The organism is Geomonas silvestris (assembly GCF_014193515.1).
GTDB classification, from domain to species: Bacteria; Desulfobacterota; Desulfuromonadia; order Geobacterales; family Geobacteraceae; genus Geomonas; species Geomonas silvestris.
On record NZ_BLXX01000011.1, the window covers coordinates 56,691 to 170,989 of the forward strand.

The 114,299-nt window shown below is 63.6% G+C and carries 102 protein-coding genes, 1 tRNA gene and 4 riboswitches (2 of these 107 cut by a window edge); of the genes, 32 read left to right on the top strand and 71 right to left on the bottom strand.

Features of this window, described 5'->3' with window-relative positions; translation table 11 throughout:
- The 28 genes from GMST_RS16055 to alr all read right to left on the bottom strand — a co-directional run.
- Positions 1-29, bottom strand: partial view of a glycosyltransferase family 4 protein gene (locus GMST_RS16055; protein ID WP_183355710.1) — the 5' end (the start) only. The gene continues 1,174 nt to the left of window position 1, outside the view; 29 of the gene's 1,203 nt are visible here — the first part of the coding sequence; it begins with the start codon at positions 27-29; its stop codon lies beyond the left edge, outside the window.
- On the bottom strand, positions 26-1,093 hold the full coding sequence (locus GMST_RS16060) for a glycosyltransferase family 4 protein (RefSeq protein WP_183355711.1): 1,068 nt from the start codon (positions 1,091-1,093) through the stop codon (positions 26-28). Before GMST_RS16060 ends, GMST_RS16055 begins: the two co-directional genes overlap by 4 nt.
- The gene (locus GMST_RS16065) at positions 1,093-2,085 is read right to left on the bottom strand and encodes a glycosyltransferase (protein ID WP_183355712.1); all 993 of its coding nucleotides are present in this window, start codon (positions 2,083-2,085) and stop codon (positions 1,093-1,095) included. The genes GMST_RS16060 and GMST_RS16065 overlap by 1 nt, the downstream gene beginning before the upstream one ends.
- Positions 2,085-3,647: a lipopolysaccharide biosynthesis protein gene (locus GMST_RS16070; RefSeq protein WP_183355713.1), complete on the bottom strand. Its 1,563-nt coding sequence runs from the start codon at positions 3,645-3,647 to the stop codon at positions 2,085-2,087. The genes GMST_RS16065 and GMST_RS16070 overlap by 1 nt, the downstream gene beginning before the upstream one ends.
- The gene (locus GMST_RS16075; RefSeq protein WP_183355714.1) at positions 3,637-4,605 is read right to left on the bottom strand and encodes a glycosyltransferase family 2 protein; all 969 of its coding nucleotides are present in this window, start codon (positions 4,603-4,605) and stop codon (positions 3,637-3,639) included. Before GMST_RS16075 ends, GMST_RS16070 begins: the two co-directional genes overlap by 11 nt.
- On the bottom strand, positions 4,598-5,629 hold the full coding sequence (locus GMST_RS16080) for a glycosyltransferase family 10 domain-containing protein (protein WP_183355715.1): 1,032 nt from the start codon (positions 5,627-5,629) through the stop codon (positions 4,598-4,600). The genes GMST_RS16075 and GMST_RS16080 overlap by 8 nt, the downstream gene beginning before the upstream one ends.
- A 2-nt stretch (positions 5,630-5,631) precedes the next feature.
- On the bottom strand, positions 5,632-6,369 hold the full coding sequence (locus GMST_RS16085) for an FkbM family methyltransferase (protein ID WP_183355716.1): 738 nt from the start codon (positions 6,367-6,369) through the stop codon (positions 5,632-5,634).
- 1,037 nt (positions 6,370-7,406) lie between these two features.
- Positions 7,407-8,051, bottom strand: coding sequence for an apolipoprotein A1/A4/E family protein (locus GMST_RS16090; RefSeq protein WP_183355717.1), 645 nt, complete (start codon positions 8,049-8,051; stop codon positions 7,407-7,409).
- Positions 8,052-8,174: 123 nt separating this feature from the next.
- Positions 8,175-9,950 (bottom strand): thiamine pyrophosphate-binding protein, encoded by a 1,776-nt coding sequence (locus GMST_RS16095; protein ID WP_183355718.1) that lies wholly within the window; start codon positions 9,948-9,950, stop codon positions 8,175-8,177.
- Between the two features lie 23 nt (positions 9,951-9,973).
- Positions 9,974-10,906, bottom strand: coding sequence for an NAD-dependent epimerase/dehydratase family protein (locus tag GMST_RS16100; protein WP_183355719.1), 933 nt, complete (start codon positions 10,904-10,906; stop codon positions 9,974-9,976).
- On the bottom strand, positions 10,903-12,252 hold the full coding sequence (gene rfbH / locus GMST_RS16105) for a lipopolysaccharide biosynthesis protein RfbH (RefSeq protein WP_183355720.1): 1,350 nt from the start codon (positions 12,250-12,252) through the stop codon (positions 10,903-10,905). Before rfbH ends, GMST_RS16100 begins: the two co-directional genes overlap by 4 nt.
- Before the next feature lie 134 nt (positions 12,253-12,386).
- The gene (rfbG, locus tag GMST_RS16110; protein ID WP_246399764.1) at positions 12,387-13,472 is read right to left on the bottom strand and encodes a CDP-glucose 4,6-dehydratase; all 1,086 of its coding nucleotides are present in this window, start codon (positions 13,470-13,472) and stop codon (positions 12,387-12,389) included.
- A gap of 3 nt (positions 13,473-13,475) precedes the next feature.
- The gene (rfbF, locus tag GMST_RS16115) at positions 13,476-14,249 is read right to left on the bottom strand and encodes a glucose-1-phosphate cytidylyltransferase (protein WP_183355721.1); all 774 of its coding nucleotides are present in this window, start codon (positions 14,247-14,249) and stop codon (positions 13,476-13,478) included.
- A gap of 24 nt (positions 14,250-14,273) precedes the next feature.
- A complete protein-coding gene (locus tag GMST_RS16120; RefSeq protein WP_183355722.1) occupies positions 14,274-14,420 on the bottom strand; it encodes a hypothetical protein in 147 nt (48 codons plus the stop codon).
- 47 nt (positions 14,421-14,467) lie between these two features.
- Positions 14,468-15,094 carry a winged helix-turn-helix transcriptional regulator gene (locus tag GMST_RS16125; RefSeq protein ID WP_183355723.1) on the bottom strand — a complete coding sequence of 209 codons (627 nt, stop codon included), beginning with the start codon at positions 15,092-15,094 and terminating at the stop codon, positions 14,468-14,470.
- Between the two features lie 167 nt (positions 15,095-15,261).
- Positions 15,262-16,446 (bottom strand): glycosyltransferase family 4 protein, encoded by a 1,185-nt coding sequence (locus GMST_RS16130; protein WP_183355724.1) that lies wholly within the window; start codon positions 16,444-16,446, stop codon positions 15,262-15,264.
- A complete protein-coding gene (locus GMST_RS16135; RefSeq protein ID WP_183355725.1) occupies positions 16,439-17,383 on the bottom strand; it encodes a glycosyltransferase family 2 protein in 945 nt (314 codons plus the stop codon). Before GMST_RS16135 ends, GMST_RS16130 begins: the two co-directional genes overlap by 8 nt.
- A 137-nt stretch (positions 17,384-17,520) precedes the next feature.
- Complete coding sequence (locus tag GMST_RS16140; RefSeq protein WP_183355726.1) at positions 17,521-18,480, bottom strand: glycosyltransferase family 2 protein; 960 nt, start codon at positions 18,478-18,480, stop codon at positions 17,521-17,523.
- Between the two features lie 35 nt (positions 18,481-18,515).
- The gene (locus GMST_RS16145; protein ID WP_183355727.1) at positions 18,516-19,517 is read right to left on the bottom strand and encodes a cytochrome c3 family protein; all 1,002 of its coding nucleotides are present in this window, start codon (positions 19,515-19,517) and stop codon (positions 18,516-18,518) included.
- Between the two features lie 26 nt (positions 19,518-19,543).
- Positions 19,544-20,389, bottom strand: a complete 846-nt coding sequence (gene ccsB / locus GMST_RS16150) for a c-type cytochrome biogenesis protein CcsB (RefSeq protein WP_183355728.1) — start codon at positions 20,387-20,389, stop codon at positions 19,544-19,546.
- Between the two features lie 63 nt (positions 20,390-20,452).
- Entirely contained in the window at positions 20,453-21,805 is a 1,353-nt protein-coding gene (gene resB / locus GMST_RS16155; RefSeq protein ID WP_183355729.1) for a cytochrome c biogenesis protein ResB, read from the bottom strand.
- Positions 21,806-21,974: 169 nt separating this feature from the next.
- Entirely contained in the window at positions 21,975-22,241 is a 267-nt protein-coding gene (locus GMST_RS16160) for a cytochrome c3 family protein (protein ID WP_183355730.1), read from the bottom strand.
- Between the two features lie 87 nt (positions 22,242-22,328).
- On the bottom strand, positions 22,329-22,835 hold the full coding sequence (purE, locus tag GMST_RS16165) for a 5-(carboxyamino)imidazole ribonucleotide mutase (RefSeq protein ID WP_183355731.1): 507 nt from the start codon (positions 22,833-22,835) through the stop codon (positions 22,329-22,331).
- Between the two features lie 56 nt (positions 22,836-22,891).
- Positions 22,892-24,163 (bottom strand): phosphoribosylamine--glycine ligase, encoded by a 1,272-nt coding sequence (gene purD / locus GMST_RS16170; protein WP_183355732.1) that lies wholly within the window; start codon positions 24,161-24,163, stop codon positions 22,892-22,894.
- 108 nt (positions 24,164-24,271) lie between these two features.
- The gene (gene purH / locus GMST_RS16175) at positions 24,272-25,837 is read right to left on the bottom strand and encodes a bifunctional phosphoribosylaminoimidazolecarboxamide formyltransferase/IMP cyclohydrolase (protein WP_183355733.1); all 1,566 of its coding nucleotides are present in this window, start codon (positions 25,835-25,837) and stop codon (positions 24,272-24,274) included.
- A gap of 269 nt (positions 25,838-26,106) precedes the next feature.
- Complete coding sequence (locus GMST_RS16180; RefSeq protein WP_183355734.1) at positions 26,107-27,354, bottom strand: ASKHA domain-containing protein; 1,248 nt, start codon at positions 27,352-27,354, stop codon at positions 26,107-26,109.
- Positions 27,341-28,372, bottom strand: coding sequence for a selenide, water dikinase SelD (gene selD / locus GMST_RS16185; RefSeq protein ID WP_183355735.1), 1,032 nt, complete (start codon positions 28,370-28,372; stop codon positions 27,341-27,343). The genes GMST_RS16180 and selD overlap by 14 nt, the downstream gene beginning before the upstream one ends.
- 56 nt (positions 28,373-28,428) lie before the next feature.
- Positions 28,429-29,559, bottom strand: a complete 1,131-nt coding sequence (gene alr / locus GMST_RS16190; protein ID WP_183355736.1) for an alanine racemase — start codon at positions 29,557-29,559, stop codon at positions 28,429-28,431.
- A gap of 164 nt (positions 29,560-29,723) precedes the next feature.
- Positions 29,724-29,826, top strand: a riboswitch (TPP riboswitch).
- A gap of 231 nt (positions 29,827-30,057) precedes the next feature.
- Between alr and thiD the strand changes: the two genes are divergently transcribed.
- Positions 30,058-31,512 carry a bifunctional hydroxymethylpyrimidine kinase/phosphomethylpyrimidine kinase gene (gene thiD / locus GMST_RS16195; protein WP_183355737.1) on the top strand — a complete coding sequence of 485 codons (1,455 nt, stop codon included), beginning with the start codon at positions 30,058-30,060 and terminating at the stop codon, positions 31,510-31,512.
- Positions 31,513-31,539: 27 nt separating this feature from the next.
- Complete coding sequence (gene thiC, locus GMST_RS16200) at positions 31,540-32,847, top strand: phosphomethylpyrimidine synthase ThiC (protein ID WP_183355738.1); 1,308 nt, start codon at positions 31,540-31,542, stop codon at positions 32,845-32,847.
- Positions 32,848-33,218: 371 nt separating this feature from the next.
- Here thiC and GMST_RS16205 read toward each other — a convergent pair whose 3' ends face one another.
- From GMST_RS16205 to GMST_RS16255, 11 genes are all read right to left on the bottom strand, one after another.
- Entirely contained in the window at positions 33,219-33,572 is a 354-nt protein-coding gene (locus GMST_RS16205) for a hypothetical protein (protein ID WP_183355739.1), read from the bottom strand.
- A 27-nt stretch (positions 33,573-33,599) separates the two neighbouring features.
- Complete coding sequence (locus tag GMST_RS16210) at positions 33,600-35,132, bottom strand: B12-binding domain-containing radical SAM protein (protein ID WP_183355740.1); 1,533 nt, start codon at positions 35,130-35,132, stop codon at positions 33,600-33,602.
- 303 nt (positions 35,133-35,435) lie between these two features.
- Positions 35,436-40,307, bottom strand: a complete 4,872-nt coding sequence (locus tag GMST_RS16215) for a CxxxxCH/CxxCH domain c-type cytochrome (protein ID WP_183355741.1) — start codon at positions 40,305-40,307, stop codon at positions 35,436-35,438.
- A gap of 275 nt (positions 40,308-40,582) precedes the next feature.
- Entirely contained in the window at positions 40,583-43,462 is a 2,880-nt protein-coding gene (locus GMST_RS16220; RefSeq protein WP_183355742.1) for a CxxxxCH/CxxCH domain c-type cytochrome, read from the bottom strand.
- Between the two features lie 391 nt (positions 43,463-43,853).
- Positions 43,854-43,932, bottom strand: a riboswitch (cyclic di-GMP riboswitch).
- Between the two features lie 292 nt (positions 43,933-44,224).
- A riboswitch (cyclic di-GMP riboswitch) is annotated at positions 44,225-44,302 on the bottom strand.
- Positions 44,303-44,732: 430 nt separating this feature from the next.
- Positions 44,733-46,187 (bottom strand): NAD(P)/FAD-dependent oxidoreductase, encoded by a 1,455-nt coding sequence (locus tag GMST_RS16225; RefSeq protein WP_183355743.1) that lies wholly within the window; start codon positions 46,185-46,187, stop codon positions 44,733-44,735.
- A gap of 215 nt (positions 46,188-46,402) precedes the next feature.
- On the bottom strand, positions 46,403-47,482 hold the full coding sequence (locus GMST_RS16230; RefSeq protein ID WP_183355744.1) for a radical SAM protein: 1,080 nt from the start codon (positions 47,480-47,482) through the stop codon (positions 46,403-46,405).
- 36 nt (positions 47,483-47,518) lie between these two features.
- Positions 47,519-48,349 carry a cytochrome c biogenesis protein gene (locus tag GMST_RS16235; protein WP_183355745.1) on the bottom strand — a complete coding sequence of 277 codons (831 nt, stop codon included), beginning with the start codon at positions 48,347-48,349 and terminating at the stop codon, positions 47,519-47,521.
- Positions 48,346-49,674 (bottom strand): cytochrome c biogenesis ResB family protein, encoded by a 1,329-nt coding sequence (locus GMST_RS16240; RefSeq protein WP_183355746.1) that lies wholly within the window; start codon positions 49,672-49,674, stop codon positions 48,346-48,348. The genes GMST_RS16235 and GMST_RS16240 overlap by 4 nt, the downstream gene beginning before the upstream one ends.
- Positions 49,671-51,053, bottom strand: a complete 1,383-nt coding sequence (locus tag GMST_RS16245) for a phospholipid carrier-dependent glycosyltransferase (RefSeq protein WP_183355747.1) — start codon at positions 51,051-51,053, stop codon at positions 49,671-49,673. Before GMST_RS16245 ends, GMST_RS16240 begins: the two co-directional genes overlap by 4 nt.
- On the bottom strand, positions 51,050-51,826 hold the full coding sequence (locus GMST_RS16250) for a hypothetical protein (protein ID WP_183355748.1): 777 nt from the start codon (positions 51,824-51,826) through the stop codon (positions 51,050-51,052). Before GMST_RS16250 ends, GMST_RS16245 begins: the two co-directional genes overlap by 4 nt.
- A 67-nt stretch (positions 51,827-51,893) precedes the next feature.
- The gene (locus tag GMST_RS16255) at positions 51,894-52,322 is read right to left on the bottom strand and encodes a hypothetical protein (protein ID WP_183355749.1); all 429 of its coding nucleotides are present in this window, start codon (positions 52,320-52,322) and stop codon (positions 51,894-51,896) included.
- 376 nt (positions 52,323-52,698) lie between these two features.
- On the opposite strand from GMST_RS16255, the gene GMST_RS16260 reads away from it, so the two are divergent.
- Positions 52,699-52,774: transfer RNA gene (locus GMST_RS16260), tRNA-Thr, on the top strand.
- A 186-nt stretch (positions 52,775-52,960) separates the two neighbouring features.
- Here the strand turns inward: GMST_RS16260 and GMST_RS16265 are convergent.
- The 3 genes from GMST_RS16265 to GMST_RS22640 all read right to left on the bottom strand — a co-directional run bounded on the left by GMST_RS16265 (position 52,961) and on the right by GMST_RS22640 (position 55,120).
- On the bottom strand, positions 52,961-54,121 hold the full coding sequence (locus tag GMST_RS16265; protein ID WP_183355750.1) for a Fic family protein: 1,161 nt from the start codon (positions 54,119-54,121) through the stop codon (positions 52,961-52,963).
- Between the two features lie 277 nt (positions 54,122-54,398).
- Positions 54,399-54,833 (bottom strand): glycosyltransferase, encoded by a 435-nt coding sequence (locus GMST_RS22635; RefSeq protein WP_371873132.1) that lies wholly within the window; start codon positions 54,831-54,833, stop codon positions 54,399-54,401.
- Complete coding sequence (locus GMST_RS22640) at positions 54,722-55,120, bottom strand: helix-turn-helix domain-containing protein (protein WP_371873133.1); 399 nt, start codon at positions 55,118-55,120, stop codon at positions 54,722-54,724. The genes GMST_RS22635 and GMST_RS22640 overlap by 112 nt, the downstream gene beginning before the upstream one ends.
- 550 nt (positions 55,121-55,670) lie before the next feature.
- On the opposite strand from GMST_RS22640, the gene GMST_RS16280 reads away from it, so the two are divergent.
- The 5 genes from GMST_RS16280 (at position 55,671) to GMST_RS16300 (ending at position 58,048) form a co-directional block, all read left to right on the top strand.
- Entirely contained in the window at positions 55,671-55,958 is a 288-nt protein-coding gene (locus GMST_RS16280) for a hypothetical protein (RefSeq protein ID WP_183355753.1), read from the top strand.
- A gap of 176 nt (positions 55,959-56,134) precedes the next feature.
- Positions 56,135-56,275, top strand: a complete 141-nt coding sequence (locus tag GMST_RS16285; RefSeq protein ID WP_183355754.1) for a hypothetical protein — start codon at positions 56,135-56,137, stop codon at positions 56,273-56,275.
- Positions 56,276-56,448: 173 nt separating this feature from the next.
- Entirely contained in the window at positions 56,449-56,808 is a 360-nt protein-coding gene (locus GMST_RS16290) for a hypothetical protein (RefSeq protein ID WP_183355755.1), read from the top strand.
- Positions 56,809-57,032: 224 nt separating this feature from the next.
- Positions 57,033-57,566, top strand: a complete 534-nt coding sequence (locus tag GMST_RS16295) for a hypothetical protein (RefSeq protein WP_183355756.1) — start codon at positions 57,033-57,035, stop codon at positions 57,564-57,566.
- Entirely contained in the window at positions 57,563-58,048 is a 486-nt protein-coding gene (locus GMST_RS16300) for a hypothetical protein (RefSeq protein ID WP_183355757.1), read from the top strand. Before GMST_RS16295 ends, GMST_RS16300 begins: the two co-directional genes overlap by 4 nt.
- 974 nt (positions 58,049-59,022) lie before the next feature.
- On the opposite strand, the gene GMST_RS16305 is transcribed toward GMST_RS16300, so the two are convergent.
- From GMST_RS16305 to GMST_RS16370, 14 genes are all read right to left on the bottom strand, one after another.
- Positions 59,023-59,466: a hypothetical protein gene (locus GMST_RS16305; RefSeq protein ID WP_183355758.1), complete on the bottom strand. Its 444-nt coding sequence runs from the start codon at positions 59,464-59,466 to the stop codon at positions 59,023-59,025.
- 101 nt (positions 59,467-59,567) lie between these two features.
- A complete protein-coding gene (locus GMST_RS16310) occupies positions 59,568-59,849 on the bottom strand; it encodes a hypothetical protein (protein ID WP_183355759.1) in 282 nt (93 codons plus the stop codon).
- Positions 59,846-60,031, bottom strand: coding sequence for a hypothetical protein (locus GMST_RS16315; protein WP_183355760.1), 186 nt, complete (start codon positions 60,029-60,031; stop codon positions 59,846-59,848). Before GMST_RS16315 ends, GMST_RS16310 begins: the two co-directional genes overlap by 4 nt.
- A gap of 101 nt (positions 60,032-60,132) precedes the next feature.
- A complete protein-coding gene (dnaB, locus tag GMST_RS16320; protein WP_183355761.1) occupies positions 60,133-61,470 on the bottom strand; it encodes a replicative DNA helicase in 1,338 nt (445 codons plus the stop codon).
- Entirely contained in the window at positions 61,460-62,326 is an 867-nt protein-coding gene (locus tag GMST_RS16325; protein ID WP_183355762.1) for a hypothetical protein, read from the bottom strand. Before GMST_RS16325 ends, dnaB begins: the two co-directional genes overlap by 11 nt.
- Positions 62,327-62,534: 208 nt before the next feature.
- Positions 62,535-62,711 (bottom strand): hypothetical protein, encoded by a 177-nt coding sequence (locus tag GMST_RS16330; RefSeq protein WP_183355763.1) that lies wholly within the window; start codon positions 62,709-62,711, stop codon positions 62,535-62,537.
- 12 nt (positions 62,712-62,723) lie between these two features.
- The gene (locus GMST_RS16335) at positions 62,724-62,954 is read right to left on the bottom strand and encodes a hypothetical protein (protein ID WP_183355764.1); all 231 of its coding nucleotides are present in this window, start codon (positions 62,952-62,954) and stop codon (positions 62,724-62,726) included.
- Positions 62,955-63,114: 160 nt separating this feature from the next.
- The gene (locus GMST_RS16340) at positions 63,115-63,777 is read right to left on the bottom strand and encodes a hypothetical protein (protein WP_183355765.1); all 663 of its coding nucleotides are present in this window, start codon (positions 63,775-63,777) and stop codon (positions 63,115-63,117) included.
- Positions 63,778-64,364: 587 nt separating this feature from the next.
- Positions 64,365-64,928 (bottom strand): recombinase family protein, encoded by a 564-nt coding sequence (locus tag GMST_RS16345; RefSeq protein ID WP_183355766.1) that lies wholly within the window; start codon positions 64,926-64,928, stop codon positions 64,365-64,367.
- A 322-nt stretch (positions 64,929-65,250) separates the two neighbouring features.
- Complete coding sequence (locus GMST_RS16350; RefSeq protein ID WP_183355767.1) at positions 65,251-65,616, bottom strand: hypothetical protein; 366 nt, start codon at positions 65,614-65,616, stop codon at positions 65,251-65,253.
- On the bottom strand, positions 65,597-66,106 hold the full coding sequence (locus GMST_RS16355) for a hypothetical protein (RefSeq protein ID WP_183355768.1): 510 nt from the start codon (positions 66,104-66,106) through the stop codon (positions 65,597-65,599). Before GMST_RS16355 ends, GMST_RS16350 begins: the two co-directional genes overlap by 20 nt.
- A 330-nt stretch (positions 66,107-66,436) precedes the next feature.
- A complete protein-coding gene (locus GMST_RS16360; protein ID WP_183355769.1) occupies positions 66,437-68,707 on the bottom strand; it encodes an AAA family ATPase in 2,271 nt (756 codons plus the stop codon).
- A gap of 309 nt (positions 68,708-69,016) precedes the next feature.
- Positions 69,017-69,211: a helix-turn-helix transcriptional regulator gene (locus GMST_RS22645; RefSeq protein ID WP_183355770.1), complete on the bottom strand. Its 195-nt coding sequence runs from the start codon at positions 69,209-69,211 to the stop codon at positions 69,017-69,019.
- Between the two features lie 257 nt (positions 69,212-69,468).
- The gene (locus GMST_RS16370) at positions 69,469-70,926 is read right to left on the bottom strand and encodes a tyrosine-type recombinase/integrase (protein WP_183355771.1); all 1,458 of its coding nucleotides are present in this window, start codon (positions 70,924-70,926) and stop codon (positions 69,469-69,471) included.
- A gap of 566 nt (positions 70,927-71,492) precedes the next feature.
- Here GMST_RS16370 and GMST_RS16375 point away from each other — a divergent pair.
- The 4 genes from GMST_RS16375 (at position 71,493) to GMST_RS16390 (ending at position 75,882) form a co-directional block, all read left to right on the top strand.
- Positions 71,493-73,097, top strand: a complete 1,605-nt coding sequence (locus tag GMST_RS16375) for an AMP-binding protein (protein ID WP_183355772.1) — start codon at positions 71,493-71,495, stop codon at positions 73,095-73,097.
- Positions 73,098-73,099: 2 nt separating this feature from the next.
- Positions 73,100-73,339 (top strand): acyl carrier protein, encoded by a 240-nt coding sequence (locus GMST_RS16380; protein ID WP_183355773.1) that lies wholly within the window; start codon positions 73,100-73,102, stop codon positions 73,337-73,339.
- A gap of 135 nt (positions 73,340-73,474) precedes the next feature.
- Positions 73,475-74,902: an MBOAT family O-acyltransferase gene (locus tag GMST_RS16385; protein ID WP_183355774.1), complete on the top strand. Its 1,428-nt coding sequence runs from the start codon at positions 73,475-73,477 to the stop codon at positions 74,900-74,902.
- Positions 74,903-74,904: 2 nt separating this feature from the next.
- Positions 74,905-75,882, top strand: a complete 978-nt coding sequence (locus GMST_RS16390; protein WP_183355775.1) for an SGNH/GDSL hydrolase family protein — start codon at positions 74,905-74,907, stop codon at positions 75,880-75,882.
- 173 nt (positions 75,883-76,055) lie between these two features.
- Here the strand turns inward: GMST_RS16390 and GMST_RS16395 are convergent, their stop codons facing one another.
- The 3 genes from GMST_RS16395 to GMST_RS16405 are packed head-to-tail and all read right to left on the bottom strand — an operon-like array spanning position 76,056 to position 78,612.
- Positions 76,056-76,958, bottom strand: coding sequence for an ROK family protein (locus tag GMST_RS16395; RefSeq protein WP_183355776.1), 903 nt, complete (start codon positions 76,956-76,958; stop codon positions 76,056-76,058).
- 55 nt (positions 76,959-77,013) lie between these two features.
- The gene (locus GMST_RS16400) at positions 77,014-77,742 is read right to left on the bottom strand and encodes a Smr/MutS family protein (RefSeq protein ID WP_183355777.1); all 729 of its coding nucleotides are present in this window, start codon (positions 77,740-77,742) and stop codon (positions 77,014-77,016) included.
- Positions 77,743-77,754: 12 nt separating this feature from the next.
- Positions 77,755-78,612, bottom strand: a complete 858-nt coding sequence (locus tag GMST_RS16405) for an OmpA/MotB family protein (RefSeq protein WP_183355778.1) — start codon at positions 78,610-78,612, stop codon at positions 77,755-77,757.
- A 280-nt stretch (positions 78,613-78,892) separates the two neighbouring features.
- On the opposite strand from GMST_RS16405, the gene GMST_RS16410 reads away from it, so the two are divergent.
- Positions 78,893-80,803, top strand: a complete 1,911-nt coding sequence (locus GMST_RS16410) for a GspE/PulE family protein (RefSeq protein ID WP_183355779.1) — start codon at positions 78,893-78,895, stop codon at positions 80,801-80,803.
- Positions 80,804-80,806: 3 nt separating this feature from the next.
- Positions 80,807-81,661, top strand: a complete 855-nt coding sequence (locus GMST_RS16415; protein WP_183355780.1) for an HDOD domain-containing protein — start codon at positions 80,807-80,809, stop codon at positions 81,659-81,661.
- On the opposite strand, the gene GMST_RS16420 is transcribed toward GMST_RS16415, so the two are convergent.
- The 3 genes from GMST_RS16420 to GMST_RS16430 form a co-directional block, all read right to left on the bottom strand.
- Entirely contained in the window at positions 81,645-82,637 is a 993-nt protein-coding gene (locus GMST_RS16420) for a PilZ-like domain-containing protein (protein ID WP_183355781.1), read from the bottom strand. The genes GMST_RS16415 and GMST_RS16420 overlap by 17 nt on opposite strands.
- Before the next feature lie 147 nt (positions 82,638-82,784).
- Positions 82,785-85,463: a DNA polymerase I gene (gene polA / locus GMST_RS16425; protein ID WP_183355782.1), complete on the bottom strand. Its 2,679-nt coding sequence runs from the start codon at positions 85,461-85,463 to the stop codon at positions 82,785-82,787.
- A complete protein-coding gene (locus GMST_RS16430) occupies positions 85,464-85,637 on the bottom strand; it encodes a DUF4177 domain-containing protein (RefSeq protein ID WP_183355783.1) in 174 nt (57 codons plus the stop codon).
- Between the two features lie 184 nt (positions 85,638-85,821).
- Here GMST_RS16430 and GMST_RS16435 point away from each other — a divergent pair, with 184 nt between their 5' ends.
- Entirely contained in the window at positions 85,822-85,995 is a 174-nt protein-coding gene (locus GMST_RS16435) for a hypothetical protein (protein ID WP_183355784.1), read from the top strand.
- Positions 85,996-86,090: 95 nt separating this feature from the next.
- Positions 86,091-86,528: an Hsp20/alpha crystallin family protein gene (locus GMST_RS16440; protein WP_183355785.1), complete on the top strand. Its 438-nt coding sequence runs from the start codon at positions 86,091-86,093 to the stop codon at positions 86,526-86,528.
- A 1-nt stretch (position 86,529) separates the two neighbouring features.
- Here GMST_RS16440 and larE read toward each other — a convergent pair whose 3' ends face one another.
- The 3 genes from larE to GMST_RS16455 form a co-directional block, all read right to left on the bottom strand.
- Positions 86,530-87,336 (bottom strand): ATP-dependent sacrificial sulfur transferase LarE, encoded by an 807-nt coding sequence (gene larE / locus GMST_RS16445; protein ID WP_183355786.1) that lies wholly within the window; start codon positions 87,334-87,336, stop codon positions 86,530-86,532.
- Between the two features lie 243 nt (positions 87,337-87,579).
- On the bottom strand, positions 87,580-88,038 hold the full coding sequence (locus GMST_RS16450; protein WP_183355787.1) for an RrF2 family transcriptional regulator: 459 nt from the start codon (positions 88,036-88,038) through the stop codon (positions 87,580-87,582).
- Positions 88,039-88,145: 107 nt separating this feature from the next.
- Positions 88,146-88,355 carry a hypothetical protein gene (locus tag GMST_RS16455; RefSeq protein WP_183355788.1) on the bottom strand — a complete coding sequence of 70 codons (210 nt, stop codon included), beginning with the start codon at positions 88,353-88,355 and terminating at the stop codon, positions 88,146-88,148.
- 133 nt (positions 88,356-88,488) lie between these two features.
- On the opposite strand from GMST_RS16455, the gene dapF reads away from it, so the two are divergent.
- The 5 genes from dapF to dtd all read left to right on the top strand — a co-directional run bounded on the left by dapF (position 88,489) and on the right by dtd (position 91,720).
- The gene (dapF, locus tag GMST_RS16460) at positions 88,489-89,325 is read left to right on the top strand and encodes a diaminopimelate epimerase (RefSeq protein ID WP_183355789.1); all 837 of its coding nucleotides are present in this window, start codon (positions 88,489-88,491) and stop codon (positions 89,323-89,325) included.
- A 116-nt stretch (positions 89,326-89,441) separates the two neighbouring features.
- Complete coding sequence (locus tag GMST_RS16465) at positions 89,442-89,885, top strand: HIT family protein (RefSeq protein ID WP_183355790.1); 444 nt, start codon at positions 89,442-89,444, stop codon at positions 89,883-89,885.
- Positions 89,873-90,724 carry a deoxyribonuclease IV gene (locus GMST_RS16470; RefSeq protein WP_183355791.1) on the top strand — a complete coding sequence of 284 codons (852 nt, stop codon included), beginning with the start codon at positions 89,873-89,875 and terminating at the stop codon, positions 90,722-90,724. Before GMST_RS16465 ends, GMST_RS16470 begins: the two co-directional genes overlap by 13 nt.
- 25 nt (positions 90,725-90,749) lie before the next feature.
- Positions 90,750-91,268: an O-acetyl-ADP-ribose deacetylase gene (locus GMST_RS16475; RefSeq protein WP_183355792.1), complete on the top strand. Its 519-nt coding sequence runs from the start codon at positions 90,750-90,752 to the stop codon at positions 91,266-91,268.
- Complete coding sequence (gene dtd, locus GMST_RS16480) at positions 91,265-91,720, top strand: D-aminoacyl-tRNA deacylase (protein WP_183355793.1); 456 nt, start codon at positions 91,265-91,267, stop codon at positions 91,718-91,720. The genes GMST_RS16475 and dtd overlap by 4 nt, the downstream gene beginning before the upstream one ends.
- Here dtd and GMST_RS16485 read toward each other — a convergent pair.
- Complete coding sequence (locus tag GMST_RS16485) at positions 91,713-92,084, bottom strand: pyridoxamine 5'-phosphate oxidase family protein (protein ID WP_183355794.1); 372 nt, start codon at positions 92,082-92,084, stop codon at positions 91,713-91,715. The two genes, dtd and GMST_RS16485, sit on opposite strands and share 8 nt — an antisense overlap.
- A gap of 95 nt (positions 92,085-92,179) precedes the next feature.
- Here GMST_RS16485 and GMST_RS16490 point away from each other — a divergent pair, with 95 nt between their 5' ends.
- From GMST_RS16490 to metX, 4 genes are all read left to right on the top strand, one after another.
- Entirely contained in the window at positions 92,180-93,037 is an 858-nt protein-coding gene (locus tag GMST_RS16490) for a TIGR02757 family protein (protein WP_183355795.1), read from the top strand.
- A gap of 86 nt (positions 93,038-93,123) precedes the next feature.
- Complete coding sequence (locus GMST_RS16495; RefSeq protein ID WP_183355796.1) at positions 93,124-93,987, top strand: NAD(P)-dependent oxidoreductase; 864 nt, start codon at positions 93,124-93,126, stop codon at positions 93,985-93,987.
- Positions 93,984-94,154 carry a hypothetical protein gene (locus GMST_RS16500; protein ID WP_183355797.1) on the top strand — a complete coding sequence of 57 codons (171 nt, stop codon included), beginning with the start codon at positions 93,984-93,986 and terminating at the stop codon, positions 94,152-94,154. Before GMST_RS16495 ends, GMST_RS16500 begins: the two co-directional genes overlap by 4 nt.
- A gap of 75 nt (positions 94,155-94,229) precedes the next feature.
- Positions 94,230-94,330: riboswitch (SAM riboswitch) on the top strand.
- Between the two features lie 99 nt (positions 94,331-94,429).
- Positions 94,430-95,533 carry a homoserine O-acetyltransferase MetX gene (gene metX / locus GMST_RS16505; protein ID WP_183355798.1) on the top strand — a complete coding sequence of 368 codons (1,104 nt, stop codon included), beginning with the start codon at positions 94,430-94,432 and terminating at the stop codon, positions 95,531-95,533.
- 157 nt (positions 95,534-95,690) lie between these two features.
- Here the strand turns inward: metX and GMST_RS16510 are convergent, their stop codons facing one another.
- From GMST_RS16510 to GMST_RS16520, 3 genes are all read right to left on the bottom strand, one after another.
- A complete protein-coding gene (locus tag GMST_RS16510) occupies positions 95,691-96,911 on the bottom strand; it encodes an acetate kinase (protein WP_183355799.1) in 1,221 nt (406 codons plus the stop codon).
- 170 nt (positions 96,912-97,081) lie between these two features.
- On the bottom strand, positions 97,082-98,122 hold the full coding sequence (locus GMST_RS16515; RefSeq protein WP_183355800.1) for an endonuclease/exonuclease/phosphatase family protein: 1,041 nt from the start codon (positions 98,120-98,122) through the stop codon (positions 97,082-97,084).
- A 39-nt stretch (positions 98,123-98,161) separates the two neighbouring features.
- On the bottom strand, positions 98,162-99,202 hold the full coding sequence (locus GMST_RS16520) for a polysaccharide deacetylase family protein (protein ID WP_246399769.1): 1,041 nt from the start codon (positions 99,200-99,202) through the stop codon (positions 98,162-98,164).
- 255 nt (positions 99,203-99,457) lie between these two features.
- Here GMST_RS16520 and recC point away from each other — a divergent pair, with 255 nt between their 5' ends.
- The 5 genes from recC to GMST_RS16545 all read left to right on the top strand — a co-directional run bounded on the left by recC (position 99,458) and on the right by GMST_RS16545 (position 110,482).
- Positions 99,458-102,685 (top strand): exodeoxyribonuclease V subunit gamma, encoded by a 3,228-nt coding sequence (gene recC, locus GMST_RS16525; RefSeq protein WP_183355801.1) that lies wholly within the window; start codon positions 99,458-99,460, stop codon positions 102,683-102,685.
- The gene (gene recB, locus GMST_RS16530) at positions 102,682-105,951 is read left to right on the top strand and encodes an exodeoxyribonuclease V subunit beta (RefSeq protein WP_183355802.1); all 3,270 of its coding nucleotides are present in this window, start codon (positions 102,682-102,684) and stop codon (positions 105,949-105,951) included. Before recC ends, recB begins: the two co-directional genes overlap by 4 nt.
- Positions 105,952-106,339: 388 nt before the next feature.
- Positions 106,340-108,175: an exodeoxyribonuclease V subunit alpha gene (gene recD, locus GMST_RS16535; protein ID WP_183355803.1), complete on the top strand. Its 1,836-nt coding sequence runs from the start codon at positions 106,340-106,342 to the stop codon at positions 108,173-108,175.
- Between the two features lie 166 nt (positions 108,176-108,341).
- Positions 108,342-109,151: an alpha/beta fold hydrolase gene (locus GMST_RS16540; RefSeq protein WP_183355804.1), complete on the top strand. Its 810-nt coding sequence runs from the start codon at positions 108,342-108,344 to the stop codon at positions 109,149-109,151.
- Complete coding sequence (locus tag GMST_RS16545; protein ID WP_183355805.1) at positions 109,148-110,482, top strand: DNA recombination protein RmuC; 1,335 nt, start codon at positions 109,148-109,150, stop codon at positions 110,480-110,482. Before GMST_RS16540 ends, GMST_RS16545 begins: the two co-directional genes overlap by 4 nt.
- 342 nt (positions 110,483-110,824) lie before the next feature.
- Here GMST_RS16545 and GMST_RS16550 read toward each other — a convergent pair whose 3' ends face one another.
- A complete protein-coding gene (locus GMST_RS16550; protein ID WP_183355806.1) occupies positions 110,825-111,292 on the bottom strand; it encodes a CHRD domain-containing protein in 468 nt (155 codons plus the stop codon).
- 239 nt (positions 111,293-111,531) lie between these two features.
- Positions 111,532-112,566, bottom strand: a complete 1,035-nt coding sequence (locus GMST_RS16555) for a GPMC system family 4 glycosyltransferase (protein WP_183355807.1) — start codon at positions 112,564-112,566, stop codon at positions 111,532-111,534.
- 223 nt (positions 112,567-112,789) lie between these two features.
- Between GMST_RS16555 and GMST_RS16560 the strand changes: the two genes are divergently transcribed.
- Entirely contained in the window at positions 112,790-113,548 is a 759-nt protein-coding gene (locus GMST_RS16560) for a GPMC system MBL fold metallohydrolase (protein ID WP_183355808.1), read from the top strand.
- Between the two features lie 60 nt (positions 113,549-113,608).
- On the top strand, positions 113,609-114,299 hold the beginning of the coding sequence (locus GMST_RS16565) for a TIGR04442 family protein (protein ID WP_183355809.1). Its footprint extends 1,151 nt past the window's final position; 691 of the gene's 1,842 nt are visible here — the first part of the coding sequence; the start codon lies at positions 113,609-113,611; its stop codon lies beyond the right edge, outside the window.

Below are 114,299 nucleotides of genomic sequence, written 5' to 3' on the forward strand. Positions count from 1 at the left end.
CCAAACGGCGCCAGGAAGACGATCTTCACCTGCACACCTCCCGGTAGAGATCCAGGTACTCGGGGGCCCGGACCGCCATGGAAAACCGTTCCCGCACCATGCGCGCCCCCGCACTCCCCATGGACCTGCGCAGTGCGGGATCTTCCAGGAGCAGTTCGATGCGCGCGGCCAGCTGATCGACGTTACCCGGTTGCACCAGGAAACCGGTCACCCCGTCCTGCACGACCTCCCGCATCCCTTCCAGGGCATGGGCCACCACGGGCACCCCGCAGGACTGGGCTTCGACAAGCGCCATCCCGAACGACTCGCTCCACGAGGTGTGCACCAAGAGCGCCGCTTCGGCGAGAACGCTCATGACCTTGTGGGTAGCCCCCGGGAAGAAGACCCGGCCCGCCAGCCCGTTTCTTTCGGCAAACTTTTTCAGGTCCCGCACATAGCCGCGCGCGGAGAGCCCCGTCGTCCCGTAGAGCCAAAGCTCTACATCATTTCTGGCGAGCCGGGAAAACGCCTCGAGCAAGAGGTCCTGCCCCTTGTTGCGGTTGAGACTGGCAATCATCACCACGCGGAGCCGGCCGCCCTCGTTACGGACCGGAGGCTCCGGCGCGAGTTCCAGGGCGTTGACGATGGTGCGCCTGCGCCGGGCCGGAACCCCGGCGAAGTGCTCGGCGCAGGTCTGGGAACAAAAGACGACTTCGTCAGCCCTCAGCATCGCCTGCCTGACCAGCCACCCTATCCTGCGCGGCATCTCGTGGATGTGAAAAACGACCGGCAACCCGAGGGCCCGGGCACAGAGAACCGACCAGGCAAGCTTCAGGCTGTGGGCATGAACGACGTCGAAACCGCGCCCGCGGGTCAGCAAAAGGAGGTTCAGGAGAAACCTCTTGGCCCGCCATAAAAACGGGGTGCGCGCCCCCAGGGTGATTACCGGAATCCCCTCGGCCCGCAATTCCTGCGCATAGATGCCGTCATAGGCGAAAGCCACCGTCGGGGCGACCTGGACCGTCCTGGCGAGCCGGATGAAATTGACGGCAACGGCAGGGACTCCGGAGCGCCGCGCATCGTGCAAAAGGTAAAGGACCTTGACCGGCTGCATCACGCTTTCTCCCGAGCGATCCGGCAGGGCCAGGGGCGCCCCGGCCACAGGGCTAGGTTCACCCGCACCAGGGAGGCCGCCATGAGGCCAAGTGCGGCGACCCTGTAACGGCCGGCCCCGACCAGCGCGGCAGTCTCCCGACTGCGCTCGAACTCGCCTCGGCAGTTCTGCTTCAGCGCCGTTTTGAAGATGGCACGGGCACGGTAGCGGCGGTACTCATCCAGCAACTCGCCGGCCTGGATCGCCGGGGCGTGCGCTGCGAGGACCTCGAGGATGTCGGGAAGCGCCACGTTGCGGCGCAGTTCCTGTTCGCTCCCCTGAGCCGAGTGGACCCGGTACTTCATCAGGTACTCGGGAAGGACCGCAACGGGAGCGTGCGCGGCGATGCGCAGCCACATCTCGTAGTCGCCGGCAGATCCGAAACGGCCAGTGGTGTCGAAGCCTCCCAGCTCGCGGTACATCCGGCGCCGCACCATGACCGAGGGGGTCACCAGGAAGTAACGGCTCCCCCCGCTTCTCACCACGGCACGAAACGCGTCGGCCAGTCGGTAGCGTCCGTCCGGTGCGGTTCCCGAAGGAAGCTCGGTCGCGGAGAGCTGCGCGCCGTTTTCATCGACGATGGTGGCCAGGGTCCCCACCAGTCCGAGCTCGGGGTCAGCTTCCAGCAGTCCCACGCACTTATGTACGATGTCCGGCCCGTAGACGTCGTCCGAGTGGTACAGGGCGAGGTACTCCCCGCGCGCCTCGGCGATCAGGTTGTTCCAGTTCCGGAACGGGCCGCTGTTGGTCTCGTTGACCAGCACCCGGAAGCCGTAGCGTCGACCGTACTCCTGGGCGATCTCCACCGAGTCGTCCTGCGACGCGTTGTCCGAGATGATCACCTCGAGGTTTCCGTAGCTCTGGGAAACCAGCGAATCGAGGGTCTCTCGCAGGTAGCGGGAGCTGTTGTAGGTCGGCACGCAAATGGTGACCAGAGGCAGGCTGCGCGTCATCAGGGTGCACCTCTTCGGACAAGTTTCGCGAGCGGCTTGGCCACGATGTCGTTCACCAGGGTCCGCACATCCCCGGGAAGGCGGAGGTAGGAAACGGCCGAGTAACCGGCCACTACCGCCAGGTTGATCAGGAGCCGCAGCCACAGCGTCCCCACCAGGTGATTCACCAGCAAAACGAGGGCGACCGCAGGGAAAAGCACGGTACCGAACTGGACCGCCAGGGGGCGCCACTCGAGGGTTATCTTCCGGTCGGTGCGCCGGGCTATCTCGCGCGGAATGAGCCAGAACACCGTCACGAGCGAGGCGACCAGCGTCCCGGTAGCAACACCACCCAGTCCCAGAACCTGGACGAGCATGAGCGACAGCGTCAGGTTGACGCCCGCTTCCAGCCAGGAGATCAACGGCAGGTTGCGCACCAGGTTGAGGCTCGTCAAAAGCGCCGCGTGCACGCTGACCAGCGACAAGAGATACCCGTACCCGCCCATGGCAAAGACCACCAGCACCCCACCATAGGCCTTGTGGCCGGCCCAGATGTCGATGATGAATTCCGCGTAGGCAAGGGAGCCGATCCAGATCAACCCGCCGAGGATCGAGGTGACCCGGCAGATCTGGTTGTAGGTTCCCACGATCCAGCTGAAATCGCCGCTGGCCCAGGCCCTTCCGAAGTACGGAGAGATGGCGGGGTTGATCGCGGTGAAAACGATGTAGGTCATGGTGACCAGTTTGAAGGTGACCTGGTAGGGGGTCACCGCTCCCACTCCCAGGAAGTGGCTGATGACCAGGTTATCCGTCTGCCACACCATGAGCGAGGCGAGCCCCACGACAAAGATCCGGCCACCGGAGACCAGGATCGCCCGGGTCTCGAACTCCGGGGGACAGGGCCCCTGAAGCAGGGGAGCCATCCCTTCCCTGAAGATGCGCCGGTTTTCCCGATACCCGAAGAGAAAATGGAGCGTCCCGGCCAGGCTGCAGACCAGGACCAGCCCGCCGCGCGCTATCGCATACCAGGCCAGATCCCCCTTGAGCCAGATGGTGAGGATCAGGGCGAGGATATAGCTGTTGGTGCTCAAGGTTGCGTAGAAGCGCTCGACGTGCACCTTTTGCACGGCGAGAAATCCGGCGAGAAAAGGGGCGAACAGCAGGTTCACCAGGAACAGCACGGCGGTCCAGAAGGCCGCACGCTGCACCTCGGTAAAAATAGCCGGAGGGATCTTGCCCAAGACCTGCACCCAACCGGGGAAGCAGGTAAAGAGCAGAAACAGGGCGAGCACCGCGAGACCGATCCAGACCATCAAGACAAACGAGCGGCAGACGATGGCGAGCTGTTCGCGCCGGTCCACCGATTTGGCGCCCAATACCGAACAGGCGGTCGGGATGCCGAAGTTGGTGATGGAGAGGTAGTTGACCAGGGTCATCACCAGGGCAAGAGCGCCGTAGCGGTCGGTGCCGAAGTAACCGAGGGTTACCGGGACGGCGACCACCGAGATGAGGTTCGTCGCCAGCATCCCGAGATAGCTCGAGGAGGTGCCCAGCAGCACCCTGCTGCGCCGCTCAGTCCCCATCGGCCTGCGTCCTTTTGGCGAGGGCATGGGAGATGGTCCGCGCCACCCTGAAGATCCCTCCCGGCAACAGCAGCAGCGGCAGGTCGAGAACCCAGAAAGAAGGAAACCACCAGAAGAGCTCGGCGCAGTCTCGCAGCAAGGGCCAGCTCACCCGCAGCCCCTTGGCCTTGGCGAGCGGGATATTCTTGGGATAGCCGTCCTTGATGGTCCGGTACGCCGCGCGGACGGTCGCCCGGTCGTAGCCCAACTGGGGCATCTCGCGGTAAATCCGCACGAGGTTGAGCCCGGTCATCAGGAAGGTTCCCGAACCTCCCCAGCGGGTCACCCCCTCCTGGTCCTCCAGAACCAACTGGGCGACCAGCTCTTCACAGATCACGTAGGAAGGAGACTTTGCCAGGGCCTGGACCAGAAACCCCATGTGGATCCAGCCGCCGCCGACGTAGCGCTCGACTCCCGCGCTCTCCCAGGCATCCCGCCGGAAGATGTTGGAAGAGATCAGGCCGCACTTGAACCGGCTCCTGCGGAAAAAGTCGGCACCGGTCGGGCAGAGGCCGGTGTCGGCCGGGTCAAGACGGATCGGATGCCGGGAGTCGGCAAAGATCGCGGCGACTTCGGGGTGCTGCCGGATGACCTGCAAGACCTGCCGCACCGCGTCCCCGCGGCAGAAGATGTCGTCGTCCGACATGATCCAGACGAAACGCCCGCGAGCCCGCCGCAGGCAAAGGTCCACGTTGCCGTCGAACCCCACGTTCTTATCGTTTCGCTGGTACCGGATTGCGGGATGCTCCGCAGCGAAGGTACCCACGACGTCGCCGGTATCGTCAGTCGAGGCGTTGTCGCAGACGAGCAGTTCGACACCGGGTTCCAGTTGGGGAACGATGGTTGCCAGGGCGCGGGCTATGGTGCGGGCGCCGTTATAGGTCGGTACCGCAATCGTCAGGAGAAGTTCATCAGGCACGCTGGAGCTCCCGGAGTAACGTGGCGGCAAAATGATCACAGGTAAATGCGCGGGCTTTGCTTCCCCCCAAAAACGCCTCGATGGCTTCGAGGTATTCGAGGTAACGCTCATCCGACATCTCGACCAGGAACCGGTAGAGTTCCTCGAATCCGGAGAACTTGCGCAAGTCGATGAAGCACTGTGCCGGAATGTGGTCGGTTACGTTGTCCGCACCGCGGTAGACGGGAACCGTCCCGGAGAAGAAGGCATCGAAGAGTTTTTCCGTGATGTACCCCGGGATGTCCCGCACGTTCTCGTAACAAAGTGCAAACCGGTAGCGCCCCATCACGTCGCGCTTGCGGGCCACCTTTCCGCGCCAGGACGGAAACTGCGGTGCGAGGAGCCGCCTGAGCCAACCGATCCGGTTCAGCTTGCCGACCAGGGGAATACCTGGGGTGCGCACCTCGTCCCACCCAAAGCCGAAGAGATCGAAGTCCAGCGGGTGCTCTTTCTCGAACCAGCGGATCGCGGCCAGACGGTCTCCGTAAAGCTCCTGGGGATGGCGGGAGATCTTGTTGCCGGCAATCATGACGCAGAGCTTTTCTTTCGCGGCGAGGTCCTTGGGAACAGCCGGAGGGAACCGGAAGGCGTAGTTCAGTTTGAGGATCCGCTCGCCGTCCACCTGCGAGTCGTCGTAGGTAAAGATCTTCCTGAACCGGCCGGTCAGATCGCGGTCGTAATTGCGCGGGTGCACCAGGCGGCTTTCCAGCACGAGCAGGAACATCGGTCGACCGGTTGCCAAAGCTTTTCTGTAGAAGGGATCTGAGGGAACCGGCATGTCTATGAAAACAAAGGCATCTGCCGCTTCTGGGGCCAGAACCCCGGAGGTGGCTACCGATATTCCCAGTTCGGCCGCCTTGGCGCGCAACACGCTGAAGGGGAGCAGGAGGTCGTCCCCGATGGCTGCGTCACGCTCCTCGAAGAGGCGGTTCCCCTCGTTAAGCCCTTGATAGATGTTGTGAAAAGCGACGGTAGAGACTGGCATCATTAATACTTGGTGAAAACGCAGTCGAACTGGGCGAGGGGCCAATCGCGTTGCCCCTCGCTGTGGGAGAGGTCGTAGATCTGCGCCGGAGCAAAGCCGTAATCGTGCATGATCTGGAACAGGCGAATGTACTCGCCGTTGCCGCGGGCGTTGCGCACGAAGGAGATTTCCATGATGACGGAGTCGACCTTGGAGCGAAAGGTTTCCGGCCCCCCCTTGAGGATCTGCTGCTCGACCCCCTCGACGTCGATTTTCACGAGATCGATGTGCTCGATCCCCTGTTCGCGCACGAAGTCATCCAGGCGCACGAGGTCGATCCGCTCGGACTCCACTTCGGTGATGTGCGGGTTCATACGCCGGAACTCGTCGCTCAGCCCGAGCATGGAGTTCGCGCCGTGGAAGGAGGTGATATGCAGGTCGCCCTGTTTCTCCTCGTCGAAGAAACCGAGTTTGAAGGTCCGGGAACGGTCGGCGTACCCGGTCTTTGCGATGTTCGCGGTCAAGGCGGCGTAGGTCGAGGTGCAGGGTTCGAAGGAATAGACCGTAGCCTGGGGAAAGTAGTAGAGCATGAGCGACGACACGTCACCGACGTTTGCCCCGATGTCGAACACGGTGCGCAGGTTTCGGTTCATGCCACGCAACACGGGTCCGATCCCGGCGCGATTCGGTTGCACCAGGTCCAGGATCCCTTTACGCCAGGGATAGGGGATCATATCCGTAAAAGACTTGAAAGCACTCAATCGAGTTCTCCTTCTCTAACCGTTGACCTTTCATTAGGCCCTTGACGCTTCCTCTCAACAGAGCCGCATAGCTTACCGGCTCAAAAACACTAGAACCCTCTACAAAACCATCGTAATACCCGACAGATATTGAACATTGACTACGAGACCATCAACTTCCCACGAGAAATAATGCTATTCCGAACGCGCAGCCCTACTTCGGCGAGGGTGTCTTCATTATCGCAGCTGGCAATTGACAACAACGCGAGAAAATTATCGTTATTTCCTCCGCGATGTCATACATCGGAGAGCACATCTTCGTTATCGTCGCCGCAATTAACAACTTCGAGAAAAAAATATCGATATTTTTTTTGCGATAATGTTGTTCGGCAAGCGATTAACGATATTCCGGCGACGATGTTGTTAATCGCCGGCAAAATAACGATACTTTTTTTGCGATAACATTATTTGTCGAGCGATTAACGATATTCCGGCGACGATGTTGTTAATCGCCGGCAAAATAACGATACTTTTTTTGCGATAATGTTGTTCGGCGAGCAATTAACGATATTCCGGCGGCGATAACGTTAATCGCCCGACAAAATAACGATACTTTTTTTGCGATAACGTTATTTGTCGAGCGATTAACGATATTCCGGCGACGATGTCATACATTGCCGAGCACATCTTAGTTATCGCGGCAGCAATTAACAACATTACGAAAAAAGTATCGTTATTCTCTGCGCGATGTCGTACATCGGCAGGACGATCACGTTAATGACGAGTTCAACTAATGAAATCAGCTCCGCAATTTCATTAATCGCCTAACGCATAACGGAATCGGTGACGGCCTTATCTTTCCAATCTGGTGTTGTTGGGTACTTGGGCAGCAACTGGGAATAAATCCGCGGGAGGAAATCCTTGGTGGGGGTCTCTGCAGATTCTCCTAAGCGATGCGCCCTCCGTTTTGCTTATACATTCAATAACAGTTCTGTTTCTTGCCACGTGTTCGCGGGGACTAACTTTTTTAACCGGTGGCCCAGCCTGGCAGTTCTCCGTTATTTTTTATCAGGATCTTCGTCTGCCTCTTCGCCGTACCCGCTCTCACCTTCCTTGACGCTGAAGCCGTGGCGATGTGCCTCCGGATCGGACTTGTGGTCACTTAGATCCGCAGCCACGGTGGTCACTCGGCGGTCAAGCTTCGGGATATCCTTCTCTTTGAGTTCCGACTCCAACCGCTCCGTGTGCTCCGCGTGCATCTGCTGCCCCTCGATGACCACGTCGATCTTGCTATCCATCTCATGGAGGAACGTCAAGATCCTGCGTTCGGATGCATCTATGGAAGCATCCATCTTGCGGTCCATCCCCTCCAAGAATGCCACCATCCTTCGCTCGGACGCCTCCATCCTGCGGTCCATCGCTTCCAGGGCTCCCATGACCCTCCCTTCGGAGGCATCCATCCTGGCTTCCATCGCATCGAACCGGGCGTCCACCGTCTCAAACATGGCGTCGAACTTGGCTTCAACAGCGTCGATCTTAGTCCCTAGTCGTTCCTCAACGGCGTCGATCCTGGTGCCTAGTCGATCCTCGACATCATCGATCCTGGTGCCCAGTCGATCCTCGACATCGTCGATTTTCGTACCTAGACGATCCTCAACAGCGCCGATCTTGGTTTCTAGGATGTCGCGTTCGCTCTTTTCCATGGGTTTCCCCTCGCAAGCCAGCGCCAGAAAGTGCGGCACCTCAAGACCTTACGGGGCGCCACACCTTAAGTGTAACTCCTCCGGCACATTTCCGAAAGGCAACGGAGCAATCTCCACAATTCGCTACTTTGGCACCTCGCCTTCGTCCACCAAGTCGATGAGCATCTCATCTGCCAACTCCTGGCGATCGAGGTGGGGCGACATGTCTTCGATGGGACGGTTCACCACGAGCTTCGGGTTAACGCAGGTCATCTGCTCAAGCTTCACTTCCACAAAGGCCGGACCGGCAAGTGCCAAAGCCTCGGAGATTACGGTTTCGGCGCCTTCCATGGTGTCGATCACAAAGGACGGGACGCCGTAGGCCTCAGCGATCCGGACGAGGTCCGGGCAGCCGTACCCGACGACGGTGGATTGCTGCCGTCCGCCGAAGTACAGGTCCTGGAACTGCCGCACCATCCCCAGGCAGTTGTTATTGAGGACGAACATCTTCACCGGCAGCTTGTGGTTCACAATGGTGTCGAGATCCTGGATATTGACCTGGATGCCGCCGTCGCCGGAGAGAACGATCGCCTTCTCGGCAGGCGCCGCCTTGGCTGCCCCAAGCGCCGCGGGCAAGGCAAACCCCATCGCCCCCATGCCGCCGGAGATGAGCATGCGCTGGCGCTCCTTGAGACGGAAGGACTGCGCCGCCCACATCTGGTTCTGCCCGACATCGAGACAGACGATATCGCCGGGGGAACAGAGGGACGAGAGCAGCTCCATGAAGCGGTTCGGCTCGATGACCGGGAATTCGTTCTGGTTGGAGCGGGTCGGATAGCGCTCCCGGTACCGCTCGATCACCCCGTACCACGGGGACAGGTCGGGCTTTTGGTACGCAGCGAGTTCGGAGTTGAGCGCAACAAGGAGGTCCTTCACGTCGGCGTGGATGGCGAGTTCCACGGGCACCTTGGCGTTCAGCTCGACGGGATCGATGTCGACGTGAACCTTCTGCGCGGCCCGGCCGAAGGTGTCGGGGCGGGTGCCGGTCTGCCGGGAGTCGAGCCGGGCGCCGAGCACCAGGAGGAAGTCGCAGTTGGCCAGCGCCATGTTCGAGAAGCGGTTGCCGTACGCCCCGATCATCCCGAAGAAGGCGGGGTTGTCGTGGGATACGGCGTCGAGCCCCATGAGCGTGGCCACCAGCGGAGTGCCGCTCTTCCCGATGAATTCGGCAAGTTCGGCAGTTGCCCCGGCGGTACGGACACCTCCGCCTGCGAGGATCATCGGGCGCTTGGCGGCCTGCAACAGCGCACGGACCTGTTTAACCTGCTCGGACGAGACCACCGGTTTGACGAGCGCCAGGTGTTCAGGCGAGCCCAGGAAGGCCGGGAGGGTCGCGGGCTCGATCTGCGCCCGCTGCACGTTCATCGGGATGTCCAAAAGCGCCGGCCCGGGGCGACCGCTCTGCGCCAGGAACACCGCCTTCTCCAAGTGGTACCGGATGCTCTCGGGTTCGACGACCAGCTCCGCGTACTTGGTGAGCGGCTTGGCGACCGAGACGATGTCGGTCTCCTGGAAACCGATCTGACGGATCGGGCGGTCGAACTTGTACTCGTAGGTGTTCACCTGCCCGGTAATGAAGAGACAGGGGACCGAGTCGAACCAGCAGCTGCCGACGCCGGTGATCATGTTGAGCGCACCGGGGCCGCTGGTCGCCATGGCAACGCCGAGCTTGCCGTTGATCCGCGCGTAGGCCTCGGCGGCAAAGGCGCCGGCCTGCTCGTGGTGCACCGAGACACAGTTGATATCGTCGCGCGGGACGGTGGAATCGATCAGGTGGGTGATGGCGCCGCCGATGAACTCGAAGATCTCCGAGACCCCCTCCTCCACCAGAAAATCTATGACGTAATCAGACAGTTTCATAAAACTCCCCTGCAGTGTTTCAGTTAGCGGTACAGCGAAAGGTGCCCCCGCATCCAATCCACGGTCTTTTCAAGTCCCTCTGTCAGGCCGGTTTGCGGCTCCCAGTCGAGCAGCGCCTTGGCCTTGCCGATATCGGCCACCCAGCAGGTCGGTTCGACGCGCTGAGCGGCAACGCCTCCCCAGACGGCGCTCGCTCCGGTTCCGGCCAGGCGCTCTGCCAGCGCGGCCACCTCGCCGAGCGAGCTCTGGCTGCCACTGCCGACGTTGATGATCTCCCCACGAAGTTTCGCAAGCTCGTCCGTTTTCAGGTAGAGGTCGAGTACGTCGTCGATGTAGACCCAGTCGCGCACCGAGAGCGGAGTGGAGAGCCGTGGCGTCTCGCCGCGCAAGAGTGTCGCGAGCAGGTAGGGGATGAACCGTTTGGGATCGTCCCAGGGGCCGTACGGCGAGAAAAGCCTCAGGGTCACCACCGGCAACCCCTTCTGCAGCGCTTCGGATCGGCAGTGCAGCGAGGCAGCGACCTTGGAGACGCCGTAGTCGCCGAGCGGCTCCGGGATGTCCGCCTCACGCATCGGCTCCTTTTTGGTCCCGTACTCCGACGAGCTCCCGGTGTTGACGAAGCAGTCAAAGCCGACCTTCTCGCAGGCGCGCAAGAGGTTCATGGTCCCGGTGAGGTTGGCGGCGAAGATGGCGTCCGTATCGCGCTGGCTGGCAAAGCCGCCGTAGGTCGCCAGGTGGTAGACGATCTGCGGCTTCACCTCGGCCACCACCCGCTCCAAGGTCGCGGCGTCGGAGAGATCCACCACGTGCCGTACCACGCGGTCCTCGATCTCCGCCAGACGCCAGGTGTCGGACTGTGCCCGGGTCAGGATGTGGACCTCGCGCCCTAGTTCGACCAGGCGCCGCGTGAGCGCCCCGCCCACGAACCCGGTTGCCCCCGTCACCAGCGTGGTCATCTGGCCGCGAACTCCTTGAGGGTCGCCACCATGTACTCGAGCATCTCCGGCTTCATCCCCGGATAGACGCCGATCCAGAAGGTGTCGTTCATGATGCGGTCGGTCTCTTTGAGCTCGCCCACCACGCGGAACCCCGCGCCACTTTGCCGCATCTCGTCGAAGCAGGGGTGCTTTATGAGGTTCCCGGCGAAGAGCATGCGGGTCTGGATCCCCTTCCTCTCCAGGTGGTTCACCACCTCCTCGCGGCTAAAGCCCGCCTCCTTACGCACGGTGAGGAGGAAGCCGAACCAGGAGGGCTCGCTGTTTTCGGTCGGCTCGGGGAGCACGAAGCGGTCGGCAAGCCCGCTTAACCCGTCGCGCAGGAACTGCCAGTTGGCCCGGCGCGCGGCGACGAATCCGGAAAGCTTCTCGAGCTGCGCGCAGCCGATGGCCGCCTGCATGTCGGTCACCTTCAGGTTGTAGCCGAAGTGGGAGTAGACGTATTTGTGATCGTAGCCGTAGGGGAGCTCGCCGAAGCGCTGGGTGAAGCGGTTGCCGCAGGTGTTGTCGCGCCCCGAGGGGCACCAGCAGTCGCGCCCCCAGTCGCGGAACGATTCCACCAGGCGCTTCAGGGTAGTGTCGTTGGTGTAGACCGCGCCCCCCTCGCCCATCGTCATGTGGTGCGGCGGATAGAAGCTCGAGGTGCCGAGATCCCCCAGCGTCCCGGTGTAGTGCCAGTCCCCTTGGTGGAAGTAGCGCGAACCGAGCGCATCGCAGTTGTCCTCGATAAGCCACAGACCGTGCTTTTCGCAGAATACTTTGACGGCGCCGAGGTCAAAGGGGTTGCCCAGGGTGTGCGCGAGCATGACCGCCTTGGTCTTCTCGGAGCGCGCCGCCTCGAGCAGGGTGACGTCCACGTTGTAGGTGGGGAGCGCCACGTCCACGAAGACCGGAATCGCACCGTACTGGATGATGGGCGCAACTGTGGTCGGGAAGCCGGCGGCCACGGTGATGACCTCGTCGCCGCGCCTGATGCGCCGCTCGCCCAGCTTCGGCGAGGTGAGCGCCATGAAGGCCAGGAGGTTCGCCGAGGAGCCGGAGTTCACCAGGGAGGCGTGCTGCACGCCGAGGAACTCGGCGAACTCCTTTTCGAACTTCTCTGCGTAACGCCCGGTGGTGAGCCAGAAGTCGAGCGATGAGTCGATCAGGTTCGCCATCTCGCGCTCGTCGAAGACGCGGCCGCCGTAGGAGATGCGCTTACCCGGGGCAAACGGCTGCTCGGGCTTGTGCTTGAAGTTGTAGTAATCGACCGCGGCCTTGATGGCGGCCTCGCGGAGCTGTTTTTCCTGTTCTTTGGTGTCGTGCACGGTGGTTCCTCCGGGTTAGTTGCAGACAGTGGGACCAGCGGGTTGCCGCAAGCACATGGTCGCGGGCGGATCAAACGAGGAGCACGATGAGAAGCCAAGGCTTAGGGGTTGGGTACCGGTAGCGCCAGCCCCCTTCAGCTTGCTTCGTACTCCGCAATCTGCTGCAAGCAGACCTCGCGCAGATCAGCGCCGTCGCGGTAGGCCTGGGTCCAGGCGACGATGCTGTCGAGGGTGCGGGCCAACGACCAGCGCGGGGTCCAGCCCAACTCGTTGCGCGCCTTGGAGCAGTCGAGCTTTAGGTAGTGCGCCTCGTGCGGGTGGTCGCCTTCGTCGATCTGGTAGCCGGCTCCCCAGCCCCAGCCGGCGCAGAGCTTCTCCACGATCCAGCCCACCGGACGGGCATCTTCCTCGGCGGGACCGAAGTTGTAACCGGTGGCAAAGCGCACCCCTTCTTCGTAGAGTCGCTGCGCAAGCGTGAGGTACCCGGAAAGCGGCTCGAGCACGTGCTGCCAGGGACGGATGGCATGCGGATTGCGGATCTGCACCGCCTCGCCCGCCAGGATGGCCCTGATGCAGTCCGGGATCAGCCGGTCGCCCGCCCAGTCGCCGCCGCCGATGACGTTGCCGGCACGCGCCGTCGCGACCGCCACTCGGTGTTCCTGGTAACGTGCGGGGTTGAAGTACGAGGAGCGGTAGCTCGCGGTGACGAGCTCGGAGCACCCCTTCGAGTTGGAGTACGGATCGTACCCGCCCATCGGCTCGTTCTCGCGGTAGCCCCAGGCCCACTCGCGGTTTTCGTAGACCTTGTCGGTGGTAACGTTCACCACCGCGCGCACCGAGGGGCAGCTGCGCACCGCTTCCAAAAGGTGCACGGTTCCCATCACGTTGATCGCGTAGGTGTCGACGGGGATCTTGTACGAGTCGCGCACCAAAGGCTGGGCGGCCATGTGGATCACGATCTCGGGACGGGCCTGGGCGAGCTCCTCTTTGAGCCGCTCGAGGTCGCGCACGTCGGCGGTCACCGAGTGGACCAGCTGATCCACACGGGCGAGTTCGAAGAGGCTCGGGTCGGTGGGGGGATCCAGCGCGTATCCGGTTACCTTGGCTCCCAGGGTGTGCAACCAGAGCGAGAGCCAGGCACCCTTGAAGCCGGTGTGTCCGGTGAGAAAAACTCTTTTGCCTTGCCAGAAGGCGCGCATCGTTTCAGTTCTTTGATCCATTCGCTACCACAGCTTCCAAGGAGCGGTGCCGTTCTTCCAGAGCTCCTCCAGGTTGTTCTTGTCCCTCAGGGTGTCCATGGGCTGCCAGAAATCGTGGTGCTTGAAGGCCATGAGCTCACCGGTGGAGGCGAGCGTTTCCAGCGGTTCCTTCTCGAAGATGGTCGAGTCGCTGGCAATGAGGTCGAGCACCTCGGGCTGCAGCACGAAGAAGCCGGCGTTGATCCAGGCCCCGTCGCCGCGCGGTTTCTCCAGGAAGCTCGTCACCTGGTCCCCCTCCTGGATGCCGAGGGCGCCGAACTTGCCCGAGGGCTGGGTGGTGGTAAGGGTGGCCAGCTTGCCGTGCGACTTGTGGAAGGCTACCAGCTCCGGGATGTTCACGTTGCTGACGCCGTCGCCGTAGGTGAGCATGAACGGTTCGCCGTCCAGGTACTCCGCCACCCGCTTCACGCGGCCGCCGGTCATGGTTTCGGCCCCCGTGTCGACCAGCGTCACCTGCCAGGGTTCCGCGGTGTGCTGGTGGATGATGCGCTGGTTCGAGTTGCGGAAGTCAAAGGTCACGTCCGACTCGTGCAGGAAGTAGTGGGCGAAGTACTCCTTGATGGCGTACCCCTTGTAGCCCAGGCAGATCACGAAATCGTTGAACCCGAAGTGGGAGTAGATCTTCATGATGTGCCACAGGATCGGCCGTCCACCCACCTCGATCATCGGCTTGGGTTTGAGGTGTGACTCTTCGCTGATCCTGGTTCCGAAACCACCTGCCAGAATGACAACCTTCATCTGCGTCCTCCCCTCCTCTACCTACTAAATCTGCTCTTCGCGGCTTTGTTTCACCGGTTTGGCCACGAAGCGCGCATCTATTCTTTCATGCAGTGCAGCGTAATCTTCAAGGAGCGATTCCAGCCTCCCTTTCAGGTTTTCCAGCAGTACTTCGACACGATCCGTTTCCATCGAAACCTCGCAGCTTAGAATCTGGAATTGCAGGTTACTTCGAAGGTCTAACCTTTCTTACCGCTCACCTTTGAGCCAGAGGCACAGAAGACGGCCTCTGGGTCTGCCCCGAGCCGCAAGAGTTCTTCGCGCAACTGCTCTCCCCGCTTCAGTGAGGTGATCACGATGCGGTGGTTGCCGGAGAGGAGGCCGATGGCCGGCGTTACCACCTGGCGCCCCATGAACTTGCGTCCTGCGGGGCCGGCGTCCATGGCAAGCTCCAGCTCCATACCCACTTCGGTAAGCGAAAGGTAGGCGATCTCCGCTACCTCGTCGATGCCGCAGAAAGCGACCCCCTTGATGCCGTCCGCCGCAAGCTTGCGGAAGAGCTTCAGGTAGTCCTGTCGGGCGACGGTGTAGAGGCTGGTGAAGTAGCTTAGGTGCTGGTAGGCGAGGCGGCTTTTTTCGGCGAAACCCGATGGGGTGAGGAGGTAGGCGTAGCGATTTTTGGGGAAGCTGGTGACGCGAACGAAGCCCTTGGCGACCAGGTTCTTGATGTACGAGTTCACCAAGCCAAGAGCGATCCCCAGGCGCCGGGAGAGCTCCCGCTGCGAGAGCTGATCGGAAGCCGAGATCTCAGAGAGGAGCAGGAACGAACGATACGTATCGAGGACCTTTTCATCTTCTTTGTTCATTCGGCGAACATACAGGAAATGCAGTGTTTTATCAATAAAAAACCAAATTTAGCCACGGAGCCACCAAGCCTACGATGAGTTTCGCCGTTCCTTACCTCGCTCCTCAGCTTGAACGGCACGCGGTCCTGACAGGCCTGCCGTTCTCCGTGTGCTTGGTGGCTCCGTGGCTAACGAGCCTTGAGCAGTTTTCGGTAGATGCCGACCAGGGTCTTGCCTCTGGCCTGCCAGGAATGCTCCTTGACTGCCTTCTCGCGTCCTTCCCTGGCCAACTCCTCACGCAGTTCCCGATCGCCCGCAAGTCTCCCGATGGCATAGGCGAGTTCCCCCACATCCCCGAATTTCGCATAGAGCGCGGTCTCTCCCAGGATCTCCCGGTTCACCGGCGTGTCGAAGACGACGCTGGGTAACCCGCAGGCGAGATAGTTGAACAGTTTCCCGTTCGCCTCGGTCAAGGAGATCTTGGGAGACACCGCGACGTCGGCGAGGCTCAGATAAAGCGGCGCCTGGTCGTAGGGGATCCGTCCGGTGAAGGTCACCCGGTCGGAAACCCCAAACGCCTCGGCCTTCTCGCGATAGCCCCCCTCGGGAAAACCCATGATGAGAAAGTGCAGGTTCGCCCCCTGCTGCTTCAAAAGGGCGGCCGCCTCGAGCAAAAGGTCGACACCCTGGTAGCTGTTCAATAGCCCCAAGTACCCGACCACCGGCCGCCTGGCGGGAAGTCCCAGACGCTCCTTGAGCGCTGCCACCTCTGCGCGCGGCGCCGGGGCGAAGGACTCGGTATCCACTCCGTCGATGAGCGCCTGCACCTTCCCGGCAGGCACGCCGTCTTGTACCAGCAGGTCGACGGTGGGACCCGCGCTGGTCACGATGAAGTCCGAGCTGCGGTTGATCCAGCGCTCCAACATCTGGAAGCACTTCTGCAGCAGGGACCCCTTCTTCACGAAGCCGTGGTCGGTGATCTCTCCGGTCAGGCTCCCCTGGCAGTCGAACACCATGGGGACGCGCAACAGCATCTTCAAAAAGGCGCCGATGAAGGCCCCCTCGTGCAGGTGCGCGTGGATGAGCTGCGGCTTGAGGCTGCGCGCTACGCGCCAGGCCTTGAACAAAAGTAGGATGTCGAGGTAGGGCTTGTGCCAGGAAGGACCGGCCTCCAACTTCCCGTACCAGGGGATGCCGGGGATCCGGTCGATGGGGAAGCCGGGAAGGTCGCGCCCGATGTGGTAGGTCACCAGGCGCAACTCCACCCCCAAGGGGATGAGGGCGCGCGCCTCCTCGAGGATGCGCACGTGGCAGCCCCGGTCGGCGAAGAAGGGGGTGGGCGCCAGCACCAGGACTTTAATCGGTTCAGACAAAGTTGATCTTTTCCTTGATGTTGTAGATCGGCTTCCCCTGCGCCTCGTAGTAGGTGCGGGCGGAGAGCTCGGCCAAAAGTCCCAGCACGATGAACTGGACCCCCATGAAGAGCAGGAAGGCGGTGAGGATCAAAAGCGGGTTGCGGTTCATGCTGGTCTGCTCGAAGAACTTCATGTAGAGGGTCACCCCGCCGGTCAGGCAGCCGGCAAAGAGGGTGTAGATCCCCCAGCGCCCGAAGAGCTGGATCGGCTTCGTCGAGTAGGAGAGCAGGAACTTCACCGTCATCAGGTCGAGGATCACCTTCATGGTGCGCGAGATGCCGTACTTGCTCACGCCGTGCAGCCTTTCGTGGTGCCGGACCGGCATCTCGGTGACCCGCGCGCCGACCTGGTGGGCGAGTGCCGGGACGAAGCGGTGCATCTCGCCGTAGAGGTTCACGTCCTCGAGCACCTCGCGGCGGTAGGCCTTCAGGGTGCAGCCGTAGTCGTGCAGGTGTACGCCGGTCATGCGCGAGATGAAGCCGTTGGCGAGGATGGAGGGGAGCCGGCGGTTGATAAAGGTGTCCTTGCGGTCCTTGCGCCAGCCGGAGACCACGTCGTACCCCTCGTCGATGCGCGCGAGCAAAAGCGGGATGTCCAGGGGGTCGTTTTGCAGGTCGCCGTCCATCGGGATGACGACGCGGCCGGTGGCGTTGTCGAAGCCGGCGGCCATGGCGGCGGTCTGGCCGAAGTTGCGGCGCAGCTTCACCACCTTGACGCGCGGGTCCTGGCTGGCTGCCAGTTTCAGACCGGCATAGGAGTTGTCGGAAGAGCCGTCATCGACCAGGATGAGCTCGTAGTCGAGACCGGTGTCGGCGAGCGCCTCGCTGATACGGGCATGCAGGACGGGGACGTTGTCCTCTTCGTTGTAAATGGGCACTACAATACTGAGATCCACAAGACACTCCAATTCGTAAAATCAGAACCTACTTCGCCACGGAGAGCACGGAGAAAAACCGAAACCTGAGACCTTGAGCCGTTTTCTGAGGCTTGAGATGTTCTCCGCGAGCTCCGTGCCGTGGCAAAAAAACGCAGTTAAAGCTTATCGGCAAAACGCTTCACGCACTTAACCTCAATCCCGCTCGCGTCGCAGACCTGGCGCCTGAAGCGCGGACGCAGGAGCCCCACCAGGGTCCCCGCGCCGTACACCAGGTGCAACGCCGGATACACCAGGATAAGCCACGGGAAAAGCCGCCAGTCGCGCCCGCTCCAGGCCCCCGCCACGCTCGCCGCCATCATGAGGGCCAGGTAGCACAGAAACGGAAAGGCGAACTCCAGGGTCCCAAAGGGGAGCAGCAGCAGGTACAAAAACAGCAGCGCCGGCGCAAACGACACCGGCTTCAGCTTCCCGGCAATGACCGTCTGCTCGCCGCGCCCGCGCCCGTACCCGAACATCTGCCTCAGGTAGGCGCGAAAGGTGGCGCGCTGGCTCCGCTCGACGGCAAGCTCGGGATCGTGCACCAGGTGATACCCCTCGCGCTGCAGCCGGTCCATGAGCTCGTTCTCTTCGTTGGGGTAGAGCCGCTCGTCCAACCCTCCCTGTTCCAGGTAGACCTCGCGCCGGAAACTCAGGTTGCACAGGATAAGCTCGCTGTCGCTGGTGACGCGCGGCTCGCCCGCCTTGCGGTAGCGGTTGCGCACCCCGCCGCCACCGACCACGGAGGCGAAGGCGGAACCGATGGCGCGCTGCAAGGGGGTGTCGGTAGCGGGGGTAAGCGACGGCCCCCCGACCGCTGCCACCTTGGGGTCCGCGTAGTGCTCCACCGCTCGCTCCAGGAAACCGGCCGTTACCTGGGAATCGTCATCGAGGAAGAACAGGATCTCCCCCGAGGCCTTTTGGGCTGCCTGGTTCCGCTGCGCGCTCGGGAGGCAGCCGTAGGCCACCAGGACCTCGAACAGCCCGGAAGGGTAGTTCACCCCTTTGAGCCCCGCAAGTGCCCGGACGTCGCCGCCGGGCTTTCGGGGAATGATGATGGAGACCTTGGGAAAATTCATCGGAATGAAACGGAGGCGCCGCTCGCGGCCTTCCGTTAGTTCTCCACAGCCTTGGCGCGGTCGTAGCGGAAGGTGCGGTGGCACCCAACCGAACAGCCGCCACCGGTGGGCGTCGTGTCGAAGCGGATCGGGATGTCCCAGGCGCCAAAGCCGGGGGCCTTGGGATAGATCAACCGGTCCTGCGCTGAGGCGTGCGGACTGTGGCACATCCGGCAGGAGCGTCCCTTGCCGGGCTTGTTGACGTGCACCGCATGCAGGTTGCGCGTGCCGTTACGGAAGTTGGTCGCCTTGTCGGTGACGCTCTCCAGGACCAGGGCCGGCTTGTGGCAGGTGAAGCAGAGCGGGAAGGCGTCTTCGGAAAAGGGACGGTACAGGACGGTCGGCAGGTCGGCCTTCAGGATCTTCCGGTAGGACGAGCCGTGCACGGCATGGCAGCCGACGCAGTCGCCGCTGGCCACCGGCTTGTGCACGGACTTCCCCACGGCGAGCTTGGGATCGTGGCAGGCGAAGCAGAGCTGGGAGCCGGACTTTTTCAAAAGCGAGCGGGTTTCGGACTGGTGGGCGTCGTGACAGGAGAGGCATTCCCCCTTGGCGACCGGCGGGTGGCCGTGGCTTGCACCGGTGAAACGCTCTTTGGGGTGGCAGCGGAAGCAGAGGACCGGTACGGCATCCTTTAAGAGTGCCTTGTTCTCCGAGACGTGCGGCTGGTGGCAATCGTAGCACTTCCCCTCGGCTACCGGCTTGTGCAGCATCGGCTTGTCGGCCTTCAAGAGGGTGGTGTGGCAGGTAAGGCAGAGCTTTTCCTTCTGGACGACAAACCCCATGCTCCCCTTCCCCAGCGGGTGATCGTCGGATAACTGCTCGTGACACCTCAGGCACTCGCCCTCTGCCGCCGGGCGATGGGGCACCTTCCCTTCGGCGAGCCCGCGATGGCAGGCACTGCACTTGAAAGGCTCCGCCCCGGCCAAGACCGGGGCGAAGCATGCGGCGAACAGGAAGAGTGCGGCTACCAGATGTACGCTGCGGGACTGAGGCATGGCGTCAAACGGCCCCTCTGGCAAGACTACTTGCCGTAGCTGTGCAGACCGGACAGGAACAGGTTCACCCCGAGGTAGCAGAAGATGGTCGCAGCGAAGCCGATCACCGAGAGGATTGCGGCGCGACGGCCGACCCAGCCGCGGGTGATGCGGGCGTGCAGGAAGGCGGCGTAGACGAACCAGACGATGAGGGACCAGGTTTCCTTCGGGTCCCAGCTCCAGTAGGTGCCCCAGGCGTAGTTGGCCCAGGCGGCGCCGGTCACGATCCCCAGGGTCAAAAGCGGGAAGCCGATCATGATCGCCTTGTAGTTGAGGTCGTCCAGCACCTTGATGGCCGGGAACATGGAGAGGAGCCCCCCCGCCGGAGCCGAGTTGCCGCCTTCCATCTTGTCGCGGATCAGGTACATGATCGAGATGCCGCAGGCGACCGCGAAGGCGGCGTAGCCCAGGAAGCAGGTGATGACGTGGTACATGAGCCAGTTGCTCTGCAGGGCCGGAACCAGGGGCTCGATGTTGTTATCCAGGCTGAGCTGCGCCCACGCCATGCCGAAGAGGGCAAAGGGGACCACGAAGGCGCCCACCGCACGGTACTTGTACCTGAAGTCGATGATCAGGAAGATGAGGATGATGGTCCAGGAGAAGAAGACCACCGATTCGTACAGGTTGGAAAGCGGCGCGTGGCCGTGCCCCTGGTCGTAGGACTCCTTCCAGCGCAGCGCGATGGCCGCGGTCTGCGCGACGAAACCAAAGAGCGCGGCGTAGGTGCCGGCCAAACCGACCGCCTTGGCTTTGGAAGCCAGGAAGGCGAAGAATATGCAGGTCGAAACCATGTAGGTGACCATGGTGATGTTGAACAACATGGAACTGGACATACGTTAGTACCCTCCGGTGTAGTCAGTTGACAGTTGAAGGGGGTCAAACCCCCCGGAGACTTATCATTTAAGCTTCTGGACCAGTTCGTCGAAGGCCAGTTCGAAACCAGTGGGGTTCTTGCTGGCGGAACCGGCCAGGGTCACCGCGCCGTCGGAGACCCGCGCCCAGATGCGTTTATGCGACATGAAGAAGGCCATGATGATGCCGACGACCATCAGGAAGCAGCCGAACCAGACCACCCAGACGCCGGGGTCCTTGGCGACCTGCAGACCGGTGTAGAACTTCTGGTCCAGGCCGTCCATGGTGATGATCAGGTCGCCGCCGTGCTGCGCGTTGAAGGCTTCGTACTTCTCGCTCAGGATCACGAAGGGCTGGGGCTTGCCGCCGGCCGGGGTGAACTCGACCTGGGCGCCGGGGCCGTCGAAATCCTTCATGAAGGGACGTACGTCCGCGGTGGCTTCCATGATGGAGAGGAAGGCACCGCCGGGAAGGGTCAGGCGCTCGCCCTGGCGGGCGGTCAGCTTGAGGGGTGCCCCGCCTTTGCGGTCACGCACCGAGATGTGGTAGACGACCCCCTCGTCGGACTGGCCGTAGCTCGACTGGTAGAAGGTGATCCCCTTGTAGGTGAGCGGCTCGTTCACGATGGTCGGGACGTTCACGTAACCCGGCACCGGCTTGCCGTTCTCCAGGACGGTCAGGATGCTCTTGAACTCCTTGGGCGCACCGGTGTCGTAGAAGGAGACCGAGAACTTCTCGCAGCGCACGCTGTAGCCCAGGTTGACGATCTTGCCGCTGCGGGTCTGCACCTCGCCGATGCTCCCCCCCTCGGGGATGTTCACGTACCCCTTGTAGCCGAAGAAGGAACCGACCAAGGCGCCGATGAAGACGATGATGATGGAGAAGTGCACCACGTAGACCCCGAGTCTCGAGAGCCGGGCCTTCTCGGCGAAGAGGTGGTACTCGCCGTCCTTCTCGGTGATGACCGGGTTGGCGAACTCGGACTTGAGGAACTCGGCCATCTTGTCCTTGAGCTGCGCCTTGGAGCCGGAGATCTTCAGCTCCTTCACGGTGGAAAGCGACTTCTCGAAGCGCTCGTCCAGGACCAGCACCGGCTCGAACACGGTCTTCCAGACGCGGGGGAGCCGTTTGATCGAGCAGCAGATCAGGTTCAGGGTAAGCAGGTAGAGCAGCAGGATGAACCACCAGGAGTGGTACATGTCGAAGAAGCCCAGTGCCGAGTAGATGCGGATCTTGGTTTCGCTCAGGGTGGCGAGGTATTCGCGCGACGGTCCCTGCATGACGACCGTACCGATGATCGAGGTGAGTGCGAGGCCGATGAGGAGGAAGATGCTGAGTTTCAAGGAGCAGAAGAAGTCCCAGACCTTATACGCGAAGCTGTTTTTATTCGTTGTCAAGGCAGTCTCCCAAAGAGGTTATGTGCTGCTACAGCTGAATCAAGCTTGCCATTATAGTCAAATTGCAAAGAAGCGCAAAAGAAAAATTCCGGAGCTTCTCATACAACGCAAAAAAGGGATAACAGCTTGAGCTGCTATCCCTTTTCTTCCTGCTTACCCTTGTGGGGGATTACTTCTTGTGGCACTCACCGCACTTGGTCGGGCCGGCTTTCTTGTCTGCATGGCAGCCTTTGCAGAGCTTGTGAGCCACGTCCTTGTCGATGGCGATCTTAGCGGGAGCGCCCTCGTGGCAGGCTTTGCACTCCATCTTGGTGCTGTGTGCCTTGTGGTTGAAGGTCACGTTGCCGTTTTTAGCGGGGTACACCACGGAATCCGCAGCGAAGGCGGACACAGCAAAAGCGAGCGTCAAAGCTACTGCAGCAACAATTTTCTTCATTAGCTTTCCCTCCATAGGTAATTGATATGCGGAGAAAGTATACAAGCCCGTGCTGGTTGTCAAGCAAAAAGGCCGCAAATGCTACGTTTAATGGGCTTTTGCGGCCTGGAGAGCCGCATCTTTTTGTTCCACCTCGGCGGCCATTTTGTCGCGGTAGGCGACGAACTTGGCGGCGAAGTCCGGGTGCTGCAGTGCGAGGATCTGGACGGCGAAGAGACCGGCGTTTTTGGCGCCGGCCTTGCCGATGGCCATGGTGGCGACCGGGATGCCGCCCGGCATCTGGACCATGGCGTAGAGGGCGTCGATGCCGGAGAGTGCGCCGCCCCCCATGGGGACGCCGATGACCGGCAGGGTGGTTTCCGCGGCGATGACGCCGGCCAAGTGGGCGGCCATGCCGGCTGCGGCGATGATGAGCTTCACGCCGCGGTCCGCGGCCTCGGCGGCGAGCTGCGCCGTGCGTTTGGGGGAGCGGTGCGCCGAGGAGATGCGCATCTCGAAGGGGACGCCGAAGTCGGTGAGGATCTTGGCCGCCTCCTCCATGGTGGGGAGGTCGGAATCGCTGCCCATGACGATAAGAACGAGGGGATTGCTCATAGGTATCACTCCTTGAAAATCAAAAGCGGCCCCGCGTCAAAAAGGGCTGTTTCGGTTTACCGGTTCACGGCTTTGGCGCCGATGTCTTTACGGTAGTGCACTTCGGGCCAGGAGATCTTCGCCACCCCCTGGTAGGCCCGCTCGATCGCCTCGGGCACGGTAGTGCCCAGCGCCGTTACCCCCAAGACGCGGCCGCCGTTGGTGAGGATCCCGCCCTGGTCGCTCTTGGTGCCGGCATGGAACACCACCAGGTCCTCGACCTGAGCAGCCTCGCCCAAACCGGAGATCCGGTCTCCCTTCTTGTAGTCGCCGGGATATCCCCCTGCCGCCATCACGACGCAGACGGCCGCCTTGTCGTGCCACTCGATCTCGACACCGGAGAGGTCCCCGTCGGCGACCGCCAGAAGCACCGGCACGATGTCGGACTTCATGCGCATCAAAAGCGGCTGGCACTCCGGGTCGCCGAAACGGGCGTTGAACTCGAGGGTCTTCACGCTTTCCCCGTCGATCATGAGCCCGGCGTAGAGCACCCCCTTGTAGGTACGCCCCTCGGCCGCCAGGCCATCGACGGTGCGCCGCATCACCTCGGCCATCGCCTTCTCGTGGATGGCGGGTGTCACTACCGGGGCGGGGGAGTAGGCCCCCATGCCGCCGGTGTTGGGCCCCTGGTCGCCGTCGAAGACCGCCTTGTGGTCCTGGGCGCTCGCCAGCGGGATGATGTTCTTGCCGTCGGTGAAGGCGAGGAAGGAGGCCTCCTCCCCTTTCAGGAACTCCTCGACGACCACGCGGGAACCGGCCGAGCCGAAGGCGTTGCCGGAGAGCATGTCGGTTACCGCGGCCACCGCCTCCTCGCGGTTCTGGGCGATGATCACCCCTTTGCCCGCGGCGAGCCCGTCGGCCTTGATGACGATGGGGATGCCGGTCTGATCGATGAAGGCGATCGCCTTGTCCACCTCGGTGAAGACGCCGTAGGCCGCGGTCGGGACCTGGTACTTGTGCATGAGGTCCTTGGAGAACGCCTTGCTCGCCTCGATGAGAGCGGCGTTCTTGCGGGCGCCGAAGACCTTCAGGCCGTTCTCCTCGAAGAGGTCGACGAGCCCAAGCGACAGCGGCAGCTCCGGGCCGACCACGGTGAGTCCGATCTCTTTTCCCTTGGCAAAGGCCAGAAGCGCCGGCAGGTCGTCCACGGCGATGTTCACGTTCTCGGCAAGCTGCGCGGTGCCGGGGTTCCCCGGGGCGCAGTACAGCTTCTCAACCAGCGGGGACTGGGCGATTTTCCAGACCAACGCGTGCTCCCTGCCGCCACTCCCTATTACCAGAATGTTCATGACTTCTCCTTTAAAGGCAGGGGCTAGGGACCAGGGGCTGGGGACTGGAAAAAACCGGAAACGAATCGGTTCTCTAGCCCCTGGTCCCTAGTCCCTAGTCCCCGATTCTTAGTGCCTGAAGTGCCTCATCGAGGTGAACACCATGGCGATGTTGTGCTCGTCGGCGGCGGCGATGACCTCGGCGTCGCGCATGCTGCCGCCGGGCTGGATCACCGCGGTGATGCCGGCTGCCGCGGCGTTGTCCAGACCGTCACGGAACGGGAAGAAGGCGTCGGAAGCCATCACGGCACCCTGTACCGGGATCCCGGCGTGCTCCGCCTTGATGGCGGCGATGCGCGCCGAGTTGACCCGGCTCATCTGGCCGGCGCCCACCCCGACGGTGGAGTTGCCCCGTGCGTAGACGATGGCGTTGGACTTCACGAACTTCGCGACGCGCCAGGCGAAGAGCAGGTCTTCCATCTCCTTGTCGGACGGGCTTCTCTTGGTTACCACCTTGAGCTGCTCGAAGAGCGCCAGGTCGGCGTCCTGCACCAGGATGCCGCCGTTGACGCGCTTGAAATCGAGACGGGCAGCCGGGGTCTCGGGCCAGAAGCCGCACTCCAGAAGGCGTACGTTCTTCTTGGCGGCAACCACCTCGCCGGCAGCCTCGGAGACCTTGGGTGCGATGATCACCTCGACGAACTGGCGATCCACGATGGTGCGCGCGGTGATCTCGTCCAGTTCACGGTTGAAGGCGATGATGCCGCCGAAGGCGGACTCGGTGTCGGTCTGGTAGGCAGCCTCGTAGGCCTCGAGGATGTTGGCGCCCAGGGCGACGCCGCAGGGGTTCGCGTGCTTTACGATGACGCAAGCCGGCCCTTCGCTGAACTGCTTCACGCACTCGAGCGCGGCATCGGTGTCGGCGATGTTGTTGTAGGAGAGCTCTTTCCCCTGGAGTTGGCGCGCGGTGGAGATGGAGGCCTCCTTGGCCCCCTTCTCGACGTAGAAGGCGCCGCCTTGGTGCGGGTTCTCGCCGTAGCGCATCCCCTGGGCCAGCTGGTACTGCATGGTGAGGGTCTGCGGGTAGGGAGCGACTTCCGCGCCGAGGCGCGCGCCGAGCCAGTTGGAGATGGCGCCGTCGTAGGCCGCGGTGTGCTGGTAGACCTTGACCGCCAGGCGGAAGTTGGTCTCGCGGGAGACCGCCCCGCCCGATGCCTGCATCTCGTCGAGCACCGCCTGGTAGTCAACGTGGTCGACGATGACGGTGACGTCGCGGTTGTTCTTGGCGGCGGAGCGCAGCATGGTCGGGCCGCCGATGTCGATGTTCTCGATGGCGTCTTCCATGGTGCAGTCTTCCTTGGCCACGGTCGCTTCGAACGGGTAGAGGTTCACCACCACCATGTCGATCGGTTCGATGCCGTGCTCCTGCATCTTGGCGACGTGTGCGGGGTTCTCGCGCATCCCGAGGATGCCGCCGTGCACCTTCGGGTGCAGGGTTTTCACGCGACCGTCCAGCATCTCCGGGAACCCGGTGAACTCCGAGACGTCCTTGACCGGGATGCCGGCGTCGCGCAAAAGCTTCGCGGTGCCGCCGGTGGAGAGGATCTCGACGCCGTACCCGGAGAGGGCCCGGGCGAAATCGAGCACGCCGGTCTTTTCCGATACGCTGATGAGCGCGCGACCAATCTTTGCCATATAAAGCTCCTTTTTTACCTGATGATGTAGACCAAAATCGAAAAAGCGCTGGTGCCAGGGAGACACGGAGCGCACGGAGAAAAGCGAAGACAGTCAAGCGACTCAACACAGAGGACACTGAGGGAAACCCGAGAGTGTCACCGAGGAAAAACCTGAAGTAGGTTTTGCTGCCTTACTGTGTTCCAGGCATCGAGCGGGAAGACGTGAGCCACCGGAGACTTTTCTCGCCATTCTCCGTGTGCTCCGTGCCTCCGTGGCACAGCCTGCCGTTAGTCGAAATTCAGGTTGGCGAGGAAGCGTTTCTCGAAGGCGGCGGTCCCGGATAAGGGGAGCACCTTGATTCCGGCGCTGAACTCTTCCAGCGCCCTCTCCCCCTCCGGCTCCAGCAAAAAGCGCTCGACACCGCAGAGGGCACCTTCCCTGATAAAACCCGAGACTATTACCATGTTTTTGTTGAAAACTCCAACGGTTTTTAGGACCTGCGGCGCCAAGACGGCACCGAACGAACCGGTCAGAACGACCCGCGTAAGGGTCTCGAAACCAAGGCCGGCCCGGGCCAGCAGGATCTCCATCCCGGCCTTCAGCGCACCCTTGGCGAGTTGCAGGGCCCGGATGTCCTCCTGGCTGAGGTAGACGGTCGCCTTGGCGTCGCGGTGCAGCACAAAGGCGGTGCCCCCCTCGACCTCCTGGATCCGGTTCGCCAGGTTGGAACCGATCTCCCCGGGAGCCTTGATCCGCCCGGTAGGATCGATCACGCCAGCTTCCAAAAGCGCCGCGACCGCCTCAAGCACACCGGACCCGCAGATGCCGCGCGCCGGAGCGCCGCCGATGGTGGCAAGTTTCAGCCGGTCCCCCTCAAGGGAGACTCCGGCGATGGCGCCGGGGAGCGCGGCCATGCCGCAACTGAGATTCCCCCCTTCGAAGGCGGGACCGGCGGCCGCGGAGGTCGCCAGGTAGCGCTCCCCGTCGAAGATCGCCATCTCGGCGTTGGTCCCCAGGTCGAGGTAGAGGGTGCCGGGGCGCGCGCTGTCGCGGCAGCCGTAGAGAAAGGCGACCAGGTCGCCGCCGACAAAGCCGCTGGGAAGGGGAAACAGGAACGCCGGCAGGTCGCGCCGCCACCCGAGTTCTCCGGTGGCTGCCTCGCGGGCGCTTTTGAACTGGGGACGAAACGGGGGATAGGCAAGCGACGCGGAAGGAAGCCCCAGCGCGATCTGCTCCATGGCCGGATTCCCGGCAAGGGCCACCCGAGTGAACTGCTGCGGCCAGGCGCCGACACGCGCCAAAAGCTCCTCGGCCATCCGTTCCATCTCGGCGGCGAGGGTCTCCTTCAGGGCAGCAAGGACAAGAGGATCGGCGGCCGCCTGGAGGCGGGAGAGGACATCGGCTCCCCAGGGGCGCTGCGGGTTCAACGAGGAGGTTGCTGCAAGCCGCGCGCCCGTGGCGAGATCGACCAGGGACGCGGCTATGGTGGTGGTACCGAGGTCGAAGGCGACCGCGAGGGGATTAGTAGAAGTCAAGGAAGCTTCCGTCATGGGGTTCCACGACCCCGATGCAGGCGGCAAAGCCCCCCGCGTCCGCGCTGCGCGCCAGGAACTCCTTGGCGCCCTCGGGAGGCAGGGCGATGAGCAGCCCTCCGGAGGTCTGGGGGTCGAAAAGCGGCAGGAGCCGATCACCTACCAGGCCGGAGACGAGGTGCGAGTAGTGGTCTCGGTTTCGGTAGCAGCCGGCGGGGATCAGGCCGTCCATGATCAGCGCCTCGAGGCCGGGGAGGACGGGAACCTGGTCCAGCTCGATCCGGAAGGTGACGTTGGCCCCCACGGCCATCTCGCAGGCGTGCCCGATGAAGCCGAAGCCGGTGACGTCGGTGGCGGCAGTCGCGCCGGCGGCCAGCATCCGTTCGGCGGCAGCGGCGTTTAACTGGGTCATCCAGCGTATCGCCTCGGCCTCCAGTGCCTCGGGTATCATCTCGGCCTTGATGGCGGTCGACACGATGCCGGTTCCCAGCGGCTTGGTGAGCACCAGCAAGTCGCCCGGCCGGGCGGTGGAGTTGCGCACCAGGCGCGCCGGGTCGATGAGCCCGGTGACCGCCAGGCCGTACTTAAGCTCCTGGTCCTCGACCGTGTGGCCGCCCACCAGGCAGGCGCCCGCCTCCCTGAGCGCGTCCGAGCCGCCAGCGAGGATGGCGGCCAAGACCGAGTTGGGGAGCGAGCAGGCCGGGAAGAAGGCGAGGTTCATCGCCGTGACCGGTTTGCCCCCCATGGCGTAGACGTCGGAGAGTGCGTTTGCCGCGGCGATGCGGCCGAAGTTGAACGGGTCGTCCACCAGCGGGGTGATGATGTCGGTGGTCTCCACCAGGGCGAGGCTCTCCCCTATGCGGTACACCCCCGCATCCTCGGCCCCCTCCACCCCCACGATCAGGTTCGGGTCATCCGAGCGAGTCAAATCGGCAATGGCTTCTTCCAGGCCCGCCGGGCCCAGCTTGGCGGCTCAACCGGCCGCCTGCACCATCTGGGTGAGCCTGATTTTTTCCGGCATGGTTGGTGTCCTTTTGTTCATCGGTCCGATCAGTCGGATCGGTTCGATCTTGCGTGCTACCTCAGGTAGATGCGCGGCACCCTCTTGCTGATGCCGCAGAAGATCTCGTAGGGGATGGTGCCGGCTGCCTCGGCGAGCTCCTCGGCGCTGATGCACCCCCCCATCGGGTCCGGCCCCAAGAGGGTCACTTCGTCCCCCACGGCTACCCCGGCGATGTCGGTCACGTCGAGCATGATCCAGTCCATGCAGACCGTCCCCGCGACCCGCGCCCTTTTCCCGCGCACCAAGGCCTCGCCCTTGTTGGTGAGCGAGCGGCTGTAGCCGTCGGCGTAACCGATGGGGACGCTGGCGATGAGCCGCTTTTCCTGCGCGGTGTAGCGCCTGCCGTAACTGATGCTGGTCCCCGGCTCCACCCACTTGAGCATCGCCACCACGCTTTTCAGGCGCATGACCGGCTTCAGGGCCGCCATTCCGTGGAAGTCGGGGGACGGGAGCACCCCGTACATGGTGATCCCCGGGCGGATCAGGTTGCAAAAGGGGAGCTCGAGGGAGAGAGCCGCCGCGCTGTTGGCGATGTGCACGTAGCCCGGGGCGAAACCGGCGGCCTTTGCGTGCTTCAAGGCGTTGGTGAAATACTCCACCTGGCGCTGGGTGTACTCTTTGCCGTCCTCGTCCAGCTCGTCGGCCGAGGCGAAGTGGGAGAAGATCCCCTCCAGCTCGATGTTCTTGAACCCTTTCAGGGCCCCGAAGAAGGCCTCCGACTCATGGTGGGAGATCCCCAGGCGCCCCATGCCGGTGTCGATCTTCACGTGGATCTTCGCCTTGCGGTAGAGCTTGCCGGCCGCGTCGTTGAGCGCCTGCACCTGCTCCAGGGTGAATACCGCCGTGGAGATGTTGAACCCGACGCACTTGCGCTCCTGGCCGGGATAGATCCCCCCAAGGATCAGGATCGGGCGGTCGATGCCGCTTTTCCTGAGCTGGATCCCCTCGGCCAGGAAGGCGACCCCGAAGGCGGTGACCCCCAGGGACTCGAGCTCCTGGGCGATGTCCATGAAGCCGTGGCCGTAGGCGTCGGCCTTCACCACGGCGAGCACGCCGCACCCTTTGGGTTTGCTCTTGGTGATGACAGAAAAGTTGTGACGCAGCGCTGCCAGATCTATTTCGGCGACCGTGGGACGACTGTCCATAGTACCTGCCACATCTCATTGAGAGTTGGAGTTGAAACGCCCCGGGCGAAACTCACCCCGGGGCGTTGGTCATTAAGGGGATATCTACCATTTCTGAGTGCCGCTGTAAAGGCAAAAACCTGAAATCTGTTGACTTTACGACGTGTATACTTTAACGTTGTCCGTCAGCCAGCTGGGGGAGTTCGCACGAACTGAGACAGGCGATGCCTGAGACCCTTTGAACCTGATCCGGGTAAAACCGGCGTAGGGAAGCGGCGCGCACTCCGTCCATCCAGACCCCGGAGCCGTGACCCTTTTCCGTCACGGCTTTTTTTCGTTTGAAAAGGCTTTTTGCCACGGAGACACGGAGCACACGGAGAAAACCTGAAACCGGGAAAGGACGGTTGGAAACCTCGCCTCTGCTCTTTCCTTGTTCAGGTTCTCTCGCCTAACGTTTAGGCTTTGGGTTTTTCTCCGTGACCTCCGTGCCTCCGTGGCGATAGTTTCTAAAGGAATGCCGTGCTCAAACTCGTGGTCGACCATAGCGCGAAGCAGAACCAGATAAGCGGCCTGTACCTGATCACGGACCAGGGCGAGCGCCTCTTGGAACGGGTGCGCGAGGCGCTTTCCTGCGGGGTGAGCGTCCTGCAGTACCGCGACAAGGTGCGCGAGTACCGCGAACGCCTGATGATCGGCGCGGAGCTCAAGGCGATCTGCGCCCGCTTCAAGGTCTGCTTCATCGTCAACGACGACTTGGAACTCGCCCACGCCCTCGACGCCGACGGCGTCCACCTGGGACAGGACGACGGCGACCCGGCCCAGGCCCGCGCGGCGCTCGGCCCCGGCAAGATCATCGGGGTCTCCACCCACTCGCTGGAAGAGGCACTCACCGCCCAGGAGGCCGGGGCGGACTACGTAGGCTACGGCGCCATCTACCCCACCGCCAGCAAGGAGGTTCCCGCCGTCCGCGGCCCCGAGGGGATCGCGCTCCTGAAGCGGGAGCTCTCGATCCCGGTGGTGGCGATAGGCGGCATCAACCGGGACAACGCGGGCGCCGTCATCGACCAGGGTGCCGACGCGGTCGCGGTGATCTCCGCGATCCTCTCCAACCGCACTCCCGGAATCGCCGCCACCGAAATGGCGCTTCTCTTCAACCGGCGCGCCCCCTACCCGCGCGGCTCGGTGCTCACCGTGGCGGGCTCGGATTCGGGCGGGGGCGCCGGGATCCAGGGGGACCTGAAGACCATCACGCTCCTGGGGAGCTACGCCGCGAGCGCCATTGCCGCCCTCACGGCCCAGAACTCGCGCGGGGTCTCCTCCGTCGAACCGGTCTCCGCCAAGTTCCTCGCCGAGCAGCTCGACGCGGTGCTCTCGGACCTGCCGGTGGACGTGGTCAAGATCGGCATGCTCTTCGCGCCGGAAAACGCCGAGGTGCTGGCCGACCAGCTCCTGGCGCACCGGATTAGGATCAGCGTGCTCGACCCGGTGATGAGCGCCAAGGGGGGGGCTTCGCTCCTGGCAGACGAGGCGCTCGCGGTTTTGAAGCGGCGCCTGATCCCGCTTTGCTACCTGATCACCCCGAACATCCCGGAGGCCGAGCGGCTCACCGGCCTCCCCATCGTCGACGGTGCCGGGATGGAGCTCGCCGCGCGCACCCTGCACCTCATGGGCGCCCGCAACGTGCTCGTCAAGGGTGGGCACCAAAACGAGGGGGAGGTGACCGACCTCCTCTTCGACGGTGTCAGCTTCACCCGCTTCTCTGCGCCGCGCACCCTGACCCGGCACACCCACGGCACCGGTTGCGCCCTGGCCTCGGCCATCGCAAGCTACCTGGCGCAAGGGGAGCCGCTGCCGGTCGCCGTGGAGCGCGCCAAACAGTTCATCACCCGGGCCATCAAGTTCTCCCACCCCATGGGGCGGGGGCACGGCCCCGTCAATCACTACCTGGCAGCCAAAGATCCATCCGAGGCCTAAGGACTCGGCATTCAACGAGGAGTAGCCATGACCCAGCTCGAAAACGCCCGCAAGGGGATCATCACCGACAAGATGCGCCAGGCCGCCCAAGCCGAAGGGGTGGAGCCCGAATTCATCCGGGCCGGCATCGCGGCAGGCAACATCATCATCTGCCACAACATAAAGCACGCAAACGGCACCCCGCTTGCCGTCGGCAAGGGCCTTAGGACCAAGGTGAACGCCAACATCGGCAGCTCGGCCGACGACCTCAGCATCGACAAGGAGCTCGAGAAGGCCCGCGTGGCGGTGGCGGCCGGCGCCGACGCCCTCATGGACCTCTCCACCGGCGGCCCCGTGGACGAGATCCGGCGCGCCATCATCGCCGAGACCCCGGCCTGCATCGGCACGGTCCCCCTCTACCAGGCGGCGCTCGACGCGGTGCGCACCAAGAAGAAGGCGATCGTCGACATGACGGTGGACGACATCTTCGAGGGGGTCATCAAGCACGCCGAGGACGGCGTCGACTTCATCACCGTGCACTGCGGCGTTACCCGCGCCACGGTGGAGCGGATGCGCCGCGAAGGGCGCATCATGGACGTGGTCTCGCGCGGCGGCGCCTTCACCATCGAGTGGATGGCCCACAACAACGCCGAAAACCCGCTCTTCGAGCACTTCGACCGCCTCTTGGAGATCACCAAGGCCTACGACATGACGCTCTCCCTGGGTGACGGTTTCCGTCCGGGGTGCCTGGCCGACGCCACGGACCGCGCCCAGATCCACGAGCTGATCCTCTTGGGGGAATTGACCCAGCGCGCCCAGGAGTACGGGGTACAGGTGATGATCGAGGGGCCGGGGCACATGCCCTTGAACCAGATCGAGGCGAACATCCTGTTGCAAAAGCGCCTCTGCCACGGCGCCCCCTTCTACGTCCTGGGGCCGCTGGTGACCGACATCGCGCCGGGCTACGACCACATCACCTCGGCGATCGGCGGCACCATCGCGGCCTCCGCCGGGGCCGACTTCCTCTGCTACGTGACCCCGAGCGAGCACCTGCGGCTCCCCAGCGTGGAGGACGTGCGCGAAGGGGTCATGGCCTGCCGCATCGCCGGCCACGCGGCCGACATCGTGAAGGGGGTCAAGGGGGCCATGGAGCGGGACAACCAGATGGCGCGCTGCCGCAAGAAACTCGACTGGGAGGGGCAGTTCGCCCTGGCGATCGACCCGGAAAAGGCGCGCCGCTTGCGTGCCGAGTCCGGCGTGGCCGACCACGGTGCCTGCACCATGTGCGGCGAGTTCTGCGCCTACAAGGTGATGGACGACGCCACCGAGCGCGAGAAGGCGAACGCCGCCGCGTAGCGTCGGAGAGCACACGAGGACAGTAAAAAGCCGCCGGACCCAGATGGGCCGGCGGCTTTTGTTTTTTGGGATTTTTTTGCCACGCAGGCATGGAGCACACGGAGGAAACCAGGCAAAGGCAACGTCTTAAGGTTACTGCCAGGAAAGCTCAAGGCAGCAGTGGAGCAAACCGGCGCCACAAAAGAAAACTGGCCCGGCCTGAAGCGTTAGCGCCATAGGCCGAACCAGTTTATTTTTGCTGTAGTTGATGTTCTTGATGGCTCGTTCGTGTAGTGGTTAGCTCTGCTCTGACCTGCCGAGCATCTGAACCATGCTTACTCGGTGTTTCGCCTTTCTCCGTGTGCTCCGTGTCTCCGTGGCAAAAAAAGTTATCAGCTGAACGCGGTCAGGTACCCCCACCAGCTCCCGCCGACTACAATAGCGAAGAGCAGGACGTGCTTGATCACCAGCATCTTACGCCGGGTCTTCTCGGCCTCGGGGCCGTAGAAGTTGTCCACGTAGGTGAAGGTGCGCATGCCGCCGGTCGCGAAGATGGTGACTGCGGCCCCCACGCTGTTCCAGAAGAAGAAGCGCTCGATTCCCGCGATGGTCCCGGCAAGGGCCGGCTCACCGGCACGGTAGCCGTGCAGCAGGTAGATGGCGATCAGGTCGGACAGCCAGTAACCGGTGGCGAAGTCGTGGATGAAGCCGTTTAACACGACGGCGATTTTCTTGATGCTCTCCAAAGCGGCTCCTGTTGGTCTCGGCGTTCGCTACGGGATCGGCGCGCAGGTGTGCGGATGCCCGCCCTTCCCCGCCGGCTTGTGCGGCGGCTGCATCCCCTTCACGGTCTTTAGAAGCTCCCGCACCTCGGGCGGCATCTCCTTCCCCTCCTGCTTCATGGCGCTCTTCATCTGCCCCGCCAGGTAGCTGTGGTTCATCAACAGGTCGAGCACCGAAAGCATGAACTCCTGCTTCCAGGGGGAGAGCTTGTGCAGGTTCTGGAACTTGTGCATGAAGAACTTCTGGCTCGCCTTGCCCAGCTCGCGCTCCAGTTCCTCGAGGGTCATGTTCTTAGGCTTGATGACCGGCTCGACCAGGTTGTACTTGCGGTAGTCCTTGGTCGCCACGTAGGGCTCGAGCTCCGGGTAGAGCTCGGCGTAGGGCCAGGGGGCGATCGCCAGGAAGAAGCCCATGTCGGGGTTGTAGTGCTTGGCGAGCTCGATGGTCGCCGCGATCGACTCCGGCGTGTCGTCGGGCATCCCCAGGACGAAGGAGGTCTCCGAGACGATGTCGGCGCCGTTTATGATGTCGATCGCCTGCTTGGACTGCTCCACCTTGGTGTTCTTGTTGAAGAGGTCGAGCGTCGCCTGGTCCCCCGCCTCGACCCCCACGTAGATGTGCTCCACCCCCGCCTCGCGGTAGCGGTCCATGATGTCGGCGTCCCTCAGGATGTCGTCCACCCGGGTCTCCATGAGGAGCTTCACCCCCACCTTGCGCTCGATCATCAGGTCGAGGATGCGCACCCAGCGCTCCCGGTCCAGGGTCGGGATCTCGTCGGAGAGCATCGCCACCTCGACGCCGTAGCTGTCGCGCAAAAGCTCCAGCTCGGCCACGAAGTTCTCGGCGCTGCGGGCACGCCAGGACTGGGCCCAGAAGAGCTGCTGGGAGCAGAAGGAGCACTTCTCCATGCAGCCGCGCGAGGAGGAGACGATGGCCAGGCGCGCGTTGTTCTTGGCACGGTAGCTGTAGATGGGCCACTCCACCAGGTCCCACGCCATGGGGAGCGCGTCCAGGTCCTGGATCGGGGCCGCCTTCGGGGTCACAACCACGCCGCCGTCGCGCCAGAAGGCAAGCCCGGGAACGGTGGAGGGATCCCCCTTGGCGTTGAGGCAGTCCAGAAGCTTCACCAGGGTCACTTCCCCCTCGCCGCGCACCACGAAATCGACCGTATCGTGTTCTTCCTTGAGGATCTCGTCGTAGCAGAAGGTGGCATGCACGTTGCCGTGCACCGTAACGACCTCCGGGTTGATCTGTTTGGCCAGTGCGGTCACTTCCAGCGCATGGGCGATGGAGGCGGTGAACGAGGTCGTGGCTACCACGTCGGGGTTGAAGGCACGGATGCGCGCCTCGATGTCGGGCCATTTGTGCCACAAGGACATCGCATCGTAGTAGTCGACCTCGTACCCTGCGGCACGCAGCGATCCGGCGATGTAGACGAAGCCTACGTTGAGCCAGGTTCCGGCAGATTCCACGACTCCGGAGTGGTACGGCGGTGTGATCAGAGCCACCCGTTTGATGCTCATAAGACTGCTCCTTTTGGAAACATGCCTGCAGCTCAAAGGACAGAAACTGGAATAGATACAGTGACAGTAATCTTACGTTGTTAAGGTTACTTTGTCAGTAAAAATTTTGATCTGCAAGACTGTGTAAGCGTTTGCGAATTGACGACGATGAATATCGCCAACTGCGACCTGTGCTAATGGAAGGCCTCGTCTGTTACAGTCCCAAGCCCCCGAGGCCCGAGTGGATAGAGTCGCTTTGCGGCCAAAGAGAAATGGCCGGGGATCGCTCCCCGGCCATGGTTGCTGCTAGGTACTACGGGTTGGCTACCAGGCCTCGCCGCCGGTGCCGCCGCTGCTGTGCTCGCTGCAGGACGACTTGAAGTTGGCGTTGGAGAAGGTCGACCCCTTGATGTTGGTGGTCGAGCTGCCCCAGTTGGCGAAGTTCGAGCTGGCGCCGTTACCGTTGGAGCGGTAGCGCAGCGGGGAGCCGGAAGTCTGCAGCAGGCGCGAGATCTTCCCGCCGTGCGGCACCCTGATGTGGCAGGAAACACAGGCCATGATGGTAGTGTTGCTGCCGTGCTGGCCGCCGGTCACGTTGCTCTGGGTATGCCAGGCGTTGCCACCGGTGGCCGGGCGGATGGTGTGGCAGTTCATGCAGAACAGGCCGTTGTTGGTCCCCTGGTTGGTGGTGTAGGTAGCGGGGGTGAACGGAGTGCCCGAAGTTCCGCCGTTACCGGCCGCGGTATTGTACGGCCAGGCCTTGTTGACACCGGCGAGCATCCACTTGACGGAAGAGCCGTGAGGACCTTTCGATGCGGTGGAGTCGGTGTTGTGGCAGTCGGTGCAGGTCATGACGTCGCCCGGTTTCCAACCGCCGGAGAGCCGTGCCGCGGTGAGGCGGTTCGCGGTGGCCAGGGCGGTCCCGATCGGGTGCCTGGAGGCGTTGTTCGGGTTGAACTCCACCGCCAGGTCGGTCCAGGTCTGGTTCTTGCCACCCATCTGGCCGGCGCTGGTCATGTTCTTGAACCAGCCGGTGGCCCCCATCGCCTTGGAGTGGCACTTGAAGCAGACCTGGTACTCCATGGTCGCCGCGGGGAGTGCCGTGGTGCCGGTCTGGCCGTAGGTGTTGGCGCTTACGCCCCAGGCGGTGGTCGGCGAGGCGGCAGCCCAGGTGGTGACGGTGACGCCGGTTGCACCGGTGAGGGCGCCGGCGATGGTGTTTGCCCTCAGCCCGCGTGCCGTGGTCGGCTGGCTGGTGGAGTGGTTGCCGAACTTGGCCGCGTGCGGGCTGTGGCAGTCAGCGCACTCCACGTGCCTGCTGAGTGCGATGTCGGCCAGGGTCTCGTTGGCCTTGTGCAGGCCGGTGTACTTCGAGATCTTGTGGCGCGGGCTGCGGCCGGCCGAGGTGAAGGACTTGAAGGTATCCTCGGCGGCACTTCTCATGGTGTTGGAGCCGAACCAGTCCTTGCCGTTGGTCTTCTTCAGCGTGCCACCCAGGGCGGTGTCGGTTACCTGGCTGTGGCAGCGGAAGCACATGTACTGCTCGCGGTACTGGGCGTTGGTCCCGGTACCCAGGTCGTCCAAGAGGCTCACCGACGCGCTGAAGTGCGGACCGAACTTGTTGGTCGAGGTCTGCTTGGTCTTGGTCTGCTCGTCGTTGTGGCACTTCACGCAGTTGGCCGCGAAGTTCTGGGTGCCGAAGGACGACATGGTGGTGTAGTTGTGCATACTCGCGGCGAAGGTCGCCCCGGAGATGACCGGGGTGGTGGCGACGCCGCCCGCCGCCTGGTTGGTGGTATCCCTGGTGAGGGACGCGGTGTGGCAGGAGACGCAGATGCCGTAGGTGCCGGTCGCCAGGAAGTCCGTGTTGGTCGGGGCGGCACCCGAGGCGTTGGCGATGTCGGTCCTCAGGTTGGCGGCCTTGGTGGTCACGGTGCCGCCGTTGTTGAAGTAGTTGTGGTCGGTGTGGCACGACGTGCAGTACACGTTGGTGGTGCTGGTCGGATAGGTACCGGCGTTCGGTGCCTGGTCTCCGATGTCGGTGGCGCTGGTACCCAGGACGTGGTGGTAGCTCGAGGTGCGGCTGGCGCCGGTGATGCTCATGGCTGCCTGGTACTCGCTGTGGCAGCCGAAGCAGGAGCTGCCGCCGGAGGAAATGCCGCCGCCTGCCGGGGTGAAGGCGTCGGAGCCGTGGGTCGAGCCGGCGTGGCCGTGGCACGAGGTGCAGCGGCTCCCCGAGTTGTGGGCGTCGCCCGCGGTCTGGGTGTAGTGGCTGGTCGAGCTGTGGCAGACGTTGCAGATGCCGTTAAACGGCGTCGCGCTCTTCGCGTAGTCGGTGCCGGTCGGGGTAGCCGACAGGGTGAAGACGACGCCGGTCGCGGTCTGGGTGGTCGGCGCACCGGTGGCGCGGTTCGACACACGTGCCGGGTTGTTGCGGACCATGTACTGGTTCGCGGCAGCAGCGGTGTTGAGGCCGGTACCGTGCGGCTCGTGGCAGTCCCAGCAGAACTGGCCGCCCGAGTTGGAGGCGCCGTGCTTCGCGCCGTAGTGGTCGGCCTCCACGGCCTTCGAGGTGGTGCGTTTTTTGAGCGTGGTGCTGAGGGTGACCCCGGCGCCGGTGGCCGAGTGGCAGACCAGGCAGACCGCGTTGCGGCCGTAGGCTGCGGTGGAGTAGTTCTTCAGGCGGAACGGGTTGGTGGCGACGTTGTGCCCGACGGTTGAGTCGTGGCAGAACTCGCACTGGTTGGTGACGGCGCCGAAGTTGGCGGCCGGGTTCGCGGAGCCGGCGTAGCTGCCGGAGGCGAGGCCGTGGCCGTTGCCGGCCCAGGAGCCAGTGCCGGTCATCTGGAACTTGGAGATGGTGCCGTTGTTCCAGAAGGTGGCGCCGAAGTCGGCCACGCTCGCGGTCGCGCCGTTACCGTGGCAATCCTGGCAGTTGAGGGTCGTGCCCCAGACCACCGCGTTGCCGCCGTGGCAGGTGACGTTGTTGCAGGTTCCGGTCGACTGCACCCAGGCCGCAGCAGCCCCGGCCTTGGCGGCCGAGAAGTAGACGTTCGGGGTGCGGTTTAAGTGGTAGTTGGCCGCGGAGTAGTCCTTGAAGCGCCCGCCCACGGTCGCGTTGACCGTCTTCACGTGGCAGGAGGCGCAGACCGTGGTGTCGGCGGCGCCGGCCACGTGCTTCGCGTGGCTGTTGGCGGTGGTCGCAGGTACCGCGCCGCCGTTTGCGTAGTCGGGCGCGCCGAGGGCGCTCGAGCGGCCGTGGCAGCCGTTGCACCCCAGGGCCGCGGTGCCGCCCCAGGCCTTGGAGCCGGTCATGTTGACGAAGACCAGCGCGCCGGGGTTGCCGTTTGAGTGGCAGTAGACGTTGGAGCAGATCTTGGTGGTCGCGTTGTAGCGGGCGCTGCCGCCGGCCTTCACGCCGGAGTAGTCGACGAAGCCGTTTACGTGCTTGGTCTTGTCGGAGACCGTGGTGTTGGCCGAGACGGTCTTCGCGTGGCAGTCCACGCAGTTAAAGCCGTTGTTGAGGCCGATAAGGGCGTTGGTCGTCGGGTTCATGTGGCGGTCGTGGCGCGCGGAGAGGGTGCTCGCGGTGGCGCCGGTCTGCTTGGTGTCGTGGCAGGCGAGGCAGGTGGTGGTCGCCGTGCCGCTCCAGGAAGCGGTAGTAAGCGGTGCGCCGCCGCGGCCGTTCGAGTGGCAGTTGTTGGTGGAGCAGGAACCGTTGGTGTACTTGAACCCCTTGGTGTCGGTGAGCGAGGTGGCCCCCGCCGCGTACTGCGCGGTAGTGATGGCCGTGCCGCCGACCTGGGCCGCGGAGAGCGCGCTGGCGGCGCCGGTGGCGTGCGAGGCGGTCGGGTGGCAGCTCTTGCAGGAGTAGACGTAGACGCTGGCCGTGGAGCGGCTGTTGCCGGTCATGGTGGTGAAGGCTGTCGCGGTGGCGACGTGGATGCCGTGTCCCGCGGTGGTGCCGCCGGAGAGGTCGGCGTTACTCGCCCCGTGGCAGGAGGCGCAGGTAAGCGACGCCCCGCCCCACTGGATGGCGGCTGTGCCGTGGCAGTAGGTGTTGGAGCAGCTCTTGCTCCCCACCGCCGCGTTGTAGGTGGCGGTCTTGTTGGCCCCGGAGAGGTTGAAGAAGACGTCGGCCGCCTTGTTCACGTGCACGGCGAGCGTGGTGGTGCGGATCGAGGTGTTGTTCTTGGTGGTGCGCTCGTGGCACTCGTTGCAGGTGATGTTGCTCCCCGAGACGTGCCGGGTATGGCTGTTCGAGGTGGCGCTCCCCGGGGTGCCGGCGTTGGTGTAGTCGGGGGCCCCGTTGGTGGTGGAGCGGCCGTGGCAGGCGTTGCAGGCCAGGGCGCCGCTCCCCCAGGTCGGGGCGGCGTAGCTCGAGCCCGCGTAGAGCGCCGGGAGGTTCGCCGCGGCGACGTTTAAGTTACCCGAGGAGTGGCAGTAGTTGTTGGAGCAGGAGCCGAAGACCTGCGCGGCGCTCTGGCTCGGGAGGAAGTTCGCCCCGGTCCCGGAGTAGCTCCCCGAAGCGAGCCCCGCGGGGTCGGTGAGGCTCACCTTGATCTTCGCGTTGACGGCACTGGTGGCGTGGGCGAAGGGCTTCGCCTCGCCGAGCCGGTTCGGGTGGCACTTCACGCACTGGGCGGCGCCGCTGAAGTAGGCGTCGTGGCGCGCGTGGCTCCCGGCCGCACCGGTGTTCCCGCCGGACGGCGGCGCCCCGTGGCAGCTCGCGCAGTCGGTCGGGGTGCTGTAGGCGACACTCCCCCAGGCCGGCGTGGTCCGCTCGAAGTGGCAGTTCACATTGGAGCAGGTCCCCAACGGGTTGGGCGGCACCGAGGTCTGGTTGAAGAAGGTCCTGCTGTAGGTCCCCCCCAGGGGCGAATTGTTGATGTTCCCCTGCACCTGAATCAGCTTGTCCCGGTGTCCGGTGGCGGTCAGAGCCGGACCGTGGCACTTGACGCAGGTGGCGGCGGTCGCCCCCGCGTGGCTCTGGTGGTTGCCCTTCACGGCGCCGGTGGCCGGTTCGCGCTTGCCCGTCGCCGAGTCGAGCGGCGGCATGGTGTGGCAGAAGGTGCAGTCATAGACGTACTGCGGTGCAGCCTGCGCCGAGGTACCGAAGATGAGTGCCACCCCGAAACTCAGAAGGGATGCTACCACTCGCAGATTGGGCCAAACCACCTTGTTGGAGCTCGTCATATTCTACTCCTTGTCTTGATAACAACTGACACTAGATCCATTAAACTTTTTAGTTGCAACCGGGACAGGCCGAGAACTTCGCCGTCCGGAATTTTTTCATAGCTCGGGGCCCTGTAGTCACAGATTTGGGCATTTATTCTCAAAGGTTTCCCAGGTTACTGTCATAGGGATCAGGGATGACTGTCACAGCTTTTCTTCTGAGAGTACCGGTGGGGGGCAGGCCCCCACCGGTAAGGTGTATACCATTACTTTCCACTAAGTAAAGCTGACAAATACTATCGCTCGGTGCTCCACTTCGGAGTCGGTGCGAAGTGGCAGCTTACGTTGAAGCAGCTGCCGGTTTTGTTGGCCCCGCCGGAGACCAGCTTGGCGGAGGTGTAGGAGGTCAGCACGTCGTTGCTGAAGCGGTACTTCGGATCGATCTTCACCGAGACGTTTTCGACGTGGCTTCTGGCCGGGATCACCTTGGCGTGTGCTGCAGCACCGCCTGCGTGGCAGGGGATGCAGTTCGTCCAGCCGTCGGAGGCCTTGGCGTTCTTCGGGATGTGGCCGGCGACCACGTGGGCGCCGCCGCCACCCGAGTAGTCCTCGAAGCGGGCGCTGGACCAGTTCCCCTGCACGCCGAAGCTGACGGCCGTGAGGGTCTTCCTGGGAGCCGGCGGGTAGCCGTGGCAGGAGTCGCAGGCGCGGTTGGGTTCGAAGGCCGTGCCGCTTGTGGCGTTGTGCGCGTGGCAGTCGAGGCAGTTGGTCGTCGGGTGGTTGGTCTCGTTCACACCCTTCTTGAAGTAGAGGGTCGCGGTGTGGCACGCCTGGCAGACGCCGGTCCCCTGGGTGTTCACGAAGTCGGTCCCTGAGAAGCTCACGCTGGTAGCGTTCATGCTGGTGGCCACCATGTTGGCGTTGGCGGTGCCGTGGGCGTCGTGGCAGGCGGCGCAGGTGGCGCCCGAGCCGACGTGGACCTGCATGTTCAGGTGCTGCGGGGTGACCTTGGCTGCGTTGTTGTGGCAGTAGTTGCACTCCTGGTTGGCGGCGCCGGTAAGCCCGGAGAGCAGGCGGTTGTTGTCGCCCAGGACACCCGAGATGTGGCTCCCGGAGTTGTCGTGGCAGGCGGTGCAGGCCTGGGCGATGCCGGTGCGGCCGTGCCCCTTGGTGGCGGCGAGGGTCTTGTCGGGAGCGGTCACGCCGCCGATGACGGAGAGGGCCCCGCCGGCGGTGGAGTGGCAGCTTTCGCAGCTGACGCGCCCGCCGGTCCAGGTGGTCGACTGCTGGTGGCAGCCGGTGCAGGTCCCCACCTTATTGAAGCCGGCGGCGAGCTGCACAGTGCCGTCGACGTGGGTGGTGGCGGTGTCGGTGGTGTAGATGTGGCAGACGGCGCAGCTGGTGGCCGAGCTCGCCGACATGGCCGGGCCGTAGGCGGCCGTGAAGTGGGCGCCGTGGCCGTTGGTGGCGATCACGCCGCCGGTGGTGGAGAGCGCCGCGTGGCAGGAGCCGCAGGCGCCGGAGGCGGTGTTGGTCCAGGACGGGGTCGAGGAGCCGTGGCAGGCGGCGGTGGAGCAGCTCTTGGCGGCCGCGGTGTAGGTGAAGCTGCCGGCTACCTCGACCAGGCCGTCACCGTGCAGCGCGGGGTTCGCGATGGTGGTGGAGCCGGTCACGGTGGAGGAGTGGCAGGTGGCGCAGGCGTACCCCTTGCCCGAGACGTGCTTCGCGTGGGCGTTCGTGGCGAGGGTCGTGGCGTCGCCGTGGCAGCCGGCGCACCCAAGCGAGGCGCCCCAGGTGGCGGCGGCCACGTTGGCGATGATGCCGTTGCCGCTGTGGCAGCTTACGTTGGAGCAGGTCTTGCCGGAGACGGTGAAGCTCTTGCCGTTGCCCGCCACCACGTCGATCACGCTGTTGGTGTGGGCGGTTGCGCCGGCCTTGATGGAGAGGCCGTCCGCAGTGGTGGTGGCGTGGCAGTTCTGGCAGTCTGCTGCCGCTGCGACGTGGTTTTTATGGCTGTTGGCGCGGGCCACGCCGGAGCCTGCGTTGGCGTAGTTAGGCTCGCCGGCGACCGAGGCGAAGGCGGGGGCGGCATCGGAGCCGTGGCACCCTTTGCAGTCCAGGGTCTGGGTCTGGGTCCAGGTCACGGTCTTCTGGGTCCCCTTGCCGTCCGAGTGGCAGTAGGAGGTGGCGCAGGAGCCGGCCGAGACGGTCCCGACGCGGGTGCCGGCCAGGTCGACGCTGCCGTTGGCGTGCTTGGTGACGTCGGCAATCGCCGTGTTGGAGCTCGCGGTGGCCGAGTGGCACTCGACGCAGCCGTAGTTGGTGCCCAGGACCGCGGCGTTGTTCACGTGCAGGGCGTGTTTCGCGGAGAGGGCGGCTGCCCCGGTCGAGGTGGCGCTGCCGTGGCACCCCGCGCAGTCCAGGGTGGCGCCCCAGGTCGCGGTCGCGAAGGTCCCCTTGCCGTTTGAGTGGCAGTAGACCGTGGAGCAGCTGGTCCCCGCGAAGCTCCCGCCGCCGGCAAACTGCACCTGGATGGCGCGGTGCCCGGCGCTCGAGGCGTGGGCGAACGGTTTCGCGTCGACGGTGTGGTCGGCGTGGCACTTCGCGCAGGAGCCGGTGCCGGTGCCGAAGTAGGCGGCGTGCTTCGAGCCGGTGACCGGGTGGTTACCGGTAGCAGGCGCGTTGCCGTGGCACTGGCCGCAGTCCGCGGGGGCCTGGAAAGCCGCGGCGCCCCAGGCCGGGGTCGCCTTCAGGTTACCTTTGCCGTCCGAGTGGCAGGCGACCGCCGAGCAGCTCCCGAGGATGGTCGGGGGGACCGAGGTCTGGTTCAGGAAGACCCCGACCGCCTTGCGGCTGTAGCCGATCGAGTCCGAGAGCTCGATCACCTTGTTGCGGTGGCCTGAGGTGTAGCTGGTAACCCCGGGGCCGTGGCAGGTCACGCAGCTTGACACGCTAGCGCTGGCGTGGCCCTGGTGGTTGCCCGGGACTGCGCCGGTGTAGGGGTTCTTCTTGGCCGTCCCCGAATCGAGCGGCGGCATCTGGTGACAGGCAATACAGGACAGGTTGTATTGCGGCTGTGCCTGGGCGATGCCTGCCCAGGCGAGGGCAAGTCCCAACGACAGCAGCGCTGCTGCCGCCCGGACCGCCCCGAATGCTCCTCTTCTACGGTTGTTCATCTACTCCTCCTTTGACTTTTGTGGGGTGACTCCACAAGGCTCGGTACTCCAGCGAAACAATAGAAAAATCTGGCAATTTACATGGCAACTTACACCGAGGAGGCGCAGCCGCTACCGGCGATCGGTTCGGTTCAGGGTTACCGGCTATCCACCATGACCCTAAAGACCGGCGTCGGCGCTGAAGGTGACGAAACAAGCGGTGCGGGCAACCCGTGGGGCCCGCGGAGGAATTCGACAGTGCCGTGTTTTTTCGGGAACTCGCGGTGCCCCACGTCGGGGATCTGCGAGCACAACCATATGAAACTACAGAGGAATTGCCTTGACAGGATTGCACTAAATCACCGGCGGGAAACAAAAAAAAGCCGGGGCCGCATATCGAATGTTCCGATATTTCGGCATCCCGGCTGTCTTGGCTATGAAGACCCTAGGCTTTCCGCCCCACCCTCACGGATGGTTTAGTCTTATCGTGTATCGCTACACATGACCTGAGCGCGGTGCGGACTGCGTCAGGCAGGTAAGGCGTGTTGTCCTTGCTCGTGGCGTCGGCTACATAAGCTCGGGCACTTCCTCCTGAATCCTGGTACGGCCCAAGGTGGCTCACCGGGGCCAAGGTAGTTGATTACTGGTTGCAGGTTTCGGGGAGGTTTCAGGTAGCGGCCGTTGCCGGCGCTGCAGGAAGGGACCTCTCCGTGGGGGTGCGGTCCGGCTTTTTCGTCCCGAGCGGACACGAAAAAGCCGGGTGCTTTATATCAGTTATGATATTTCGGCATCCCGGCTGTCTTGACTTGAAGACCCTAGGCTTTCCGCCCCACCCTCACGGATGGTTTAGTCTTATCGTTATCGGCGTGGTGAAGATGTTACGCGATGCTAGAGAAAATACAAAAAACGTTTTATCGCTGCAACGTTTTTTAAATTATATTTTTTTAATAAGCCTGTCTGCCCGAACCGGCGAACCTGCCGGAGTTTCGGCTCTTTTTGATCCGCTTGGTCGGGACAGCGCCGCGTATACGTTGCAAGATCGCCGCCAAAACTTACCCAAGCTGACTATTTCGCCTCCTCCCCGAGCAGGGCCAAGGCTCCGTTTTCCGAGCATCCCTCCCCGCTAAGCTTACGGATTCACGGCGCGAGCGGCCGCACCTTCCCGGGAGCGACCAACGCGTCGCCGGCTGCTTGGCAGGGGACACCTCCCGCCCTCTCCGGCGACCGGCACGCCAGCTGCGCCCCGGCATTTGGCGTAGCTTTTTCCGTCATATCACCGAACCCCGTCATTTCACCGGCTCTCCTCCAGGTACTCGCTGTCGCTGTTCACGCTCCAAAGGTCGTGGCGCTCCCCGAAGATGTTGCGGACCGCCAGTTGGGCCGCCAGCATCGAGTGATCCATGTTGTTGTACTTGTGCATGCCGTTGCGCCCCACCGGCTGCAGGTTTTCGAACCGCTCCAGGTACTCCTGCAGCACCCCCAGCGCCTCGAGCGACCCCGCGTCGTACATCGGGTAGGCCTTGGGCATGCGCACCACCCGCCCCTCGACCACCAGCTCCGGCTCGGCGAGACCGATGGCGGCCAGTTCGCGCCGGGCCAGGTCGATGAGCACCCCGTCCGGCAGGCTCCAGAGCTCGTCCCCCTCGAAGCAGAAGTACTCGAGCCCCAGGCAGCTCTGCCGGGCGTTGGGGACCAGGTCAGGGCTCCAGTTTTTGAAGTTCTGGATCCGCCCCACCCGGACGCTGTCGTCGTGGATGTAGATCCAGTTGTCCGGGAAGATCTCCGGGTTCTCCACGATGAGCGCCACCATCAAAAAGTCGCGGTAGCGCAGGCGCCCCGCGGCGGCAAGCACCTCGGGCGGGGGCTCGGGAGAGAGCGCAAGCACCAGCTCTTTAAGGGGCAAGGTGGCGATGACCCGGGGGGCCGAAAGCCGCATAAGCCGCCCCCCCTGCGCCACCTCGACCGCCTGGACCCGCCTCCCGTCGTGGAAGATCCGGGTGACCCGGCTTTCGAGCTGGAGCTTCCCCCCCAAGGCCCGCGAGGCTTCGGCCAGGGCCTCCCACATCATCCCGGGACCCAGCCTCGGGTAGTCGAAGCGCTCGGTAAGCGTCTTGAGGGCGCTCCCTTTGCCGGAGGAGATCCCGGGAAACATGTTCAAAAGCGCGGTGCGCACCGAGAGCCCCCGGATGCGCTGGGCGGCCCACTGGGCGCTCAGTTCGCGGCAGGAGATCCCCCAGACCTTTTCGGTGTAGGCCCTGAAGAAGGTCTCGTAGAGGCGCCGGCCGAAGCGGTTCGAGACCCAGTCCTCGAAGCTCTCTTCCGGGCGGATCGGGAAGAGCTTGCGCCACAGGTAGCTCGCCAGGATGCGCAGGCTTTCCCAAAGCCCCAGGTTCCCCAGGGTGTCCAGGGGCTTCAAGGGGTAGGCGAAGAACCGGCCGTGGTAGTAGATGCGGGACAGGCGGGGGCGGGAGAGGAAGTCCGCCCCCAGGAGCTCCCGCCAGAGCTCGGCGACGGCGGGAACCTTGGTGAAGAAGCGGTGCCCTCCGATGTCGAAGCGAAAGCCGCGGTACTCGACGGTACGGGCAAGCCCCCCAACCACTGCGTCCGCCTCGACCACCAGCACCGGCACGCCGCGTCGCGCGAGCTCGTATGCCGCGGTGAGGCCGGCGGGACCGGCCCCGATCACCAGGACCGGGTCTGCCTCGGGATGTCCCGGTGTGCTTTGTGAGGCGGATGCAGCCAGCATGATTCCTCGTGTAACTGTCAGTAAAACGGGGTGGAGAGGCATAAGGCCGTACAGCTGCCGTATCTTACTGACAACGGGCGGGCTTTGTCATGGCAAAACGCTTTTACCCCGGGTAAGCAGGCAGCCGGCAGAGCGGCAGGCAGGTCACCGCGCGCAAGCTTTGGCGCGGACGCCCCGCCCCTCTCCCCGGCGGCTTTTCCGGCGCGGGCCGGCCGTCAAGGTGCAGCGTTCCCGGCGCTCCCGGCGCCCCGCTTCCCGCGCAAGAGCTGGCGCCAGCGGACCCGGGCCGTTTCCAGGAGAAAGGCGGCCTGGTGGCGCGCGGTGATGGAGACGTTGTAGGTGCAGGTGTAGAAACAGGGGGTCTCCGTGGAGCAGACCCGGACCGCGTCCCGTTGGGCCTCGAGCCGCTGCCAGAGCTGGGCGATGCTCTCCCGGCGGATATCCCCCACCCCATCGCGGTCCAGGCAGACCGCCACCTGGCCGTCGGCGTTCAGGTCGAGGTAGAGCCGCCCGGCGTCGCAGGGCCCCACCGGCTTCCCCATGACGTAGTCCGCGGCGCGCTCGTAGAAACCGCTGTACTCCCAAAGCGGCTCCCCGGTCCGGCGCAGGCGCGCCAGTTCCCGGAAGATGCCGGCCATCTCCCGGCGCTCCTCGGGGGTCGCCGCGAACTCGGGGTCCGAGTGCCGGTGGAAGAAACCGTCCCCCTGGTTCACCGGGAAGACCGAGAGGTGGATGCCGCGCTCCCGGGCGAAGGCGAGGAAGTCCCAGATCTCCCTGAAGTTGAGCCGGTTCATGACCAGGTTGATCTTGACCGGTGCGGGGATCCGGGCCTTAAGCAGCCGTTCCAGGTTCTCGAGCGCCTTGGGCAAGAGGTCGCGCCCGCGCAGGAAGGCGTAGCGCTCCCGGTCGAGCGAGTCGAGGCTGAAGGCGACCTGCAAAAGCCCCCGGGCCTCCCTGAGCCTCTCGATCCCCTCGGGGGTCAGGAGCGTGCCGTTGGTCGCGGTGGTGTAGAGAAAGCCGAGCCGGTCCAGGAGGGCGAAGATCCGGTAGATGTCCTTTCTGAGAAACGGCTCGCCGCCGGAGATCTCGGCGACCTTGAGGCCGAAGCCCTTCAGGTCGGCGAAGATCGGCTCCAGCTCCTCGACGGAGAGCATCTCGCCGTCGCGGCGCCAGACCGCGCACATCGGGCAGGCCTGGTTGCAGGCGTTGAGCGAGTTGTAGCTCACGAAGGTGGGGAGCCCCCGGTGCATGCGCCAGAAAACCTGCATAAGTTTCAGGAGGTTCGCCGGGCTCACGGGGCTCCCCTCCTAGCTCCCCGGGCGGGGCGGGCGCTACTTGAAGTATTCCGCATGGATCGAGGACTCGAAAAGCGGCGTCAGGAACAAGGAGACCAGGGTGAGCGCGAAGCAGACCACGAAGAGCCAGGAGGCCCGCTCCCCCTGCCAGGCGAAGAAGCGCCTCAGGTGCAGGTAGATGCCGAACACCGCCCAGGTCACCAGGCTCCAGGTCTGCACGGGATCCCAGTTCCAGAAGGTCCCCCAGGACTGGTAGGCCCAGATGGAGCCGGCCAGCATGCCGATGGCCCAGAAGGTGAAGCCGAGCCCCGCGAAGCGGTAGGCGTAGCTGTCGATCCCCTCGAGGTCCGGGAGGCTCTTGGCGAGTTTTTGCAGCCGACCGCGCCGTATCAAGAGGTAGAAGAGCGAGAAGGCGAAGGCGATGATGATGGCCGAGAAGGCGATCTTGTAGAAGATGATGTGCAAGACGAGCCAGACGCTGCGGAAGGTGGGGGGGAGCGTCTTCATCTCCGGGCTGAAGAAGAGCCCCAACGCCACCAGGATGAAGCTGGCCGGCAGCACCACCACCCCGGCCGTCACCAGGCGCGGGAAGGGGATGGTGAAGACCAGGAAGGCGGCCAAGAGGATCCAGGCGTTGGAGGAGAGCACCTCGAAGCGGTCGATGTAGGGGCCGTGCCCCACCATGCGCCACCAGATGAGAAGCCCCGCCCCGTGCAGCACGAGCCCCGGCACGGCGACCTGGAGCCCGCGGCGGGCAAGCTGCGGTTTCTGGAAGTACTGCCCGACGACCACCATGACGGTGGCGACCACGTACAACACCACGGCACCCCAGTGGATGCCGGTGACCAGTGCGAACGATCCTTTCATGGTTCTCCCTCTTTGGTGTTTCGGTGCTCGCCCACAATAGCCTCGAACTCCTCGCGGTAGAGCTGGGCGAAGCGGCGCGCCGAGTGCCTCAGGTACAGTTCGCCCTCCCCTTCCCGGACCAGGATCTCCCGGGGAACCAGGCAGTAGGAGAAGAGCACGCCGAACAGGATGACGGCGAACCCCGCGAAGATCCCCGAGGTGCCGCGGCTGCCGTCCAAGAGTATGTCGGTCCACCAGGCCTCGCCCGCCAGGCGCACCGTGAGCGGCCCCAGATTACCGAGCCCCCCCGCGTTCAGGCTCGCCACGCCCAAAAGCTCCTGGCCGCGGTAAAGGCGCAGAAAGAGCGGCGACCGGGCGAGCTTAAGCCCCTTTTTCTGCGGGTCGGCGTAGAACTTCCCCTTCAGGACGAGCCCCTCCTCCTTGAGGGGGATTTCGCCGTACCCTGCCTTGTCCCGACGCTGCGGGTAGGGGATCAGCAGGCGCTCCCGGGCAAGCCCCTGCCGGTAAGGGGAGGTGAACTCCAGCAGGAAGGCCCTGCCGAAGGAGTTCGCCTGGTACACCAGAAAGGGGCCGAACTGCGACTTGTCGCTCAGGGCCACCTCCACCCGCTGGGCCGCCCCTCCGGGAGCCTGCTTAAGGGAGAGCCGCGAGCCGAGCCCGGCCAGCTTGTCGTTGGGGTAGAAGCTCGGCTCGACCCGCTCCAGGGTGATCTGTGCCGGGAGCGGCCGGCGAAAGCGCAAGGCCCCCAGGATCTCCGCCGAGTTCTCCGGGTTGGGCGCCACGGTCTCGCCGCTCACCAGGCGCAAAAAGACCCGGTGCTGGGTCACCACGTAGCTGAGCGAGAAGATCACGGCGACGACCAGCCCCAGGTGCAGCAGGAAGTTCCCCCAGTACCCGGCCCTGTGCTTGACGAAGCGGTGCACCTCCCCGCTCGAGCCGCTCGGGCGGTACCCCGCCTGGGCAAGGCGCGGGGCGAGCCCGGCCAGGTCCCCGGGGAGCCGCACCCCGTCCGGGACCGCGTCGGGCCGGGGCGGACGCTTCAGCTGGGAGGCGACGGCTAAGAACTGGTTCCAGGTGGAGAGTAAAAGCGACAGGCCGAAAAAGGCGATGAGCAGCATGAACCACCAGCTTCCCACCACGTTGTCAAGGCCGAGAAACCCGGCGGTCTCCCTGAGCGGCCCGGGGAGTTTTTCCAGCCAGGCCGGCAGCTTCCCCCCCGCCCCCTCGCGCTGGGGGACCAGCACGGCCTCCAAAAGGGCCAGGGTGATGGCGGCCAGAAGCGACAGCACCGTCTTTCGGGAGGTGAGGAAGTTGAGCGCTTTCATGGCTGGTTGCCGGAGTGCCGGGGGGGGAGCCCCATGGCGGCGCCGGGGGGGATCCCCTTGCCGGCCGCCTCGGCCTCTTTTTCTTTCATCTCGGCCAGGTACTTGTCGACGAAATGCTTCTTGAGGACCGGGATGCGCATCCCCTTGCCGACGGCGAGCAGGTACAGGGGGGCCGCCACCAGGAGGACCGCCGCCAGGTAGGCGCCGAGCGCGAGCCCGGGACGCGGGAGGCGTTCCCCGACGCCCCAGAGCGTCCCGGCCACCAGCATGACCGCATAGGGGAGCACCGAGAGCGCGGTGTTCATCCAGATCGGGCGCCAGGTGGCGGCCAGCGGCAGGTAGGCGATCAGGAACAGCCCGGCCAGGTACAGGCGCCCCTCGTCGCGCTCCCGCCCCCCCCGCCTGAGGGTGAGGAAGAGGGCCGGCAGCACCAGCAGCCAGACCAGCGGGTTCGCGTACCCCAGGACCACGGTGGTCCCCTCCTCGACGCTCGGGTGCTCGACCGCCGGGTCCAGGATGTCCATGTTTATGAAGGGATCGACGAACACCGAAGGGGTCACGAACCACGTCCAGGCCCGGTTGTCGGTGTCGTGCCAGGGCTTGGGCTTGTAGCCTACGTGCTGCGAGGTTTCCAGGAGCATGCTGCGCTGCAGGTCCCCCCACTCGGCAAGCGAGTAGCCGCGACCAAACCAGGGGAGGAAGGTCAAAAGGTAGACCAGCGCCGGCACCAGCAGCAGGAAGACCCCGAGCTGGAACCAGCCGGCGACTGTCCGCCCCAGGTCACCGCGGCTCTCCCTGAACTGCAGCCAGGCCAAAAGCGCAAGCGTCGCCGCCAAAGGCAGGAGCGCGCTGAGCTTGGAGGCGAGCCCCAGCCCGAAACAGATGCCGCTCCCCAAAAGCCACAGGTGGTTGCCGCCGTCCCGGAAGCGGTACACAAGCCAGATGGCCGCCAGCGGGAAGAAGGCGAGGTAGATGTCGTTGATCCCCTGCCGGGTGAACTCGACGACCAGGGCGTCCACGGTCCATAGGAGGGAGGCTAAAAGGGCTATGCGGCCGTCCCGGAAGATGCGCCGGGCCACCAGCCCGACCAGCGGGGTGCACAGGATCCCCAAGAGGAGGCTCACCCCCTTCACCCCGGCGACGCCGGAACCGAAGAACCTCAGCGTCCCGTAGACCAGGATGTTGCGCAGGCAGGGGTGGTTCCACATGGTCGGCCCCAGCTGGCCGTTCTCCATGTAGTTGATGGCGCTCAGCGCCACCGAGAGGTCGTCGCTGGATACCGGCTGGCTGCCGATCTGAACCAGGTTGAGCAGGGCCGAGAGCACGGTGAGGGCCAGGAGCCCCAGGGCGAAGCGGCGTGCGGCGAGGGCGCTCGTCATGGCGCGGTCCGGGAGCCGGCCTGGGCCGGGGCTCCCCCTCCGGGTGCGGCGCCGATCAGCCGCGCGAAGCGCTCGAGCTCCCCCGCCTCGCGCGGCCCGAGTCCCGGGGTCTCCATCTCGGCGCAGAGGACCACGCAGTCGGCCTTAAGGCCGGCTGCCTGCAGCTGCCGGAACAGCCCCTCGGCGTCGGCCGTGGCAAAGTAGGAAGCCCCCACGTAGAGCAGCACCGGCTCGGCAGGGGGGCTAAGGGCGGCGGCCGTGGTGAAGCGCCGTGGATACCCCTCGCGGGGGAAGTAGACCCCGTCGGCGCCGACGCGGCGGTCCTTCGCCTTGAGCGTCGCCTGGCGCTGGCGCGCGAACTCGTCCTGGGGGAGCACCGCCACGATGCTGCGGGCAATCCCGTTCAGGGCGGCGACGTAGAGGAAGCTGAGCCGGTCCAGGTTCTCCCTCTCGAAGAGCTGGGCGGTGTTGAAGAGTTGCAACGGATAGGCGCGGTACATCGGGTCGGGGATGCGTTCGCCGGGGACGAAGGAGGGCCAGGAGCCGGAGACGAAGACGACGGTGCGGCCGCGGTAGCCGGCCTCTTTCCAGAGGAGGTAGGCGTCACCGGGGGTCGCTACCAGGCGTTTCACCACCTGTGGCGCGGCGAGGGTGCCGGAAGGGCCGAACTGCCTGTGGGCCACCCCCCGGGCGTCGAGCCAGAAAAGCGCGAGCATGAAGAGGACGGCCAGTACCAGGGAGGCCGTCAGGCTGAGTTTCGTTGGTTGCGGCATCGGCACCTTGTCTCGGTTGATCGGGTTCTCAAGGGGCAAAAGGGACGGGAGCGGGGCTCGACCGCCGCTACTGCTTCTTGTTGAACATCTTGTCCCAAGAGGGGAGCTCCTTGCGCTCCTCGCCGGAGGCGGTGATTTCGGTGATGATCCACTGCCCCTGCCGGTTCTCCAGGAGGTACTGGACGTCGTAGGCGTAGTCTTTCACCTGGTTGGAGACCTCGTTGGTCTTCAGGTCGGCGTAGCCGAAGTCCCAGACCTCCCGGGTCACCACCCGGCACTTGTTCTGCTGGGCGCAGTCGGTCTCCCGGAAGTCGATCTTCTTCAGCTGGGAGATCATGCGCTTTTTCCCCTCGGCGATGGCGGCCATGTGGTAGTAGGCCTTCTCGGCCAGCGCGGTACTGGCCACCTGCTGCAGCGCGGTCATGTTGCCGGCCTGGTACCCCTCGGTCAGCAGACGGTTGTAGGTGACCACCCGCTCCTGGACCGTTTTAGCCACTCCGGCACTGTCCTGCGCAGCACCGGCACCCGAACCGGCAGTACCGGCTGGTGCCACTGGCTTTGCAGGCTCCTGCTTCTGGCAACCGACAAAAGCCACTGTCAGAAAAGAGGCGCAGAGCATCGTTTTGACAATAGTTAATTTCCTCATAGATCTACCTTTTAACATAAATTGGCCGTTCTGCACTAGCAATCCTTTTCCCTCTGACAGAACTGGCAGGCAAAGCGGTTGCCGCGGGCCGGGAGGTTGTGTCAGCCGGTGCGCGCCGACTCACGGTCCTTGCCGCGCGCATGGCTGTCAGCACCGAGAAATGCCATTGACGGATCTGGATTTTTACGATAGAAGGTAGGACTGCCGTTGATGCCGTTTCATAAAGGCCGGAGTAACTCAGTTGGTAGAGTAGCTGATTCGTAATCAGCAAGTCGGCGGTTCGAGTCCGCTCTTCGGCTCCATAAAAACAAGGGGTTACAGCTTAGGCTGTAGCCCCTTCGCTTTTCGGTAACCATTTGGGTAACACATGGGTAACAACCTGGCAGGAGTGCATAAAGGAAAGGGGCTACAATTGCCTGTAGCCCCTTAATCGTTTCAGCGTATCATCGAGCAGGGGACCGTTCTCGCCCCGACCTTGCAGACTTACTCTATTGCACTTCATCATACGGTGGCGCAAAGCCTTCCTTCACCAATACCCGCATCACTCCTCTGATCAAGGCATTATTGACAAAGTTGATGGAGTAGGTCCGAGCACCAGGACGTACCGGCTGAAGCATCCCCGAATCCACTAGTTTCTTCAGTTGGTAGGCTCTCTGGCGTTCTGTGACCTCGGGGAACAAATCCGCATAGTCACTCGACTTGAACTCCCGGAGAGTCACCGACTGGCGCAGGACCTTCTCCTCATAAGGCAGAATCAAGCCGCGGGTCCTACTATACTCCAGAGCTGGGAACAGGATCTTGTCCTTCAAAAACTCGTATCTCGTCAGCTGGTCTACCTTTGCGAGCTCGTCCCGGATCCCAGAGAGAACGTAAAGGCACCATTGCTCCGTCCCTTCAGGTGTACCTGAATCGGCCAAAGAGAGCATGTCGTAGTACATCTGCCGATCGTTGCAAAAAACTGCCGTTGGGTTCAACACTCGTCCGCCAGTCGTGACGTTGAATCCGTACTTGATAAGCAGAGCATAGGTGAGAAGCCGGACGACGCGGCCGTTACCATTACTGAATGGGTGAACCCAAGCAAATCGGTGGTGAGCCAGCGCCGCTTTCAGCAAGTCGTATTTTGGCGGATCATTGCGATTGATGAACGCCACAAGCTCCTGCATGTAGTCCTGGACCATCAGTGGTGCCGGAGGGGTATGAGTGGCCCCAGCAATCATCACGGGTCCGGTCCGATAACGTCCAGGTGTCCTATCTCCTTCCCGCACTAAGTCTTTGACGGTCAAGGAGTGCAATTCACGGATGAGAAGGTGAGTGATCTCACTGCCTTTCGTGACGGCCGTCTCCAGGTAGTCCATAGCCTGCTCGATGTTCTCGATCTCCCGGATGTTCTCGCCATGGACTGGCTCGTTACCCACCTTCGCTTCAATGTAGTCTGCGAGCGTTGTCCGGTTGCCTTCTATGCGCGCGGACCCGAGGCTTTCCAGTAGATGAAAGATGCGCTTAAGCTGGAAGAAAACAAGCGGAGGCGTGTCGCCAGACAACGTAAGTCGACGCAGATGCTCCAGCTCCATCACCACATCCGTCAGCGGGGATGCAAACGAGAGTTCGGGGAGCTGCAGCGGAACATTTACAAGACCCTGGGAAGACATCGACAACCGTCCTTTCAACTAACTACAATCGTAATTCGCCTTTCGCTGTAAGCACAGCATATTAGCAGAGGCAACCATCCACAACAACTACAAACTTGAGAAAACGTATTAACGTAAAACGTTAACACCTAACCCCACACCGGCCACCTTGCCGCAGCAGTCCCGGCGAAATCATTTCGCATCACATTACGCCGCCGCCTTTCCCTGGATAACTGGGCAGTGTAATGCGGTCCAGCCAGGCCGGTTGCACGCCGGCCGTTTCTTACTCCGCCCCCTATCACCGAAGGGCCAGCAGCTCGCCTCCGTTGCGGGCGTTCGACACCCCGCTGTTGGGGATGCTGATCAGGCGCATCCGGTCGGCGTACCTGGTGCACACCAGCTCCGCGGTAGCGCCCTGGGAGCCGTCATCGACCACGACAATCTCCAGGTCGGGGTGGTCCCGTGCCAGGCCCCGAGTCGAGGGGCTCCGCAACCACATCGGCAGTTCAGCCCTTGCTGCCGACCTCCTCCCCTTCTTGTCGCCCCTGTCCTGTCCAGACCGGCCCAGGGCACAGCCACTCTCCGGAAAGAGTGGCTCCCCAGGCGTGCCTCCGTGTCTCATCAGTCCTCGGTGCCATTTGCCATACGTCGAGCGATGTACGCCTCCACATCGGATCGTCGATAGCGTATGGTCCTCCCCAGGCGAGCGTAACTTGGGCCAATTCCCCGCCATCTCCACTGCTGGATGGTGGACACCCGCATCTGGAGCAGAGCCGCCACTTGCTCGGTGGTCAGCAACTCGCTCTGCGAATAGGACAACTTGCTCCTTTGTGGTTGGTCAGTCATTTGCGCCTCCTCGAACAATTCCAGTTGGTCAACATCCGGTTTCTGTCTGCGATTGGTTCTTAGCCGCGGCGGGGCGTGGACCCCCACCTTCTGTGCGCACGTCGGGCCGATCCCGAGTTTTCGATACTTGCTGTCCTTGAGCACTCTTCCGCATACCCTGCACCTCGTTGCCATGGCGGTTCCCTCCCTGAAAAAACAAACGAATGTCTTCCTTGAAGCGCAAAAAAATTTGCCTTTTACCTATATACAGCGTCCGCGTTTACAAATTTCCGGACCTTTTTTGCTATATGAGTCAAAAATAATCGAATAAACCAAATTCAGTGCGCAAGAATTCGCCTAAACCATCATTTTTGGGCAAAGTGATTACGTTTGATGGAAAATATCAGATGTAACAGATGTGATTATTAGAAAGTTAACTTGGGCATTCACAACCTGGGATACACTTACAGCTGTCCGCTAAGAAAGGATCTTTAGAACACTTATAGTGTTCTAAAGATATTTACTTTTCATTTTTACCATGCGGTTTGAAAAGCCTATGCTTTTCACTCCACGTTTTGACGATTTCGAGGCGGCCTCAAAGACGAAATGAAAGGTATATGCTTTTCAACGGACTTTTGTGAGGAGGATGGATCAGAACGCCGGCAGGTGTACCGCTGGGCGCTTGGCAATACCGAAAGCAGAGCAGCGAACTACCGCAGGTGCAGCAGGTAGCCACCTCACTCGAGTGCCGCGCCGTGGAACCGACAGCCAGGTCCTTCCCCGAGCCTCAAGGTCGACCAAGGTCTGGTGCCGCGCTAAAAACGGGGTGAGGATCGGCGGCCTCGCCATGACCGAGCACGCCTTCCTCTTCCGGGATCTGAGGCTGGAGCGCCCAGGAGTGCGCGGCACCCTCGGGGGAACGGGGAGCCTCACCCTCACAGCCGGCGCCCCCCTGATCGTTCTCGACCTGAACGAGTTCCTGCACCGGCCGCCCTGCCTCTCCGGGACGCTCTCCTTTTCCGGCACCTCGTAGCGCTACCGCGGCAGCTTCGACCTGAAAAACCTCGGCCCCGGCTGGCAGAGCGCCCAACTCGCCGCGCACTACCAGGGGACCGCGACCACGCTCCGCCTGAGCCGGATCGCCGCTCAGGCCCTGGACGGCGCTCTCTCCGGGAACCTCGACTTCGACTGGCTGAAGGAGTTCACGGTGTGGGGCCGGCTGGCGGGGCGGGGCGGGGGCTCAACCCGGCGCGGATCGCCCCCGACTGGCCCGGACAGGTAAACCTCGACCTGGCCGCGGACCTGGTCTTCCCGAAGAAAGGGGCGCCGCGCCGGCAGGGCTCGAGCTGAGCGGCTCACGGTGGCGCCGCTGGTGTTAAACGGCCTCCCCCAGGAGCGGCTGGAACTCTCCGGGGACCTGAACCTGAAAGCCTCCACCGGCACCCTTGCCGGCAGCTTCAGCCGCTTGAACCTGGCCCGCGCCAACGCCTGGCTCACCGGCGGCGAGCTCCGGAAACCTGAAGTTGACCCTCTTGCCCGGGCGCCGGGTGGCGGTCAGCGCCCGCCTCGAGGCCGCCGGCAGCGTTACCGCCAACAAAAGGCCCCTCAGCATCGAGCGCTTGAGCGCCTCCCTGGAGGGCGGCGCCGCCGGGAGCCATGCCACAGTCGACCTGGCGCTCGCGGCCCCGTTCCTCCCCCAGGAGGTGCAGCTGACCGGGCGGCTCGCCGGGGTGACCAGCGGCCGGCTCAGGCCCGGGGCCCGGCTCGACCTCAAGGGGAACTTGACCCTCTCCGACGGGCGCGGCAGCTGGGCCGCAGGCCAGCCCCATCGACCGTATTGGCAATCACATCATGTTCTCAACCACACACATTGCGTGCTCTAACTAATTGGTTTTTCAACACTTTTATTGTTGACGGGATGCGGTACACTCGTTTAAGCTCCCTCCCGTCTGCAATTCCAACTCAGGTTCTCTTGCTCCCGGGAGGTGAGAGAGCTTGTCGCCACTGTTACCGGTTGGCCTGAGAGTCCCCATGTCGTGAGGCCTGGGGGTGGTTCTTGTTGGATCCACAGACAGCTCTCAGGCCTCATCAGTGACAGGGGGCCGATGTGGAAGAAATCACGGTGTACAAGCACGTGCTGGAAGGCGTGAGAAATGACTTGGCGCGGGCAAAAATGCTGCTGTGCGATATGGGGGAGTGGGTGGGTGAGGTGATGGCTGGCATCGATGATCTGGAGGAGCAAATGGAGAATATCGACCCCGCGCCCGTCCTCGACCTCTCTCTTGAGCCCGAAAAGCAATGGGTCATTTTGAACCGTGCCCGGTCGATCCTGGAGCTACTCGTGGAGAATTTGGAGTCCAATGAACTCCTCTTAGAACGATCCAGCCGAGGCGTCCCTGGTCGAATTGTGAAGCGCGGAACGCCCCACGCCATTGACCCACAGGCGGTGAATCCGGCAGACTTCGAGGGGATCAGCGACGAAGAACTCAACCAAGAGTTGATCCAGCAGGGTGAGGTCATGGGAAAAGCGCGCCAGGAAAGCGAGCTGATCATCCAGGTTATGAAGTCGCGGGCTTCGCAGGCAGCACAACCGGATGAGGGAGGCAACCGCCGGCAGAGAGGGGCGCAAGCGCCGGCGTGAGAGAGCTGACGGATTCAGAACTGAAGGCAAAACTGGGGCAGGCGATGGGCCTGCTCCAGGAGTGCATCCAGGCCCTCACCAACTCGCCGCGCATCCTCATGCCCATCGCCATGGCTGCACAGGCTTACGACATCGACCTGGGCAAGCTCTACCAGTATTGCCGGCTCGGCCGCATGCGTAGCACCTGCGATGGCGAAGGGTACAAGGTGGCCGCCGAAGAGATGGACAGGGTGTTTTACCCGCCGGTGAGGACCATGCTTCTCGAGACGGCGTCCAAGGCCTACGGGGTGAACCTCACCCGCCTGCGGCTGTACTGCACCCGCGGCTGGGTGGTGGCTCAAAAGTTCAACGGAACCTACTACGTGACCCCTCAGGAGATGGACAGGGTATTCCGAGGCGTGGTTTCAAAGAAGCCTGCTTTGCCGATCCCCGCTGAGGCGCCAAAGTGGAAGGAGAGCAAGAGACGGCGCGGGGCAAAGTGAGATGAGTCGGAGCCGAGGTCTCAGCTCCAGCCTCCACCACCGGCGTGGATCCACCAGAGGACATAGGGCATACTCCGAACTTAACCATCTGGTGGCCTTCTCCCACACCCGGAAGATCTCTTTTCCTTCGTTGGGCACACAGCTCGCCGGTGCCTACGCCTGCCCCGTGAGTAGCCCTACCGTGCTCAGCACCATCCCCCCTCTGGGCCGATGAAGCCCAGCCGCTTCCAGGGTGCCAATCATCTCATCTATTTTTTGCAAATCTTCATCCTGAACCGGCCTTATTTTCCAAGCCGACGGCCACTCTTCTCGTGGGTCAAAAAGGAGACAATGCCCTTCTGCCTGTCTAAAAGGGCACAATGCGCACGGAACTGTCAGGGACTTTTGCCAGCGGCACCCTTTTGGAGTCTCTCGAGTACGATGTGCACAGCTCATGGGTCACCTCATGTAACGCTGCTTCATCTGCTGAAGGAAGGGAGTCTCGGCCAATTGGGGTTGATAGGGCCCAGGGGGGAGCGCCGGCTGAGGAACTTGAGGGGCTTGTGCCGGCGGCATGCTCGAAAGGTTGGCGTTATCCCTGTTCGCGTTGTCCTGGCCCATGTGCACAGCATTACCGAGTGCGCTGCCGTAGTTGCCGGCTTTGAGGTCCTGGTAGAGAGGGCCATACCCTTTGTTTGCGGCCCCGGCGGCAACGTTGTCTGCCAGTTTTGCCGTCTGTGGGGTGGAGCTCCCTAAGGCGTGATCGAGCATCCCAGACCAGATCCCAGACAAGAAACCACCCCCACTTCCTGCCGATGCTGGTGCGAGCGCGCCCGCGGCTCCCCCTGTGGGGAAAGCGGGTGCCCCTGCGGTTGACGCGAGAACGCCGGAGCCAGCCGCCGGCCCAGTTGTGAAGGCAGGAGCAGTCGCTGCACCTGCCCCTGATCCTAAACCTAAGAAATTGGAAATCCCTGAACCTATGACAGATGCGGCTTCTACGAATGACATAACGCCTCCTTCGTCCCATACGCGAGTTCGAACTGCTCGAAGGTTCCAACTACCAGGGCCACCTCTGCCTCTTCAACGGTTTCAGCCTCGCAGGCGTGAATCGTTGTCCACACGGTGTCTTCGTGGGCGTAGCCGGCCCGCTTGATGCCTGGCTTCGATACGAGCGTGGCGGGAGCGGAGATGGTCTTCACGCCGTCTTCCGTCAGAACCGAAATTCGCCCCTTCGAGATGATGTTGACGTGCTCGGCGAGGTGAATCTTACCGGTCAGGCAGGTGCCGGCGGGGATAAGGATCTCCCGCGCGTACAGCCCTTCCGCAAAGTAGTGCACAGGGGTTATCTCCACCTGCGGCATGGCCACAAGCGCCTTCTCCAATGCAAGGACCTGCTCGTGTGAAACAGCACTGACGGCTTTCTCTGGTAATGGTCTCATCTTCTCTCCTCTCTGGTTAACGTCCTCGGCGCCTGTCGCCGTCCAAAATCATCGTGGGGTGGGGTACGGCCGGGTCGGAGGTGGGATACCAGGCACTCCCGTTACCCATCACTGGGTTCCCCTTTCGCCGTGCTCCGTCGGAAGGTCTCGAACACCTGAAAATGTTCCCTCAGGTACATCTGCAGGGCCCTCGCCAGCCGTCCACGGTCCTCCTCCAGGAAGGCAGCCCTCGCAGCTTCGACCGTGGCCTTCAGCTCCTTGATCCTCTCGGGGTTCGTCACCTTGAGCCAGGCCAGGCACCCGGCAGGGTATTCCATCCTTACCAGCTGGAGGGCCTCGTTGATTTCCTTGCGCCAGTAAGGAACATCGAAGCGCCTGCTCACCGCGCCATCCACTCGAACTGAACCGGTGCGGGAACTACGGTATTGCCGGACTCCAAGGACTCCAGCACCCCCACAAGGAAGCTTATCTTGCCCAGGTAGGACCTGAGGTACTCCTTCGACGGCTCCGGCTGTGTGTTGAAGAGTTGCAGGGCGCAGTTGACGGTGTGCCGAAGGTCTGCCATGTGCGCCTCCCTACTCCCCACTTTCGTCCTTCTGTACAGTTCCATTTGAATCACTTTCATCGTGGCCTCCTCACGCTGCTCTCTGCGCCAGACATACCCCCTTATAACCCCGCGAAGGACTGGTATTCGCCCATCCAGCAAACGGGCACGCTGATATTGCGCACCCCGTTACGCTGCTTAGAAATGATAATTTCTGCTTTGGCCTGATGGTCCTTGAGGTTGTGCCGCTCGGTGTCGATCTGGTCTTGACATTGCGGGCAGTAGACCGTCGGCCGGTAAGGAAAGAGAATCACATCGGCGTCCTGTTCGATCTCTCCGGAGTCGCGGAGATCGCTCATCAGCGGGCGCTTGTCGGTTCTCTCCTCTACCTTCCTGCTGAGCTGGGAAAGCAGCACCACGGGGACCTCGAGTTCCCGGGCCAGCTGCTTCAAGCCGCGGCTGATCTCTCCCAACCCCTGGACCCGGTTCAGCTTCGGGTCCGAGACCGACATGAGCTGGAGGTAGTCAATAACGACCAGGTCGAGGCCTTCCTTCTTCTGACGGCGTGCCTTTGCCCGGACCTCCCTAAGGGTCACGGCCGGGGTATCGTCAATTGCAAGGCGCCAGCGGTTAAGCTCCTCATCGCTCTTGAGAAGCACCGACCACTCGTACTCTTTGAGCCGCCCATTCCGGACCGCTTGAAACCTTATTCCCTGGCCGGCGAGGATCCGGTCTACCGTGTCGTCGCGGCTCATCTCCAAGGTGAAGAGAAGGGCCGACTTGCCAGACTTACAGGCGCTCGCCAGAATGTTGCCGGCAAGGGCAGATTTCCCCATGGAGGGCCGACCACCGATGATGACGAGATCTCCAGCATGGAGTCCTGACGTTGCCGCATCGAGGGCGGCTATCCCGTAGGGCAGTCCCTGGATGACACCCTGGTTCTCAAATCGGTTTTCGATCCGCTTGACCGCCTCCCGCATGGACTGTCCCATTCCGACCGGGGCCTTTGTCCGCTTGTCCAGCGCCGGTTGCAGAGCGGCCTCAAGCTTTGCGGCGGCCTCCTGCGGATCTCCCTCGCGCAAGTGCCTCACGGCCTCCAGTGCGTTGGCAAGCATCCGGCGCTCCAGAGCCTTCTGCTTTACGATCCGGCACCAGTGACCGACGTTTGCCGCCATGGGAACATAGTCGACCAGAGTGGCGAGGTAAGCTCCGCCGCCGATCTCTTCCAACCGCCCGCGGGCCTTCAGCTCGTTGCTCATGGTGATTAGGTCGACCGGTTCGTTTCTGTCCCCCAGGGTGGCCATGGCCATGAAGATCTTGCGGTGCGACTCCCGGTAGAAGTCATCCGGGACGAGAAGCTGGTGAGCCTCATCAATGGCACCGTTCTCGAGGAAGATCCCGCCAAGAATCGACATCTCAGCCTCAATGCTCTGCGGGGGAACTATTCGCTCAGATTCCATGTATCTCTTGCTCCTGTGGTGGGGCAAACCGCGCCCTGACTTGGTTGAATTTAGCCGACTCTTCAGCCGTTACCGTTGAAGCGGAGAATGGCAGCCCTGCCTGCCCCGTAGCCCCCACGGAAGCATCCTTGCCTGTGTACCTCCCCTCCAGGACCTTCACCGCGTTGTTGTCATTGGCGATGACCCAGTCGAAGTCGGCACGCCATCCGCGGTCGTTTTCCCCGCGGAGGAAGGGGGCCCGTGCAATAATTCTAAAGACCTCAGCCCAGCCCCCCAGGTCGCGCTCCTTCAGGCGCCCCCGGATCTTTCCCTCCCGGGCCTTGGTGACCTTCATGACCCTCGGCTCCTTCACGATTTGATTCCAGAGGTCCGCAAGGGCTGAAGGAAGGGGCGACTTGTCGCCGGAGGATTTCTCCCTTTTCTCTTCTTCTTTACCTTCTTTGCCTTCTTGTTTGTGGTCGGTTGCTGGTCGGTTGCTGGTCGCTTCTTGGTCGGTTTGCTGGTCGGTTTGCTGGTCGGAGTCGTCAAGTTCTTTCTGGTAAGTGCCCCAATTGATTACCGAAATAATCGAAAATTTGTTGGTCGAGTGGACGGACACATTGCCGGACGAAATCAGGCGGGTAAGGCAGGTTCTGGCCTGGCGCTCAGTCAGACCAAGATCCGCGGCGGCCTGGATCCTTCCAAACACAAACTGTCCGGGTTCAAGAGTCACCCTCTGGTACCCCACCGTCACGCTTGCCACCTTGTGGGAGGCTTTCAGGAGGCAGTAGCACCAGAACGCCCACAAGACGTGATTGCGGAGCCACCCGTTTTCAAGGGCCTGGCGGTGTATTTTGGTCCAGCCGGCGCCGCTCATTGAGAGATCGGCCCCCTTTCCAGTGCCGCAGGTGAGAAGTTGACGCGAAGGTAACCGGCTATCCTGTTCATGCGGCGAGCTTGCCGCTCGGCGAGGGCGACGAGATCGGCGGCGAGAAAGAGGTTAATCTTGCGGTGCCCCTCGTCGAGGAGTTGACAGGCATACCCTGAAGAAAACTCAGCCGAGGGGCTCTGACAAGACGGAGCGGTCATCGTGCTACCTCCCGCCCCGACACGATTACGGCGCCGCAGGTATCGCGGTCGAAGATCTCGAAGAGTTGAATTTTGGTGCGGGTTGTGATAGGGAAGGAACTGTTGACGTTGTTCCCCTTCCTCTTTGCGCCTTGCCGGTTGCCGCCGGTGGGGCGCTCTGCTTTTCTGGTCATGACGCCCCCCCCTTACGCGGCGCGGCGGAGCGAAGCACGGCCTTCGAGCCAATCAATGAATGCCGCGACAGGGTAAGCGACCTTCCTGCCGATGCGGAAGGCCCCCTCAGGTCCCAGGCCAAGGCTGTCGAGGTTCGCCAGGGACCTCGGGGAAATCACGCCGCCAGTAAAACGGTCGACTTCATTACGCGCCACGATCGCAGAGGGCCACCGCTCAGCCATACTTTTCAGGTTCAGATCCATGTCTCTCTCCTTCCCGTTATTTCCCATGGGTGACTTAAAGCTAACACTGTCCCACTAGTGGGACGTCAAGATGGGACAGGTGTGACAAATACGAGACAAAAAAAAGAGGGCCGGTTTCCCGGTCCTCTCTCTCGACATCCTGTCTTTTCTCCAACTGGTGTTACTTCACCTTCCCCCTGACCCGCTGACCGCGTCTCCGGAGCCCGTCATGGGTGACCACGTTGGGGTCTGTGAAAAATCCGCCCATCTTCGCGTCTGTCAATCCTGGGAATCTGAGGTCGATCTCGTTGGCGATCCCCCTTTCAGCCACCCCCCGCGCTCTCATGGTTGCGACCAATGACCGGATCTGATCACTTACGTTCCCGTCCAGCTGAGGGCTTTTCACAACGGGGCCGGTTATCCCATGGGCGGCTTTGAAAGCGCTCAAGTCCACAGAGGAGACGATAAGCTCCTCCTTCCTCAAGTGTTTCGGCGTTGTGACCTGGTATACCCTCCCCTGCTTCAAAAGAGGAACCCCGCGGAGATTGAGATACCCGTTCCCGTCGAGCATTCCCGGGAGCCTGCTTGAGAAGTTTCCGACCTGGAAAAGCCCTCCGAGCGAAACAAATTCGGAGGCCTCGGGAAAAACGTCGACCTCGCAGGAAATGGCCTCATCTCCCAGGTGCGAAACATCGCCGAGCTCCACCGGCTCCTCGAACCACACAGACGGTTTCAAAAGAGGGCACATATCATTGAGGCCGTTGGTGAACATCCGGAAAGCAGCCTCAGTGGAAATGCCCAAAGCCCCCGCGGCATCTTGAAGCGAAAATCTCTCGTCATCCATTCCGCGCCTCCTGTAGCGCTCCTGGTAGGAACTCGCGGGAAACTGCCCCAGGAAAGGCAGCTTGTCGTCTGGCCGGACTATCCCGCGAAAACGGCAATGACTCGGCGACGGCTTCGAGCCGGATCGCCTTCACCAAGGGGGCCCCTTTGTTTTTGGTGGGGCTAAAAGGGGACGGTACCCACAAACGCCGGGGCGTCTCATCCCACCCCCGGCCGGCAATCGAGGCCAGGCCGCCCCCCGGGGGGTGCCCCTCCCCTCCCCGGTCAGGAGCCAGGCAAGACCGGTGCCCTGGTTGCCCGCCGCGCACTGGAGGGGACCATTCGTCCCTCATCGCCTCGGAGAGCTGGTCTGAGCCCATGTGCCGCTGTCCATGATGTCAACAGCCAAACAGGGCGCCAGTGGTCTGGGCCTGGAAGCCCAGCATGAGACGGTCCGGCAGTATCTCGGCGGCTGTGAATGGGAACTCCTGAAAGAGTTCGTGGAGGTGGAGAGCAGGAAGAACAATGACCGGCCCCGAACTCGCCAGGTCCTGAAGCACTGCCAGCCGACTGGCACCACGCCATAAGCTGTGGCTGCCCCCCTGCTCCTTACGGTGTCTTCAGCAGCTTGTATATCGACTCGCGGCTGATCTTCATGTCCGCTGCGATCTTCGTCTTCTTCTCTCCTGTTGCGACTCTCTGCTTGATGGTTGCTATCTGCTCCTCAGTGATAGCTTTAGGTCTGCCCTTGCCTGCGTACCCACCCGCGGCCTTCTTGATGGCAATGCCTTCCATCTGTCGCGACCTAATCAGGGAGCGCTCGAACTCTGCAAACGAGCCGAGCATATTCAACATCAATTCGGCGAAAGGGTCTGCCTTGCCGGAGAAGGTAAGATTCTCCTTCTGGAACTGGATCTGTGCCCCCTTCTCCACTATCTCAGTGACGATCTTCTTGAGGTCTAAAAGGTTCCTCCCAAGGCGGTCCATGGAGTGGACAACCACGGTATCCCCTTTGCGGGCGTGCTTGATCATGGCGAGTAGCGCCGGACGGTCCAGAGACTTCCCTGAGACTTTCTCCTCAAAGACTTCGTCCAAGGCGATGCCGTCAAGCTGGCGAGCGGTGTTCTGTTCCATGCTGGAAACCCTCTTGTAACCGATGACCTGACCTTTCATATTCGCCCTCCCGATCAAAGTGTGTAAAAACAGTCTAAGACCATAAGGCGAAAGTGTCAAGTAATTATTCTTTTAACCGTTAATGTACATAATTTGTGTCAGTCTGCAATGCGTACAAACGGTACACCGTTAATGCACACCACAGGGGGGCGTCATGTGCCCCGCAGTGGGAACCTCACGAGGCGCCTGGCCTGGTGAGGAAACCCGATTTCCTAACCTCGTGGAGGATCCGATGATACTCCCTCCACTCCTCATGACTTGCCCCTTCCCCCCGGGAGGGGCGGCAGCTCTTGCTTCTCCGGCCACCGTGGGGTGCCCCCTTTCATTGCATCCCTCCCTGTACCTTGAAAGTCTTCCCCGCCAGGAGTGCGCCGAACAAATCCTCATTCTGTGCTGCCAATACCCGGTTTTCCTCAAGCAGGACCTGGTAGCTCTGGGCCATCTGCCGGTTCATGTCCGTCACCATATCAATCTGTGCGGAGACTTCCGTTACCAGCTCAGCCGTGAGACCCACGATTGCTATCCTCAGCCCCCGGCTGAGTCTTGGCCTAGCGTTCGCCTCGTCGATCATGTCTTGGAGGAACTGCCGTCGTTCTTTCAGGACTTCTGCGAAATCGTCCAAGTGGTCTTCCACTCCGGCCGCGCCCCGCTGGGCCGTCACGTTTCTATCACTGGTCTTCTCGCCCATCTTTGCCCTTGGCTCCGTTGCCGTCGTTCCCGGTCGTCAGGGATACAACCTCGATCACAGGGCAGTCAGGCAAATCGCCTGTCTCACAGGCCTCGCGGATCATCTTAGCCATCACCCCGACGTTCGCCGTGCTCTGCCCCCGTTCCAGGCGCTCCTTGTCGTAGAGGGTGCCAAATACGATCGCCAGGTCCTTGGCGCCGGCCTTCTGCAGCTTCTCGCTGGTGAGCTCCGCCAACACAGCAGCCTGCCTGTTCGCGATGATCCCCGCGCGGTTCTTGATGTAGGTCTCCGTGTCCACCTCCAGCTCAGAAACGTACGGCTTGAGGCGCTGGATTACCGCCGACTTGCTGCAGTCAAAGTGGTCGGCGATCACCTGGTAGCTCAGGCCTTTAAGCCTGAGGTCCAGGGCCAAGGCGAGATCGACCTTTTCAGGCGCCCCTCCTTTCCTCCCCCTCTCTGTGATTTTTGCAGGTACCTTCTGCTTGGTCATCTCCCTTCTCCTTTTTGAATCCCCCGGGAGAGTCTTTGCTGTGACCGTCCCCCGTGGTCCGTGCCTCTGCGTGTCTGGCCCCGGTCAGGTGGTAAGGCCTTGCCAGATCGGCGAAGGTCTGATGAGGCTGCTTTTGATTCTTCCATACGATGTTGTTGGCGGCCACCAAATCTCCTAAAGGACGGGCAGTTTTTAAACTGCCCCCCCTCCTTTAGGAGAGAAACTGTAAAACCGCTCTGGGCGCAGTTTGACAGTCGTTTTCGGTACCAATGCCTGTCAAACTGCGCTGGCAGTGGGTTTGAAGGTTTTTTGAGTCCTTTTCGCAAACTGTCAAACTGATTCCGCCGACCCGGGTTTTGCTCCCCAAAAAGGGACAGTTGCTGTCCCCTGAAGCTTCTGAGCATGGTCTAGTGTTGCACCGCATTGCTCGGGCCCCTGTTCATGCAGTTTGACAGTTTGCGCAGAGGGGTCTGTAAAACTGTCAAACTCAGCAATATTGGCAACTTGAACTCTGTTTTCGCTTGCGGTGCCGTTCAAACTGTTTTTGAGGGGTGTGTAGAGGGTCTTGTTGTACAGACCTTTCGATGTCACCCAGTAGACGTCCTCACCCTTTTTCAGGAGCTTCCTGACGTGGTGTTCTGAGGTATCCAGTAGGCAGCCCGAATCCTTCAGCGCAGCGAGTAGCGCCTTGATGTCGACGGTGGTCGTTTCATAGAGGTCGATCATTGCCGCCAGAATGACGTTCAATCCTTCAGACTCCGGCGAGGTTGCTTCTTTGAAAAGACAGGTCTTCTGATCGAAGGTGACGTAGATCGCATGGTGCCCGTACCTGGTCTTGCCCTTGGATCCGAAGCGGTACACGTGCGCCGCTTCGTCGTCCTTCAGGGCCTCCCGATCTTCACCGGGGCCGCGGACTGCGTACATTGCCAGCACGTGATCGACCTGGTTGTAAATGACAGACGCGCCGACGTAGGTCGTTGCATCGTTTTTAGGGGTGTGGTGGAGGAGTACGATGGTTGAGCCCATCTCGCGAAGCTGCTTCAGCCTCGCCATGACCGGCGAGTAATCCTTGTTGGAGGTGATATCGAGGCCGCTTGTTGCAGCCTGAAGCGTGTCGATGATCAGGACCGGATTCTGGAGAGTGATCACCAGCGACTTGAGCTGTTCCCATTCCGGCCCGTCGAGTTGGGGCGGCTCGTCGGCGGTGGTCCAGTAAAAGACGCCCTCCCCGCCTTTTATTCGGCTGAGCCCCTGCTTAAGCACACCCATAGGGTTCTCCGGATCGAGGAACACCACCGGCCGTCTTTTGGTCTGCAGTCCCATGAAAGGCATCCCGTCGCTGATCGCGTGCCCCAGCTGGTGCGCGAGGGTAGTTTTCCCGCTTCCCCCAACGCCATACCATAGGATGGTTGCCCCCTCGGGGACCAGGCCCTCGCAAACGTACTCGACCTGGTAATCTCCCGAACGAATGTCGGCCGCGGTCTTCAGTCGGGAAAGATCGAACGGCGGGACTGGCGCCGCCGGTTTGGCTTCCTTCGCGGCTGCCTCTACGAGTTGCAGGCGCACCGCCTCCATGCCGCCGGGGCGCTGTGCCAGGTCGTTAAAGTCAGTCTCCTTCGCACCCTTGGGCTCAGGGAAATTCGGAGCAACCAACACGCCGCCGGCGAGCTGCGCCGCCTCGATCGCGCTCTGTTCACCATTGCCTTTGTCGGCGGCCACAATGAGTTGTGCTTTGGGATACTGGCCGCGGAAAGATGCAGCGACAGTTTTCAGATTGGTGCTGGATAGCGCCGCAATGCCGAAGTGCCCAGTTGCCATGCTGCAGGTGCGCACCGTTGCAACGCCTTCGCCGATGATGAACGTGAGGCCTTCGCCGTCACCTCCCGGGAGAGAGCGATCCGACCAGAAGCAGCCCTTTTTGAGACCGTCCTTGAGGCCGGCCTTCCTGCCCTCTCTGTCGATGATCTCGATGGTGGTGACGCTCTCACCGTTGGTCACCGGCACGATCAAGACTCGCTCCCCAGCAAAAGGTTCGCCCTTCGACTGGGGGTGGTAGCCTATGAGGTTGACCAGCCCCTCGAGCGAGATCTCCCGCAGGTAGTCGGTAGGCTCTATCTGCTTCCTGACCAGGTAAGCGTTGCCATCTGCCGGCTGCGAGGCCTTCAGCACATCGAGGGCTAGCTTCGCTGCTTCCGACCTCTTTGCAGCGAGTAGGGCCTCTGCCTTCTCCCGCTCCTCTTTAGCTTTCTGGCGCCGGGCTTCTTGTTCGACAGGGGTTAAGGTGTGGTCGCTCTCTGCCCAAAACTGACGGGTCTCGCCTGTGACGTGGTTCCAGATCTGTCCACCTTCGGCGTCAGGATAGAGCCGGATCCGTCCGGCGCCGTTGCGCGTGGCCTTACCCTCAACGTCCAGGGCGTGGAAGTTGCCGTCGGCAGGGGTAGCCTGGTAGATGATGCCCAGTTCAAGGCATGCCGCTCGAGCTGCGCCTGAGAGGTCGCCAGGGCCGGTGCTCGATGTTGGTGCATTCGAATTCTCGTCGACGCCCCACAGGTTGAAATCAATGATTTTACCGCCTGCCGATGCCTGAGTAGAAGAGGTCATCACCTGGCCCCCCGCATCTGTCTGTAGAGCATCGATCGGCAGGAGAGGAGGTGCTTCGCTGAGATGACGAGCTCTCCTGAAGCGAACCGCGCAGCTGCCGCCATTATTGGGGCGTCATCGGGGAAGGTGAATGTCTGGAGGTGCCTGCTAGGGGTCTTGCTCAACGTCGGTTGGTGCCCAGTACTTGCAACAATCGCCGCTGCCAGGTCGATGTCTTCGGTTCTCATTTGCTGTGAATCTCCTCCCGCGTGTGCGGAACACTGGTCTGTGGTGGCCTTCCGCCCGGCTCCTTTCTTGCCGCGGTTGATGTTATGCCGCGGCCTGCGCGCTAGTTGTCGAGGTGAAGACCTGGGAGGCTTCGTATTCCTCGAGGTCCTCGTCCCTGTACCGTACCGTCCGCCCCAGTTTGACGAACTTCGGTCCTTGCCCCTGCCAACGCCACCTCTCCAGGGTCGTCTCTTTCAAATGGAACCGCTCCGCCACTTCTTTCGTTGTTCGTAACATCCTTGCTTCCCCCTTTGATTTCGTAGAACCTGCTGACAGGAACAGTACCAAAGCCAACAACCGATAACAAGACAAATCCCTGAAGTATCAGCTAGTTGTGCTGTTTTCGTAGACACTATATCAGGTTATATTAACTCGGTATACGCAATGAAACGACATGAATCATAAGCGAAAAATAATATAGGAAGACAAAGCGAAAGAGGCTACCTCTTTTCAAAGGTAGCCTCTTTCACCGAGCCAGTCGTGTGCTATGGTCCTTACTGGGTTTTGGTCTGCATCCGGAGTACCCGACCGCGCGGCCTCTTGATCCGCTCCTGAATGGCGTCCGTAACCTTCTGCATAGGGTCGCGGAGCCGCTCCACATCCAGTATGATGTAGCCGCCGGTCACATCATCCGACTGCTGCTTGTGGTTCAGCAGAGCCTTGAGGCTGTATTTCGAGAGGTCCAGGCTTTCGGCGATAGTGGTGAATGTCCGTCTCAGATCGTGGCACGAGAAGACAATCCCGGTCGCCTGGATAACCTCATCAATCGCCCGCTGTGGCTCGACGATATGACCGCTCTTTCCCTCGCCCGGGAAGACGAAGGGGGAGGCAAGGCGGGACCCTGCCAGGGCAACACGGTTGCGGATCGTCTGGCGCTGCTTCTTGGTCAGCGGCTCCGATGAAACCAGGGAAGCCTCCAAGGCTTCCTGGGCCGCCTCAAGCTCGATCCTCAGCCCCAGCTTCCGCTCCTCGAGGAGCCTGAATAGGAAGTCACTCAAGGGAAGGGTGTGCGGCACCTTGTTCTTGGTGTCCAGGATGGTAAAGGACCGCTCGTCAAAGTCGACCTGGGCCCACTGAAGTCGCGCTGCCTCGTTCCGTCTTAGGCCCGTGTACAGCAGGAAGAGCAGGTAGTCCCGGGCAATGGGGTTATCAAGGGCCAAGACAGCCTTGTTCCAGGCTGGGAGGTCTGAATTCTTGACCAGCCTCCGGCGCCGCGGCACCTTGTACCACGCCTTCTTTCTGGAGAGGGCCCTTACCGGGTTGGGCCGCACAATCCCCAGGTCCTCGTCATCCCCGAAGGTGAAGTTCAACACAGCACGAAGCACTCGCATTGTGCCATCGGCCGACGCCTCCCGCTTTTGGGAGTCCGTGACTTCAACCTTCTCAATGGAAACCTTGCCGTCCCTCTTGGTGGCGGTTGTGTTAAGGGCTGCGCGCCGGCGCTTCCCGTTGGCAATCTCCGTATGTCTCTTGCCAACCATGGCCCCGGTGATCTCACCCACCGGGATCTGGAGCCAATCGGAAAGGTGGAGGCGAAACATCTGCCTATAGCCGTCCCGAGTCTTGGGCTTCAGCTTCCGATGCTCGATGTACGAGTCAAGAGCATCCTCCAGGGTCACCATTTGGCTTTTCTGGGCCTCTTCTGCCTTCCTAGCGGCCTCTGCCTTCGCCTGGACCTGGCGCTTCTCCTCGTTGGGGTCTTGTCCCCTTACCATGTCGGCGAGGATGCCCTTTGCGGTCCGCCGCGCTTCTTCTGCAGCGACTTTATCTGTCGTCCCGATCTTTACCGGCACCTGCTTCCCGTTCACCCGCCCGAGGGCGTAGTAGGTCTTTCCGGTCTTCGTCACCCTGACCCCGAAGCCCTTCAGGACGTCATCGAAATAATCGACTCGGCCTGACTCCGGATTCTCCAGCCTATCTACTGCCCCCTTGGTAATGTGGATGATCGGCATGCCTTGACCTCCCTCAGCTTGTTACCCAGCCTGTTACCCAGAGCTCTGGGTAACACATAGGTAACACTTCAGATCGAACTGCGTCAAACACGGTAGAACAAGACTAGGGTGTCACACCTGCAAAGTCAAGGTCTTATAAAACAGGAAATAACAAGAGGAGGGGTAGAGATAGGCTCATTTCATTGATTCGTAATCAGCAAGTCGGCGGTTCGAGTCCGCTCTTCGGCTCCATAAAAAAAGCCCATGCCACTCCGGCACGGGCTTTTTTCATTCCCACTCCCGCTACGCCGCTTCATTCAGCGCTTTTTACCTCGCACTTCGTCCAGCTGTTCCGCCTACACCAACCGGCGGGGCGCGCCCCGCCGCGCATCGGGCAGCGCCTGACCCTCACACGGTCGCGCCGCGCCCCGCCCCCGGAACTCCTCCCGGCGAACCTCGGCACAAATCTCATTAAACAGCCCTCCGCAACAACCTTCATTTTCCTTTACCTCCCTTTACAAATCTGTTATAGGAGGCTCTCCCCTTGGGCACCTGCCGGCCCGAAATCCCAAAGCCAGGGTACCTTCATGAACGCAAACCTAGCCTCAGCCTGCACCACCGTCCAATGCCAGCGAGGGCTCGCCGACAAGCTCGCCATGCGGATGATCGGAGCCCGGGGAGAGCGCACCGACTACAGCTTCGGCGACCTGGAGGCCCTGAGCAACCGCTTCGCCAACGCCCTCGGGACGCTCGGCATCGCAGCCGGTGACATCCTCTTCACCTTCCTCCCGAAGACCACCGAGCAGTTCGTCGCCTTTTTGGGGACGCTCAAGACCCAGGCCGTCTGCGGCACCCTTTTTTCCAACTTCGGGGAGGACGCTCTCCTGGACCGCCTCGGCGACTCCCGGGCGGCTGCCATCGTCACCCGCAAGAGCCTCTACAAGAAGGTCGCCCGCATCAGGGACCGGCTGCCGGCCTTGCGGACGGTGATCCTCATCGACGGCGAGGATGACGCGGCCAACGGCGTGGTCAGCTACGCTCGCATCATGTCGGAAGCCTCGCCCGCATTCAGCGCCCCCCCGACATCCCCGGACACCCCGTCCGTCCTGCACTACACCTCGGGGTCCACCGGGAAGCCTAAGGGGGTGCTGCACCGCCACGGGAGCCTGGCGAGCCAGAGCGCCACCGCCTGCGAGGTGCTCGGCCTTACCGAGAACGACATCTACTGGTGCACGGCCGACCAGGGGTGGGTAACCGGGACCTCGTACGGCATCATCGCCCCCTGGAGCCTCGGGGTCACCCAGGTCCACTACGCCGGTGGGTACGATCCCCAAGCCTGGATGGAGCTGCTTGCCGAGGAGCAGATCACGGTATGGTACTCCGCTCCGACCGCGCTGCGCATGCTGATGCGCGCGGAGGACGAGCTGTTCGCCTCGGCCGACCTTTCCCGGCTGCGCAGCATCTTCAGCGTCGGCGAGCCGCTGAACCCAGAGGTGATCGCCTGGGCGCGGCGCGTGCTCAAGCGCGACATCTACGACACCTGGTTCCAGACCGAGACCGGCGCCATCATGGTCGCCAACCGCCCCGGGCTCGCCATCTGCCCCGGATCGATGGGGAAACCGGTGGCAGGGGTCGAGCCGGCCATCCTGGCCGACGACGGCGCCCCGCTTCCCGACGGGGCCCAGGGAAACCTCTGCTTCAAGCCGGGCTGGCCCTCGATGTTCGTGGAGTACCTGAACAACCCCGCCGCCTACCGATCCAAGTTCCAAAACGGCTGGTACTACACCGGCGATACCGCCCGCAGGGATGAACAGGGGTACTACTGGTTCATGGGGCGCAGCGACGACGTCATCAACACCGCCGGGCACCTGATCAGCCCGTTCGAGGTGGAGAGCGCCCTCCTGGAAATCGAGGAGATCGCCGAGTCCGGGGTGATCGGCGCCCCCGACGAGCTCCTCTTCGAGAAGGTGGTCGCCTTTGTGCACCTGCACGCACGCTTCCAGCCCAGCAAGGACCTGGAGATCAAGATCAGGCTGCACGTCTCGAACCGCGCCTCGAGCATCGCCACCCCTCAGGAGATCATCTTCTGCGCCGGGATCCCTAAGAACAAGAGCGGCAAAATCATGCGCCGGGTCCTAAAGGCCCGCTACCTCGGGGAAGACCCCGGCGACACCTCGACACTGGAGATATGAGCATGACAACGGCAGAAACCCTGGAACAGATCTTCCGCATGGTTTTCGACGACGATTCGATCGAGATCCGCCCCGACCTGACCGCCAACGACGTCGACGGCTGGGACTCGCTCTCCCACGTCAACCTGATCACCACCGTGGAGGCGAAGTTCGGCATCCGCTTCACCCAGAAGGAACTCCTCAAACAGCGCAACGTAGGGGATCTTTTGACCGACATCGACCGCAAGCTTGCCGAGAAGTAGCCTGAACCCTTCTTGTCGACGCCCCTCTCCCGCCGGCCCGCTCGGCTTTCCCCACCAGGGAGAGCCGGCCGCGGCGCGTTGCGGGCTTCCGATTACCAGCCACCGTTTTAGGGACCGGCCGCCTTTCCAAAACGCATGACATTCAACACTCTGAGCTACTTCTTCTTCCTGCCGGCAAGCTACCTGGCGTTTTACCTCACCGCGGACCGCTGGCGCTGGCTGGTCCTGCTGCTGGCGAGCTACGGCTTTTACGCCTGCCTCAAGGCCCCCTACCTCCTGGCGGTGCTGTTCGCGGTGACCACGATCAGTTACTGCGTCGGGCTGAAGATTGCCCAGGTAGAGCCCGAATCCCTGAAGAGGCGCTGGCTGTTCGGGGGGTGCCTCGCCTGCATCGGGACCCTGGCCGCCGTGAAGTGCCTCCCCTTGCTGGCAACCCGGGGGGGGACCTCCGGCACCCTGATCAGCGTGGGGGTCTCCTACTTCAGCTTCCAGGCCGTCTCCTACCTGGCCGACATCTACCTGGAGATCGAGGAACCGGAGCGGGATTTCGGCAGGTTCGCCCTGTACCTGGCTTTTTTCCCGAAGCTGCTGCAGGGGCCCATCGAGCGCGGCGGCGACCTGCTCCCCCAGCTCAAAAAGCCCTACCGCTTCGACTACGACACCGCGCGCTCCGGGCTCGTGCTCTTCGGCGGCGGCCTGTTCAAGAAGGTGGTGGTCGCCGACTGGCTGGGGCTCTATGCAGACCAGGTCTACAACAACGTGCACGACTACACCGGCGTGTCGCTCCTGGTTGCGACCTACGCCTACGCGCTGCAGATCTACTTCGACTTCTCCTCGTACACCGACATGGCCCGGGGGACGGCGCGCCTCTTCGGGATCGAGCTGACCGAGAACTTCAACGCCCCCTACCGGGCGACCTCGGTCGCCGAGTTCTGGCGCAGGTGGCACATCTCCTTTTCCCGGTGGATCCTCGACTACATCTTCAAGCCGCTGCAGTTAAGCTGGCGCCACGCCGGGCAGCTCGGGAGCGCGCTGGCGCTGGTCGTGACGTTTTTGATCTCGGGGCTGTGGCACGGGGTGGGGTGGACCTTCGTGATCTGGGGTCTTCTGCACGGCAGCTACCTGGCCGCCTCCAACTACTACCGCCCCTACCAAAAGCGCCTCTACCAGTGGCTCGGGGTCGCGAGGAGCCCCTGGCTTTCCTGGTGGAAGATCTTCGTCACCTTCCACCTGGTGAGCTTCGCCTGGGTCTTCTTCAGGGCCAACACCCTAAGCGACGCCCTCTACGTGGCCCGCAACCTCTTTGACCTGGGGGGAAGCCTCTCGGCGTACCTGACCCTGGGGAGCAAGCCGTTCTACCGGGACCTGGTACTCATGGGGGTGGGGGAAAACAAGACCTACCTGCAGCTGCTGTGCATTGCGCTCGTCCTGGCGCTGAAAAAGGCGGGGCAGGAAACCCGGTCACAGCCGGCGCTCAGGTGGGTGTACTACCTGGCCACGGCGCTTGCCTGCCTCAACTTCGGGATCCCCAACATCAACAAGTTCATCTATATGCAGTTCTAGCCATGAGACTACTTTACAAACTGACCGCACTGTTCGTTGTCGTCACCTCGATCCAGTTCTTCGTGGGGAGATCCCTCGTCAAGAAGGACGACGAGGCCCACCGCGCCGCCAGCTTCGTCACCGCCCGGATCACCGACCGCGATGTCGTCTTATTCGGCGACAGCATCCTGAACTCGATCTCCAAAAACGACAAAGACCGCAAGACCATCCCGGTCCTGCTGGGCGAGAGGATCCCCAACAAGATCCAGCTGGTCCAGCACGGCGGTTTCGACGCCACCGTCTACGTCCGCTACGTGAACTACCTCGTCGAAAACAACCTGCGCCCCCGGGCCCTGGTCATACCGATAAACCTCCGGAGCTTCTCGCCGCAGTGGGATCTGAACCCCTCCTACGAGTTCGTGAAGACGCCGTTTATCCTGAACCACCGGACTCTCGGGCCTTCCTACTTCGTGCCGGTCTCCATCTACACCCAGCTTTTCCGCAGCACCCGGACCGAGGCCTGGCTGAACACGCCGGTCTACGACGCGGGGATCCCTGCCGGCACGGTCCGGAACTACCAGGGGGACCGTTTCAAAACGGTAGACGCCGGCACCACCCGGAAGAAGATCACCTACCAGTACCGCTACCGGCTCACCGAGGCCGACCGCAGACTGGCGAAGATCGCCGAGATCATCGAACTCTGCCGGAGAAGCAGGATTCCGGTCCTCTTCTACCTCACCCCGGTCGACGTGGAATTCTGCGACGCCGCCTACCCGGGGACGCGCGCCATCGTCAGGGAAAACGCACGCCTCGTCACCGCCTTTATCAGCAGCAGAAACGGCGAGGTCGCCGATCTCTCCGAGGCGCTCCCTTCGAAGTTCTTCGGCTGGAAGGACGACCTCTACCCGAACGAGCACCTGAACGACCAGGGGAGGGTCTTCCTTGCCGACTTCCTGGCCCGGAAGCTGGCGGCCCTGAGTGCGGGGGGCGCCTCCCGATAAAAGGGGGAGCCGCCACTGCCGCAGACATCTGGCGAGGCGGGGTCGGTGCAGAAAAGAGGTAACAAGGGAAGAGGGTTGTCGGCTGCCGCCGCAACCCTTTTTTTGCGTCAGAGAGGGGGCGGCAGGTTCGTGAAGGTCACGCCGGGAGTCGGGGTGCGGCAGGTGGGAAAACGTCAGGCGCCGATCCAGGCGGCGCCGAAGACACCGGCGGAGTCGCCCAGGCGGTTTTTGAGGATCGGGGTGGTGAGGTCGTTGTGGAAGGCGTAGTGCCTCACCCGCTCGACCCCCTCGGTGTAGAGCTCTGCGATGTTGGAGAGGCCGCCGCCCAGAACCACGGCGTCGGGGTCGAGGAGGGAGAGGAGCCCCCCCAGGCAGCGCCCGAAGTCGTCCAGGAAGATGTCGAAGCTCCTGCGGCAGCGCGGCTCACCCGCACGGGCGCCGGCAACGATCTCCGCCATGGTGAGGGCTTCGCCGTAGCGTGCCAGGAAGGCCGCCTCCACGCCGGAGCCGCTGATCTTCGTCTCCACGCAGCCGCGGTTGCCGCAGTAGCAGGGGGCCCCCTGGGGGTCCACCGAGAAGTGCCCCCACTCGCCCCGGATCCTGTGCGGCCCCTCGCCCACCACGCCGTCGATGGCGAGCCCGCCGCCGCAGCCGGTCCCCATGATGACGCCGAAGACCATCGGATAGCCGGACCCCGCCCCCATCCGGCATTCGGCGAGGGTGAAGCAGTCGGCGTCGTTACGCACCCCCACCGGGCGCCCCAAAAGCCGCTCCAGGTCCGCGGGAAGGGGGTTTCCGATCAGGCAGGTGGAGTTCGCGTTCCTGACCAGGCCGGTCACCTCGTCTACCGATCCCGGAATCCCGATCCCGAGCATCGAGGCGGCCCCCTGCGGCACCCTGGCCTGGGCCTCGGCGACCAGCTCGGCCACCGACTCCAGGATCGCCCGGTACCCGCCGGCGAGCGGGGTATCCCGGCGCTCGCGCAGAAGAGGGCTCCCGGTCGGGCTTAACAGGACCGCCTCGGTCTTGGTGCCGCCCAAGTCGATGCCGATGCGAAACGGTTTCGGAGTATCCATCGCTGCTCCTGGTGAGGCTCAAAGGATGCGAGGCAGCTGCGGCCGGTTCCAGCGGCTAGGCCTCGGGGAGGGGATCTTCCTGTTTTTTCTCCTTCAGAAATACCACAAAGGCGCCGGCGCCCCCCATGTCGCTGGGTGCGGCAACGAACTCCGAGATCATGGCCTTCCCTTCCTCGCGCAGCCACTTCCCCACGGCGATCTTCAAGACCGGCTCCCCCGGCGAATTGTTCCCCTTGCCGGTGATCACCAGGACCCCCTTTTGGCCGCGGTTGTAGGCGCCGCGCACGAAACGCTCCAGGTTCTCGATCGCCTCGTCCCGGGTGAGCCCGTGCAGGTCGAGCTGCAGGTCGATGCGGATCCCGCCGCGACGCACCTGCCTGAGCCGGTTCACCGCCACCGGCTGCCGGGGCGGCTCCAGGTTCTCGTCCGAAAAGCGCACGTCCAGCTTGAGGGACTCGACCGCCTTTAAGAAGACCCGCATCTCCTCGTCGTCCTTTTGCTCCTTGGCGACCTGGGCCTTCTCACGATGCGGCTGGCTCTTGACCGGGTTGAGCGGCCTTATGTCGGCGAAGGCGTCCAGAAAGAGGAGCTCGTCCTCGAGCTCCTCCCGGTTCTTCTGCTGCTCCGCATGCTGCTTTGGCGGCTTGGACGCGGGCGGCTTCGGCTTCGACGCGGCGGCCGCAGCCGGCTGCTCGCGCGCCTCCAGGCTCACCCCCTTAAGCGCCTTGAAGGGCGAAGCCGAGAACTCCTTCGCCTTGGGTGTCGGTTTGTCCTTTTTTTTCATGGGCCCCTTTGCCTAGTCCTTCGCCACCAGGACGATCTCGATCCTGCGGTTCTTGGCCCGTCCCTCGTCGCTGTCGTTGGGCGCCACCGGCTTGTACTCACCGTAAGCCACCGCGGCAAGCAGCGTCGGATCGATCCCCTGCTGCTGCAGGTAGCGGGCGACGTTCAAGGCGCGCGCCGAGGAGAGTTCCCAGTTGGTCGGGTAGCGGCGGGTGAGCGCCCCCACGATCGGGACGTTGTCGGTGTGCCCCTCGATGCGGATCGCCTTATCCTTCACGTTCTTCAGGATGTCGATCACCTTCTGCAGCACCACGAGCCCCTCGGGCTTAACCTCGGCCTTGCCGGAATCGAAGAGCACCGCGTCCACCAGGTTCACGGTGAGCTTCCCCTTCAGTTCGGAGATGGTCACCTCCCCCTTGGAGATCTCGCTCTTCATGGTGTCCAGGAGGCTCTCGTAGGTCTTCGAGGTCTTCTGCACCTCGAGTTCCTTCTGCTTCTGAACCTGCGCGATCTCCTCCTTGAGCCGGGTGTTCTCGGCCTCCAGCTGCCCCAGGCGCTGGCTCAACTCCCCGATCTTCTTGTTCTTCGCGTCGGCCGTGGATTTCAGGCTCTCCTCGAGCCCCTGCTTGTCCTTCACCAGGAGGTCGCGCTCCTGGGTGGTGCCCGCCAGGTCTCCCTTGAGCTTCTTCAGCTGCTCCTGCAGCTGGCCGTTTTCCGCGGAAAGCTTCTGGTAGGCACCCTGCTGCTCGCTGAGGCTCTTTTCGAGCCCCTCGGCCTGGAGCTTCTTCGCTTCGTAGGTGCCGCTGGAAACGCACCCGGCAAAAAACGCACAGATGATAGTAATGATGGCAAAGTTCGCTTTTTTCTGCATGTCATCCTCCTCCTGGTTTCTCTCACATCCCGGTCCGGTCGCTTGCTAAGAACGCTGGACGCCTGCTTCACATTAACAGTGAGCGCTCCAATAATGCCCGCTTTGAGCCGGCTGTCAATGCCCCATGGCACCGGACGTTGCGGGCACCAGAGAAGGGCTTGACATATTAAACCGCTCCAATCGGGCATGGTATACTACCAGTGTTTCAGGGGGGCTGTCAACGAAGCTCCAGACCCGAGCAGCCTGCCGGGAGAGCCACCACGCCGTGAAGGGAGCCGCTATGGAAACTGTGGGGAGCGCAGTCGAGACCGGGCGCAAGGACGGGGCCGTCGATTCCGGGCTCGAGATCGCCTCGATGCTGATCAAGTCGGGCTACCTCGGCAAGGAGCAACTGGGCTACGCCCAGCGGGTCAAGGAGAAGCTGCTCACGCCGCGCACCCTGATCGCGGTGATGCTCGAGCTGAACTTCTTCACCCGGGACCAGTTGCGCGAGACCCTGCGCCACAACATCGTCTCGGTGAAGCTCGGGGCGCTTTTGGTAGAGCTTGGCTACCTGAAGCCCGCCGAACTGCAGGCGGCCCTCGGCATTCAGCGCGACGGCGGCCACGCGAAGATGCTCGGCGAGGTGCTGGTGGAGCAGCGCTTCATCGAGGAGTACACCCTCGCCGAGGTGATAGCCTACCAGCTCGGCTACCCCTACCTGGAACTGGAGCCGGAACTGGTGGACCGCAACCTCCTGTCCCGGATGCCGCAGCACTGGATCGCCCAGCACAGCTTCATCCCGGTGAAAGAGGAGAAGGGACGCGTTTTGGTGGCCATCGCCGACCCGCTCAACGCCGAGGCGCGCCGCACCGCCGAGAAGCTCTTCGGCTCCGGCACGACCTTCGCTATCACCACCTTGAAGGGGATCCGCGAGACGGTGAGCACCTTGAAGCGCGGCGTCCTGCAGGGCGACGGCACCGCCACCGACGAGCACACCGTGACCGGTATCGTTAACTCGATCTTCGAGGAGGCCCTGAGAGAGGGGGTGAGCGACATCCACATCGAGCCGATGCGCGCGGCCTTACGGGTCCGCTTCCGGCGCGACGGCATGCTCACCCTCTACAAGGACTTCCCCAAGGAACTCGCCATGCCGGTCTCGAGCCGGATCAAGATCATGGCCGAGGCCGACATCGCCGAAAGGAGGCGCCACCAGGACGGCAGGATCTGCTACGAGAGCGCCAAATGCGGCCAGGTGCTCGACCTCAGGGTCTCCTTCTACGTCACCATCTACGGCGAAAAGACGGTCCTCCGGCTCTTGAGCAAGAAAGGGGACCTCCTCGACCTGAAGGACATCGGGATGCCGGCGCGCATGCTGGAGCGCTTCACCGACGACGCCCTGGACACCCCAAGCGGCGTCCTCATCGTCACCGGCCCCACCGGCAGCGGCAAGACCAGCACCCTGTACAGCTGCGTCAGGCACTTAAACGACCCCTCGAGCTGCATCGTCACCGTCGAGGAACCGGTCGAGTACGTGATCGAAGGGGTGGCCCAGTGTTCCATCAACCAGAAGATCGGGGTCACCTTCGACGAGACCCTGCGCCACATCGTGCGCCAGGACCCGGACATCATCGTTTTGGGCGAGATCCGGGACTCCTTCTCGGCGGAGACCGCCATCCAGGCCGCCCTCACCGGCCACAAGGTGCTCACCACCTTCCACACCGAGGACAGCGTAGGCGGACTCTTGCGTCTCATGAACATGAACATCGAGGCGTTCCTCATCGCCTCCACGGTCGTCTGCGTGCTGGCCCAGCGCCTGTTGCGCCGCATCTGCCCGGACTGCCGGGAGCCCTACCTCCCCACCCCCGCCGAACTGCGGCGCATCGGTTACTCGAACCAGGAGTTGAGGGGCGCCGAGTTTTCGGTGGGGCGCGGCTGCCCCAAGTGCCGCTACTCGGGGTACCGCGGGCGCATCGGGGTCTTCGAGATGCTCATCCTGAACGAAATCGTAAAAGACGCCATCCTGAGCAAGAAGACCTCCTACGAGATCAGGAGGATCTCCACCGAGACTACCGGCATGGTCACCCTCCTGGAGTCCGGCCTGTGCAAGGCGGCCCAGGGGATGGTTTCGCTGCAGGACACCGTGCGCCTGTTGCCGCGTATCGGAAAACCACGGCCGATCCAGGAGATCCGGCACCTATTGGGGGAATAAGCCATGCAAGCCAGGCCCTTCGTCGATATCATCAAGGAGCAGCTCGCCTCAGAAACCCTGAACCTCCCCATGTTCCACCCCATCGCCCTCAAGCTGCAGGCCCTTTTGTCCGCCAAGGACTTCACCATCGAGCAGGTGGTGGCGCTCATCATCAAGGACCAGGCGCTCACCAGCCAGATCCTGCGGCTGGCGAACTCCGCCTTTTTCAGCGGCCTCGCCAAGGTGACCACCATCACCGAGGCGGTGGTGCGGCTGGGGGCCAAGGAGATCGCCAACGTCGCCATGCTGGCGAGCCAGCAAAACAGCTACAACAGCTTCACCATCCCGGAGCTTAAGGCCCATTCGCTGGTGCTCTGGAAGCACGCCCTAGGGAGCGCCATCGGCAGCAGGTGGCTGTGCGACCGGACCGGCTACAAGCAGTTCGCCCAGGAGGCCTTCATCGCCGGGCTGTTGCACGACATCGGGAGTCTTTTGATCCTGAAAGTGCTGGAGGGGATACTCTTGGGGGATCACGGCACCAAGTCCCTCTCCCGGGACCTGATCAACGAGATCATGGTGGCGATGCATACCCAGACCGGGCATGAACTGCTTTTGAAATGGAACCTGCCGGAGCTTTACTGCGTGATCGTGCGCGACCACCACAACGAGCAGCGCGACACCTCCAACGTCCTTTTGAGCATCGTGCGCCTGGTGGACGATGCCTGCCGGAAACTAGGTCTCGCCGGCACCCCGGCGGAACCCAACCTGATGCTGGCGGCGAGCTTCGAGGCCCAGGGGCTGGGGGTCAAGGAGATCACCCTGGCCGAACTGGAGATCATGATCGAAGACGCCATGGAGATGGTCAGCGCCGCTGCTTGAGGTAGCGTGCGATCCCTTCCTCGAAGATCTTCTCGATCTCGTGTTTCTCTCCCCGCTCCCTCTTGACCACGATGGAAAGTGCCAGGTGGGCGATGAGCCCTGCCAACAGCAAAAGCCCGAGGACCGGGCGCAGCCAGCGGGGGAACCTCCTTCCCGTCAAGACCCTGCTCTCGCGCGCCTCGCCGCGCCCCAGCCGCGCCAGCTGGGCCAGCTGTTCCCGCGAGACGTACCCCACCACCCGGTCCCGGTCCGCCTCCTCGATGAACCGGTAGCGCAGCGCCGTCCGGAAGGATTCCGAGACCGGCGAAGGCTGCACGGTCACCACCTCCCCCACCAGCTCGAGCACCCGATGCGGTTCCGGGATGTAGAAGGTGAGCTCGACGAGCTGCCCCGGGATGAAGCGCTCCGGGATGTCGATGCGCACCCCGCCGCCGCTCATGTTGGCAGCGGCCGGCGGGAGCTCGGCCCGCTGGGCCAGACGCCGGCGCAGCTCCTCGCGCTGCCTCGCGACCTCCTCCGGTTCGCCCAGCTCGGGCTGCTGGGCCGCGAGCTCCTGTTCCCTGAGCCGGGTGCGCCAGCGCTCGCGCACCTCGCTGGCCTGCTGCGTGGGGGGGAGCCGGTACTCCACCGGGAGGTAGACGTCCTGCCGGTAGTACTCGCGCGGCTCAAAAGGGACCACGCCGTCCACCAGGCGCAGCTCCAGGGCGCCTTCGGCTCCGTCCCCCACCACGATGCCGCGGCAGCAGCGCCCCATGCCGCCCTTCTCGGGACGGCGCACCTGCAGCATGCTGCCGCGGGTGAGGTGCGCCCCGTCCGGGAGCGCGTCGCGGGAGAGGGCAACCTCCAAGAGGTCGCGCTCCAGCGAGTTCACCAGCGCCCAGTCCTGGAACAGTCCCCCTCCCGAGACCGGGATGGCGATGCTGACCCGAGCCCCGACCGGGAAGCAGTCCGCGTATTCAGTGAAGTCCCCTGCCATGTGTCCTCCGCCTCCCGCCACTGCCGGGGTTCGGCCCGTCCCGGCCTGACCGGCAGCCGGGCCTCCGGAAGTCCCCTCGGGAGCTCTTCCGGCCGGCCTTGTCCTACGTATCGGCTCGTAACGGCAAAGACTTAACTAAACAAGGTGTCAGTGCGCCTCGCTCCAGTTGGTACCGAAGTTGAGATCGACCTTGAGCGGCACGCGCAAGGGGAGCGCCCCCTCCATCTCGCAGCGCACCAGTTCGGCCATCAGCTCGCGCTCTGCAAGCGGCACCTCGAAGACCAGTTCGTCGTGCACCTGCATGATGAGCCGGCTTTTCACCCCCTCGGCCCACATGCGCCGGGTCACCTTGATCATCGCCTCTTTGATGATGTCGGCGGCCGACCCCTGGATCGGGTAGTTCACCGCGTTGCGCTGGGCAAAGGCCCGTATGTTTCCGTTCTTGCTGGTGATATCCGGGATAGGGAGACGGCGCCCCAGGATGGTGCGCACGAAACCGGCGATCTCGGCCTCGCGTACGCAGCCGTCCAGAAAGGCGCGCGCCCCGCTGTGGCGCTCGAAGTAGTTGTCGATGAAGGCCTTGGCGAGCTTCGGGGTCACCCCGAGCTCCTTTGCCAGGCTGAAGGCCCCCTGCCCGTAGATCACCCCGAAGTTGATCACCTTCGCCTGGCGCCGCTGCTCGGCGCTCACCAGCTCCGGGAACATCCCGAACACCTCGGCCGCGGTACGCCGGTGGATGTCCTCGCCGGCCGCGAACGCCTCGCAGAAGACCCGGTCCTCGGAGAGGTGCGCGAGCACCCTGAGCTCGATCTGCGAGTAGTCGGCCGCCAGAAGGAGCGACCCCGGCTCGGCCACGAAGGCCCGCCGGATGTCGCGCCCCGCCTCGCTGCGGATCGGGATGTTCTGCAGGTTGGGGTCCGAGGAGGAGAGTCTCCCGGTGTTGGTGACCGCCTGGTTGTAGGAGGTGTGGATCCGGCCGGTCTCCGCTTCCACCAGCCGGGGAAGGGCATCGGTGTAGGTGGACTTGAGCTTCGAGATCGAGCGGTACATGAGTAAAAGCCGCGCCACCTCGTGCTCCACCGCCAGGCGCTCCAGCTCCTCCACGTTGGTGGACCAGCCGGTCTTCCCCTTGGTCTTCTTCCCCACCGGGAGCATCAATCGCTCGAAGAGCATCTCCCCCAGCTGTTTCGGAGAGTTGATGTTGAAGGGGCCGCCGGCCAGCTCGTGGATGCGCGCCTCCAGCTCGACGAGCTCCTTGCCGAAGCCGGTGGAGAGCTCCCTCATGAGGTCGAGGTCGATCTTCACCCCGGTGAGCTCCATCTCGGCCAGGATCTCCAGAAGCGGCATCTCGGTCTTGAAGAGGAGCTCGGACATCCCCTGCTCCTCGACCTTGGGAAGCAGGATCTCGTGCAACAGGTAGGTGGCGTCGGCGTCCTCGCAGCTGTAGGGACCGGCGCGGTCCAGGTCCACCTCGGAGAAGTTCAACTGCTCCTTGCCGTTGCCGGCCACCTCGTTATAGGAGATCATCCGGTGGTCCAGGTACTGAAGCGCCAGTGCGTCCAGCCCCTGGCTGCTCCTCCCTGGGTTCTCCAGGTAGGCCGCCAGCATGGTGTCGAGCCAGATCCCCTCCAGCTTCACGCCGGCGCGGCGCAGCACCTGGTAGTCGTACTTGAGGTTCTGGCCGATCTTGCGGATCCCCGGATCGATCAGAAGCGGCCCCAAGTACTCAAACACCGCCGTTTCGGTGAGCTGTTCGGGGGCCCCCAGGTAGCGGTGCCCGACCGGGATGTACCACGCCTGGTGCTCCTTATGGCTCACCGCGAAGCCGACGATGCGCGCCTCCATCGGGTTCAAGCTCGTGGTCTCCAGGTCGATGGCGAAGGCGCCCGCCTTTTTCAGCTCGGCCGCGAGGGTGCACAGCTCCTCTTCCTCGAGGACCACGTGGTACTCCTCGCAGGAGAGCGTGGCCGAACTGGTGAGTTCCTTCATGAGGGTGGTGAAGCCGTACGCGCGGAACAGCTCGGCGAGCTTCTTGGTGTCCGGCGCCGAGACCGAGAGCTCCTCCATGGTGTACGCGATGGGGACCTGGCAGTCGATGGTGGCGAGGGTGCGGCAAAGACGCGCCTGGTCGGCGAACTCCACCAGCTTCTCGCTGTTTTTCCCCTTCACCTCGCCCGCGCGGGAGAGGAGTTCGTCAAGCGATCCGAACTCCTGGATCAGCTTCTTGGCGGTCACCTCGCCGATCCCCGGCACACCCGGGATGTTGTCCGAGGCGTCCCCCCAAAGGGCGAGGACATCCACCACCCGCTCCGGGGCGACGCCGAACTTCTCGTGCACCTCGGGAATCCCGGTGACCTTGTCCTTCATGGTGTCCAGGAGCGTCACGTGTCCGCTCACGATCTGCATCAGGTCCTTGTCGCCAGTCACCACCACGCAGTCGAGACCCTTCGCCTCGCACTGGCGCGCGATGGTGCCGATGATGTCGTCCGCCTCGAAGCCGGAAAGCTCCAGCGCCGGTATGTTGAAGGCGCGCACCATCTCCTTGATCGGCCCAAGCTGCGGCACCAGGTCGTCGGGCATCGCCGAGCGGGTCGCTTTGTAGGCGGGGAAGAGCTCGTTTCTGAAGGTGTGCTTGCCGGCGTCGAAGACCACCGCCACGTGGGCCGGCGCGTGGTCCTTCATGACCTTCAAAAGCATCTGGGTGAAACCGTAGAGCGCGTTGGTGGGAAAGCCGGTGGGGGAACTCAGGTGGCGGATGGCGAAGTAGGCCCGGTAGATATAGGACGAGCCGTCCAGAAGGTACAGCTTCTCACGTTCAGTTGTCACCTAGTCCACCTCTTTGGTAAAGATGACGAAGGCCATGGCGGGACGCCGGCTCGAGTCGCGCATGGCGAACTGCAGCGTGTCGAACTTCCACCCTTGGGCGGTGAGCCCGTTTAAAGCTTCCTCGATGGTTTCATCTGTGACGTCGCCTAGTTCAACGACCTTGTACTGCAGCATAGGTGCTCCTCATCATTGCTTTTTTCCGGAGTCATAGTAGCCCATAAGCACGCGTCCTTCAAGGCGAAAGTTGTTGCAATACCCGGCATAACTGCTATGATTTGGGAAACTCAAAAAGGGGGGTGTTCAGGGTCAGTAGACAGTCGCGTCAACGTCAACAACCAGGTTATAAAGGGGAGTCAGCATGGTACAGAGCGAAGAAGTAAGGATTGACAAACTGGCGCAGCAAGCGGAACTCAACCTGGAAATCGACTATGAAAGAAGAGACCTCAAAGCACAGAGAGAACTGACCAAGCAGCATCTCTACGACGGATCCAAGAAGCTCAAGCACACCGTACCAAAAGGAAAACGCATATAACGGGCAGCCAGCCCAGTTAATATCGGGGAGGGGGTTGACATTCAGCCTCCTCCCCCTTTAATTTCTGAGACAGTAGGTACCACCGGAGGTGAGTGATGGCGATCGTCAAGTACAACCCGCTGAACGAGCTGCGCACCATGCAGGACAAGATGAACCGGCTTCTGGACCTGGCCTGGACCCGCGAGGTCGGCGACGAACTGCGCGAAGGGGTCTGGCTCCCGCCGGCGGACATCTACGAGGACGATAGCACGGTCACCATCAAGGTCGAGGTTCCCGACCTGGAGCAGAAAGACCTCGAGATCAGGGTCGAGGAAAACGCCCTGACCATCAAGGGGGAAAGGCGCCACCGCCCCGAGATCCTTACCGAGAACTTCCACCGCATCGAGCGCTACTTCGGCCCGTTCCAGCGCTCCTTCTCACTCTCGCCCGACCTGGACCGCGACAACATCGCGATCAGCTGCGATCTGGGCATCCTCACCATCACCATCCCCAAGACCTCGAGTCACAGCGCCGGCATCACCGTCGAGCTCTAGCTTACGACTCGTTCATGCTCCCGGTGCGGTACCCCTGGAGATCGAGCGCCACGTAGGTGAAGCCGGCCGCCTTGAAGAACTCCAGGGTGCGCCGGCGCAGCTCGGGATCCAGGAGGCGCTCCAGCTCCTTATCGGAGAGCTCGATCCGGGCGGTCTCCTGGTGAAAGCGCACCCGGTACACCGTGAACCCCTCCTTCTTCAGGAACTCCTCGCAGCGCTCCACCTGGTTCAGGCGCCCCTCGGTGATCTCGGTCCCGTACGGGAAGCGGCTCGCCAGGCAGGCGTAGGCCTGCTTCTCGGCGGTGGGGAGCCCAAGGCGCCGGCTCAGTTCACGGATCTCGGACTTGCTCAACCCGGACTCCAAAAGCGGTGAGCGCACCCCCAGCTCGCCCGCCGCGGTGCGCCCGGGGCGGAAGTCGCCAAGGTCGTCGGTGTTGCTGCCGTCGAGGACGGCCGCCAGGCCCGCCTCCCCCGCCTTGGCGCGGCACAGGCTGAAGAGCTCGTGTTTGCAGTGGTAGCAGCGGTTTTTCGGGTTGTGGCTGAAACCGGGAATCTCCAGTTCGTTCGATTCCACCAGGATCTGCCGGGCGCCGATGGAAAGGGCGAGCTTTTTCGCCTCCTCGAGCTCCGACTCGGGATAGGTCGGCGAGGTGGCGGTGAGCGCCAGCACCTGCTCGGGGCCGAGCGTATCCTGCGCCACCTTGAGCAGGAAGGTCGAATCCACCCCGCCGGAGAAGGCGACCAGCACCGAGCCCAGCTCGCGCAGCAGGTTCTGCAGATTTTCGTATTTCTGATCCAGGGTTTCCATCCAGGTCCTCCCGATTATCGGATGTTGGTTGGTAGTTGAGCTGCCGCCGGCCGGGGACTGGCTCCACCAGGTCCTGTCCCCTTTGGTTACGGACTGCAACCGGAAGCGGCCGCAAGATGGTGGCAGCTCGCGGCCGTCCCGTCAAGTGGCGCTGCTGAAAAAAGCAGATCCCCAAAAGCGGCTAGGCAATGGGGATCCGGTAGTTCCTTGGAGTGCCGGCACGGATGTGCCGAGCGGCTTTTGCTAGATGAAGTACATGAAGCGGTGGTCCTGCTCGCGCTTGATGCCCAGGGACTCGCCGCGCTCGCAGAGCGTCTTCAGGGTGACCGAGTCGAAGAACTCGTTCAGCTTCGCGTTGGACTCCTCCCAGACCGTCTGTGTCACGCAACTTCCGTCGAAGCTGCACTCCCCCTTCTTGCGGCCGGTGCAGTCCACCAGAAGGGTGTCCCCCTCGGTCGCCTCGATCACCGCGCGCACGGTGATCTCCTCCGGGCTCTTCGCCAGGCAGTAGCCACCCTGCGGCCCGCGCTTGCTCTTCAGGATGCCGTGTTTCTTGAGCCCCTGGAAGATCTGCTCCAGGTAGCGCGGCGAGATGTCCTGGCGACGCGAGATGTCCTGGATCTGGGCCGGCTGGCTCCCGGCGTTGTATGCTATGTCGAAAAGTGCCCTCAGCCCGTAACGGCTTTTGGTGGAGAGTCTCATGGGTAGTCCCCCGCTTCGGTAGTTAAGGCGAGACTACAGTACCACAGATATCATGTCAAGAATATATACATGATGGCGCGCAGCATCCCACACGAAGCCCTAAGGATTTACCAGTAGCGCTGCGGCGGCTCCACCCTCCCCTGCCGTACGATCTCCGCGTCGACCACCTTGAAGACGTCTCCGTACTGGTTGGTCCAGGTGTCCCCCTCCTCAAGCGGCATAGGAACCTCGCGCGCGCCCAGGAAGACCTCGTCGTTGCCCAGGTAGGCGTACCACTCCAGGCTGCCGTTCATCCAGATCTTGTTCTTGATTTCCATATCCCCTCCGGTCGCCGTTTTTTTCCGATCTTACTTAAAAGGATGCGGCGAGGTCAAGGACGCCGGTTTTTTCTTGTTGGCGTCTGCGGATTTTGTTATTAGAGAGAGATACTACCAATCGGGGGCTTTTCATATGAAATTCACAAAGATGCAGGGCGCTGGCAACGACTACGTGTACGTGAACTGTTTCGAGGAGCAGGTGGCCGACCCGGCGGCGGTGGCCGTCAAGGTTTCCAACCGCAACTTCGGCATCGGCTCGGATGGCCTCATCCTGATCATGCCGAGCGACCAGGCCGACGTCAGGATGCGCATGTTCAACTCGGACGGCTCGGAGAGCGAGATGTGCGGTAACGGCATCCGCTGCGTCGCCAAGTACGCCTACGACCACGGCATCGTGGCGAAGAAAGAGATCACCGCCGAGACCGGCGCAGGGATCCTGACCCTGCAGCTCTTCACCAACGCCGCTAACAAGGTCGACAAGGTGCGCGTCAACATGGGACCGCCGCGCCTGACCCGTGCCGAGATCCCGATGCAGGGGAGCCCCGCGGAAAAGGTGATCAACGTGCCGCTCAACATCCTGCACTCCACCTTCAACATCACCTGCGCCTCGATGGGGAACCCGCACTGCGTGATCTTCGTGGACGACGTCGAGAACCTCCAGGTCGAGAAGTACGGCCCGCTCATCGAGAACCACGAGCTGTTCCCGCGCCGCACCAACGTGGAATTCGTGCAGATCATCTCGCGCACCGAAATCCGCCAGCGCACCTGGGAGCGCGGCGCCGGCGAGACGCTTGCCTGCGGCACCGGCTCCAGCGCGGTGACCGCCGCCTGCGTCCTGAACGGGCTCACCGAGAAGAAGATCCTGAACCACCTCTCCGGCGGCGACCTGGAGATGGAGTGGGCCGAAGACGGCAACATCTACATGACCGGCCCCGCGGTCGAGGTCTTTAGCGGCGAGATCGCGATCTAGCCGTTGCTCCCGGCGCCGTCTTCCGGCGTCTAGCACTTTTTTTCGAGTCTGCACTGTCCACTACACCGGCTGCCCCGGCCCTTTCGGGGCAGCCGGTTTTTTTCAAGGAGCCCCCCGTGAGCAGCGTCCCCAACTGCCCCATCTGCACCAAGTGGCAGGACGACCCCGACCAGCGGGTCATCGAACTCACCCAGACCAAGGTGTCCCTGAACCGCGACCAGTTCTTCAAAGGCTACTGCTTCGTCTTCGCCAAGGACCACGTCACCGAGTTGTTCCACCTCGACGAGGTGCTGCGCAACCAGGTCATGGCCGAGGTCAACGCCGTGGCGCAGGTCCTTTACAACCTGTTCGCCCCGGATAAAATCAACTACGAATTGCTGGGGAACATGGCACCGCATATGCACTGGCACATCGTGCCGCGCTTCGCCAGCGACCCCCTCTGGCCCCGCCCGCACTGGAGCGAGCCGCACCAGGAGCTGCTGCTTACCCCGCAGGAGTACCGCGAGCGTGCCGCAGCGATCAAAGCCCAGCTGAACAAGGAGTTTCCGTGGACCTGTTAGGCGCACACGTATCGATCGCCGGCGGCATCTACAACGCCCCCGAGCGCGGGGTCGCGGCCACCTGCAACGCGATCCAGCTCTTCACCCAGAATGCCAACCAGTGGCGCGGCAAGATGGTCTCCGAAGCGGACGCCCGGCTTTTCCAGGAGAAGCTCGCGGCATGCGGCATCGCCGACGTGGTAAGCCACGACATCTACCTGATCAACCTGGCCGCGGCACCCGGCGAGACCCGCGACAAGAGCCTCGTAGCGTTCCGTGAGGAGATGGAGCGCTGCGCCCGCCTGGGGATCAGGAAGATCGTCATGCACCCCGGCTCCCACAACGGCGACGGCGAGGCGGTCGGGATCCGGCGCATCTGCGAGGCCTTCGACGACCTCTTCACCCAGGTGCCGCAGTTCACCGGAAAGGTGCTCCTTGAGAACACCGCCGGCCAGGGGACCAACCTGGGCTACCGCTTCGAGCACCTCAAGGCGATCATCGAAGGGACCTCCTTCAAGGAGCGCTTCGGGGTCTGCATCGACACCTGCCATGCCTTCGCCGCGGGGTATCCGATCTCCGAGCGCGACGGCTACCTGCGCAGCTTCGACGAGCTGGACCAGGCGGTGGGGCTTGAAAACGTCCAGGCCTTCCATCTGAACGACTCCAAGAAGGGGCTCGGCTGCAAGGTGGACCGCCACGAACACATCGGCTCCGGTGCCCTTGGCCTCGAGACCTTCCGGCTCCTTTTGAACGACGAGCGCTTCGTCGCGGTGCCGAAGTTCCTGGAGACCCCGAAGGGGGACGACGACGAGATGGACCGGGTCAACCTGAAGCTCTTGCGCAGCCTGATCGGCACCTGATCTGACACAAGTCACGGGGGAAGCCATGCCGGAGAGGATCGAAATTGTCACGGGAGACATCACCCGGCTCGCGGTGGACGCCATTGTGAACGCAGCCAGCAGCTCGCTTTTGGGGGGCGGCGGCGTGGACGGCGCGATCCACCGCGCCGCGGGACCCGAGCTTCTTGCCGAGTGCCGCACCCTGAACGGCTGTCCGACCGGCGAGGCGCGGCTCACCAAGGGGTACCGGCTCCCGGCACGTCACGTGATCCACACCGTGGGCCCGGTCTGGCACGGTGGGAAGCAGGGCGAGCCGGAACTGCTGCGCAGCTGCTACCGGAACTGTTTTGCCATCGCGCGGCAGCAGGGCTTTTCCAGCGTAGCCTTCCCCGCCATCAGCACCGGGGTCTACCGCTACCCGCTCCTCGAGGCCTGCCGCATCGCCGTCGAAGAGGCCCGGGCTGCCCTGGCCGAAAATCCCAAGCTTAAGAAGGTCTATTTCGTCGCGTTCTCGGACGAGGCCCAACGGGCCTATCAGGACGCGTTTCAGGAGGTACGTTCGTGAAGGCGGTGATCCAGCGGGTAACGGAAGCGCGGGTGCGGGTGGAGGGGAGGGTTGCCGGGGAGATCGGCCCGGGCGTCCTGGTGCTCCTCGGCGTCGAGATCGGGGACACCCTGGCGCAGGCCGACTGGATGGCGGAGAAGATCGTCAACCTGAGGATCTTTGCCGACGAAACCGGAAAGATGAACCTGGCGCTCAAGGATGTCAAAGGGGAGATGCTGGCGGTGTCGCAGTTCACCCTGGCGGGGAACTGCAGCAAGGGGCGGCGCCCCTCCTTCGACACGGCGGCCGATCCGGAGGAGGCGAACCGCCTCTATACCTACTTCATGGGAAAGGTGTGGGAATTTGGGGTGCCCGTGCAAAGCGGCATCTTCCAGGCCGACATGGAGGTTTCCCTGGTGAACGACGGGCCGGTGACCTTCATCCTCGAATCGCCGGCCAAGAAGGCTACATGAGCGGGCGGACCTCGTCCACCTTGAAGTAGACCACCGCAGCAAGCGCGGCCCCCGCCTGCGGTCCGGCCGCGTCTCGAGCTCCCTCCCGGATACTCACCAGCACCTCGCCCTCCCGCTCCTCTTTCTTTGCAGTCAGGGTAAGCCGCCAGCCGCTGTAGCCGCGGGTCGGCGCCAGGTACAGGTAGCTCGCCTGCGGGTTCTCCCGCAGGTTCAACAGGCTGCGCCCCTCCGAGAAACCCCAGGCCAGGGTCTCCTCATTTATCACGTGCGGAACGGCGAACACCGCCTGGTTCACCACCCCCTTGGCATCCGCGGTCGCGATGATGCCGCGTCCTCCTTCCGGAAACAATTCAGCTAGTTTCATGCCGCCCCCTTTTTACTTTCAGCGCTCAAACTACCTATGCTAATCTATCGCGTGCTTGACAAATGTCCACTTGGCTTTACCAGAGGAAACCGACCGTGGAGCTTAAAACCATACTCGATGAGCTCTACGCCGGGCGCTCACAGGTCCATCTGGCCAACGACCCGCTCTCCTTCTGTCACCGCTATCCGGACCCGCGGGACCGGGAGGTGGTCGGGCTGATCGCCGCGGCCTTTGCCTACGGCAACGTGAAGATCATCCTGCGCAGCCTGGAGGGGATCTTCACCGCCCTGGGGCCCGCGCCGCGCCGTTTCGTGGAGCGGTTCGAGGCGAAGAGGGAACTGCGCCGTTTTGCCGGCTTCAAGCACCGTTTCAACGACGGCCGCGACCTCTGCGCGCTGCTCCTCGCCAGCCAGACCATGTTGCGTGAGGCCGGCTCGGTCGAGCAGTGGTTCCTGCAGTTTAAAGATGAGACCGAGGCCGACATGACGGGGCTGCTCTCCCGCGCGACCGAGGCGTTGAAGGGGTTGGACTACGCGCCGGTATTCGGCGGCAAGGGAATCCCGGTCGACTCCTACTTCCCGTTTTTCTTCCCCTCGCCCGCTTCCGGCAGCGCCTGCAAGAGGCTCTGCATGTTCCTGCGCTGGATGGTGCGCCCGGCCGACGGGATCGACCTGGGGCTCTGGCAGGGGCTAAGCCCGGCGCAGCTGGTCATACCGGTCGACGCCCACATCCAGAGGATCTGCCGGTTTTTGGGCTTCACCAGCCGGAAACAGGCGAACTGGCGCATGGCCCGCGAGATCACCGCACGTCTCCGGGAACTGGACCCGGCCGACCCGGTGAAGTATGATTTTGCCCTGTGCCACCTCGGCATCTCCGAGGGGTGCGACGGCAAGGACCTGGCAGCCTGCCTCAAGTGCCCGATCAGCGAAGTTTGCCCGAAAGGCGAGCGCTAGCCAGCCACATCATCATTTGATCAGCCCGATCAGTCAGATGCGACCGATCGGACCGATGCTACTACCCATCACAGGAGGGACAACAAATGCAAAGCTTCGGCTTCCTAGGCCTGGGCATCATGGGCGCCCCCATGGCCAAAAACCTGCTCAAGGCCGGTTTCGCCGTCACCGTCTGGAACCGCTCACCCGAAAAGTGCGCCGAACTCGCCGCCCTGGGCGCCAAGGTCGCCGCCGCCCCCGCGGAGGTAACCGGCTCCTGTGCCGTCACCTTCGCGATGCTGGCCGACCCGGCCGCCGCCGAGGCGGTCTGTTTCGCACCCGACGGCGCCCTGCAGGGGATCGGCGCAGGGCGCGGCTACGTCGACATGTCGACCGTCGACGCCGCCACCTCGCAGAAGATCGGCGCCGCCATCGCCTTCAAGGGGGGGAGGTTTCTCGAGGCCCCGGTTTCGGGGAGCAAGAAGCCCGCCGAAGACGGCACGCTCATCATCCTCGCGGCCGGCGAGCGCGAACTCTTCGACGAGGCGCTCCCCGCCCTGGAGAAGATGGGGAAGAAATGCCTCTTTTTGGGGGAACTCGGCAACGGCGCCCGCATGAAGCTCATCGTCAACATGGTGATGGGGGGCATGATGACCATCTTCTGCGAGGGGCTGGCACTCGCCGCCAAGGCGGGACTCAGGAGCAGCTCGCTCCTCGACGTCCTCGACGCGGGCGCCCTGGCAAACCCGATGTTCAAGCTGAAAGGGGCCCAGATCGTCCAGGGGAACTTCGCGCCGGCCTTCCCCTTGAAGCACATGCAAAAGGATATGCGGCTCGCCGTCGCGCTCGGCGATGCCCTGGGGCAGCCGCTCTTCGCCGCCGCGACGGCCAACGAATCCTTCAAGAAGGCGAAGGCGCTCGGGCTCTCCGATGACGACTTCAGCGCGGTGTTCCAGGCCATAACCTCATGAAGTGGCTCTTGAGCTTCGGCGGCGTCAGTCTGCTCACCAGCGCCCTGCTCGATCCGGTCATCTATGCAACCCTGGAGAAACCGGTCCCCTGGTGGCGCGATCTCCTCATGGGAGCCGCCGGGATCTGCTGCCTCTACCTCCTGGTCAAGTACCGCAGGGACCTCTAGCCCGGCACCGGTACTTTGCCGTTGACAAACGGGGGCGGCTCGACTTATTCTGCCTCAAAATTAAATAGTAAGACCTGCTTATCGAGAGTGGTGGAGGGAAAGGCCCTTTGAAGCCACAGCAACCGGTCCCCGTGGGACGCCAGGTGCTAAATCCTGCCGAAAGGCGAAGATGAGAAGGTGCTTGGATACGTTTCGACACCCCAAAAGCCCCTTCTCTCATGTGAGACGGGGCTTTTTTGTTTTAAGGCGGCGCGCCGCGCGTCGAAGAGAGAGACATGTCCTACGGCTTAGTAACTGAACAACTGGCACGTTTTGACACCGAACTGCGCCTGGAAAGCGGCCGCATCCTGGGGCCGATCGAGATCGCTTACGAGACCTACGGGACGCTCAACGAGGAGCGCTCCAACGCCATCCTGGTGACCCACGCCTGGACCGGGAGCGCCCACCTGGCCGGACGCTACTCTCCGGAAGAAAAACGCGCCGGCTGGTGGGACGAGATCGTCGGCCCGGGGCGGCTTCTGGATACCGACCGCTACTTCGTGATCTGCTCCAACGTGATCGGCTCCTGTTTCGGCTCCACCGGCCCCACCTCGATAAACCCCAAGACCGGCAAGCGCTACAACCTCTCCTTCCCGGTGATCACGGTGCGCGACATGGTGCGCGCCCAGGCCCTGCTCCTGGACCAGCTCGGCATCGAGCGGCTCTTCTGCTGCCTGGGCGGGAGCATGGGGGGGATGCAGGCGCTCGAGTGGGCCACCCAGTTCCCCGAGCGCGTCGCCTGCGCCGTGGTGCTCGCCAGTACGCCGCGCCCCTCCGCGCAGGCCATCTCGCTCAACGCCGTGGCCCGCTGGGCCATCTTCAACGACCCGAACTGGAAAAAGGGGGAGTACCGCAAAAACCCCAAGGACGGTCTCGCCCTGGCCCGCGGCATCGGGCACATCACCTTTTTGTCCGACGAGTCGATGACGAGCAAGTTCGACCGGCGCTTCTCGGCGCGCGACGGCCAGTTCGACTTCTTCGGCCAGTTCGAGGTGGAGCGCTACCTCACCTACAACGGCTACAACTTCGTGGACCGCTTCGACGCCAACTCCTTCCTCTACCTGGCCAAGGCCCTCGATCTCTACGACGTCGCCAGCGGCTGCGAGTCGATGGAGGAGGCCTTCGCACCGGTCAGCGCCCCGATCCAGTTCTTCGCCTTCACCTCCGACTGGCTCTACCCTCCGGCCCAGACAGAGGAGATGGTCACCACCCTCGAGAAGCTCGGCAAACCGGTCGAGTACCACCTGATCACCTCCGCCTACGGCCACGACGCCTTTTTGCTCGAGCACGAGACCTTCACCCCGATGGTGCAGGAGTTCCTCGCCAAGGTGAAGTTCTAGGGGAACCGTCAGAGGCACATTTTCGCAAGCAGCAAGCCCGTACCTAAAAAGGGGCTCCCACCACTCGGGGAGCCCCTTTTTGCATGTCCTTCTTTGTCCGGATCTCCCCTCTCCCAAAAGGGGAGGGAGGAACTCCGTCTTGCCGGCAGCCGGCCCCTTAGGCGGGCAGGTCCCGCCAGCCAAGGATCGTCGCGACGTCCTCGTTGAGCACCATGTCCTCGCCGGTCGGGAGCACGAACACCTTCACCTGCGAGTCGTCCGCGCTGATCAGCATCTCCTGGCCCCCCATGAGCGCCAAGAGGTCGCGCTCGGTGTCCAGCTTGATCCCGAACTGCTCCATCCCGGCCAGGGCCAGGCCGCGCACCGGCCAGTCGGCCCAGCCGTCGCCGTAGGTGAAGACGATGGCGTCCGGCTTGCCGGTCACCGCGATGTAGGCGCCCAGGTACTTGCGCAGCCGGTAGGCCTCCATCTCGAGGGCGAGCCTGCAGCGCTCGTCGCCGTCGTTCGCCTCGTTCATGACGATGCGCCGGCTCACCCGCCGCCCCACGATGCCGGCAACGCCGCTTTTCTGGTTCATGAAGAGATCGATCTCCGGTGCCGAAACCCCGGCCTGGTTCATCATGAACGGGATGATGCCGGGATCGATGTCGCCGCAGCGGGTCCCCATCATCACCCCCTCGAGCGGCGTGAGCCCCATGCTGGTATCGACCGACTTGCCGCCACGGATGGCGCACAGCGACACGCCGTCGCCGGTGTGGACCGTGATCAGGTTGGCCCGGTCCTGCTCCACGCCGGCCAGTGCCGCACCGCGGCGCGCCGCGTAGAGATGGGACTGGCCATGAAAGCCGTAGCGCCTGATGCCGTGTTTCTCGTACCACTCGTAGGGGAGCGGGTACATGTAGGCCTCTTCGGGCATGGTCTGGTGGAAGGCGGTATCGAAGATGGCGACCTGGGGGACCTCCGGCAAGAGCTCCTGCGCGGCGCGGATCCCGGCCAGGTTCGGGGTGTTGTGCAGCGGTGCGAGCTTGGCCATCTCCTCGATGGTCTCCACCACCTCCTGGTCGATGAGCACCGACTGGGTGAACTTCTCGCCGCCGTGCACCACGCGGTGCCCAATCCCCTTGATCCCCGCGGCGCTGGTGAGGACGCCGACCTTGGGGTCGGTCAGGGTGTCGAGGACGAGCTGCAGCGCGCTGCGGTGGTCCGGGCAGTCCCGCTCGCGGTGCTCCGGCAGACGTCCGGGGACCTCGTGGGTGATGAAGGAGTCGCCGACCACGATGCGCTCCACGCTCCCGGCCGCCAGGGAGACCAGGTGCCGCCAGTCGAAAAGCTGGTACTGCACGGAGTATCTCCGGCAGTTGAGGGTAAGGATTAACATGCTGCTACTCCGATTCGTGGGCGGCTTTGCCAGCTGCGCAGCCAGCCGCCCTTGAGGGGTATCCGGTGCGGGTGGTGCGGGGGGGTGAGGCGGGGTCCGGAGTACCGAAGGTGGTAAAAATAGGCAAACTACCACGCCGGCTCCCACAATGCAAGGGCTCACCCTTGGGGTTACCGGCGGGGGCCGGGTAACAGCACCAGGTCGGCCAGCACCGGCCGGTGGTCCGAGGCGCGCCCGGTCCCGGTCCAGCAGCGCTGCGTGCCGAACTCGCGGCTCGACATCACGTGGTCGATGCGCATGAAGGAGAGCCTGAGCCAGGGGAGGCGGTGCTTGAAGAGGAGCTGCCCGTAGCTGAAGCCGTAGCCCCGGCCGCGCTCGTCGAAGGCATCTTTCAGCCCCTGCTCGCGCAGCATCCCCACCACCCGGGTGGCGACCGGTGCGTTGAAGTCGCCGGCCACCAGCACCGGGCCGCTCTCCTCTTTCAGGGCCCGGGCCACGGCAGCCGCCTGCAACTGCCGGGTCTCCGCGTTGTGGCTCAAAGCCTCGATCGCCTTGGGGAGATACCAGGGACGTTTGCGGGCGGTCCGAAACTCGTTCAGGCTGCGCCGCGGCGTCTTGAAGTGGACGTTGTACAGCGCAACCGCGTGCTCGCCCAGGTGAAGCCGGCAGCGCAGGTACTCCTGCCCCTCCCCGGCCCGCGGCAGCTCGCGCACCTCCAGGTCCGAGAGGGGATAGCGGCTCGCGATAACGAACTGGCCGTGGCTGTAAACCTGCCAGTCCCGGAGGTACCCCGCGAGTGTGCCGCCGAGCGCGCCGACGGCATCCTGAAACAGGACGACGTCGGGCCGGCTCCGGTCGAGTTCTTCGAAAAGCGGCTCGAGGGGATAGCTGCCGTACTTGATGTTCCAGGTCATAAGCCTAAGGCTCGCCCCCTGCGCGGCAGCCTGGGCCGGCGGCCCCGACCAGCGCACCCCCATGAGCGGGCCCAGCACCCACACTACGCAGCAAAGGGGGACGAGCGCCCAGAAGCGCTCCCCGCGCCAGGCCAGCACCGCGAGCGCGAGCCCGGGGAGCGCCCACATGGCCTGGGGGAGGTAGAGGTTCAGGGCGCCGAACCAGTATCGGTCGGCGCCGGTCCAATTGAGGAGGGTTATGAGGGTGAGAAAAGCGAGGTAGAGCGAGCTTAAAGCGATCAGCCAGGGGAGTTTCAAGAGTGTCTCTCCGCAGAGGTAACCGGGCAGGGCGGCACCTTAGAGTTTCGATTTCTCCAGCAGAGATGTGCCCAACGGGGGCACCGCCACGGTCACGTTGAGATTGCCGTCTGCAGGGAGCACGGTATCGGTCCCGGCCTTCAGCTCGGCCATCCCCGAGATCACGTTCCAGTAGGTCGCCATCTCGTGCGGTAGAAGGTGCCAGTACTCGCCGCGGTACTCCCCCTGGATGTGCGTCAAAAGGTCGCGGTACAACCCCACCGGGTACTCGTCGAAGCGGGGCCGGCCGTCAAAGCACATGTAGTCGGGATGGGTGTTGACCAGGGCCATGCCGCCATGCTCGGCGATCCAGGCGAGCTTCTTCTTCCAGGTCTCGATGTTGCGCTCGCCGAACAGGATGTACAGGGTGAAGTCCTGGGGGAGCGTGTAAGGGAGCTCCACGTACCCCTTCGCCGGGTACTCCCCCTTCTGCAGGATCGGGAAGATGGTCTTCACGCCATCGGACTGGGGCTCGAAGGGATCGGTATCGAAGGACGAGGCGTCGTAGCTTATATTGAGGCCGTGCAGCCACTCGAAGTTGTGGTAGACGCAGGGGGACCTGAACCCCACCGCCCCCCACTCCTTCAGGTAGCCGTTGATCCCCTTGGCGTGCTCGGCAAACGCCGTGGCCGAGTCGTAGAGGCTGCGGTTGTGCTCCAGCCCGTGCACCCCCACCTCGAAGCCGTGCTCCACCAGGAGGTTGCGCAGCTCCGGGGGGAGGTGGTAGTCGTGCGCCACGAAGTTGAACGAGGAGCGAAACCCCATCTCCAGCTCCAGCTCCATGAGCTGCCGGGTCCGGGCCACCCCGCGCGCGGTGTCGACGTCGTGGGTGAGCACCACCGAGAAAAGCTTGCCGTTGGGCCACCCGACAAACTGCGGCGGGACGCTCCCGGCAGCGCTGTCGATAGGCCAGACCTCCCGGTAGAGCCTGCGCTTCTGGCGCGCCACCAGCGCCCTGATGGCAATCTGCATGCGGCGTGACAACAGCGGCTTCACCTTGTAATAGGCGCGGGAAATGGTCTCTTCGCTGATGAGTTTCATGGTCGCTCCGGGATGCGTTGCGCCTGACACGGCGGCCGCAGGCTGGACTGTTAAAGCCCTGTTGAGCATTAAAAATATCCAATGCATGAATATACTTGATCCCGCCCCCTTTGCAACCTGCACCCCCTTCCTGCAGCATCCTGCTCACTTTTGCCCAAGACAGCGCCGCAGCGATATGCTATCGTTCTAGCTCTTTAATCCGCGAGGCACCCCGCCGACCGGCCAGCACTCCCCGCCCCGCAGCAAGGGATCCCGATGCCTCTCAAGATATACACCAGCAACCGGATGGAGCTTTTGGTGGACCAGCTCGAGGGGGTGGTGCGCCAGCCGCGCCCGGCCCCGGCGACCCCCTTCACCAAGGAGCTCATCGTGGTGCAGAGCAAGGGGATGCAGCGCTGGCTCTCCATGGAGCTGGCGCGCCGGGTCGGGGTCTGGGCCAACTGCGAGTTCCCCTTTCCCACCAAGATCGTGGAGACCCTCTTCGCGGACCTCATCCCGGGTTCCCCCGCCGAGGCCCCCGTCTTCACCCCTGACGTGCTCACCTGGAAGCTTTTGGAACTCTTGGAGCAAAAGGCTGCGGAGCCCGGCTTCGAGGAGATCTGTGGCTACTTGGCCGACGACCGCGCGGGGCTTAAGCGCCTGCAGCTCGCCGAGCGGGTCGCCGACAGCTTCGACCGCTACACCGTCTACCGTCCCGAGCTGGTACTGGCCTGGGAGGACGGCCTGGACGGCGGGTGGCAGGGGGAGCTCTGGCGGGCCCTGGTGGCCGGAGAGCCGCACCAGCACAGATCACGGCTCCTGGCCGAGCTGCGCCAGTTGGGGAGCGCCACCCCCTCGCCGGCTCTGGCGCGCATCTCGCTCATCGGCATCCCGACCCTCCCCCCCTTCCACCTCGAGGTGCTGGCCCGGGTCGCCCGGCAGGCCGAGGTGAACCTCTTTCTCCTGAACCCCTGCCGCGAGTACTGGGGGCACATCGTCTCGGAGCGCGAACTGGCGCGCCTGGACAAGCGCGGGGCTGCCGAGGAGGAGTGGTACGAGACCGGCAACCCGCTGCTCGCCTCCTGGGGGAAACTGGGACGCGAGTTCTTCGAGGCGATCATCGAGGACTGCGGGGACCCCGAGCGCGCCGACCTCTTCGAGGAGATCCCCGAGGAGACCCTGCTAAACCGGGTGCAGCGCGACATCCTCGACCTGGTGGAGCCGGGTGCCGTCCGTCGCGAGATCTCCCGTGACGACCTCTCCCTCACGGTGCACTCCTGCCACTCGCCGCTGCGCGAGGTCGAGGTGCTCTACGACACGCTGTTGTCCCTCTTCGAGGACGAGCCCGCCCTGGCGCCGCGCGACGTGCTGGTGATGACCCCGGACATCGAGCGTTTCGCCCCCTACATCGGCGCGGTCTTCGGCACCCCCGAAAACGACCAGGTGCGCATCCCCTACTCCATCGCCGACCGCAGCCTGATGAACGAGGGGGAGACCGCCCAGGCCCTGCTCGCCATTCTGAAACTCTGCGGCGGGCGCTACGGGGTCTCGACCGTGCTGGACATCCTGGAGGCGGCCCCGGTGGCGCGCCGTTTCGGGCTCTCCGGCGAGGACCTCGACACCGTGCGTGACTGGCTGCGCGCCGCCAACATCCGCTGGGGGATCGACGCCGCCCAGCGCGGCGAGCAGGGGCTCCCTCCCTTCCGGGAGAACTCCTGGCAGGCCGGCCTGGACCGGCTCCTCTTAGGCTACGCCATGAACGGCGAGGGGCGCCGGTTCTTCAACGGGATCCTCCCCTTCGACGACCTGGAGGGGGCCGAGGCGCTGGTCCTTGGGCGCTTCATCAGCTTCTGCGAGAAGCTCTTCGAGAAGACCCGCGCACTGGCGAGGCCGCGCAGCGCCGAAAGCTGGGTGGAGACCCTGCGCGAGTTGCTGGCCGAATTCCTGGAGGTGGACGAGGCAGGGGAGCGGGAACTCGTGGCGCTCTCCGAGCTGGTGGGGAGGCTCGGCGAGCAGGCCAAGGCCGGCAGCTTTGCCGGCGAACTCTCCCTCGAGGTGGTGCGCTACTGGCTCACCAAGCGCCTGGAAAAGGCCGAGCGCGGCTTCGGCTTCTTAACCGGTGGTGTCACCTTCTGCGCCATGCTCCCCATGCGCAGCATACCGTTTCAGGTGGTGGCGCTTTTGGGGATGGACGACGGCGCCTTCCCGCGCCGCAACCCGCCGCGCGGCTTCGACCTGATCGCCGCAGCGCCGCGCCGAGGGGACCGCTCGCCGCGCGACGAGGACCGCTACCTGTTCCTCGAGGCGCTCCTGTCGGCGCGCAGCCGCCTGCACCTGAGCTTCGTGGGGCAGAGCATCAAGGACAACAGCGAGCTCCCCCCCTCGGTCCTGGTGAGCGAGCTCACCGACTACCTGGCGCGCGCCTTCCGCCACCCCGACGGCACCCCCCTGGGGGCGGTGCAGCGCCACCCGCTGCAGCCCTTCAGCCCCAGGTACTTCAACGGCACCCCCGGGCTCTTCAGCTATTCCCAGGAGAACTTCCGCGGCGCCCTGGCCCGGCTCGCCCCGCAGCGCAGCCTCCCGCCGTTTCTGGAGAGGGCGCTCCCCACCTGGCCGGAGAGCGAGCAGCTCACCTTGAAGGGGCTCGTCGATTTTCTGTGCAACCCGGCCCGCGAGCTGCTGCGCCGGCGCCTGGGGATACGGGTCGAGGAGGGGATGGAACCCCTGGAGGAGGTGGAGCCCTTCAACCTGAACTCGCTCGTTAAGTACCAGCTGGAGCAGGAGATCGTCGCGGCCCTTCTCGAGGGGGAAGAGGCGGCGCTCCCCTTCGCGGTCGCCTGCGGGCGCGGCGACCTCCCCCCCGGCGTCTGCGGCCAGGCCCTCTTCGAGAGCCTGAGCGGCCCCGCGGTGGAATTCACCGCCGCGGTCGCCGAGGCCTCGGGCGGCACCCCCCTTCCCCCTCTCGACATCGACCTGAAGCTGGGAGAAGTGCGGCTCACCGGGCGCCTGGGCTCGCTGCGTTCCGACCGGCTGGTCCTCTACCGCTACACGAAGCTAAAGCCCAAGGACCAGTTGCGCCTCTGGGTCGAGCACCTGGCGTTGAACGCCCAGGGGGCCGACGGCTACCCGCGCAGCTCCTGCTTCCTCGCCTCCGACACCAGGGTCGAGCTTCCCCCCATAGCCCAGGCCGGTGAACTCCTCGCCGAACTGGTCGCGCTCTACCAGGAGGGGATGACCCAGCCGCTGCACTTTTTCCCTGAGACCTCGCTCGAGTACGCCAAGAAGTCCCGCGACCCCAAGAAGGCCGCCCGGGCCCTGGCCGACGCCCGCGGCAAGTGGCACGGCAGCGACTTCTTCCCCGGCGAGGCGAGCGACCGGCACATCCGGCGCTTTTTCGGCGACCAGGTCCCGCTCGACGCCCAGTTCATGGAACTCGCCCTCCGGGTCTGGGGGCCCTACCTCGGCTCGCAGACGGGCCGGGCCAAAAGGGGGAGCGCCTCATGAACCGCTTCGACCTGATCGGTACCCCGCTGGCCGGCCGCAACCTCATCGAGGCGAGCGCCGGCACCGGCAAGACCTTCGCCATCGCCGGGGTCTTCCTGCGCCTGGTGCTGGAACTGCGCCTGCCGGTCGGCGAGATCCTGGTGGTCACCTTCACCGAGGCGGCCACCAAGGAGCTGCGCGAGCGGATCCGCAAGCGCCTGAAGGAGGCCGAGCTCGCCTTCGAAAGCGGGGAGACCAGCGATCCGCTCCTGGACGGTCTCCTGGAAAGGTGCGCGGACCGCCCCCAAGCGCGCCGCCTGCTCGCCAACGCACTGCGCTGCTTCGACGAGGCGGCCATCTTCACCATCCACGGTTTCTGCCAGCGCACCCTGCAGGAGAACCCCTTCGAAAGCGGCTCGTTGTGCGACACGGAGCTCTTGACCGACCAGGCGGCGCTCCTCTCCGAGATCGCCCAGGACTACTGGCGCATCAACTGCTACGGGGCCCCCCTGGAGCGGATCGCCGCCGCCCACGACGCCGGGCTGTCGCCGGACGCCCTGTTGAGCCTGGCGCGCCGCCTGGCCGCCGACCCCTTCGCGAGCGTGATCCCGGCCCCCCCGCAAGCCGCCGGCGACACCCAGCAGTGGCTCCTTACCTTACGACGCGGCTTCTTCGACTTTCTTGCCAGCGAGCTTCCCGGCCGCAAGCGCCTGAAAAACGTGCGTTCCTTCGACGACCTCCTGCTCGACCTGCACGCCGCCGTCACCCGCCCCGGCTCCTCGCTCCCGGCACTGATCCGCGGGCGCTACAAGGCGGCCCTCATCGACGAGTTCCAGGACACCGACCCGGTGCAGTTCGCCATCTTCGACAGCATCTTCCCGGTCGAGGCCGACACCCCGTTTTTCCTGATCGGCGACCCCAAGCAGGCGATCTACAGCTTCCGCGGCGCCGACATCTTCGCCTACATAGGCGCGGCGCAGGCCACCGAGAAGCGCCACACCCTCGTCGAGAACTGGCGTTCGGAGCCGAGCCTGATCCGCGGCGTGAACACCCTCTTCGCCTCGCACCAGGCCCCCTTTCTCTTCGAGGAGATCCCCTTCAGCCCGGTGCAGGCGGCCCCCCGGCAGCTCTCCCTCCTCTCCGTGGCGGGAGACCACGAGCCCCCCTTGAAGCTCTGGTTCACCCCGCGGCGCGAGCCGGGTAAGCCGATCAACAAGGGGGAGGCGGGGGAACTCCTCCCCGAGACGGTCGCCTCCGAGATCGCGCGGCTTTTGCGCCAAGGCGACCAGGGGACCCTGAAAATCGGGGAGCGGCGCGTGGTCCCCGGCGACATCGCAGTCCTGGTGCGGGCCAACCGCCAGGCGAAGCAGATGCAGCGGGCGCTGACCCGGCGCGGCATCCCGAGCGTCCTCTGCTCCGCGGGAAACCTCTTCGAGTCCGAGGAGGCCAGCGAACTTTTGACCGTGCTTGCCGCGGTCTCCGAGCCCGGGCACGAGGCGCTCCTGCGCGGGGCCCTCGCCACCGACCTGTCCGGGGTGAGCGGCTCCGAGCTCGCAAGCCTTGCCGAGGACGAGCGGGCCTGGGAGGAGGTGCTCGAGGAGTTCCGCGGCTACCACGAGATCTGGGCGCAAAGCGGCTGCCTTGCCATGATGCTCCGCTTCCTGGAGCGCCGCCGGGTGCGCGGCCGGCTCCTGGGGGCCCCCCTGGGCGAGCGCCGGCTCACCAACGTGCTGCACCTCGTGGAGACCATCCACCAGGCCCAGATCGAGGGGCGCCTCGGCATGGAGGGGGTACTCGCCTGGCTTTCCTGCCGCATCACCGAGCAGCCCAAGCGCGAGGAACACGAGATCCGGCTGGAGACCGACGAGGCTGCAGTGCAGATCGTCACCATCCACAAGAGCAAGGGGCTTGAGTACCCCATCGTCTTTCTCCCCTTCAGCTGGGCCGAGTACGCCGGCAAGGATCCCACCGCCCTGTTCCACGCCGAGGACGGCAGCGTGGTCCTGGACATAGGGTCCGAGAGGCTGAGCGAACACCAGGAGATCGCCCGGCGCGAGAGCCTGGCCGAGAGCCTGCGCCTGCTCTACGTGGCGCTCACCCGCGGCAAGCACCGCACCTACCTGGTTTGGGGCGCCTTCAAGGACGCCGGCGACAGCGCGCTCCACTACCTGCTGCACCCCGAGGCCCCGGTCTCCCGCGGCCAGGTCACCCTGAGCGACCAGGCGCTTTTGGACCAGCTGGGGCAGTTGGCCGAGCGCTCGCAGGGGGCGATCGAGGTCCTCGCCTTGCCCGACCCGGACCAGGTCCCCTACCAGCCCCCCCCCGAGCCCGCCGCACAGTTCGAGGTCAGGGAATTTACCGGCAGCATCCCGCGCGAGTGGCGGGTGGCGAGCTTCACCTCGCTCGCCTCGCACCAGCACCAGGGCCCGGGGGAGCTGCCGGACCGCGACGAGGGGAGCAGCAGGGGGCAGGCCGAGCCGGGGGGCGAGGCGAGCGGGATCTTCGCCTTCCCCAAGGGGGCCAAGGCCGGTATCTTCCTGCACGAGATCTTCGAGCTGCTCGATTTCGCGAGGCTCGAGGGACTCGAGGAGCTGGTGAGCGAACAGCTCGCCAAGCACGCCTTCGATCCCCAGTGGCACGGCGCGGTCTGCTCCATGGTGCGCAGCGTCCTCGCCGCCCCGCTCGGCAAGGACGGCTTTGCGCTTCATGCCATCGGCACCGAGCGGCGCCTGAGCGAGCTGGAGTTCTTCTTCCCGCTGACGCGGGTCACCTCCGAGCGGCTGCGCGAAGCCGTCACCCGCTTAGCCGGGCTCACCTTCCCGGTCGACCTAGCCGGGCTCTTCGGCCGGCTCTCCTTTGCGCCGCTCGAGGGGATGCTGCGCGGCTTCATGGACCTGGTGATCGAGCACGGCGGGCGCTACTACATCCTGGACTGGAAGTCGAACCACCTGGGGAACCACCCCGGCGCCTACAACATGGCCGGGATGCGGCGCGAGATGGAGGAGAGCTGTTATCCGCTGCAGTACCTGCTCTACACCGTGGCCCTCGACAACTACCTGAGGCTGCGCGTCCCGGGCTACCGTTACGAGGAACACTTCGGCGGCATCTTCTACATCTTCCTGCGCGGGGTGGACGGCACCGGCAACGGCATCTTCGCCGACCGGCCCCCCAGGCGGCTCATCGAGGAACTCTCCGAGGCGCTGTTGGGGAGTGCGCACCACGAGCCGTCCGGGCACCAGGTGTACCCCGCCCCGGCGAAGCCCGTGCAGACCTCGTTCGAGTTTTAACGGGACCGGCACGGACGAGCGAGGCCGCCAGCCTGTCGCGGCATCTTAAATTGATGTCCCCGGGGTTGCTCCCCCGCCCCTTGCGGGAGGGGGCAGGGGGGTGGGGGAAGCCGGAAGCTCCGCTGCAACGAAACGCATTTGGGACTGACGTCCCCCTCACCCCGACCCTCCCCCGCCAGGGGGGAGGGAGGTCCATAGAGCCTGGTAAACTCGTTCCCACGCTCCAGCGTGGGAACGCCACCCCGGACGCTCCGCGCCCCGACTCGGAAATTCGTTCCACGAAGCACCGCCGCGCGCCCCAACGTTCCCCCATTTGCGAAGGGGGGACAAGGGGGATTTAGCCGAGGCGGGCCCCAGACAAAAAGCAAAAACCGATAACGAGAGCCCCATGACTCCCGAAGCTATCCAGTTCAACGACATAGACCGGCAGTTCGCCTCCTTCATCTGCCGCCAGGCCGGCAGCGAGGACAAGCTGCTTTGGTGCGCGGCAGCCCTGTTGAGCCGGGGCGTGGTCGCCGGCGACGTCTGCCTCGACCTCGCCGGGGCCCTCGCCGACGGCAGCACCGCGGGGTACGGCGTCAAGGACCTGGAGTCCTGGGCGCAGAGCCTGGGCGGGCACGCGGCGGTCGGCGCACCAGGGGAGTTCGCCCCGCTCATCCTGGACCAGGCGAACCGCCTCTACCTGCACCGCTACTGGCGCTACGAGGACCAGCTCGCCGCGGCCATCCTCGCGCGGGGCGCCGCCGTCGAATTTAACCGGGACATCCTGGCCACCGGATTGGCGCGACTCTTCCCGGCCAGCGCCTCCGGCGCGACCGACTGGCAGCGGGTCGCGGCCCTCGCCGCGGTGACCAGGCGCTTCTGTGTGATCTCCGGCGGCCCGGGAACCGGCAAGACCTCCACCGTGGTCAAGGTCCTCGCGCTTTTACTGGAGCTGATGGGTGGGCGCGACTGCCGGATCGCGCTGGTCGCCCCTACCGGCAAGGCCGCCGCGCGGCTCAAGGAGTCGATCGTGCAGGGGATCGACTGCGCCGCCGAACTGCGCGCCCTCATCCCCGAGGATGTCTCCACCATCCACCGCCTGCTCGGCTACCTGAAGGGATCCGCGAGCTTCCGGCACCACCGGGACAACCCGCTCCCCTACGACGTGATCATCGTCGACGAGGCCTCCATGGTCTCGCTGCCGCTCATGGCGAAACTGGTGGACGCCCTGCGCCAGGACACCCGGCTGATCCTCCTGGGCGACCGCGACCAGCTCGCCTCGGTCGAGGCGGGGTCCGTTTTGGGCGACATCTGCAACACCGGCGCGGTCAACGAGTTTTCCGGGGCGTTCGCAAAGCTTGCCGCAGAGCTTTCCGGCGATCACGTGGAGGTCGAGGAGCCAGGGTTCGCCCGGGCGGGAGCTCCTGAAGGGGCCGCAGGGCGCTCCGAATTGGGCGACGCCGTCGTGCTGCTCCGCAAGAGCTACCGGTTCTCCGAGCATAGCGGCATCGGCAAGGTGAGCGCGCTGGTGAATGTCGGTAACGGCCCCGCCGCACTGCAGGCGCTGCGCGACGAGGCCTTTAGCGACCTTTGCCTCGCTGACGCGCCGGCTCCAGCAGAGCTGGGCGAGGCGCTCGCCGCACGGATCCTCGACGGCTACGCCCCCTACCTCGCGGAGAGTTCAGCCGAGGCCGCCTTCGCCAGGTTCGGCGAGTTCCGCATCCTGTGCGCCATGCGCAGCGGCCCGTTCGGAGTAGAGGCCGTGAACCGGCTCGTCGAGGAGCGCCTGGCCAAGTCGGGGCTCATCAAGCCCGGGGGGCGCTGGTACGCGGGCGAGCCGGTGATGATCACGCGCAACGACTACAACCTGGGACTCTTCAACGGCGACATCGGCCTGGTGCTTCCGGATCCGGAAAATGGCGGCGAGCTGCGCGCCTTCTTCCCCAGCGGCAGCGGGATGCGCAAGGTGCTCCCCCTGAGGCTCCCCGAGCACGAGTGCGCCTTTGCCATGACGGTGCACAAGAGCCAGGGTTCCGAGTTCGACCGGGTACTTCTGCTGATGCCCGACCGCGACCTCCCGCTGCTCACCCGCGAGCTGGTTTACACCGCCATCACCCGCGCCAAGAAGAGCGTGGAGATCCTGGCAACCGACGACCTCTTCTGCACCGCCGTCGAGCGCCAGATCGTCAGGAGGTCGGGACTCAGGGAGAAGCTTTGGGGCAAGGGATCAATTGACAGTTGACAATGGACTAATTGACAATGAGAGGCGGTTCGCAGACAATCGGCGATCCCGCTAGCGCTCGTCTCGTGGTTCTAGGCTCTTTCAGCACCCGCAGTCGATGAATCCAGCCGTCCGCTGCACTCCCGCCTTGTGACAGACCGATACAACAAAACCACGTGGAGAACCAATGGATCATAAAGCACAGGTGAACGGAACCACTCTTTCCTACTTCGACGAGGGGACAGGCCCCGTCGTCCTCTTGATGCACGGCTTTCCCCTGAACCGCCAGATGTGGCAGGCGCAGATCCGACCGCTTTCTCAAGCCGGCTACCGGGTCATCGCACCGGACCTTCCCGGCTTCGGCGGCAGCGAGCCTTCCGCTGCCGGCTACAGCATGGACGCGTTCGCCGACACCATCATCGGCCTGCTCGACGCGCTGGACCTCAGGCGCGTCGTGGTCGGCGGGATGTCGATGGGGGGCTACATCCTCTGCGACCTCCTGGAGCGCTACCCGGAGCGCGTCAGCGCCGCCTGCTTCATCGCCACCAAGAGTGCCGACGACGACGAGGAGGGACGCGCCCGCCGCACCACTCTTGCGGCCCAGGCCGAACGCCTCGGCGCGAACCCCATCATCAAGATCTTCGCCGAACTGCTCTTCGCTCCCGAGACCTCCCAGACCCAGCCCGCCCTGATCGCCCAGGTCACTGCCTGGATGCGCTCCACCGCTCCGGGAGCGCTGGCAGGCGGACTCCTCGCCATGCGCGACCGCAAGGACTACACCGAGCTGCTCCCGAGCTTCCCGCAGCCGTCCCTGGTACTCTTCGGCAGCGAGGACCGCGCCGGCTCGCCGGCCGCCGTCGAGGTCTTCCGGGCCGGCCTCCCCGCCTGCGAGAGCTTGATCATCCCCGGCGGCGGTCACATGGTCAACATGGAGCAGCCCGAACTCTTCAACGCCAGACTCCTCGACTTCCTGAACCGGAACCGGGAAAACCTATGAACCCAGAGCTGTTTCAGCTGACCGCCATAATCCTCCTGCTGGCGATCCTCGCGGTCGCCCTCTTCTGCTGGCGTGCCCTCAAGGGGCGCGAGACAGGTGCGGCACGCTTCGACCAGCTGGAAAAAGGGTTGGAGAGACTGGAGCGGATGTTCCAGGCCGAGCTGAGCCGCAACCGGGAGGAGCTGGGGGCCAACCTGGGGAGGTTCGGGGAGGCGGTGCAAAAGCGGATGGTGGAGATCGCCACCCTGCAAAAGGGGCAGCTGGACGGCTTCGCCCAGCAGATGGGGACCCTCACCGCCAGTAACGAGCAGCGCCTGGAGAAGCTGCGCGAGACCGTCGAGGTGCGGCTCAAGTGGCTCCAGGAGGACAACGCGCGCAAGCTGGACCAGATGCGCGCCACGGTGGACGAGAAACTGCACGAGACCCTGGAAAAGCGCCTGGGCGAGTCGTTCCAGCAGGTAAGCGGGCAGCTCGAGCAGGTGCACAAGGGACTTGGGGAGATGCAGAACCTGGCGGCCGGGGTCGGCGACCTGAAGAAGGTGCTCTCCAACGTGAAGACCCGCGGCACCCTGGGCGAGGTGCAGTTGCACAACCTCCTGGAGCAGATCCTCACCCCCGACCAGTACGCCGTGAACGTCGCCACCAAGCCCGGCAGCGACGCCCGCGTCGAGTTCGCGGTCCGGCTGCCGGGGCGCGACGACCAGCCGCTCTGGCTCCCCATCGACGCCAAGTTTCCCCAGGAGGACTACCTGCGCATCGTCGAGGCCCAGGAGCAGGTGAACCAGGCGACCCTTCTGGAGGCGAACCGGCAGTTCGACCGGACCGTGGTCGGCATGGCGAAACTCATCTGCGACAAGTACCTGGCTCCCCCCAGCACCACCGATTTCGCCGTGATGTTCCTGGTCAACGAGGCGAGCTACGCCACCGTGTTGAGCCGGCCGGGACTCTTCGACAGCATCCTGCGCGAGTACAAGGTGATCGTCGCCGGCCCCACCACCATCGCCGCCCTGCTCTCCTCCTTGAGTCTCGGCTTCAGGACCCTCACCATCGAGAAGCGGACCAGCGAGGTCTGGCGCCTCTTGGGGGCGATCAAGACCGAGTTTTCCACCTTCGGGACCCTCCTCGACAAGACCCGCAAGAAGCTCGACGAGGCATCCTCCAGCATCGACACCGCCGCCACCCGGACCCGGCGCATCCAGAAGAAGATGCAGGGGATCGAAGAGCTGCCGGCCACCGAGAGCCGCGAGCTGCTGGGCAGGGATCTGAAGGAGCTCCCCGAGGAGAGCGAGGACGTCTGGACCAGGCTCGAAGATGGTGGGCCGACGGCCTGACCGGTAGCTGTGCCCAGGGACAAAACGGAAAAGCTCTCACCACAGAGGCGCACAGAGGTACACAGAGGAAAAACCAGAACGGGAAAGGCATAAACAAAACGCAGGCTCAAAATCCCTTCAGCCACCAAAAGGCACAAAATTCACAAAAAGAAACCCCACCAAAACCGGTTCGCCTCTTCGCTCAGGGAGATGGCCGAACAGTTGGTGGGGTTCTTTTGTGTCTTTTGTGCCTTCTTGCGGCAAAGAGAGGTCACCACGACAACCGAAAAACCTTGCTGTCCCGGGTTTCCTCTGTGTGCCTCTGTGTCCTCTGTGGTCAGGCTTTGACTGGCCTTGATCGAGCTACTTTATCTGCCCGCGGATTTCGCCGTCCGGGTTCGCCTCGGTGTGCACGTTCACGTAGGCCTGTTCCGCTTCGAAGACGTGGATCAGGTCTTCCACCGTTTTACCCTGCAGCGGACCGATCAGGTCCTTGTCCGAGATGGCACCTTCCGCCAGCTTCCCGCTGAACTTCCCTTTCTTTTCCGCGCTGAAGAGCCCGGCGATAGGCGGGCCGTTTTCACCCTTCTTCGCCAGGTGGATGTGAGCCGCCGTGGCGTCCACGATGTTCTTTACCTCCAGCTTGTAGTAGAGCGTCTTGCCGTCCTTGGTGAGCTTGAACTCCGCCTTTCCCGAAGCCTTCGAATTCGGCTTTTGAGTCTCCTCCTTGGGAGTGAGCTTGGCTTTGAAGTGCGTCTCCTTGGCGAGCCCCGTCGTCGCCGCAAACACCACCGCCAGAACCACAAACAACAGCAGTTTAAGGTATCTCATTGCGTGCCTCCTCTAGCCCTTCGTTGGGCTGTTGCCAGCTTGGCATTGTTTCATGTTAACAGGAAGGGTTTTTGGGGGTCAATGGGCAACAAAAGCCACGGCAACATCAATAAACCGCAAAGCAATAAACCACAGAGGCGCAGTGGAGCGCAGGGGAAGAAGAGAGAGCTTTGATTACAAAAAAACCCGAAACGTTGCCGTCCCGGGTTTCCTCTGAGTGCCTCTGTGTCCTCTATGGTTCAGGCATTTGTCGCTTTTACCAGGCCAACGATCTCCCGGTACAGCTCCAGGTATGCCTCCGCCTCGCGCTCCGGGGGGTACTTGTCCCGCACCAGGCTGCGGCCGTTTTGCCCCAGCCGCTCGCGCAGCGCCGGGTCGGTCGCCAGGTGCTCCGCCTTGCGGTAGAACTCCCCGACATCGCGGTAGAGCATCCCGGTGTGGCACTCCTTGATAATGGAGCGGTTCCCCTCGATGTCGGTCACCAAAAGCGGCTTGGCGTGCGAGAGAGCCTCCAGGACCGCGTTGGACATCCCCCCCTCGATGAGCGAACTGTTCAGCACCACGTCGGCGCTGCGGTACAGGTTCCCCATGGCGTCGTGCCCCACGGTTCCCAGGTAGCGGGCAAACGGGTACTGCTCGAGCGCGTCCATCACCTCGGCGGCGTACCCCGCGTCGATCACCGGCCCCACCAAGAGGAGCTTGATCCCCGGGTAGAGTGCGTGCAGTGCCGCCAGCGGCTGCAGCGGGAAGAGCACGTTTTTCACCGGACGCAGCCCCGCGGGGAGCAGGAAGGTGCACTCCTCATTCTGCGCCGGGACCGGCAGCGCCGGCAGGCTCGGCAGTTCCACCCCCTGCGGGATCACCACGGTGCGCTCCTCCATGCTCGGCAGGTGCTCCCCCAGGCGCCTTTTCACGTAGGCGTGAAACGCCACCAGCCTGACCGCCCCCTTCAAGGCGGCGTGGGTGTCGAAGCTGCGGTGGTCGTCGAGCGCCTGGTAGACGTCGGTGCCGGTCAGGGTAATCAAGTAGGGGAGTTTCAGCTCTTCGGCGATGGCGTGTGCCATCCTTCCGCCATGGTAGCCGTGGAAGGCGTGCAGAAGGTCCGGGGCGAACTCCTTGACGCCGGCCAGAAGCTCCTCGCCGGCCATCTTGTCCACCTGGAAAACCCGGACCTCGCACCCCAAGAGTCTCAGGTGGCGCTCGATGCGCCGAACGGTCACGGCATTGCCGTTCTCGGCGGGAAAATAGTTGGGTGCAATGAGGCAGACACGCATTTACAATCCTTTTTGGGGGAGCCTAGGTATCCTTCATGAGCCCAGCGCCGATCCCCTGGGTGTTTCGCCCCCGGAGTACGCGAGACCGCCGAGGGGAGAGGGGCCGCTCCAACTTAGTGGAATGACTCCATCATAGCCGCAAAAGCCGCGTCAGGCAAGGGACAAACCCCTTGCCTCGATGCCGCAATCATGCTACGTTACGCGCCATTACGAGGTCCGACACATGAAAATTACCATCCTCGGCTCTGGCACCTCGACCGGCATTCCCATGGTCGGTTGCCACTGTCAGGTCTGCGATTCCACCGACCGGCACGACAAGAGAACCCGCGCTTCCATCCTGGTCGAGTGCGGCGGCGGGCGCATTCTGGTGGACGCCTCGACCGACCTTCGCAACCAGATGCTGCGCGAGGGGATACCGCACATCGACGCAGTGCTTTTGACCCACACCCACGCCGACCACATCCACGGCATCGACGACCTGCGCGGCTTCCACTTCATCCACCGCCGCATCATCCCCTGCTACGGAAGCCCCGAAACGATGGAGCAGGTAACCCGCAGCTTTTCCTATATCTTCGACGGGCTCTCCAGCGAGGGATACTCGCAGCTCATGGAGCCCCGCAGCGTCGAGGCCCCCTTCGAACTCTTCGGCTGCCAGGTCGTGCCGGTCCCCATCGAGCACGGCTCGTTCCAGGCCACCGGCTACCGGTTCGGCACGGCGGCCTACCTCACCGACTGCAGCGCCATTCCCGAGAGTTCCCGGGCCTTGTTGCAGGACCTCGACCTGTTGATCATCGACGCCCTGCGCTACTCCCCGCATCCCAACCATTTCAACATAGAAGGGGCGCTCAAGGTGGTCGAGGAGCTGCGCCCGCGCCGCGCGGTTCTCACCCATCTCACCCACGAGGTGCGCCACAAGGACGGCGAGCGCCTGCCGCCGGGGGTGGAGTTCGCCTACGACGGCATGGTCATCGAGCTGCCATGATTTTTTGAGCGCGGAGTCGCTCGCACCACCATCCCAAGCCGCACGAAACGGACGGAACTGATGTTCAGAGACATTCGACTGCACGGCTATGCCAATGATCAGATTGAATTCTATGCGATAACCGCGGGCAGCGAAGCGTACAACCGCTACTTCTACAACTCGGACCAAGCCGATTCCGAGATCCGTTTCTTCTCCCCCGGCAACGAGTTCATCATCGGCCGCGACGGCATCAGCCACCGCGGCAACGGCGGTTCCTTCTGCGAGTACATGTTCGGGGTGGACCAGCCGATCGCCGACCTCGCCAAGGAGGAGGTATCGAACCGCCTGGTGGTCTACGGCACCCACTACGACCAGAAAAGCGGCACCCTCAAGTTTTCCGACCGCACCGACGGCTACCACAGTTTCGAAAAGATCTTCTTCGACGGCAACGCCGTGTTCAACTACTTCTTCGCGCTGACCGGAGCAGATTTCACCGGCCCCTTGCACGACCAGCAAGAGCGCATCGTCAAGGTGCTCGGTAAGGCGCTCAAGCGCTCCGACGCGGTAGGGCTCGAGCACGACAACCTGATCATCGAGGAAATCTTAAGCCTCGTCGAGGAGCCGAGCGCACACCTCTTCCTCTTCAAGCTGATCAACTCCCGGCACCGCGAGTACTCCGAGACCTTCCGCAACCTCTACTTCAGCAACAAGAAGATCACCGACGCGGAATTCCAGAGGCTCTCCCAACTGGCCGAGCGGTACGGCATCGACC

Bases quoted from the DNA above. Each gene is read 5' to 3' on its own strand.
- GMST_RS16080 (WP_183355715.1), bottom strand. From the start codon at position 5,629: ATGCCAGTCTCTACCGTCGCTTTTCACAACATCTATCAAGGGCTTAAC.
- GMST_RS16485 (WP_183355794.1), bottom strand. From the start codon at position 92,084: ATGAAACTAGCTGAATTGTTTCCGGAAGGAGGACGCGGCATCATCGCG.
- GMST_RS16215 (WP_183355741.1), bottom strand. From the start codon at position 40,307: ATGACGAGCTCCAACAAGGTGGTTTGGCCCAATCTGCGAGTGGTAGCA.
- metX (WP_183355798.1), top strand. From the start codon at position 94,430: ATGTCCTACGGCTTAGTAACTGAACAACTGGCACGTTTTGACACCGAA.
- GMST_RS16355 (WP_183355768.1), bottom strand. From the start codon at position 66,106: ATGACCAAGCAGAAGGTACCTGCAAAAATCACAGAGAGGGGGAGGAAA.
- GMST_RS16145 (WP_183355727.1), bottom strand. From the start codon at position 19,517: ATGCCTCAGTCCCGCAGCGTACATCTGGTAGCCGCACTCTTCCTGTTC.
- GMST_RS16555 (WP_183355807.1), bottom strand. From the start codon at position 112,566: ATGCGTGTCTGCCTCATTGCACCCAACTATTTTCCCGCCGAGAACGGC.
- GMST_RS16350 (WP_183355767.1), bottom strand. From the start codon at position 65,616: ATGGGCGAGAAGACCAGTGATAGAAACGTGACGGCCCAGCGGGGCGCG.
- GMST_RS16380 (WP_183355773.1), top strand. From the start codon at position 73,100: ATGACAACGGCAGAAACCCTGGAACAGATCTTCCGCATGGTTTTCGAC.
- GMST_RS16510 (WP_183355799.1), bottom strand. From the start codon at position 96,911: ATGTTAATCCTTACCCTCAACTGCCGGAGATACTCCGTGCAGTACCAG.
- GMST_RS16225 (WP_183355743.1), bottom strand. From the start codon at position 46,187: ATGCTGGCTGCATCCGCCTCACAAAGCACACCGGGACATCCCGAGGCA.
- recB (WP_183355802.1), top strand. From the start codon at position 102,682: ATGAACCGCTTCGACCTGATCGGTACCCCGCTGGCCGGCCGCAACCTC.
- purD (WP_183355732.1), bottom strand. From the start codon at position 24,163: ATGAACATTCTGGTAATAGGGAGTGGCGGCAGGGAGCACGCGTTGGTC.
- larE (WP_183355786.1), bottom strand. From the start codon at position 87,336: ATGGAAACCCTGGATCAGAAATACGAAAATCTGCAGAACCTGCTGCGC.
- GMST_RS16390 (WP_183355775.1), top strand. From the start codon at position 74,905: ATGAGACTACTTTACAAACTGACCGCACTGTTCGTTGTCGTCACCTCG.
- GMST_RS16360 (WP_183355769.1), bottom strand. From the start codon at position 68,707: ATGACCTCTTCTACTCAGGCATCGGCAGGCGGTAAAATCATTGATTTC.
- GMST_RS16540 (WP_183355804.1), top strand. From the start codon at position 108,342: ATGGATCATAAAGCACAGGTGAACGGAACCACTCTTTCCTACTTCGAC.
- GMST_RS16410 (WP_183355779.1), top strand. From the start codon at position 78,893: ATGGAAACTGTGGGGAGCGCAGTCGAGACCGGGCGCAAGGACGGGGCC.
- thiC (WP_183355738.1), top strand. From the start codon at position 31,540: ATGACCCAGCTCGAAAACGCCCGCAAGGGGATCATCACCGACAAGATG.
- GMST_RS16385 (WP_183355774.1), top strand. From the start codon at position 73,475: ATGACATTCAACACTCTGAGCTACTTCTTCTTCCTGCCGGCAAGCTAC.
- GMST_RS16560 (WP_183355808.1), top strand. From the start codon at position 112,790: ATGAAAATTACCATCCTCGGCTCTGGCACCTCGACCGGCATTCCCATG.
- GMST_RS16400 (WP_183355777.1), bottom strand. From the start codon at position 77,742: ATGAAAAAAAAGGACAAACCGACACCCAAGGCGAAGGAGTTCTCGGCT.
- GMST_RS16375 (WP_183355772.1), top strand. From the start codon at position 71,493: ATGAACGCAAACCTAGCCTCAGCCTGCACCACCGTCCAATGCCAGCGA.
- purH (WP_183355733.1), bottom strand. From the start codon at position 25,837: ATGGCAAAGATTGGTCGCGCGCTCATCAGCGTATCGGAAAAGACCGGC.
- GMST_RS16315 (WP_183355760.1), bottom strand. From the start codon at position 60,031: ATGGCAGACCTTCGGCACACCGTCAACTGCGCCCTGCAACTCTTCAAC.
- GMST_RS16330 (WP_183355763.1), bottom strand. From the start codon at position 62,711: ATGACCAGAAAAGCAGAGCGCCCCACCGGCGGCAACCGGCAAGGCGCA.
- GMST_RS16210 (WP_183355740.1), bottom strand. From the start codon at position 35,132: ATGAGCATCAAACGGGTGGCTCTGATCACACCGCCGTACCACTCCGGA.
- GMST_RS16420 (WP_183355781.1), bottom strand. From the start codon at position 82,637: ATGGCAGGGGACTTCACTGAATACGCGGACTGCTTCCCGGTCGGGGCT.
- GMST_RS16120 (WP_183355722.1), bottom strand. From the start codon at position 14,420: ATGGAAACGGATCGTGTCGAAGTACTGCTGGAAAACCTGAAAGGGAGG.
- GMST_RS16240 (WP_183355746.1), bottom strand. From the start codon at position 49,674: ATGAAAGCGCTCAACTTCCTCACCTCCCGAAAGACGGTGCTGTCGCTT.
- GMST_RS22645 (WP_183355770.1), bottom strand. From the start codon at position 69,211: ATGTTACGAACAACGAAAGAAGTGGCGGAGCGGTTCCATTTGAAAGAG.
- GMST_RS16100 (WP_183355719.1), bottom strand. From the start codon at position 10,906: ATGACCACGCTGGTGACGGGGGCAACCGGGTTCGTGGGCGGGGCGCTC.
- GMST_RS16345 (WP_183355766.1), bottom strand. From the start codon at position 64,928: ATGAAAGGTCAGGTCATCGGTTACAAGAGGGTTTCCAGCATGGAACAG.
- GMST_RS16235 (WP_183355745.1), bottom strand. From the start codon at position 48,349: ATGAAAGGATCGTTCGCACTGGTCACCGGCATCCACTGGGGTGCCGTG.
- GMST_RS16250 (WP_183355748.1), bottom strand. From the start codon at position 51,826: ATGCCGCAACCAACGAAACTCAGCCTGACGGCCTCCCTGGTACTGGCC.
- GMST_RS16160 (WP_183355730.1), bottom strand. From the start codon at position 22,241: ATGAAGAAAATTGTTGCTGCAGTAGCTTTGACGCTCGCTTTTGCTGTG.
- GMST_RS16495 (WP_183355796.1), top strand. From the start codon at position 93,124: ATGCAAAGCTTCGGCTTCCTAGGCCTGGGCATCATGGGCGCCCCCATG.
- GMST_RS16450 (WP_183355787.1), bottom strand. From the start codon at position 88,038: ATGAGACTCTCCACCAAAAGCCGTTACGGGCTGAGGGCACTTTTCGAC.
- GMST_RS16500 (WP_183355797.1), top strand. From the start codon at position 93,984: ATGAAGTGGCTCTTGAGCTTCGGCGGCGTCAGTCTGCTCACCAGCGCC.
- GMST_RS16545 (WP_183355805.1), top strand. From the start codon at position 109,148: ATGAACCCAGAGCTGTTTCAGCTGACCGCCATAATCCTCCTGCTGGCG.
- rfbF (WP_183355721.1), bottom strand. From the start codon at position 14,249: ATGAAGGTTGTCATTCTGGCAGGTGGTTTCGGAACCAGGATCAGCGAA.
- GMST_RS16335 (WP_183355764.1), bottom strand. From the start codon at position 62,954: ATGGATCTGAACCTGAAAAGTATGGCTGAGCGGTGGCCCTCTGCGATC.
- GMST_RS22635 (WP_371873132.1), bottom strand. From the start codon at position 54,833: ATGGCGGGGAATTGGCCCAAGTTACGCTCGCCTGGGGAGGACCATACG.
- GMST_RS16140 (WP_183355726.1), bottom strand. From the start codon at position 18,480: ATGAATTTTCCCAAGGTCTCCATCATCATTCCCCGAAAGCCCGGCGGC.
- dapF (WP_183355789.1), top strand. From the start codon at position 88,489: ATGAAATTCACAAAGATGCAGGGCGCTGGCAACGACTACGTGTACGTG.
- GMST_RS16405 (WP_183355778.1), bottom strand. From the start codon at position 78,612: ATGCAGAAAAAAGCGAACTTTGCCATCATTACTATCATCTGTGCGTTT.
- GMST_RS16430 (WP_183355783.1), bottom strand. From the start codon at position 85,637: ATGCTGCAGTACAAGGTCGTTGAACTAGGCGACGTCACAGATGAAACC.
- GMST_RS16070 (WP_183355713.1), bottom strand. From the start codon at position 3,647: ATGGGGACTGAGCGGCGCAGCAGGGTGCTGCTGGGCACCTCCTCGAGC.
- GMST_RS16395 (WP_183355776.1), bottom strand. From the start codon at position 76,958: ATGGATACTCCGAAACCGTTTCGCATCGGCATCGACTTGGGCGGCACC.
- GMST_RS16095 (WP_183355718.1), bottom strand. From the start codon at position 9,950: ATGAAACTGTCTGATTACGTCATAGATTTTCTGGTGGAGGAGGGGGTC.
- ccsB (WP_183355728.1), bottom strand. From the start codon at position 20,389: ATGTCCAGTTCCATGTTGTTCAACATCACCATGGTCACCTACATGGTT.
- GMST_RS16415 (WP_183355780.1), top strand. From the start codon at position 80,807: ATGCAAGCCAGGCCCTTCGTCGATATCATCAAGGAGCAGCTCGCCTCA.
- GMST_RS16065 (WP_183355712.1), bottom strand. From the start codon at position 2,085: ATGACGCGCAGCCTGCCTCTGGTCACCATTTGCGTGCCGACCTACAAC.
- GMST_RS16245 (WP_183355747.1), bottom strand. From the start codon at position 51,053: ATGACGAGCGCCCTCGCCGCACGCCGCTTCGCCCTGGGGCTCCTGGCC.
- purE (WP_183355731.1), bottom strand. From the start codon at position 22,835: ATGAGCAATCCCCTCGTTCTTATCGTCATGGGCAGCGATTCCGACCTC.
- GMST_RS16475 (WP_183355792.1), top strand. From the start codon at position 90,750: ATGCCGGAGAGGATCGAAATTGTCACGGGAGACATCACCCGGCTCGCG.
- GMST_RS16060 (WP_183355711.1), bottom strand. From the start codon at position 1,093: ATGCAGCCGGTCAAGGTCCTTTACCTTTTGCACGATGCGCGGCGCTCC.
- alr (WP_183355736.1), bottom strand. From the start codon at position 29,559: ATGGACAGTCGTCCCACGGTCGCCGAAATAGATCTGGCAGCGCTGCGT.
- GMST_RS16220 (WP_183355742.1), bottom strand. From the start codon at position 43,462: ATGAACAACCGTAGAAGAGGAGCATTCGGGGCGGTCCGGGCGGCAGCA.
- GMST_RS22640 (WP_371873133.1), bottom strand. From the start codon at position 55,120: ATGGCAACGAGGTGCAGGGTATGCGGAAGAGTGCTCAAGGACAGCAAG.
- GMST_RS16520 (WP_246399769.1), bottom strand. From the start codon at position 99,202: ATGAAACTCATCAGCGAAGAGACCATTTCCCGCGCCTATTACAAGGTG.
- GMST_RS16125 (WP_183355723.1), bottom strand. From the start codon at position 15,094: ATGAACAAAGAAGATGAAAAGGTCCTCGATACGTATCGTTCGTTCCTG.
- dnaB (WP_183355761.1), bottom strand. From the start codon at position 61,470: ATGGAATCTGAGCGAATAGTTCCCCCGCAGAGCATTGAGGCTGAGATG.
- GMST_RS16325 (WP_183355762.1), bottom strand. From the start codon at position 62,326: ATGAGCGGCGCCGGCTGGACCAAAATACACCGCCAGGCCCTTGAAAAC.
- recC (WP_183355801.1), top strand. From the start codon at position 99,458: ATGCCTCTCAAGATATACACCAGCAACCGGATGGAGCTTTTGGTGGAC.
- GMST_RS16455 (WP_183355788.1), bottom strand. From the start codon at position 88,355: ATGGAAATCAAGAACAAGATCTGGATGAACGGCAGCCTGGAGTGGTAC.
- GMST_RS16265 (WP_183355750.1), bottom strand. From the start codon at position 54,121: ATGTCTTCCCAGGGTCTTGTAAATGTTCCGCTGCAGCTCCCCGAACTC.
- GMST_RS16305 (WP_183355758.1), bottom strand. From the start codon at position 59,466: ATGAGACCATTACCAGAGAAAGCCGTCAGTGCTGTTTCACACGAGCAG.
- GMST_RS16090 (WP_183355717.1), bottom strand. From the start codon at position 8,051: ATGGAAAAGAGCGAACGCGACATCCTAGAAACCAAGATCGGCGCTGTT.
- GMST_RS16550 (WP_183355806.1), bottom strand. From the start codon at position 111,292: ATGAGATACCTTAAACTGCTGTTGTTTGTGGTTCTGGCGGTGGTGTTT.
- GMST_RS16440 (WP_183355785.1), top strand. From the start codon at position 86,091: ATGGCGATCGTCAAGTACAACCCGCTGAACGAGCTGCGCACCATGCAG.
- recD (WP_183355803.1), top strand. From the start codon at position 106,340: ATGACTCCCGAAGCTATCCAGTTCAACGACATAGACCGGCAGTTCGCC.
- GMST_RS16340 (WP_183355765.1), bottom strand. From the start codon at position 63,777: ATGGATGACGAGAGATTTTCGCTTCAAGATGCCGCGGGGGCTTTGGGC.
- GMST_RS16435 (WP_183355784.1), top strand. From the start codon at position 85,822: ATGGTACAGAGCGAAGAAGTAAGGATTGACAAACTGGCGCAGCAAGCG.
- GMST_RS16370 (WP_183355771.1), bottom strand. From the start codon at position 70,926: ATGCCGATCATCCACATTACCAAGGGGGCAGTAGATAGGCTGGAGAAT.
- rfbG (WP_246399764.1), bottom strand. From the start codon at position 13,472: ATGGATCAAAGAACTGAAACGATGCGCGCCTTCTGGCAAGGCAAAAGA.